Below are 111,343 nucleotides of genomic sequence, written 5' to 3' on the forward strand. Positions count from 1 at the left end.
TGAGATCATCGACGGTCTTGATCTCCTTGCGGAACCAGCCGCCCATCTGAGCCCCGGTCGAGCCGGTCGGCACGCCGATCGCGTTGTGTTCTTTCAAGAGATCATTGAGCATGTCCTGACCGCCGCCCCATATCAGCCAGGAAATGTGCTGACGCGTATTGAGGCCGAACGGCAGCGAGGTGCCGAAGGTGAATGCCGGGTTCTTGCCCCAATAATAGTAGAGCGCGGTGTTGCCCATTTCGACGGTGCCGTTGGACACGGCATCGAGCACTTGCAGGCCCCCGACGATTTCGCCGGCCGCGAAGGGTTGGATCTGGAATCTGTTGTCGGTGATCTCCGCGACCCGCTTGCAGAAATACTCGCAGCCGCCGTAGAGCGTATCCAGTGATTTCGGCCAGCTCGCCGCCAGCCGCCATTTCACCTCGGGCATTGATTGTGCGACAGCCGGCGCTGCAATTGCGCTTGCGGCAAGGCCCAGTCCGCCTGCCTTCAGAAATTTACGACGTTCCATGCGTTTCCCTCCTGCGGTGTCGTGTCCTCGACGAGGGATCGCGGTCTTGACGCCGCTTCATCTTTCGCCGGTGGCCGACGTTTCTTGGTGTCCGAAATTCAATGTTCCCGGATCGCAGGCAGCATGACCAAAGGGGAACAGCAAATCAAGCTCGCTTTGGTTGTGCGCCTGCCAAGCCGATCAATGCTGCGGCGCGAACGCGGCTTCCATGGCCTTGCGCGCCTTCACCGTTTCGTTGCCGGGGTCGAATTCGACATCGCTCCAGCGTACCAACGTGCCATGGGCGACGTCGTGCTTAAGCTTGAGGCGATGTGCGAGCCCGATCGGCAGGGCCCCGGCCCTGAGGCTCGCGGCCGCCGGTATCAGCTTGCCCCATACCGTGTAGCCGCCTTCGCCGTCGAGCATCTCCCCGGCACGCAAGTTACGTTTGGCCACGGCGGCGACGTCGCCGCGAAAGCCGTAAGGCTGCCCGGTGGGCTCGCCCCGCAGCGCGGCCGACAGCACCGAGATGTTCAGTTCGAGCCCGATCAGATGATAGGGCTTGTACATCGCGGCATAGCGGCCGCTCCCGTCGGTTTTGAGGCCATATTGCCTGAAGCAATCGGCGGCATAGTCGTTCGGCGCCTCCAGCACCACATAGACGCCCCAGCGCAGGTCGCGAAACACCGGCCGGCCGTCGCGTTCGAGCGAGGAGACCACCTCTACGACGCCGGGCCGCTCCAGCACACCGCCGCGCGAGCGCGGCCGCATGATATGCGGGAGGTCGTCGACGCCGCACGGTGGAAACAGCAGGCCGTCCGCGGGCACGTCGAGCCCGCAGGCATTGGCGATCGCGGCCATCTCGATCGCCGATTTGGTGCCGTCGAGGAAGGAGTTGAACATCTGCGGATTCATGCCGGCCGATTGCGCCTCGCCCGCAGTCAGGCCGTAATGCTGCCAGACGCCATCAGGCGTCACGTCGTGATAGGCCGGCAGATACTTCGTGCCCTTGCCGGCGGCAACGACGTGAAATCCTGTGGCGCGCGCCCAATCGACCATCTCCGCCGTCAGCGCCGGCTGGTCGCCATAGGCAAGCGAATAGACCACGCCCGCCTTTCGCGCTTCCTCGGCGAGCAGCGGGCCCGCCAGCACGTCGGCCTCGACATTGACCATCACGATATGCTTGCCGGCCGCGATCGCAGCGCGCGCATGCTTGATGCCGACGGCGGGATTACCGGTCGCCTCTACCACCACGTCCATGGCGCCGCCGGCAATGGCGCGCGCGCCGTCATCGGTGAACACGGTCGCGGCGATGCGTTCGGCATCCCAGCCGACGGTCCGGCAGGCCTCGCGGGCCCGGTCGCGGTCGATGTCGACGATGATGGGCACCTCCAGCCCCGGCGTGTGCGGCACCTGTGCGAGGAACATCGAGCCGAACTTGCCGGCGCCGATCAGCGCGACACGGACGGGCTTGCCGGCGGATGCGCGGGCTTGCAGGAGGCGGAAGAGGTTCATGGGGGGTCCGAGATCGCTATGGCTGTCAGGTGACACTGTCAAACTTCGTCATTCCGGGGCGCGCGAAGCGCGAGCCCGGAATCCATTTCTCCACAAGCACTGCGGCCCGATGGATTCCGGGCTCGACGCTCCGCGTCGCCCCGGAATGACAGGTTACTCCGCCGCCTGCCGTGGTGCCCGTGCCAGCCGCAGCAGCGCGTCGTCGTCCACCGTCTTGATCGGCGTGAAATCGCGATGGGCGATGTAATCCGGTCGTGTCGGTGTGCGGATATGGTTCGAGACCGCATTCAGCGTCAGGTACACGATCTTGCGCGGATAGGGCGTGATGTTGCCGCTGGAGCCGTGCACGAGATTGCCGTGGAACATCAGCATGCCGCCGGGCTTGCCGGTGGGCGCGACGATGCCGCCCTGCTTGACGAGGCGCGTGACCGTATCCTCGTCCAGCGTCCATAGCGGATAAGAGGTGGTGGCAAGATCGTGCGAAGCCTCGAGATCGCCGGCGTTCTGGCTGCGCGGCACCAGCATCAGGGGGCCGTTGATCGGCATCACCTCGTCGAGGAAGATCGCGATGTTCATCGCCCGCGGCTCCGGCATGCCGTCATCGCGCTTCCAGGTGCCGTAATCCTGGTGCCATTGCCAGACGTCGCCGGTGAAGGCCGATTTCGCGTTGATCTTGAACTGGTGCATGTAGACGGGCTCCCCGAACACCTGCTCGACCGGCTCGATCATGCGCGGATGCGCGCCGAGGATCGCGAACGCCTCGTTGTAGAGATGCGCGGCAAAGGCCGTGCGCGGCGCTCCGCTCTTCTCGCGCCAGACCTCCGGCCGGTTGGCCTCATAGATGGCGACCGCCTCGCGCGCGAGCAGGTCGACCTCCTCTTGGGCGAACAGCTCGGGCAGGAACAGCCAGCCCTCGCGGTGGAAGAACTCCAATTGCTCCTGAGACAGTTTCATGGGTCGTCCTCCTTGGTTTTGTTTGTTTTTGTCATTCCGGGGCGCGACGAAGTCGCGAGCCCGGAATCCATTTTCCCCGCAGTCTCTGCCGCCCGATGGATTCCGGGCTCGATGCTTACGCATCGCCCCGGAATGACGGTGGCAATCGCTACGCCGCCGCCTCTTCCGTCGCCCGCAATCTCTCCTCGGTCATCCGTCCCGCCGTCTGCGCGTGCGCGAGCGCGGCGCGTTCGGCCGCTTTCGCGTTGCCGCTGAAAATGTGCGCGGCAATATCGGCATGCTCCGCCCAGGCGCTGGCGCGATAATCGAGCTCGGAGAGCACCGTCGCCATCGAGCGACGCATGTGCGGCCATTGCGGCGCCATGGTCTCCTCGATCACGGGATTGCCGGCGAGCTGATAGATCGCGCGGTGAAAATCGACATCGAGGGTGATGAGCTCGGATAGCGTGGTGTCGCGGTCGCTGCGGCGCCCGGCGGCGAGCGCTGCCTCCAGTCGCGCGCGTCCCGCTGCGTCGCTGGCCGCGCGCTGAGCGGCCAGCCCGGCCGCCAGCGCGTCGATGGCGCCGCGCACCTCGTAGAGCTGACGGATGCGCGCGGGATCGAGCTGAGTCACTTCAAAGCCGCGGCGGCCGCTCTCGGCGACCAGGCCCTGCCGATGCAACAGATGCAGCGCATGCGACACCGGCTGGCGCGACACGCCGAGCCGATCGGCGAGCTCGTTCTGCCGGATGCGCTGGCCGGGCCGAAGCGTTCGGTCGGAGATCGCCTCCAGGATCCGCGCATAGACCTGGTCGATCAAGTTCGGGAGCGGGTCGAGAGGGATCACGCCGGCAGCTCCAAGCCATCTCGGAATACGGAATTCCGTATTCGAACTTACGCTCGGCGAGGTGGAGCGTCAAGCCGTATCTCGGGCGATCCCAAGGGCTCCACGTCACCCGGGTAAGCTGTTGAATTTCCTGAGTCCGTCTACTGTGCATGGGGTTGTTTTCGCGACAACGGGTCCGGATCTGACCCATCCAGCACCTCCACCTCCATCGTGGCGATGTCGTCCGCATCGGCCACCGCCTCGATCGCCCCGATCCGCTCGCCCACGAACGTCACGCGCAGGGCAATGCGCAGCTGTCCGCCGAGGATGACGGCAGCACCCAACTCACCATCGACCAGCGCCGTGCGCGCCGTCCGGGCGCGGCCCTTGTAGAGCTGCGCGACAGCCTCGGCGCCGCGCACCTCCGCCAGCGAGCCGAGCCGCACCGCCGCCTGATCGGCGCGGAATACCACGTCGGGATCCAGCACCGCGAGTAGCCCTTCGAAATTGCCCTCGCGCGACGCTTTAAGAAATGCATTGACGATCCTTCGCTGCTGCGTCCGATCCGTCTCTGGCACCGGCGCGCCCTGCACGCGCCGCCGGGCGCGGCTCGCCAGCTGCCGCGAGGCATCGACCGAACGGCCGACGATCGGCGCGATCTCCTCGAACGGAACGGCGAACATGTCGTGCAGCACGAAGGCGAGCCGCTCCGCGGGCTGCAGCGTTTCCAGCACGACCAGCAGTGCCGCGCCGACGGAATCGGCCATCTCCGCCTCTCGCTCGCGGGTATCGTCGACCGGCTCGGGTACGTGCGGACCCATCGGATCCTCGCGACGCGACTTCCGGGCGCGCAGCATGTCGAGGCAGATGCGCGCCACGACCGTGGTCAGCCAGCCGCGCAAATTCGCGATGTCGGACAGGTCGTAGCGGCTGACCCGCAGCCACGCCTCCTGCACGGCATCGTCGACCTCGGCGCGGGAGCCCAGCATGCGGTAGGCGACCGCACGCAAATGGTCCCTGCTCGCCTCGAACTGTTCAGTCAGAAAATTTTCTCCGGTCATCGGTCACATTCCCTCGTCGCGATCCGTCATGCCCATGACGAAGCCAATCCGGCCGATGTGACCGGAACCTTCGAAATTCGACAGATGGAGACGCAACATGATGCACGCCCGCATGAAACACCCTGTCATGGTCCTGCCGGAGGCCATGAAGGTCCTTCAGTCCCTCGGCAACCTGACAAAGCAGGGTCTGCCGGAAAGGCTCCTCGAACTGGTGCACCTGCGCGCCAGCCAGATCAATGGTTGCAGCGTCTGCGTCGATATGCACCCGAAGGTCGCCCGCAGACTGGGTGAGACCGACGAGCGCTTGTTCGCCGTATCCGCCTGGCGCGAGGCGCCCTATTTCACGGACCCCGAGCGCGCCGCGCTGGCCCTGACCGAAGCCGTCACGCGCCTCGCCGATCGCGAGGATCCGGTGCCCGATGCGATCTGGAACGAAGCCGCCAAGCACTTCGACGAGCGCGAGCTCGCCACGCTGATCGTTGCGATCGCGACGATCAACGTCTGGAACCGCCTGAACGCGACGATCAAGATGCCGGTCGGCGTGTGGAAGGTGTGAGCTACTCCGTCAGGAATCTGCTCACCACCTCGCCGAACTCGAGCGGCGCCTGCTCGAACATCCAGTGGCCGGCGTTCGCGATCACTGCCGTCTCGGCGCGCGCGATGTGCGCGGCCAGCACGCGCCACATCACCGACAGGCTGCCGGTGGTGGCGCCGCCGCCGATCAGCAGCGTCGGCGTCCTGATCGCCTGCGCATCGCTGAGGGTGTAGGGCCGGCGCTGCTCGTTGATCTGGCCGAGGAAGGTGAGCGCGTTGTCGCGGAGCTGTTGCTTCGCCGCAGCCGGCACGCGCCGCCAGGAGCCGTCGCCCTCGATGCCTTCATAGAAATTCTGCAGCGCGCCCTCGAGGTCGCCGGCGCGGATCATCTCGACCGATCGCGCCGTGCGGGCCGCCAGCGGCGGATGCGCGGGCGTGCCTTCGGGCACAGGCAGGGATGCGTCGAGATCGCCGCCGGGCTCGGCCAGCACCAGCTTGCGCAATAAATCAGGCCGCGCCTGCGCCACGCGGAAGGCGATGTGGCCGCCGCGCGAATGGCCCATCAAGTCGACGGGGCCGGGCCTGACCTGCTCGATGAAGGCGATCGTATCGGCGACGTGCTGCGCCATCTTGTAGTCGTCGCCGACGGCGTCCCAATGCTCGGGAAAGAAGTACCGCAGGCTGACCGAGATCACGCGATGGGATTTCGACAGCGGACCGAGCACCGAATACCAGGTGCGGAAGTCGCCGAGTGTGCCGTGCACGCAGACCAGGGGCGGACCCTCACCGACTTCGAGATAGGCCATGTCGTAACCGTTGACGCGGATGCTTTGCATGGTCAGCTCGCCAGAAAATCCAAAACCACTTCGGAGAATTTCTGCGGCGCCTGCTCGAACATCGGATGCGTCGCGTTCGGGATGATCGCCGTCTTGGAATAGGGCACATGCGCGGCTAGCGCATGCAGCACCTTCGGCAAGAGGCCCTTTGTCCGCGCGCCCAGGATGAACAGCGTCGGCATCTTGATCGCCTCCGCATCCGCCTTCGAGAACGGCGGGCGGCTGTCGCGGACCTGGCCGATCAGCGTAAAGGCATTGTCGCGCAGGTTCTGCTTCACCATCGCGGGCAATCGCGGCCAGGTGCCTGGGCCTTCCAGCGTGTCAACGAAGACGGCGAGCCCGCCGTCGACATCGCCGGCCGCGATCTTCTCGGCCGAGGCCGTGAAGCGCGCCAGCAGCGGCGAGGGGCCGCCGACGTAGTCCGGATCAAGGCTCGCATCGAGCTCGCCCCCGGGCTCGGCCAGGATCAGCCGTCGCAAGAGATCGGGCCGCTGCTGCGCCACGCGGAAGCAGATATGCCCGCCGCGGGAATGGCCCATCAGGTCGACCGGCCCGAGATCGAGCTTGTCGATGAAGGCGATGACGTCCTCGACATGCTGGGCGATCGAATAGGTGTCACCGACGCCGTCCCAGCGCTCCGGGAAGAAGTGCCGCAGGCTGACGGCGATCACCCGGTGCCGCTGCGTCAGCGGCCCCAGCACGCAGCCCCAGACGCGGAAGTCATTCAGCGATCCATGCACGCAGACCAGAGGCGGACGGCCCCTGTCTTCGCCCACATCGAGATAGGGCATGTCGTAACCGTTGACGTGGAGGCTCTGCATGATGGACTCGGGAGAGGATTGGAACGCCTGTGCAAGATTCCCGGAAACCGGGTGGATCGCAACTATTTCCAAGCCTAGATTTGGCACGACATCAAAGTGGGGGCCTGCAACGGAAGCAAGCCAGGAACCTAGACATGACCGACCAGCATTTTGCCCTGTTCGACACAAGGATCGGCCTGTGCGCCATCGCCTGGGGCCCGCGGGGCATCAACGGCACGCAATTGCCGATGGGCGGCGAGCAGAAGATCCGCACCCGCATCAGCCAGCGTCATGCCGACGCCGTTGAGACCGAGCCGACCGCCGAGGTGCAACAGGCGATCGACCGCATGACGAAACTGCTCGCCGGCGAGCCGGATGATCTCACCGACATCCCGCTCGATCTCGACGGCGTGCCCGAGTTCAATCGCAGCGTCTACGACATCGCCCGGGCGATTCCGCCGGGTAAGACCATCACCTATGGCGACATCGCAAAACAGCTCGGCGGCGTCCAGCTGTCTCGCGACGTCGGCCAGGCGCTCGGCCGCAACCCGTGCCCGATCGTCGTGCCCTGCCATCGCGTGCTGGCGGCGGGCAACAAGCCCGGGGGCTTCTCCGCGAACGGCGGCGTGGTGACGAAGCTGAAAATGCTGGAGATCGAAGGCGCGCTGGTGAACCACACCCCGAGCCTGTTCGATTGAAGATACCAAAGCTTGCTCGGCGTCATGGCCGGGCTTGACCCGGGCATCCACGTGTTCCTTTGCGGTACAAAGAACGTGGATGCCCGGGACAAGCCCGGGCATGACGGTGTTGAGAGCGGCCGCTCGCCCTAAATCTTCGTCGCCGTCTTCGGCCAATACCGATCGCGCAAATGCCGCTTCACCAGCTTGCCGGTCGGCGTGCGCGGCAGCTCGGCTTCGAAATCGACCGAGCGCGGGCACTTGATGGCGGAGAGGCGGCTCTTGCAATAGGCGATCAAATCGGCCTCCAGCGCCTTGCCGGCGCGGCTCATGTCGTGCGGCTGCACCACCGCCTTGACCTCTTCGCCCATCTCCTCGTTCGGCACGCCGAACACCGCGACGTCGGCGACCTCGGGGTGCGTGATCAGCACGTCCTCGGTCTCCTGTGGATAGATGTTCACGCCGCCGGAGATGATCATGTAGGACTTGCGGTCGGTGAGATAGAGGAAGCCGTCCTTGTCGAGATAGCCGACATCGCCGAGCGTCGACCATCCCTTGGCGTTGTAGGCCTTCTTCGTCTTCTCGGGGTCGTTGTGATAGGTGAAGGCGGGCGCGTCGGCGAAATAGACCGTGCCGATCTCACCGACCGGCTGGTCCTCGTCGTTCTCGTCGAGAATCTTGATCTTGCCGACCACGGCGCGGCCGACGCTGCCGCGATGCTCCAGCCATTGCTGCGAGTTGCAGACGGTGACGCCATTGCCTTCAGACCCGGCGTAATACTCGATCAGGATCGGCCCCCACCATTCGATCATCTTGGCCTTGACGTCGATGGGGCAGGGCGCGGCGGCGTGGATCGCGCCCTTCAGGGTGGAGACGTCGTACCTCGTGCGCACCTCGTCCGGCAGCTTCAGCATGCGCACGAACATGGTCGGCACCAGCTGCGATTGTGTCACCTTGTACTTCTCGACCAGCTTCAGGAACTCTTCAGCGTCGAAATGCTCCATGATGATGGAGGTGCCGCCGAGCACGATCGCCATCATGTTGAAGCGCAGGGGTGCCGCATGATAGAGCGGCGCCGGCGACAGATAGGTGCTCTCCGCATTCATGCCGCACATGTCGGCGCAGAGCACGCGGAGGAAGGCGTTCGGCACGTCGATCCTGTTGCCTTCGAAAGCCTTCTTGATTCCCTTAGGGCGCCCGGTGGTGCCCGACGAATACAGCATGTCGTAGCCGGCGACCTCGTCGGCGATCGGCGTCGTCGGCTGCGCGGCGGCTTCCTTGTCGTAGGAGCGGAAGCCGGGCAGCGGGTCGTCCATCATGTAGAAGATCGGCTCGCCGGGCGTGCCTTTGATCAGGCCCTTGATCTGGTCGGCGCATTTCGGCGTCGTGATCACGACCTTGGCGCCGCAATCGGCGATGATGTAATCGATCTCGTCCTGTTTCAGGTAGCGGCTGATCGCGGTGTAATAGAGCCCGCTGCGCTGTGCCGCCCAGCACAGCTCCATGAAGGCGAGGCGGTTCTCCATCAACAGCGCGATGTGGTCGCCGGCTTTGAGGCCAAGCGAGCGGAATAGATGCGCGCCCTGGTTCGAGAGCTCGTCGAGCTCGCGATAGGTGATCGCCTTGCCGGTCCCGGCCATCTGGTAGGCGATCTTGTCGGGCGTCGTCTTGGCGTGGATACAGGGGTGGGTCATGGCGTTTCCTCAAAACGTGAAATGGCGAGTAGCGAGTGGCGAATAGGGAAGAAGGGCAAACCGCTCTTCGCCTACTCACCATTCGCTACTCGCCACTCGCTACTCGCTTTTGTTTTTCTTACAGCCGCTCCACGATCGTCACGTTGGCCATGCCGCCGCCCTCGCACATGGTCTGCAGGCCGTAGCGCTTGCCACGCTGGTGCAGGGCGTGGACCAACGTCGTCATCAGCTTGGTGCCGGAGCCGCCGAGCGGATGGCCGAGCGCGATGGCGCCGCCGTTGACGTTGAGGCGCTCAGGATCGGCGCCGGTGGTCTTCAGCCAGGCGGTCGGCACCGAGGCAAAGGCCTCGTTGACTTCGAACAGGTCGATGTCGCCGATCTTCATGCCGGCCTTCTCCAGCGCGCGCTTGGTGGCGTGCAAGGGAGCATCGAGCATGATCACGGGATCGCCGCCGGTCATGGTCATGTGGTGGATGCGCGCCAGCGGCTTGACGCCGAGCTGCTTCAGGCCCTTTTCGTTCACGACCATCACGCCGGAGGCGCCGTCGCAGATCTGGCTGGCGCTCGCCGCGGAGAGCTTGCCGTTCTCGGCGATCAGCTTGACGCCCTTGATGCCGTCGAGCGTGACGTCGAAGCGGATGCCTTCGTCGATATGGTGGGTGTCCTTGCTGCCGTCGGCACGGGTGATCTCGAGCGGCACGATCTCCTTCTTGAAGTGGCCTGCTTGCGTCGCCGCGATCGCGCGCTGATGGCTGTCGTAGGAGTACTTATCGAGCTCCTCCTTGGAGAGGCCGTACTTCTCCGCCATCATCTCCGCGCCGGTGAACTGGCTGAACACGATGTTCGGATATTTCTTCTCGATGCCCGGGCTCTTGTAGTTGCCGAAGCCGTTCTTGGCCGGCAGCTGCGAGGACAGGCCCATCGGAACCCGCGTCATCGACTCCACGCCGGCCGCGATCACGACGTCCATCGCACCGGACATCACGGCCTGAGCGGCGAAGTGCAGTGCCTGCTGGGAGGAGCCGCACTGGCGGTCGATCGAGGTGCCCGGCACGCTTTCCGGCAGCTTCGAGGCCATGATCGCGTTGCGCGCGACGTTGTTGGACTGTTCGCCGACCTGCATCACGCAGCCCATGATCACGTCCTCGACCTGAGCCGGGTCGACCTTGGTGCGGTCGACCAGCTCGTCCAGCACCTTCGCGGCGAGATCGGCCGGATGCCAGCCGGCGAGACGGCCCCCCTTGCGCCCGCCGGCGGTGCGCGCAGCGGCGACGATGTAAGCCTCGGCCATTTCGGTCTCTCCCATGATTATTTTGGATTGGGTTGTCGGGGCGGATTTAAGAGGCGGATCATCGTTTAGTCAATCGATCAATTAACTCTTGTGATGAGGCGCTGCTTGCGCTTATCTGCGCCCCGCTTCCAGCGGCCAAACAGGGATCTCCGTGGCGACCAGCGTACCGAACAGGCTCCCCAGCGGGAAAAATTCCACGGCAGAGAAATTGCTGGTGGCCGCGAGCGAGCTGATGATCGAACGCTCCTCGATCGAGATCTCGCTGTCCGATATTGCGCAGAAGTCGGGCGCCAACGCGGCCCTGGTCAAATATCACTTCGGAAACAAGGACGGCCTGCTGCTGGCGCTGCTGGCGCGGGATGCCGCGACCGAGATGACCAATCTCGAATATCTGCTGGCACAGCCGATCACGTCGACAGCGAAGCTGAAGCTGCACATCGCCGGCATCATCCGTGCCTATCACCGGTTCCCCTACATGAACCGGCTGATCCACTATCTCTTGCACGAAACCAGCGCGAGCTCTGCCGACGAAGTCTCGAAATTCTTCGTTGCCCCGCTGCTGGACTTCCATCGCCGCCTGCTGGCGGAAGGCGTCAGCCGCGGCGAATTCCGCCCGACTGATCCGGTACTGTTCTACACCAGCCTGATCGGTGCCTGCGATCACCTGTTCTTCGGCCGGCACGCGATGTCCCGCGCCACCGGCGTCGGCCCGGTCACCGACGATGTCTGCCGGCAATACATCAAGCACATGGAAACGCTGATCTGCGGCGGCATCCTCACGCAAGCCGGGGAAGCCGCTGCGGCCGGATAGTCCGGCCGACACGTGACAAGTCTAGAGAAGAAACGCTCAAGGAAAGGTACAAGCGATGCAATTAAAAGACGTAGCCGTTCTCATCACCGGCGGCGGCTCGGGCCTTGGTGCCGCGACCGCCCGCGCCATGGCCGCCAAGGGCGCCAAGATCGGCGTGATCGATCAGAGCAAGGAAAACGCCGAGAAGGTGGCCGCCGAAGTGAAGGGCGTCGCGCTGCACGCCGACGTCACCAGCGAGGAGCAGATCAAGGCAGCGATCGCCAAGGCGGAAGCCGCACACGGCGTCGCCCGCGTGCTGATGAACTGCGCCGGCATCGGCGGCTCGCAGCGCATCGTCGGCCGCGACGGTGTCTATCCGCTCGAAAAGTTCGCACGCATCATCAACGTCAATCTGATCGGCACCTTCAACTGCCTGCGGCTGTTCGCCGAGCGCCTCGTTACTGCGGAGCCGATCGGCGAAGAGCGCGGCGTCATCATCAACACGGCCTCGGTTGCCGCCTACGAAGGCCAGATCGGCCAGATCGCTTATTCGGCCTCGAAGGGTGGCGTCGTCGGCCTGACGCTGCCGGCCGCGCGCGATCTCGCCAGCCAGAAGATCCGCGTCAACACCATTGCGCCCGGCCTGTTCTTCACGCCGCTGCTGATGGGCCTGAACGAAGAGGCCCGCAAGAGCCTGGGCGCCCAGGTGCCGCATCCCTCGCGTCTCGGCGATGCCAACGAATACGGCATGCTCGCGGTGCACATCGTCGAGAACCCGATGCTGAACGGCGAGACCATCCGCCTCGACGGCGCCATCCGCATGGCGCCAAGGTAGGTGCTTTCTCCCTTCTCCCCTTGTGGGAGAAGGTGGCATAGGCGGCCTTAGGCCGCCGTTCTTAAGAACGCCGAAGCGAAGCTTCGGCTACGGCGCCGGATGAGGGGTTGTCTCCACAATCTCATCTGTGGAGGCAGACCCCTCACCCAAGCGATTGTGCGGCTAGCGATTTACATGCCCTCTCCCGCAAGGGGAGAGGGCGCAGCAATCGGCGCCGCGACCCGCGGCAAGTGCGAGGCCCCCATGTCCCAACCGCTGCTGATCGAGCATGACGATGGCGTCGACCGGGTGACGCTCAATCGGCCCGAGCACCTCAACGCGCTCGATCCCGCGCTGATCGAAGCGCTCAACGACTATTTCCAGGGCCTGCAACGCAATCGCGACACCCGCGTCGTCGTGCTCAAGGGCGCCGGCAGGAATTTTTGTGCCGGCCTCGATCTCAAAGCTGCGATGGCGCGCCGGGCCGGACAGCAGGAGCCACCCGGTGTCACGGAGTCGCTGGATTCGCAGCGGCGCATCGCGGACATCGTGATGCTGATGCGGCGCTGTCCGCAGCCGATCCTGGCGCTGGTGCAGGGCGCGGCCGCCGGCGGCGGCTTTGCGCTGGCGCTGGCCTCCGACATCCGCATCGCGACGAGATCGGCGCGGATGAATTGCGCCTTCATCAAGCTCGGGCTCGGCGGCTGCGACATCGGCACCAGCTATTTTCTGCCGCGCCTCGTCGGCGTCTCCGTCGCATCCGAGCTGATCCTCACCGGGCGCTTCATCGGAGCGGAGCGCGCGCTCGCGGTCGGCCTCGTCTCGGAGGTCGTGGACGAGGACAAGCTCGATGACGCGGCCGCGTCTTATGTCGAGGCGATGATGACGGCCTCGCCCGTGGGCCTGCGGCTATCCAAGGAATGCCTCAACATGAGCGTCGATGCCGGCTCGCTGGAAGCTGTGATCGCGATGGAGGATCGCAACCAGGTCCTGTGCAGCCGCTCGGAAGAGTTTTCGGAAGGCATCAGGGCCTTCCTTGAGAAGCGAAAGCCTGTCTATATCAGGCGCTGAACGATGAAGATCCGCAAAGGACAATAATTCCGGGAGACGCAAAATGAGTGGAAGCGCGGCGGCAGTGATGACGAAGCCCGCCTTTCGCAAGGTCCAGTGGCTCGCGCGCGACATCGACGTCGAGCGTCGCGGCGACGGCACGGTGGTGCTGAAGTCGCGCATTCCGCTGCAGCCTCATGAGAAGCACATCCCGGCCTCGCTGGCGAAATGGGCCAAGGAAGCACCCGAGCGCATCTGGCTGGCGCAGCGCGGCGGCCCGAACCGCGAATGGCGCAAGGTGTCCTATGGCGAGGCCAAGCGCATCGTGGACGCGCTGACGCAAGGCCTGCTCAATCTCGAGCTCAAGGGCCGGCCCGTCACGATCCTCTCCGGCAATTCGATCGAGCATGCGCTGATGACGCAGGCCGCGATGCAGGCGCGCGTTCCGGCAGCCCCGGTGTCGCCGGCCTACTCGTTGATGAGCCACGATCACGTCAAGCTGAAATACCTGTTCGACCTGATCAAGCCGGCCGTACTGATGGTGCAGGACGGCTCGACCTTCGAGAAGGCGCTGAAGGCGCTCGACCTCAGCGGCGTCACCGTGATTCACGTCGCGCGGCCCTGCGAGGGCATCAAGAGCGTCAGCTTTGCCGAGCTCGCGGCAACGCCTGTCACGGCCGATGTCGAGGCCTCGATCGCGAAGATTACGCCGCAGACCATCGGCAAGCTGCTGTTCACATCAGGCTCGACCGGCATGCCCAAGGCCGTCATCAACACGCAGGAGATGATGTGCGCCAATGCGGCGATGATGATGCAAGTGCGGCCGCGCGATCCGAACGGACCGATCTCGACCATGCTGGACTGGATGCCCTGGAACCACACCATGGGCGGCAATGCCGCGTTCCACCCGATCCTGGTCGACGGCGGCACGCTCTATATCGACGACGGCCGCCCGATGCCCGGGCAGTTCGAGGAGACGCTGCGCAATCTGCGCGAGATCTCGCCGACCTATTATGCCAACGTACCCGCCGGCTATGCCGCGCTCGCCGCCGCCATGGAGAAGGACGACGCGCTGTGCCGCTCGTTCTTCAAGAATCTCTCGATCATGGCCTATGGCGGCGCGCGGCTGCCTGACGATCTCTACGAGCGCATGCAAGCGCTGGCGGTAAAGACCACCGGCGAGCGCATCGTGTTCTACACCGGCTGGGGTTCGACCGAGACCGCGCCGACCTCGACCGGCACCTATTGGGACACCGAGCGCGTCGGCCTGATCGGCCTGCCGTTCCCCGGCGTCGAGTTGAAGATGGTGCCGTGCGGCTCGAAATACGAATTGCGCCTGCGCGGCGTCAATGTCACGCCCGGCTATTTCGGCCAGCCTGAGCTGACGAAGAAGATGTTCGACGAGGAAGGTTTTTATTGCATCGGCGATGCCGGCGTCTTCGTCGACGATTCCGATCCGGTGCAAGGCATCATCTTTGCCGGCCGCGTGGTGGAGGACTTCAAGCTCACCACGGGCACATTCGTACATGTCGGCTCGCTGCGGACCGATGCGATCGCGGCCGCCACGCCCGTGGTGCACGACGCGCTGGTCGCGGGGCAGGACCGTCCCTTCATCGGCCTCCTGGCCTGGCCGAACCTGCACGCCTGCCGCCAGCTGGTCGGCAATCCCGATCTCAGCTTTGCGGATGCTGTGAAGCATCCCGAGGTGATCGCTTGCTTCAGGCGCGGCCTGGAAGCCCACAACCGGGAATGCGAAGGGGCCAGCAGCCGTATCATCGCGCGCGCGATGCTGATGGTCGAGCCGCCCTCGATCGACGGCAACGAGCTCACCGACAAGGGCTACATCAACCAGCGTGCCGGCCTGGAACGCCGCGCCGCGGTGGTGGAGCGGCTCTATGCGGACAAGCCGGATCAGGATGTGATCGTGCTGAAATGAAGACGACACTCGCTCCATTCGTCATTCCGGGGCGCGCGCAGCGCGAGCCCGGAATCCATCGGGCCGCATATGCGTGGCGAAATGGATTCCGGGTTCGCCGCTGCGCGGCGCCCCGGAATGACGGCAATAAATGACAACGAATAAGAGGTAAGCCCGCCATGAACTTCGACTTCTCCGACGATCAAAAGCAGCTCCGCGACCAGGCGCGCAAGTTCCTCGCCGAGAAATGCTCGCCCAAGGCGGTGCGTGTCGTGCTCGACGGCAAGGCGCCTTACGACAAGGAGCTGTGGAAAGGCCTCGCCGAGATGGGCTTCCTCGGCGTCGCGATTCCCGAGGAGTTCGGCGGCGCCGGCGCCGGTCATCTCGAGCTGTGCGTGATCGCGGAAGAAATGGGCCGGGCCAACGCGCCGGTGCCGTTTTCCTCGACCGTGTACCTCGCCGCCGAAGCGCTGCTGATCGCCGGCAGTGACGCGCAGAAGAAGAAATGGCTGCCGGCGATTGCTTCCGGCGAGGCCATTGGCACGCTGGCGCTGTTCGAGGGCAAGGGCAACCCGTCGCCGAAGAACGTCAAGCTGACGGCTGCGAACGGCGTGCTCAACGGCGTCAAGAAGCCGGTCGCCGACGGTGCGATTGCCGATTTTGCGGTGGTCGCCGCGCGCACGGGATCGAGTGGGCGCGACAATGACATCTCGCTGTTCCTGGTCGATCTCAAAGCCGGCGGCGTCGATGTGAAGAGCCTCACCAACCTCGATCCGACCCGCGGACAGGCCGAGATCACCTTCAAGGACGCCAAAGCCGAGCCGCTCGGAGCTGCGGGCGACGGCTGGAGCATCCTCACCCAGGTGCTCGACCGCGCGGCGGTGCTGTGCGCGTTCGAGCAGGTCGGCGGCGCCGATCGCGCGCTGGAGATGGGCCGCGACTACGCGCTGGACCGCATCGCCTTCGGCCGGCAGATCGGCTCATTCCAGGCGGTCAAGCACATGCTCGCCGACATGTACGTCTCGGCGACGCTGGCGCGCTCCAACAGCTATTACGGCGCCTGGGCGCTCTCGACCAATGCGGCCGAACTGCCGGAAGCCGCCGCCGCCGCGCGCATCAGCGCGACGCAGGCGTTCCAGCACTGCGCCAAGAACAACATCCAGGTCCATGGCGGCATGGGTTTCACCTGGGAGTTCGACTGCCACATGTACTATCGCCGCGCCAACGCGATGGCGCTCGGGCTCGGCAGCCTCACTTATTGGGAAGATCAGCTGATCGATCGGATGCGGAAGAAGAACGCAGCGTAACGACAGGTGCGTAGGGTGGGTTAGCCGAAGGCGTAACCCACCACCGACCGGCAGTGCTCGACAGAATTGGTGGATTACGCCTCCGGCTAATCCACCCTACGGACAGCAGAGAACCAAGATGAACTTCGACGACACCCCGCAGGAAGCCGAGTTCCGCGCCACCGCCCGCGCCTGGATCAGCGCCAACGCGCCCAGGCAATATGAGGAGGAGCTGCGCAAATCCTCGCTCGGCCGCACCGTGCTCAAGAACGCTGACATCCTCCAAGTCGCAAAAGCCTGGCAGAAGAAAAAGGCCGACGCCGGCTGGGCCTGCCTGCACTGGCCGAAGGAATATGGCGGCCGTGGCGCCTCGCCGATCGAGCGCGTGATCTGGCAGCAGGAGGAGGGGCCGTTCGGCCAGCTCTCCCGCATGTTCATCATCGGCCACGGCATGTGCGGGCCGACCATGATGGCGTTCGCGCGCGAGGAGCATAAGCGGACCTATCTGCCGCCGCTCGCCTCCGGCGAGAAGGTCTGGTGCCAGCTGTTCTCCGAGCCCGCCGGCGGCTCGGATGTCGCGGGCCTGCGCACGCGCGCCGAGAAGGACGGCGACGACTGGATCATCAACGGCCAGAAGATCTGGACCTCGGGTGCACATTATTCAGACTACGGCATCCTGCTCACGCGCACCGATCCGACCGTGCCCAAGCACAAGGGCCTCACCATGTTCTTCCTGGACATGAAGAGCCCCGGCGTCGAGGTGCGGCCGATCAAGCAGGCGAGCGGTGCCTCGGATTTCAACGAGGTCTATTTCACCAATGTCCGCATCCCCGACCATCAGCGCCTCGGCGAGGTCGGTGACGGCTGGAACGTCTCGCTGACCACGCTGATGAACGAGCGCAGTGCGATCGGCGCGGCCGTCTCGACCGGTTTCCCCGAACTGTTCGAGTACTGCTCCAGCCTGATGCTCGACGACGGCCCGGCGATCGAGGATCGCGCGGTGCGATCCAAGCTGGCGAACTGGGCGGTGAAGGCAAGCGGGCTGAAATACACCAGCATGCGCGCGATCTCGGCGCTGTCGAGGGGCGAACGCCCGGGACCGGAGAACTCCATTGGCAAGCTGGTGGCGGGCTCCATGATCCAGGACGTTGCGACCTATGCGCTCGATCTGCAGGGCGCGTCCGGAATCGTCAGCGGCGAGGATGGCGAGCTGGCGGGCCGTTTCCAGGCCATGCTGCTGCGTGCGCCCGGCACCCGCGTCGAAGGCGGCACCGACGAGATCATGCGCAACATCATCGCCGAGCGGGTGCTGGGCCTGCCCGGCGACATCCGGGTCGACAAGGACGTGCCGTTCAACAAGATCCCGACGAAGGGAAGAGGGTAGAGGTCCGCCATGAATTTCGACGACACCCCGCAGGAAGCCGCATTCCGCGAGACCGCGCGCAAATGGATCGAGGCCAATGCGCCGAAGGAATTGCAGGCCGAGCTGTCAAAGTCCTCGCTCGGCCGCATCCGCCTTGCCAATCGCGACATCGTCGATGTCGGCAAGGCCTGGCAGAAGAAGAAGTTCGAGGGCAATTGGGCCTGCCTGCACTGGCCGAAGGAGTATGGCGGCCGCGGCGCCACGCCGATCGAAAAGGTGATCTGGCAGCAGGAGGAGGGCGTCTACGGCAAGCTGACGCAGCCGTTCCAGATCGGCGAGGGCATGTGCGGCCCGACCGTGATGGCGTTCGGCAGCGAGGAGGCCAAGCGCCGTTACTTGCCGAAGCTCGCATCGGGCGAGGAGATCTGGTGCCAGCTGTTCTCCGAACCGTCTGCCGGCTCGGACGTCGCGGGCCTTCGCACCCGCGCGGAGAAGAAGGGCGACAATTGGGTCGTCAACGGCCAGAAGATCTGGACCTCGGGCGCGCATTATTCCGACTACGGTCTTTTGATCGCGCGCACCGATCCGAACGTGCCCAAGCACAAGGGGCTCACCATGTTCTTCCTGGACATGAAGAGCCCGGGCGTCGAGGTGAGGCCGATCAAGCAGGCCAACGGCATGCAGGAGTTCAACGAGGTCTATTTCACCGATGTGGTGATCCCCGACAGCCAGCGGCTGGGCGCCGTCGGCGACGGCTGGAACGTCTCGCTGACCACGCTGATGAACGAGCGCATGTCGATCGGTGCGCGGCTCGCGACCGGCGTGCCCGAAATGTTCGAGCTCTGCTCGAACCTGATGCTGGAGGATGGCCTCGCCATCGACGATCCCGCCGTGCGCTCGAAGCTTGCGAGCTGGGCGGCCAAGTCGAACGGCCTGAAATACACCAGCTACCGCACCATCTCGGCGCTGTCGAAGGGCGAGCGGCCGGGCCCGGAGAATTCGATCGGCAAGCTGGTCTCGGGCATGATGCTGCAGGACATCGCGACTTACGCCATGGACCTGCAGGGCGCGGCCGGTGTTCTCACCGGCAACGACGAGGAAACGGCGCAGGGCCAATTCCAGCAGATGCTGCTGTCCTCGCCCTCGATGCGCATCGCCGGCGGTACCGACGAGATCCTGCGCAACATCATCGCCGAGCGCGTGCTGGGCCTGCCGGGCGACATTCGCGTCGACAAGGACGTGCCGTACAACAAGATCCCGACCAAGGGGCGGTGATCGCGCGCGCTGAGCATGCACCTCGGGTGGGCAAAGGCGCAAAGCGCCGTGCCCACCCTTGCGTGTTGCTCACTCCACCCCGATCGTCGTCAGGTCCTGGAACCAGTGCTGCGCCTGCACGAACTGCTTGATCTTCGGTGACAGCGCGTGCGGGTTGGTGTCGTGGACGACCCACACCAGCGTGGCATCGTCCACGATCAGCGCATGCGCCTGCGCCAGCAATTGATCCTGCTTGGTGCTATCGAAAGTCTGCTTGGCCTCGTCGATCAGCGCGTCGACCTTCGGGTTCTTGTAGCCGCCCCAATTGACGCCAACCGGCGCGATCTGGCCTGAATGGAAAAAGCGGACGATGGCGTAGAGCGGATCTGAGGTGACATAGGCGATGTTGTTGGAGGTGATGCCGGCGTTCATCTCGTCGGCGGCGCCCTTGCGCCAATGCGTATAGAGCGTCTCCAGCTCGACCACCTTGAAGTCGATCTCGATGCCGATCTCCTTGAAGCTCTGCTGCAGGAATTCGTTCATCGGCAGCGACAGCATCTGGCCGGTGCCGCCTTGCGCGATGATGAAGGTGGTCTTCAGAGGCTTTGCTTTGGAATAGCCCGCTTCCTCCACCAGCTTCTTGGCGGCGGCGAGATCATATTTCAGCTCGAAGCTGGGCTTGCCGAACCACGGGCTCGACGGGTCGACCTGGCCCTTGGCGGGCTTGGCGAGGCCGTTCATCAGGCCGACGACTTCGTCGCGGTTGATCGCAAGGTTCAGCGCCTTGCGCAGGCGGATGTCGGTCCAGGGCGAGCCCGGCAGCACGCTGAGGTGATAATTCCAGACATGCGGCGTGACGTTGTCGACCAGCTTCATGCCGGCCGCCTTCAACTGCGGCACAGCATCCGGCGCCGGCGTCTCGATCAGGTCGACCTGGCCGGCGAGCAGCGCGTTGGTGCGCGTCAGCGCTTCCGGCATCGGCACCAGCACGATCTTGTCGGCCTTGGGAATGCGCTTCTTGTTCCAGTAGTCCGGATTTTTGCTGAGCTCGGCGAGCTCGCGCGGCACCAGCTTCGTCAGCTTGAACGGGCCGGTTCCCGAGGGCTGGCTGGCGAACTTGTCCCAATCCTTCCCGAGCTTTTCATATTGCGCCGGGCTCGAGACCAGGAACCACAGCATCTGATAGGGAAAGAAGGAATCCACCGTCTTGGTGGTGATCTCCACCGTGAAGTCGTCGATCTTGGCGTAGCTGGCGACGGAGGGGAGGCGGGTCTTCACCTGCGCGCTCTGCCGCTTGTCGAATTGCGGCGCCTTGTCGTTGAGCACCTTGTCGAGATTCCAGATCACCGCATCGGCGTTGAAATCGCTGCCGTCGTGAAACTTCACGCCCTTGCGCAGGGTGAAGCGCCACTTCGTCTTGTCGGCGTCGTCCACCTTCCATTCGGTGGCGAGGCCCGGCACCAGCTTGCCGGGGCGGTCGGCGACGTCCATCTCCCAGGCCACCAGCGGATCGTAGATCGTGTAGGCCGTGAACTGATAGGCGCCGGCGCCACGATCTGGCTGGCCAGTGGTGAGTGGAATATCCGCCATCGAGATGCCGTAACGCACCACCGTTTCGGCGCGCGCCGTGATTGCGGACACCAAAAGTGCAAGCACGGCGAGACAGGTCGATAGACGAATACGCATGGCCCAAAGCTCCAGGGGGATCTGGGGCCAAACCTGCAATCTTGATGCCAGAATAGGCAGCGCGCCGATTTCGCCCGTGCGTCATCACAAGGACTTGTCGTCGCAGGGGCAATTCGCAGAAAAAGTTTTCCCTTGGCATAGCCATTGCATACGATTGCATCAAAATTAATCATCGGAAGCCGGAAAGGGACTGAGGCGATGTTTATCAAGAACAACAACACACGGGCGGCGCTGATCGCGCTGTTGGCGCTTGGCAGCGCAGCTGCATGGCCGCGGGTGGCGGCTGCCGAAACTGTGCTGCGCATCGGCATGACTGCTGCCGATATTCCGCGCACGCTCGGCCAGCCCGATCAGGGTTTTGAGGGCAACCGCTTCACCGGCCTCACCATGTACGATGCGCTGACCAGCTGGGACCTGTCCTCTGCCGACAAGGCGAGCGTGGTGATCCCCGGCCTTGCCACCGAATGGAAGGTCGACGATGCCGACAAGACCAAATGGACCTTCAAGCTGCGCCCAGGCGTCACCTTCCATGACGGCTCGCCGTTCAATGCCGATGCGGTGGTGTGGAATGTCGAGAAGGTGCTGAAGCAGGATGCGCCGCAATTCGACGCCAGCCAGGTCGGCGTCACGGCCTCGCGCATGCCCACGCTGGCCTCCGCGAAGAAGATCGACGACATGACCGTCGAGCTCACCACCAAGGAGCCTGACAGCTTCCTGCCGATCAACCTCACCAATCTGTTCATGGCAAGCCCGGCGAAGTGGCAGTCCTTCTACGACAAGGCCGAAGGCGCCGACGCCAAGGCGAAATCGCAGGCCGCATGGACCGCCTTCGCCAGGAGCGCCTCGGGCACCGGCCCGTGGAAGATGGCGAGCTTTACGCCGCGCGAGCGGCTCGAGCTGGTCAAGAATGCGAGCTACTGGAACAAGGATCGCGTGCCCAAGATCGACAAGATGGTGCTGCTGCCGATGCCGGAGGCGAACGCACGCACAGCGGCGCTGCTGTCCGGGCAGGTCGATTGGGTCGAGGCGCCGGCGCCGGACGCGATTCCCGAATTGAAGCAGCGCGGCTTCAAGCTCTACTCCAACGAGCAGCCGCACGTCTGGCCGTGGCAGTTCTCGCGCGTCGAGGGCTCGCCCTGGAACGATATCCGGGTGCGCAAGGCCGCGAACCTCTGCGTCGACCGCGAGGGCCTCAGGGACGGTCTGCTCGCGGGCCTGATGGTGCCAGCGACCGGCACCTTCGAGCCCGGCCACCCCTGGCGCGGCAATCCCACCTTCCAGATCAAGTACGACAAGGCGGCTGCGCAAAAGCTGATGCAGGAGGCCGGCTACGGTCCCAACAAGAAGCTGACCGTGAAGACGCAGACGTCGGCGTCCGGCTCGGGCCAGATGCAGCCCTTGCCGATGAACGAGTATCTCCAGCAGGCGCTGGCCGAATGCTATTTCGACGTCCAGCTCGACGTCATCGAATGGAATACGCTGTTCACCAACTGGCGCCGCGGCGCCAAGGATCCCAGCGCCAACGGCTCGCACGCGACCAACGTCACCTACGCGGCGATGGACCCGTTCTTCGCGCTGGTGCGCTTCCTGCAGTCGGGCATGGCGCCGCCGGTCTCGAACAATTGGGGCTTCATCAACAACCCCAAATTCGACGAGCTGGTGAAGAAGGCGCGCCAGACCTTCGATCCCGCCGCGCGCGACGCCGCACTCGCCGAATTGCACGCAGCCTCCGTCGATGACGCCGCCTTCCTCTACGTCGCCCACGACGTCGGCCCGCGCGCCATGAGCCCGAAGGTGACAGGCGTCGTGCAACCGAAGAGCTGGTTCATCGACTTCTCGCCGGTGTCGATCGCGCAGTAGCTCTGTCGATTTGCTCGGTGCACCCTCTCCCCTTGTGGGAGAGGGTGGCTTCGCTTTAGCGAAGCCGGGTGAGGGGTCTCTCTCCGCGGATGCGGACCCTTCGATTGGAAAAGTTGCGTCCGCGGACAGAACCCCTCATCCGGCGCTTGCGCGCCACCTTCTCCCGCAAGGGGAGAAGGAAGAAAGAAGACCAGTGCTCGCCTATACCGCCAGACGCATTGTCTACGTCGTCCCGATCGTCATCAGCGTGGCGCTGGTGTGCTTCCTGCTCGTGCACATCACGCCGGGCGATCCGCTGGTCGCCGTGCTGCCGGCCGATGCGTCGCAGGAGCTCGCCTCGCAGCTGCGCGCCGCCTATGGCTTCGACCGGCCGCTGCCGGTGCAGTTCGGCCTGTGGCTGCTGCGTGCCCTTCATGGCGATCTCGGCAATTCCATCGCGACGGGGCGTCCAGTGCTGGCCGAGGTCATGCGCGCGGTCGGCAACACCGTCACGCTCGCGATTGCCGCCGCCATCATCGGCTTCACCATGGGCGTCCTGCTTGGCCTGATCGCCGGCTATTTCCGCGAGACCTGGATCGACAAGGTCGCGACCTCCTTTGCCATCGCCGGCGTCTCGGTGCCGCATTACTGGCTCGGCATGCTGCTCGTCATCATCTTCTCGGTCCAGCTGAACTGGCTGCCCGCGGTCGGCGCCGGCCCCAGCGGCTCCAATTCCTGGGCGTGGGATTGGGCGCACCTCAAATATCTCGTGCTGCCGGCGATCACGACGTCGGTGATCCCGATGGGCATCGTCACCCGCACGGTGCGTGCGCTCACCGGCGACATTCTCTCGCAGGATTTCGTCGAGGCCTTGCGCGCAAAGGGCCTGCGCGAAACCGGCGTGTTCCGCCACGTCATCAAGAATGCCGCGCCCACCGCCCTCGCGGTGATGGGGCTTCAGCTCGGCTACATGCTCGGCGGCTCGATCCTGATCGAGACCGTGTTCTCCTGGCCTGGCTCGGGCTTCCTGCTCAACTCGGCGATCTTCCAGCGTGACCTGCCGCTGCTGCAGGGCACGATCCTGATCCTGGCGCTGTTCTTCGTCTTCCTCAATCTCCTGGTCGACATCGCCCAAGCCGCGATCGACCCGCGCATCAAGCGGGGCTAGCCGATGAGCGAGCTTCCGTTGTCCGCCACCGCCAGCGATGCCGCGCTGCAGGCCGCGCCCGCCACCAAGGCGCGCGGTTATTGGGCGACCGTCGGCCGCCGCATCATGCGCGACAAGGTCAGCATGGCCTGCGCTCTGGTGCTGCTGCTGATCTTCCTGTCCGCGATCCTCGCGCCGTGGCTCGGTCTCGAAGACCCCTACAAGGGTTCGATGATCCGCCGCCTCCGCCACATCGGCACCACAGGCTATCCGCTCGGCACCGACGAGCTCGGCCGCGACATGCTGGCCCGGCTGATCTATGGCGGGCGCCTGTCGCTGGTCATCGGCATCCTGCCCGTGATCCTGGCCTTCTGCATCGGTACCTCGCTCGGCATCATTGCCGGCTATGTCGGCGGCAAGCTCAACACCGCGATCATGCGCACGGTGGACGTGTTCTACGCCTTCCCGTCGGTGCTGCTGGCGATCGCGATCTCCGGCGCGCTCGGCGCCGGCATCCTCAACTCCATCGTGGCGCTGACCATCGTGTTCGTGCCGCAGATCACCCGCGTCGCCGAGAGCGTCACCACGGGCGTACGCAACATGGACTTCGTCGAGGCCGCACGTGCCTCCGGCGCGGGCGCCTTCACCATCATGCGCGTCCACATCCTCGGCAACGTGCTGGGCGCGATCTTCGTCTATGCCACCAGTCTGATCTCGGTCTCGATGATCCTGGCGGCCGGTCTGTCCTTCCTCGGCCTCGGCACCAAGCCGCCGGAGCCGGAATGGGGCCTGATGCTGAACACGCTGCGCACCGCGATCTACGTTAATCCCTGGGTCGCAGCCTTGCCGGGCGCGATGATCTTCGCGGTCTCGATCTGCTTCAATCTGCTCTCGGACGGCCTGCGTAGCGCCATGGACATCAGGAACTAGGCCATGAGCGAAACCAACACCTCCGTCGAAATGCTGGAGCCGGTCGAGGACCGCGGTGGGCTCGCGCAGCCGCTGCTGCAGGTCAACGGCCTGACCAAGCATTTCCCGGTGCGCGGCGGCCTGTTCTCCGCCAAGCGCACGGTGCGTGCCGTCGACAATGTCTCCTTCTCCGTCGCCAAGGGCGAGACGGTCGGCATCGTCGGCGAGTCCGGCTGCGGCAAGTCCACGACCGCGCGGCTCCTGATGCACCTGATGCCGCGCGATGACGGCGACATCATCTATGACGGCATGACCGTCGGCCAGTCGCTAAGCTTGCGCGAGCTGCGCCGCGGCATGCAGATGGTGTTCCAGGATTCCTACGCCTCGCTCAACCCGCGCCTGACGATCGAGGAATCCGTCGCCTTCGGTCCAAAGGTCCATGGCATGGCCGATGGCGCGGCGCGCAACCTGGCGCGAGAGCTGCTCGGCAAGGTCGGCCTGCGCCCGGAAAACTTCGCCAACCGCTATCCGCACGAGATCTCCGGCGGCCAGCGCCAGCGCGTCAACATCGCCCGTGCGCTGGCGCTGTCGCCGCGGCTGGTGATCCTGGACGAAGCCGTCTCGGCGCTCGACAAATCCGTCGAGGCGCAGGTGCTCAACCTGCTCGCCGATCTCAAGCGCGAATTCGGCCTCACCTATCTCTTCATCAGCCACGACCTCAACGTGGTGCGCTACATCTCGGACCGCGTGCTGGTGATGTATCTCGGCGAGGTCGTCGAGCTCGGCCCGGTCGACCAGGTCTGGGACAGCCCGGCCCATCCCTACACCCGGGCGCTGCTCGCGGCGATGCCGTCTTCGGACCCCGACAGGCGCACCGAGACGCCGCCGATCACGGGCGATCCGCCCAATCCGATCGATCCGCCGTCGGGCTGCCGTTTCCACACCCGTTGCCCGTTTGCGGAGCCGCTCTGCGCAAATGCGACACCAAAGCTCACTGCGCTGGATAATATGGGCCACGAGGCCGCGTGCTACATGGCGATACCGGGTTCAGGCCACAGCCGCGCCCCCAGGGGAGAAACCGCATGACGAGACCGACACCGAAAGAGATCAAGCCGATCGCGCATATCGCCGGCGTGCCCGTGGACGACGAGATCGCAACCCGCATCTCCAGCGCCATCGGCCCCGCCTTCGAGGGCTTCGCCGCCATCGCGGGTACGCTGCCGTTCGATCTGGAGCCCGCAACTTACGGGCTCGCGCAGACGCAGAAGGTGTCGAAATGAGCCGCGAGCCCGCCTTGATGACGCTCACCGAGGTCGCGCGCGCGATCGCGATGAAGCAGGTGTCCTCGCACGAGGCGACGCGGGCGCTGCTGCAGCGCATCGCGCAGTGGCAGCCGCATCTCAACGCCTTCATGTCGATCGAGGCCGAGGCTGCATTGAAAGCGGCGGATGCCGCCGATGCCGAGCTCGCCAAGGGCAATGTCCGCGGTCCCCTGCATGGCGTGCCGCTCGCGCACAAGGACATGTATTACGATGCCGGCCACGTCGCGACTTGCGGCTCGCTGATCCGCCGCGACTTCGTGCCGAACGTCACGTCCACCGCCTTGCAGCGGCTCAAGGACGCCGGCCAGGTCCGGCTCGGCACGCTGCATCTCGCCGAGTTCGCCTATGGCCCGACCGGGCACAACGCTCATTACGGTCCGGTGCGCAATCCCTGGAACGTCGCCCATATCACCGGCGGCTCCTCATCCGGCTCCGGCTCGGCGGTGGCCGCGCGCCTGACCTATGCGGCGCTTGGCTCGGACACCGGCGGCTCGATCCGCATGCCCGCGCATTTCTGTGGCGTCACGGGGCTCAAGACCACGGTGGGCCGCGTCAGCCGCGCCGGCGCAATGCCGCTGTCGCAATCGCTCGACACCGTCGGCCCGCTGGCCCGCACTGCCGAGGATTGCGCGCTCTTGCTGGCGCTGATGGCCGGGCCTGATCCCGCCGATTCGACCTGCAGCCACGAGCCGCTCGCGGACTACGTCGCAGCCACCAAGGCTTCGCTGAGGGGTCTCAAGATCGGCGTGCCCGCCTCGTTCTATGTCGACGATCTCGACAGCGAGGTCGCGCGCGTGCTGGACGAGACCATCGCGGTGCTCAAGCGCGAGGGCGCCGACATCGTCAAGGTCGAGCTGCCGGACCAGCGGCAATTGTCCTCGGCCAGCCAGCTCGTGCTCGCCGCGGAAGCCGCCGCCTTCCACAAGCGCTGGATGATCGAGCGCCCGCAGGACTATGGCCCGCAGGTCTTGATGCGGCTTCAGAACGGCCTCGCCGTTCCCGCCATCACCTATCTCGAGGCGATGCGTTGGCGCGGGCCGGCGCTCGCGGCCCACAATGCCGCGACGGCAGGCGTCGATGCGGTGATCGCGCCGGCGTCCCCGGTGCCGGCGCCGACGATCGAGGAGAGCGACGTCGGCGGCGGCCCGAACGCGCCGGCGCTGTTGCAGCGGCTGACGCTGTTCACCCGCCCGGTGAATTTCCTGGGCTTGCCGTCACTGACCATTCCTTCGGGCTTCACCACGACCGGCCTGCCGGTCGGCATGCAGCTGATCGGCCGCTCCTTCGACGAAGCCACCCTGCTGACCATTGGCGCCGCGTACCAGCGCGTCACCGACTATCACGACCGATTGCCGAAGCTGCCGTCATGAGAAACCTCGTCGAGATCTCAGGCCTCAACATCCGCTTCACCGGCGAGCGCACGGTCTATGCCGTGAACGATCTCAGTCTCTCGCTCGGCAATAGCGAGGTGCTGGGCCTGCTCGGCGAATCCGGTTCGGGCAAGAGCGTGACGCTGCGTGCCTTGATGCGCCTATTGCCGAAGAAGCGCACGCAGATTTCGGGGACGGTCAACGTCATGGGACAGGACGTGCTGGCCATGAACGACGAGCAGCTGTCGTCGTTCCGCGGCCAGACCGTCTCGATGATCTTCCAGGAGCCGGCGCTTGCGCTCGATCCGGTCTACACGATCGGCGCGCAGATCGCCGAAAGCGTGGTGCGCCACGAAGGCAAGAGCTTTGCAGAAGGGCGCGCACGGGCGCTGGAGATGCTCGAGGTCGTGCGCATTCCCTCGGCCAAGCGCCGGCTGGATGCCTATCCGCACGAAATGTCCGGCGGCATGCGCCAGCGCGCGATGATTGCGCTGGCGCTGGCCTGCCGGCCAAAAATCCTGCTGGCGGACGAACCGACGACGGCGCTCGATGCCACCGTGCAGATCCAGATTCTGCTCTTGCTGCGGGAGCTGCAGCGCGAGTTCGGCATGTCCGTCATCTTCGTCACCCACGACATCGGCGTCGCCATCGAGATCTGCGACCGCGTCGCGGTGATGTATGCGGGCCAGATCGTGGAGCAGGGCACCTTGCGCGACATCGTCCGCTCGCCGGTGCATCCCTATGCCAAGGGCCTGCTCGCCTCCACCATCCACGGCGCCAAGCGCGGACAGCGGCTGGAGACCATCCCCGGCACGCCGCCGTCGCTGGCCGAGAAGCCGCACAATTGCTCCTTCGCTCCCCGCTGCAAGCTCGCCGAGCCGCGCTGCCTGGAGCAATTGCCCGGGAATGTCGCGGTCGGGCCGGGTCGGGCCGCCAGATGCGTCCTGGCGGAGCCGGCCACCGTGCTGTCATAGTTCGGATGAGTTGAACCGGGCTGTGCGAGCCTTTCCAGCATTCACACCCCGTTCATTCCGGTTCCCGTTCCATGGCGCCTTTCACGGAGAGGGACCTCACGGATGTACATTTCCAACGAAGGCCTTCTCGTCATCCTGTTCGTCGGTCTCGTCGCCGGTTGGCTCGCCGGCAAGATCGTGCGGGGCGCCGGGTTCGGCCTGATCGGCGACATCGTGATCGGCATCTGCGGTGCGCTGGTGGCGAGCCTGCTGTTTCCAAAGCTCGGCATCCGCCTCGGCAGCGGCTTGATCTCCCAAATTGTCTATTCTGCCATCGGCGCGGTCATCCTGCTGCTGGTGGTACGCCTTGTGCGCGGCGGGGGCCGGCTCTAGCCTCTGCATTCGGCTGAGCGGAACTTGAGCCGCGCTTTTCGCGGAAGCGGCTGAAAGCCTGCAAGAAAAAGCCGCAAGCCTGTGGAATTCCGGACTTGCGCGGAAGGCTATCGGGGGTAGATGTGGCCCATGAGGCCTCGGATTAAATTCGACCGCGTTGGACGGCCGGAAAACAGATGTTAATCCAAGGCGAGTACTCCTTGAATCGCCTTTGAAATCAGGGCTTTGCCCGTTAGCCGAAAGAGATCAGACTGATGGCAGCCATCCCTGGCGTCCGCCGTTCGGAGCTCGGTGACGCCTTGCGCGCTTGTCGCACGGCCTTCATCGGCGTCGGCCTGATGAGCTGCATGATCAACCTGCTCTATCTGACCGGGTCGATCTTCATGCTGGAGGTCTATGACCGGGTGCTGCCGAGCCGCAGCATCCCCACCCTGGTCGGCCTGATCATCCTCGCCAGCTTCCTCTACATGGCGCAGGGCGTGCTGGACATGATCCGCAACCGCATCCTGGGGCGGATCGGCACCGCGCTCGACGAGGCCCTCAATAAGCGCGTGTTCGACACCATCGTGCGCCTGCCGCTGCTGGTCGGCAGCCGCAACGAGGGCCTGCAGCCGCTGCGCGATCTCGACAATGTCCGCTCCTTCCTCGGCAGCATGGGCCCCAGCGCATTCTTCGACCTGCCCTGGCTGCCGCTCTATCTCGCCATCTGCTTCGCCTTCCATGTCCTGATCGGCGTCACCGCGCTGGTCGGTGCCATCATCCTGGTCGGGCTGACGCTGGTCACCGAGTTCATGTCCCGCCAGCCGGCGAAGGAAGCGATGGGCCTCGCCGCCCAGCGCAACGATCTCGCCCAGGCCAGCCGCCGCAACGCCGAAGTGATGGTGTCGATGGGGATGGCCGGCCGGATGAACCAGCGCTGGAGCGAGGCCAACGAAAAATACCTCGCCGGCAATCAGCGGGCGAGCGACGTCGCCGGTGGTCTCGGCGCGGTCGCAAAGGTGCTGCGGATGATGCTGCAATCGGCCGTGCTCGCGGTCGGCGCCTATCTCGTCATCCACCAGGAGGCGACGGCCGGCATCATCATCGCCGGCTCGATCCTGTCCGCCCGCGCGCTCGCGCCGGTCGATCTCGCCATCGCGCATTGGAAATCCTTCGTCGCGGCGCGCCAGAGCTGGCAGCGTCTGACGCGCCTGTTGGAGCAGATGCCGGCGCAGGCGATGCCGACCCAGCTGCAGGCGCCGACCAGCCGGCTCTCGGTCGAAGGCGTCGCCATGGTGCCGCCCGGCGATCAGCGTCTCGTGGTGCAGGATGTCACCTTCGCGCTCGCCGCCGGCAACGGCCTTGGCGTGATCGGCCCGAGCGGTTCCGGCAAGTCGTCGCTGATCCGCGCGCTGGTCGGGGTCTGGCAGCCGGTGCGCGGCAAGGTGCGGCTCGACGGCGCGGCGCTCGATCAATGGACGAGCGACGCGCTCGGCCGCCATATCGGCTATCTGCCGCAGGACGTCGAATTGTTCGGCGGCACCATCGCGCAGAACATCAGCCGGTTCGATCCCGAGGCCACCTCCGAGGCGATCATCGCCGCAGCCAAGGAGGCCGGCGTGCACGAGATGATCATCAAGATGCGCGAGGGCTACAACACCCAAGTCGGCGAGCAGGGCGCCGCGCTTTCCGCAGGCCAGGCCCAGCGCGTGGCGCTGGCGCGCGCGCTCTACGGCAACCCCTTCCTGATCGTGCTCGACGAGCCCAATTCCAATCTCGACACCGAAGGCGACGAGGCGCTGACCCGCGCCGTCCGCTCGGCGCGCGAGCGCGGTGCCATCGTCGTCGTGGTGGCGCACCGCCCGATCGGCGTCGAGGCGGTCGACCAGATCCTGGTGCTGCGCGACGGTCGCATGCAGGCCTTTGGGCCGAAGGAGCAGGTGCTCGCCCAGGTGCTGCAGCCGCGCGTGACGCCGCCGGCGCCGATCAAGATCGTCAGCGAAGGCGGAGTGGCCAAACCATGAGCACGAAGCCATGAGCACGTTGGCCATCGGCGGCACCAAGGCGGCCGCGAAGACCGTCCGCGACTCCATCAGGTTCCACCTGATGCTCGGCCTTGTGATCGTGCTGGTCCTGGTCGTCGGCCTCGGCGGCTGGGCCTCGACCGTCCTGATCTCGGGCGCGCTGATTGCGCCGGGCCAGATCGTGGTCGAATCCAACGTCAAGAAGGTGCAGCATCCGACCGGCGGCGTGGTCGGCGAGGTGCGCGCCCGCGACGGCGACCTGGTCAAGTCCGGCGACATCGTGGTGCGGCTCGACGACACCGTCACCAAGGCCAATCTTGCCATCGTCACCAAGAACCTCGATGCGGCGCAGGTGCGTGCGGCGCGATTGCAGGCCGAGCAGCGCGGCCTCGACCGAATCGAGTTCCCGCAAGGCCTCATCGAGCGGGCGGGCGATCCCGACGTCAAGGCGCTGCTTGCGGCCGAGACCAAGCTGTTCGAGGTCCGCGTCAATGGCCGCACCGGGCAGAAGGCGCAGCTCCGCGAACGCATCACGCAGCTCAACGAGGAGATCGCCGGTCTCAGCGCCCAGGAAAAAGCCAAGGACCAGGAGATCGCGCTGGTGCTGAACGAGCTCACCGGCGTGCGTGAGCTCTACGAGAAGCGTCTTGTGCAGATCTCGCGCCTGACCCAGCTCGAGCGCGACTCGGCCCGCCTCAACGGCGAGCGCGCGCAGTACATCGCCGCGCGCGCCCAGGCCAAGGGCAAGATCACCGAGACCGAGCTCCAGATCATCCAGATCGACAAGGACGTGGTCAGCGAGGTCTCCAAGGACCTGCGCGAAACCAACGACAAGATCGGCGAGCTGATCGAGCGCAAGGTCGCGGCCGAAGACCAGCTCCGCCGCGTCGACATCCGCGCGCCGCAGGATGGCATGGTGCTGCAATCGACGGTGCACACGATCGGCGGCGTCGTCACGGCCGGCGATACCTTGATGCTGATCGTGCCGCAGACCGACGATCTCCAGGTCGAGGCCAAGGTCAATCCGGTCGACATCGACAAGCTCCAGATCGGCCAGAAGACGCTGCTGCGCCTGTCCGCGTTCAACCAGCGCACCACGCCCGAGCTCAACGGTGTCGTCAGCCGCGTCTCGCCCGACGTCACCACCGACCAGCGCACCGGCCAAGGCTACTACACCATCCGTGTCTCGATGCCGCCGGAAGAGATCGCCAGGCTCGGCGACGTCAAGATGATCCCCGGCATGCCGGTGGAAGCCTTCGTCCAGACCGGCGACCGCACGATGCTGTCCTATCTGATGAAGCCGCTTCACGACCAGCTGATGCGCGCCTTCCGCGAGAAGTGACGCACGACAGCGCGTCGTGGTCTCGTAGGGTGGGTTAGGCGAAGCCGTAACCCACCGCTTCTCTAACCGAGGATGCGGAAGTGGTGGGTTACGCTGCGCTAACCCACCCTACAACACCGCCTTCTTTGCTATAGTTCGACTTAGGCCCAATCACCCGGCGGTCGAACCATGCAATCTCCTCCCTCCATCCCCACCGCATCCTTCTCCGACGCGTCCCTCGCCGTTGCCCGCCTCGAGGAAATCTACGAGCGCAACACGAAATTCCTGCGCGACCGGTTCGAAGCCTATGTCGGCGGGGAAGCGATCACGATGCGGGTTCGCGCCTATTATCCCTTCGTCCGTATCACCACTGCGACGCATGCGCGGCTGGATTCGCGCCTTGCTTACGGCTTCGTCGCCGGACCCGGCGTGCATGAAACCAGCGTGACGCGGCCGGATCTGTTCCGCAGCTATTTCACCGAGCAGATCGGCCTCTTGATCCAGAACCACGGCGTGCCCGTCGAGATCGGCGAGTCCGCCGAGCCGATCCCGATCCACTTCGCCTATCGGCGCGACATCAATATCGAAGCCGCGATCACCACCAGCGAGAATTCGCCCGTGACACGCTCGCTGCGCGATGCGTTCGACGTGCCCGTTCTCGCGACCATGGACGATTCGATCGCCGACGGCACTTTCGAGCTCCAGCCTGATACGCCGGAGCCGCTGTCCCTGTTCCGCGCCGCCCGCGTCGATTACTCGTTGCGCCGGCTTTATCACTACACCGGCACCGATCCCGAATATTTCCAGAACTTCGTGATCTTCACCAACTACCAGTTCTATGTCGATGCCTTCGCGCAAGCGTGCCAGCAGCGGCTGCAGTCCGGCGAAGCCGGGCTCGAAGCTTTCGTCGCGCCCGGCAACGTGATCACGAACAGCGGCGGCGCGATCAGCGGCACCGCGCCGGCTCGCGCACCGCAGATGCCGGCCTTCCATCTGGTCGCACCTGGCTATCGCGGCATCACGTTGATCAACATCGGCACCGGTCCGTCCAATGCGCGCAACGTCACCGACCACGTCGCGGTGCTGCGGCCGCATGCCTGGCTGATGCTCGGCCATTGCGCCGGCCTGCGCAACACGCAGCGGCTCGGCGATTACGTGCTCGCGCACGGCTATGTGCGCGAGGATCACGTGCTCGATCGCGAGCTGCCGCTGTGGGTGCCGATCCCAGCGCTGGCCGAGATGCAGGTCGCGCTCGAGGAGGCGGTCGAGGACGTCACCGGGCTCGAAGGCTTCGAGCTCAAGCGCCTGATGCGCACCGGCACGGTCGCGAGCGTCGACAACCGCAATTGGGAAATTTCCGGGCCTGAGGTGATCCGCCGGCTGTCGCAATCGCGCGCGGTCGCGCTCGACATGGAATCGGCCGCCATCGCCGCCAATGGCTACCGCTTCCGCGTTCCCTACGGCACGCTGCTGTGTGTCTCCGACAAGCCGCTGCATGGCGAGATCAAGCTCGCGGGCATGGCCAGCGAGTTCTACCGCCGCCGCGTCGGCCAGCACCTTGAGATCGGCCTGAAGGCGCTGGAGCGGCTCAAGCAGCAGGAATCGGAACGGCTGCATTCGCGCAAGCTCCGCAGCTTTGCCGAAGTGGCGTTCCAGTAGGGCCGAAGCCGCACTTTGCTGCTGACAAGCGCAGCGATTTTCAGCATTGTCCGACGCGGGGCTCGACCGGGACGACTTGATGCCGCTCATGCGCCACAAGATCATTGGCCATGATCTGGAACGGCTGGCCTTTCGCTTCACCATGTTGAACGACGGCGAGGTCGTGCAGTGCCAGATCAGCGACGCCGCGATGGACGAGCTCGCGGGCATGCAGGGCACCGAAAGCAGCGCACGGCAGGCGCAATTCCTGTCGCTGCGCGAGACCATCGAGCGGATCGCGTCGGACCTCTACGACGAGGCACCGCGATTCCCGGGCTATGTGGTGCGCATTTTCATGCGGCATTTGGCAAAATAAGCCAGCCTGCATGCGATCTGCCAGGCGGTGAAAGGGCTGCGAAAGGATTCGTTAACGGCAGCCTGTAGTTGCAATGGATGGCGCCGACCCCGGCGTGCGATGATGTCTCGCGGTATTTCACGCCAACATTCTCGCATGACCAGAAGATCACTCCTGCTGCTCGTCGCCGTCGCCCTGCTGGCCGGAAATCTGGCATATGCCAGCCTCTCCGGGCCCAGCGGGTTTGCACGCGATTTCGATCAGAACCTCGCGCGATTCCCACTGGCGGCGTCTATCGCCCGCAGCGATCCCGCCCTCCGGGAGGTCTTGCTCCGAAAGACCGAGGCGGCGTTCAATGAAGGCGGATGGCCCGCCGCGAATGGCGTGCTCAACATCATTCTGGCGAACGAGATGGAAGCCTATGCCGATGACGAACACATCAATGCGGTGGACCGGGCAGAGCTGACAGCCCTTCTGAAGCTGATGAGCGACCCATTGGCATGCAAGTCCTTCCTCATGGCGGGTTCCCAGCGCGGCGAGTTTTCGGACGCAGCACAAGAGCTTGCAGAGCTCGGGGCGGCTCACGGGGCGGCGATCGCGAACGGTTTCGAACGCAAGACATAGGGTGTCGCCCGGGTGCAGGCTGGTGACGAGGAGCTCGGAGCGATCGAGATGCAATTGCGTCGGGGGCCTTTCGCGGAGCTCACCCGGCAGGAGCTCGGGGCAGAGTCGAGATACCTCGGCGGCAACCCCGCTTTGATGTGCAGCGCGGCCATCAAGAAGCAGCTCAATCTGCTGTCAGTAGACAGAGTTTACTCGGCTTACGCCTCGCGCCTGCGGCGAGCCAGGGATAACAAGATCGATGTCGTCGAGGTCCGCGCGAAGCTGTGCCGCGAACCCGGTAATAGCTTGTCTTGCCCCTGAGCGGGGGTATCGATGGTGAGATGAGCGTGGGCTCCGCTCATCCCTCAAGCTTTCTCAACAACAGCTTCAGCGCCGTCGCAGCGAATACCTGCATGTTGCCGAACCGGTCGTTGCTTCCCGTCTCCAGCGTCATCACCTCTGACGCGGGCCCTGCAACCGCCATGCAGCTATGGCCCGCCGAATCGCCGTAGCGGTTGCCGGTGGGGCCGGCGGCGCCGGTCTCGGACAGGCCCCAGTCGCTGTCGAAGCGCGTTCGCATCTGCTCGGCCAGCAATTGCGCGTAGGGCTCCGACGACGACCGAAAGCCCTTCATTCCTTCGTCCGAAATATCCATCAGCACGCGCCTGGCATCGCGCGTATAGACCACCGCGCCGCCGAGGAAATAGGCGGATGCGCCGGGCACCGCGAGCAGGCTGGCCGCGATCAGGCCGCCGGCGGAGGATTCGGCAACCGCAATGGTCTGTTTGCGCGCGATCAGTTTGGCGGCGACCTGTTCCGCAATGCCGACGAGCTCTTTCATGTCGTAACCCCTCATTCCTTCGCAACCGAGCTCAGCCTTCCTAGCATATGACAGGACGCTTGGCCGAGTTGCGGGCGGCGGGCAGGCCTGCTTGAATGGCGGGGACAAGAAGAGACATGCGAGGAAACGTGAGAAGGGAGACGTGATGGCGTCCCTGATCGCCGGCGGCATCGACTGCGACGTGCATCCGGCCGTGCCGCATCTGACCAGCCTGCTGCCGTACCTGAACGATTATTGGCGCGATCAGGTCACGACGCGCGGCATGGTCGACCTTATCTCGCAATCCTATCCGCAGAACTCGCCGATTACCGCGCGGCCGGATTGGCGCCCCGAGACCGGCAAGCCCGGCGAGAGTCTGGCGGCCATGCAGCGTCACGTGCTCGATGCTTTCAAGCTCGAATACGCCATCTGCAATCCGCTCTACGGCGTGCAGATGGTGTTTTCGGAAGACATGCAGGCCGCCTTCTGCCGCGCGCTGAATGATTGGCTGGCAAAGGAATGGCTCGATCGCGACTCGCGGCTGCGCGGCTCCATCGTGATCCCCACGCAAAGCGTCGAGAAAGCCGTTGCCGAGATCGAGCGCTGTGCACCGGACGAGCGCTTCGTGCAGGTGCTGATGCTGGTCATGGGCGATACGCCGCTCGGCAAGCGCGCGCTGTGGCCGATCTACGAGGCCGCGGAACGTCTGGAACTCCCGGTAGGCATCCACGCCGGTTCCGCCTATCACAATCCGCCGACCGCCGTGGGTTGGGGGTCCTATCACATCGAGGATTATGTTGGGCAGGCCCAGGCGTTCCAGACCCAGCTCACCAGCCTGATCGTCGAGGGCGTGTTCGCCAAATATCCGCGGCTGAAAATGGTGATGCTGGAGTCCGGCGTGTCCTGGATCGCGCCCTATCTGTGGCGCCTGCACAAGTTCTGGCGCGGGGTACGGATGGAGACGCCGTGGGTCGATCGCGCGCCGCTGGAGATTGTGCGCAGCAACATCCGTTTCTCGTTACAGCCATTTGATGCGCCGCCGGAACCTCAGACATTAATTCGCCTGTTTGATCATATGCAGTCCGACGAATTGGTCCTATTCTCCACGGACTATCCGCACTGGCAGTTCGACGGCCAGGACGCGCTGCCCGAAGGTCTGTCCCCCGATCTCGTGCGCAAGATCATGATCGACAATCCGCATGCAACCTATCCCCGCCTGAAATGAGCCCGCTGCCAAAGGAGGCAAGGCGATGAATATCCAGTTCCGCGAGAACCAAGAAGCCGCTTCCCCACTGAACGTCAAAACCGCAATCGCGGACTGCGACATCCATCCGGCGCGTACGACCCAGACCGAGCTCTACCCCTACCTCGCCAAACGCTGGCAGCACCATCTCGAGGTTTACGGCGTCCATGCCTATCAGGGCATGATGGAAGGCCCGCCCTATCCGAAGGCCCAGCCCAACGCCTCGCGCCGCGATGCCTATCCGCCGGAAGGCGGCCCGCAGGGCTCCTCGCTCGCCTTCATGCAGAAGCAATTGCTCGATCCCAACAACGTGCAGCTGGGCGTGCTCAATCCACTCAACACCGGGCAGGGCATCCGCAATCACGAGCTCTCAGCCGCTCTGTGCTCGGCGATCAACGATTGGCAGATCGACAAATGGACCAGCAAGGACAAGCGGCTGAAGGCCTCCATCGTCGTGGGCAATGAGGATGGGCTGTCGGCTGCGGCCGAGATCCGCGAGCGCGCCGGGGACAAGAATTTCGTGCAGGTGCTGCTGCTCAGCCGCAATGTCGAGCCGCTCGGCCAGCGCCGCTATTGGCCGATCTATCAGGCTGCGGAAGAGGCCGGCCTTCCCGTCGGCGTCCACGCCTTCGGCTTCGGTGGCAATCCGATCACACCCTCAGGCTGGCCGTCCTATTACATCGAGGAGATGGTCGGGCATTCGCAGTGCCAGCAATCGGCGCTTGCGAGCCTGGTTTTGGAGGGCGTGTTCGAGCGCTTCCCGAAATTGAAGATGGTGATGATCGAGGCCGGCTTCGGCTGGGCGCCGTCGCTGGCGTGGCGGCTGGACAAGGCCTGGCAGCGGCTCAGGAGCGAGGTGCCGCATGTAAAACGGCCGCCGTCGGAATATATCCGCGAGCAGGTGTGGTGGACGACGCAGCCGATGGAAGATCCTGAAAGGCGCGAGGATCTGTTCGATGTCATCAAATGGATCGGCTGGGATCGTCTCTTGTTCGCCACCGATTATCCGCATTGGGACTATGACGAGCCGTCGCGCGTGCTGCCGGCGGGAGTCAGCGAGGACAATCGCGAGGCGTTCTATCTCGGCAACGCAAAGAAGCTGTACGGGATAACCGCATGATCCGAAAAAGTGTGAAGCGGTTTTTCGGTCAGATCATGCGGAAAACATAGCATGGCGCGGCATGTGATTGCCGCGGTCGACGAGCTTCCGCCCGGCACGCGAAAATTCCTGGAGATCGACGGGCGGCCGATCGCAGTCTTCAACATCAAGGGCGAATATTTCGGCCTGATGAACCGCTGCCCGCATCAAGGCGCGGCGCTGTGTGAGGGCCCGCTGATCGGTCTCGCACAGTCGAGCAACCCCGGCGAGATCGAATACACCAAGTTAGGTGAGATCATCCGCTGCCCATGGCACGGCTGGGAGTTCGACATCCGCACCGGCCAATCCTATTGCGACCCCCGCCGTTTCCGCGTGAAGGCCTATCCCGCCCATGTCGAGCCGGGCGCCAGCGTGGTGAAGGGGCCGTATGTCGCCGAGACCATCCCGGTGAAAGTCGAGAGCGACTACGTGGTGGTCGAAATCTAAGCCGCACCGGCGGTGCGCTCCCTCGCCCCGTTCTTACGGGGAGAGGGTTGGGGTGAGGGGCCTCTCTCAACACGAGCGGTCGTCGAGATATCTGTACCCCCTCACCCGAATTCGATCTGCGATCGAATTCGACCTCTCCCCGCAAGCGGGGAGAGATGAAGAGAGTGCGCGTCCCGAAATGACACCGTCTAGCGCCCCGCCACCGGCTCCGGCACCGCATCATAGGCCGGCACTGTGCCGCCGCCGCGATACACCGTCGAGGCCGCGATGATGCCGAGCAGGGCGGCGAACATCAGCCAGAAGCCGGGCGCGGCCTTGTCGCCGGTGCGCTCGATCAGCCAGGTCGAGGCGAACGGCGTGAAGGTGCCGAACAGGGCGGCGGCGAGCGCGAAGGCGAGCGAGAAGCAGGTGGTGCGCACATGCGCCGGCACGATCTCGACGAGTGCGCCGAGCATGGTGCCGCTGTAGACGCCGAAATAGAACGAGAACATCATCTCGACCGCGAGCAGCTTGCCGAACGTCGGCGCGGCCACCAGCCAGTGCAGCGCCGGATAGGCGGTGACGAGAGAGAGGCCGGCGATGGCGAGCAGCACCGGCTTGCGGCCGATGCGATCGGACAGCGCGCCGCCGACCGGATTCCAGATGAAGTTGCTCACTGCGACGAGCAATGTCACGAGCAACGCGTCCTGCGTCGACAGCTTCAGCACAGTCTTGCCAAAGGTCGGCGTGTAGACGGTGACGAAATAGAACGTCGTCGTAGTCAGGATCGCGATCATCATGCCGAGCACGACGATGCGCCAGTTGGTGAGTGCGGAGGCGAACACCTCGCGCGTCGTCGGATGCTTTCTCATGGCAAGGAAGGCCGGCGTCTCCTCCAGCGTCCGCCGCAGGATGAAGATCAGCGGAATGATCAGGCAGCCCACGAAGAAGGGAATGCGCCAGCCCCAGGCGGCCACCAAGTCGGCCGGCATCACCTCCGAGAGGATGAAGCCGAGGATCGAGGCCACGAAGATCGCGACCTGCTGGCTCGCCGATTGGAACGAGGTGTAGAAGCCGCGATTGCCGGGCGTTGCAATTTCGGCGAGGTACACCGACACGCCCCCGAGCTCGACGCCTGCCGAGAAGCCCTGCAGCAACCGGCCGATCAGCACGATGACCGGCGCGGCGATGCCGATGGTCGCGTAGCTCGGGCAGAACGCGATGACGACGGTGCCGAAGGCCATGATGCCGAGCGTGACGATCAGGCCTTGGCGGCGGCCGATGCGGTCGATATAGGCGCCGAGCACGATCGCGCCGACGGGACGCATGAGAGCGCCGAGCCAGAACACGCCGAACGTGTTGAGTAGCGAGGCCGTCTCGTTGGTGGAGGGGAAGAACGCCTTGCCGATCGCGGCGGCATAGAAGCCGAACAGGAAGAAGTCGAACTGCTCGAGGAAATTGCCCGAGGTCGCGCGCAGGATGGCGCCGATGCGCGATTTGATTGCGGGTGGATTGGTCGATGCGGCTGATCCAGCCATGGCGTTCTCCCCTTGGAAAGGCGTGGCCGGCCGAGAATCGTTCTCTCGGCAAGGCGACAGATTGATGCTGCGACAATCTGCCATACCCCTTCCCGCGCGGGGCGAGGCGAGTCAACCGATTTCGCCGGGGAAGCTGATGAATTTTCAGGCTTTATTTTGCGCTGCAGCGATCATCCAGTCGCGAAAAGCGACCAGCTTTGGCGCCTCACGACGGCCCTCGGGCGAGACCAGGTAAAAGCCGGCGTCCGCCGGCAGCGCGATCTTGAAGGGGACCACGAGCCGGCCCTTGGCGATGTCGTCCTGCACATAGGAGGTCCGTCCCATCGCGACGCCGATGCCGTCGATGGCGGCCTGGATGGTCATGAAGATCATGTCGAAGGTGATGCCGGGGTGCCTTGCGATATCGGCCGGCAGGCCCGCCGCGGTCAGCCACAGCCGCCAGTCGTCGCTGTTGGTGCTCGACGTGTGCAGCAGCGGATGGTTGCGCAGGTCCTCGGGGCGGCGCAGCGGCTTGTCGCCGCGCAGCAGCGATGGGCTGCACACCGGAAACAGCTCGTCCGCCATCAGCCAGTCGGCGCGCAGGCCCGGCCATTGGCCGCGACCATAGCGGATCGCGGCATCGACATTGTCGCGCTGGAAGTCGACGAGGCTGGTCGAGGTGGTGATGCGCACATCGATGCCGGGGTGCTGCTCCTGGAAATCGGTCAGCCGCGGCAGCAGCCATTTGGCGGCGAGCGAGGCCAGCGTCGACACTGTCAGCACCTTGTCGTCGTCCTTGCGCAGGAGACGGTCCGTGGCGAGGCGCAAATCGTTGAAGGCGGCGCGGACGCCCGGCAAATAGTCGCGCGCCTCCGGCGTCAGCGCCAGCGCGCGGTTCTGCCGGATGAACAGGCGGATGCCGAGCTCCTCCTCCAGCCTGCGGATCTGATGGCTGATCGCGGTCTGGGTCACGTTCAGCTCGCTGGCTGCGAGCGTGAAGCTGAGATGGCGCGCGGCGGCCTCGAACGCCCGCAATCCGTTCAGGGAGGGCAATCTGGCAGTCATTTGGCAGCAGGATGCATGACGTTATTTCATGCGAAAAGGTACAAATTGTCGTTTGTCGCGGCGCAGCAGAAGGCAGATATTAGCGGTCAACTTAGCTCCAGGAGCTGAAAATGTCTACATTGACCGACAATTCGATGACAAATCATCATGCACAGGGCGTCCTCTACCAGATCGGCGAGGTCCTTCACGTCTGGCACGAGCGCTACCGGACCCGGCGCGAGCTGACCCACTGGACTGCCCGCGATCTCCAGGACGTCGGGCTGTCCTGGTCCGACATTGCCTACGAGGCCGAGAAACCCTTCTGGCGGGCCTGATAGGCCGCCAGGCCGGCGCCGCCTGAGCACAGGGGCGCCGGCGGTCCCCTTTCCGCAGGGCATGTGTCATGAGCACCCTTCGCCTCGAAGACCTCAAGCAATATTCGGACGTGCTGCGCACCCGGCACGATGAGCGGCTCAATGTCCGCTTCGTCGAGCCGCGCGACACCGACGAGCTGCAGCACTATTTCCGCGCGCTCTCGACCCGCTCCCGCTACAACCGCTTCTTCGGTGCGATCAGCGAATTGCCGAAGGGCCTGCTGCACGATTTCCTCGAGGTCGGCGAGCGCGATCGCTTCACCATCGTGGCGACCATGATGGTCGACGGCTTCGAGACCATCGTCGCCGAAGCGCGCTATGCCTTCCATGCCGAGACCGCGACCCTCGAGTTCGGCCTCTCGGTCGATGACCGCTGGCAGGGCCACGGCATCGCCACCGCGCTGATGAAGAATCTCGAATGCCGCGCCGCCGCGCTCGGCGCCGAGCACATCTACGGCGACACGCTGCGCGCCAACGAGACCATGGTCTCGCTCGCGCGCAAAGCCGGCTTCACGTTCGTCAACCATCCGGACGATTGGAAGCTGGTGCGCTTCGACAAGGAGATCAACCTCGCTCCGCAAGACATTCCCTGTGCGAGCTGGCGGCTCGCCGCCCTTTCCCGTCAGGCCGACAGCCCCTCAGCCTCGGCCTGACATGACTGCAGCCCGGCCTGGCCAAGCCAGAGCCGGGCTTTTTGTTCTTGGTACCCGGATGGAGCGTAGCGCAATGCGGGATTCGGGCCACAAGCGAGACCTTCCCGGAATACGCTTCGCTCCATCCGAGCTGCGATAAGGCCTATTCTTCCTCGAGCCAGATACCCTGCTCGCTTAAAGCGGTGAGTATGGCCTCGATGTCTTCCGGTTCCGCCTCAGCTGACGGGATCAACTCGTTGAGTTGATCGAACGTAACATAGCCAGTCTTCTCCGCCAGGATGGCGGCCTTCCGGACCACTTCAGACCAATCCATTCAGCACTCCCAAAATAGGGTCCCTACTATATGGAATGGTCGAATGGTTGAGACCACGCAGCTCCGAATGGAGCGGCGCTTACTTCCCCGTGAACACCGTCTTGCGCTTTTCGATGAAGGCCTGCACGGCCTCCTTGTGGTCGGCGGTCGTGGTGAGGCGGACCAGCCTTTCGGCCTCGTGGTCGCGCGCGGTTTCGAAGTCGAACAGCAGGGCCTCGTCGAGATTGTCCTTCATGTAGCGGAGCGCGAGGCGCGGGCCTTCGGCGAGCGATTTGGCCAGTGCGAAGGCCTCGGTCTGCAATTTGTCGTCGGGCACGACGCGGTTGACGAGGCCGATCGCCTCGGCGCGCGCGGCATCGACGCGCTCGCCGGTGAACATCAATTCGCGCGCCCGCGCGGTGCCGACCAGCCGAGTGAGCAACCAGGCGATGCCATAATCGCCGCTGAGCGCGATGCGGGCATAGCCGGTGGCGACGAAGGCGGATTGCGCGGCGATGCGGATGTCGCAGGCCATGGCGATGGCGAGCCCGGCGCCGACCGCGGGGCCGGGCAGCGCAGCGATCGTCGGCTTGCGCACAGACACCAGCGCGCCGGTGAGCAGCCGCTGCCGCTCCTGCAGGTCGGCGACCTTGTCGTCAAAGGACATGTCGAGCTTGGCCTTGTCGCGATGCGCACCCATGCCCTTGACGTTGCCGCCGGCGCAGAAGGCTTCGCCCGCGCCGGTCAGCAGCAGTGCGCCGACATCGGGATTCTCGCCGCAGCTCCGGATCATCGTGCGCAGCGCCGGCGTCAGCGCGTCCGACAGCGAATTGCGCGCCTCCGGCCGGTTCAGCGTGATCACAGCGACGCGGTCGCGGATCGTGCAGAGGAGCTCATTGGTGCCGGTGTCGATGGTGGTTTCCGTGGTCATTGTCCCTCCCGGTCTCGTAGGGTGGGCAAAGCGAAGCGTGCCCACCATTATTTCTAAAGTTCGAGATCGTGGGCACGGCGCTTCGCGCCTTTGCCCACGCTACGGCAGTGTGCCCTCAAAACCTCTCCACCCAGGGCCGCAGCTCCAGCTCCCAGCTCCAGGCGCTGCGCGGCTGCTGCAGCACGTTCCAATAGCTCTGTGCGATCGCGTCGGGATCGAGCATCGAGTCCGGCTTGTCCGCCGGATCCGTCCGCGCGGCGCTCCTGATGCCGCCGTCGATGACGAAATGCGCGACATGGATGCCCTGCGGCGAGAGTTCGCGCGCCATGCTCTGGGCAAGGCCCCGCAGCGCGAACTTGCCCATCGCGAAGGGAGCGGACTGCGCATAGCCCTTGACGCTGGCGGAGGCGCCGGTGAACAGGATCGCGCCGTGCTGGTTCGGCAGCATGCGCTTGGCGGCCTGCTGCGCCACCAGGAAGCCGCCATAGGCGCTGACCGCAATCGCCTGCGCGACGTCGGCCGGCACGAGATCGACGAACGGCCCGCGCGTGCGGCCGGAGGCGTTGTAGACGACGAGGTCGGGCGTGCCGATCTCGCGCTCGACCAGACCGAACAGCCGCTCCACCTCGTCGGGCTCGGTGGCGTTGCAGGCATAGGCCTTGGCCCCGGTCTCGGTGCAGAGCGCGCCAAGCTTCTCGATCTTGCGTGCGGCGAGCGCGATGCGGATGCCCTGCGCCGCTAGCAGGCGCGCCAGCGATGCGCTGAGGCCTTCGCCGGCACCGACGATGAGGGCGATCTTGTACTTCGGGTGTTCCATGGCGTGATCTCTCGGAGGTAGGAGCCGCTGATCTATGCATGGTCCGCGCAGACAACCAGCCGGCGCGATCACAATTCCGCAGGGCGAGTTGCTCCCTCGCGGCGATCATGCCGCCCTGACATTTTGCGGCTTTATCGCTGTCCGCGACTGGAGCATGATCGACATCATCCAAAGCGGCAAGCGCAAAGAATTGCCGTCGGACGGAAACGAAGAGGACGATCATGCCCGGACCGGTTAAAGCGCAGCCAAAAGATATCGCGGCCGCACCCTCCGGCCTGCTGGCGCCCGATACGTCGGGCATGAATTTCTACCGCGCCGATCCCGCGCTCAGGGACCTGCTCCGCATCCATCTGCCGGAGAATCTGTTCCGACACATCGAGCCGCATCTCGACCGGCTCGGTGAGCTCGCCGGCGGCCATCTCGACGAATGCGCGCGGCTCGCCGACCGGCACACGCCCATCCTGCACCAGCGCGACAAGTTCGGCCGCGACGTGCAATGGATCGAATATCATCCGGCCTATCGCGAGCTGGAGAACGCCGCGTTCGGCGAGTTCGGCATCCACGCGCTTTCAATCCGCAAAGGCATCATGGGCTGGCCGGACAAATACCCTGTTGTGGCCAAGCACGCCTTCACCTTCCTGTTCAACCAGACCGAATTCGGCATGGGCTGCCCGATCAACGTCACCGATGGCTGCGCCAAGCTCTTGGCGAATTTCGGCAGCGAGGCGCTCAAGGCGAAATATCTGGATGGCCTGACCTCGACCGACATGAGCAAGCTGACCCAGGGCGGCCAGTTCATGACCGAGAAGGAAGGCGGCTCCGATGTCGGCACGCTGACCACGCGAGCCGTGCAGGAAGGCGACCATTGGCGCCTCTATGGCGAGAAATGGTTCTGCTCGAATGCCGACGCCAAGGTCGTGATGCTGTTGGCGCGCCCTGAAGGCGCCGGCCCCGGTACGCGCGGCGTCGGCCTGTTTTTGATGCCGCGCTTCCTCGACGACGGTTCGCAGAACCACTACCGGATCGTGCGCCTCAAGGACAAGCTCGGCACCCGCTCGATGGCCTCTGGCGAGATCAAGCTTGAAGGCGCGATCGCCTACGCTGTCGGCAAGCTCGACCGCGGTTTCGTGCAGATGGCCGAGATGGTGAACTCCTCGCGGCTCTCCAACGGCGTCAAGTCCACCGCGCTGATGCGCCGCGCTTATCATGACGCGATGACGGTGGCGACCAACCGCGTCGTGTTCGGCCAGCGCATTATCGATCTGCCGCTGGGGCGGCGACAAATGCTGAAGATCATGCTGCCGGTGGAGCAGGGCCTGTCGATGAGCTTCCTCACTGCTGATGCCCTCGACCGTGCCGAGGCCGGCAGCCAGGATGCCGCGGCGCTGCTGCGCATTCTCACGCCGACGCTGAAGTTCCGCGCCACGCGCGATGCGCGCAAGGTTTGCGGCGATGCGCTCGAGATGCGCGGCGGCATCGGCTATATCGAGGAATTCGCCACCGCCCGCCTGTTGCGCGATGCGCATCTCGGCTCGGTCTGGGAAGGCACCGGCAACATCGTCGCGATCGATGCGCTCCGCCGCGCAGTAGGCCGCCACGGCGCGGAATCCGCGCTCGCAGCCGATCTGCACGCCCGGCTCGGCGACAGCGCCTCGGTGCCGCAGGCTTGGCGCGATCATCTGCGTGGCCTCACCGACCGCGCCGTCGGCTTCGCACGCGAAGTTGCGGCCAAGTCCGAGAACGAAGCCGATGCGCGCCGCGCCACCAGCGCGCTCTATCACGTCGCCAGCGCAGTCGCGCTCGCCTGGGAAGCACACCGCATTTACGAGATGCGCGGCGATGCACGCCGGCTGCTGCTGTCGCGCCTCGTGACCGACCACCGCGTGGCGCCGAACGATCCGTTCCGGCTGACGGAAAATGCCGCGCAGGCGAAGATGGCCGAACTGCTGCTCGGCGATCGCGCAGCCGGCATGAGCGAGGTTGGCGAACTGGTTCTGGCGGCGTAGGCTGCGCGCTGCGATCAAACAAAAAGCGCGATAGGGAGTGTTCGATGAAGGCCGCCGTCCTCTATGAAGTCAACCAGCCGCTCGTCATCGAGGACATCAGCCTGCCGAAGCCGGGACCGCGCGAGGTGCTGATCCGCACCGCCGTCGCCGGCCTCTGCCACTCCGACCTGCATTTCATGGAAGGGCTCTATCCGCATCCGCTGCCGGCAGTGCTCGGACACGAATCCGCCGGCGTGGTCGAGCAGGTCGGCTCCGATGTCACCTATGTGAAGCCCGGCGACCATGTCGTCACATGTCTCTCCGTCTTCTGCGGCACCTGCGACAATTGCACGACCGGCCGCACCGTGCTCTGCACCGACGCGACGGTGAAGATGCTGCCGGGCGTCTCCAACCGGATGCAATGGTCGAAGCCGGAGAAGCTGCACCAGTTCCTCAATCTCTCCTCCTTCGCCGAGCAGATGCTGGTGCACGAGAATGCCATTGTGAAGATCCGCAAGGACATGCCGCTCGATCTCGCCGCGCTGATCGGCTGCGGTGTAATCACCGGCTATGGCGCGGTGGTGAACACGGCGAAGGTGACGGCCGGCGAGACCGTGGCGGTGATCGGCTGCGGCGGCGTCGGCATGGCCGCGATCAACGGCGCGCAGATCGCCGGCGCCGGCCGTATCATCGCCATCGATACCAATCCCGCAAAACTCCAGCTCGCGACCAAGCTTGGCGCGACCGACATCATCAACCCGGCCGACGGCGATGTCGTGAAGCAGGTCCGCGACCTCACCAATGGCGGCGTGCATCATTCCTTCGAGGTGCTCGGCCGCAAGGAGACGGCCGAGCAGGCTTTTGCGATGCTCGCCTCCGGCGGCACCGCCACCATCGTCGGCATGATCCCGTTTGGGCAGAAGATCGAGCTGCACGGCTTCGACTTTCTGCGCGAGCGCAAGATCCAGGGCTCCTCGATGGGCTCGAACCACTTTCGGGTCGACATGCCGCGCCTAGTCGACTTCTATTTGCGCGGCCGGCTGCATCTGGAAGACTGGATCTCGGCCAAGCTGAAGCTCTCCGAGATCAACGAGGGTTTTGCCAACATGAAGGCAGGCAAGACGCTGCGCAGCGTGATCGTGTTCGATAGCTAGCGGCCGTTACGGTGTCATCGCCCGGTCAAGCCGGGCATGACAGTTCGTAGCCCGGATGGAGCGAAGCGCAATCCGGGATCTTTGTCGCGGATCGGCTGTCCCGGATTTCGCTTCGCTCCATCCGGGCTACAGGACTTCGAAGCATCAATCATCGAACATCTTCGGCGGCACGAAGCCGCCGAACTCGCGCTCGATCAGCTCGGCGAGCTTGAGCGGCGTCCTGTCCTCGAGGAAGGGACCGACGATCTGCACACCGACAGGCAGACCGTGTTTCGACAGGCCGAGCGGAACGGCCGTTGCCGGCAGGCCCGGAAGCGTTGCGATGCCCGGCCAGGCGAGCTGGTCGGAATAGGGGTAATCCTTGCCGTCGATGCTGATCGTTCGCAGGCGTTGTTCCGGCGAATGATCGTGCGGAAAGGCCGGCGTCGGCATGATCGGGCAGATCACCGCGTCGAAGCTCTTGAACAACGCCCGCCATTGCGCGCGGAGCACGGCGCGGGTCCCTGCGTCGAGGACCCAGGCGCGGTGGCTCGCGGTGATGCCGCGCAGTCGCTCCGCGCCGAGGCTGCGATCTTCCGGCGAGAGCTGGCTCGCCCGCGCCTGCGCATCCGCCAACTCGTCGGGAGGTAGGAACGCGCCGAGGAAACCCAGCAGCATGCGCATGTAAAGCCGGGACGTCTCCGCGAAGTCCGGGAGCAGCGCGCTCTCGCGTGCGACGGTGACGCCGGCCTTCGCAAGATCGATTGCGAGCTTGTCGATTGCGCTGCGGACATCCCGGTCGCTCGGCAGCAGAGGATGGCTGTCGATCACCAGGATACGAAAATCCCGCAGCGACTGATGCCGCGCAGCCGGCAAATCGAGCTTGTAGGCGATACCGATGTCGAGAGGATCGGGTCCCGCCATGACGTCGAGCAGCAAGGACAGATCCGCCGCCGTGCGCGCCATCGGCCCGATGACGGCGAGGTCGCCCTCGCGCGGAATGGCTGGAAACGGCGGCGGGGTCTCGCCGCGCGCCGCGCAGAGATTAAGGGTCGGCTTGTGCGCGAACACGCCGCAATGAAATGCCGGCACACGCAGGGAGCCGCCGATGTCCGAGCCGGTGGCGAGCGCGCAATAGCCTGCGGCGAGGGCTGCCGCCGATCCCCCGGACGAACCGCCCGGCGTGCGGCCGAGATCGTAGGGGTTGTTGGTGGTGCCGTAGATGTCGTTGTAGCTCTGCCAGTCGCCGAGGCCGACCGGCACGTTGGTCTTGCCGAGGATCACGCCGCCGGCCTGCTTGATGCGGGTCACCGCCAGCGCGTCTTCCACGGGCTTGAAGCCCTTCTGCGGCACGAATCCCCAGGTCGTCGGCAGGCCTGCGATGTTGAAGGATTCCTTGATCGTCGTGGGCAGGCCGAGCAGCGGCTTGTGCTCGCCGCGCGCCAGCGCCGCATCCGCCTCGCGCGCCGCAACGAGCGCGCGATCGAAATCGCGCACGCACACCGCGTTGATCCTGCCGTCGTGCCGTTCGATACGCGCAATCGAATCCTGCGTGAGCTCGACCACCGAGACCTTCTTCGCACGCAACGCGGCCGACAATTCGCCCGCACTCTTGAAACTCCATTCCGATCCGGCCACGGCGCTTCTCCCGCTCTGGTTGCTCGAAGATGATGCGCAGTCTGGCCGAATCTCGCAACGGCTGTTTGATGAAGATTGTGGTTCCCGGTCAAATCAGGCCATGCCGGCCCTGGCGAGGAAGTCGAGCAGCAACCGGCTGACCGCGGCCGGCTGCTCCTGCTGGACCCAATGGCCGGCGCCGTCGACGAGATGGCAGCCGAGCATCTTCGTGCACGCGCTGCGCTGCATTGTCTCGAAAGCGCCGGCCCGTTGATAGGTGCCCCAATCCTGCTTGCCCGAGATGAAGCAGGAGGGCACATCGATGCTGCGGCCGGCAAGCAATTGCATCTCGTCATTGAGCATGCCCGATGTGCCGTAGCGGTACCATTGCAGCCCGCCCTGAAATCCGGTGCGGCTGTACTCGGCGCTGTAATAGGCAAGGTCGCTGTCCCGCAGCCATTGGTTCGCGGCGATCGCGGCCGGCGAGGGCATCTCCTTCGCGACCGTCTCGGCCATGGTCTCGTGCAAGTCCATCACGTAATAGGTCGGCAGCTTCGCCAGCTCCTGCGCCGACCATGCTTGCAGCGGATAGGGCTTGTTGTCGGTCCAGTCCGCGCTCTTGTGATGATAGTAGGCGCGCAGGAAATCATGCACGCCCTGCGGTGCCTGCTGCATATCGGCATTGGCTTCCCGTGTCGAATAATACCATTGATAGTGCTTGCGTGGCCGCGGCAGCGAGGCGAGCTCACGATGCACCGGGTCTTCCACCGCGGGCTTTGCCGGATTGTCGACCGTGCCGAACGGCAGCGGCGGCGGACCGCCGAACGGCGCGCTCATCATCGTCACCGAACGAAACACGTCGGGCCGGATCAAGGCGCACCAGGCTGCGACCGGGCTGCCAAAATCATGTCCGACCACATCGACCTGCCTGTAGCCGAACGCCGACACCAGGCCGAGCGCATCGCGCACGAGATTGAGAAGCGAGAACGGCGCGAGAGGGCCGTCGTACTCCGCGCTCCATCCCGTGGTGCGTCCGTAGCCGCGCTGGTCCGGTGCGATCACGTGGTAGCCGGCCGCGCTGAGCGCCGGCATCACCTTGCGCCAGGAGAAGGCGAGCTCGGGAAAGCCGTGCAGCAAGAGGATACAGCGCCGTCCTTTGGTCTCGAATCCGGCCTCCAGCACATGCATCCGCAAGCCGTTGATGCCCTCGACGTGACGCGAGCGGATGCCGGCGGGCAGGGGGATGTCGGGGAGCGCGGTCATGGTATTCTCCACACGGGCAGTATCGTAGGGTGGGTTAGCCCCGGGGATTGCGCGAAGCGCAAGCCGCGCGGCGTAACCCACCTCTTTATTCTCCGCGGAGGCAGAAGTGGTGGGTTACGCTCGGCGTCTGCGCTTCGCGCAGCCGCAGAGCTAACCCACCCTACGACAGCCAGACTAAACCGCCACACATTCGAACGCGTTGCCCTTGCTCCTGATCTTCCCGACCGACGGCGAGGGGAAATGCGCGGTGCAGCACAGCGTGTCGGTGTCGCAATAGCGTTCCAGGAAGCTGCGGCGCGTCTTCGCGGCTGCGGCCGGATCGACGTCGAACTTGATCGACAGCTCCGGATAGAGCGTCTGCAGCGGCGAGTGCATGAGATCGCCGGAGAACACCGCATCGTCCTTGCCGCGGCCCATCGTGATGGCGATATGGCCGGGCGTGTGACCCGGCGTCGGCAGGATGCGGACGTGGTCGCCGATTTCGTGGTCATTGCCGACGAGCTCGTGCCTGTTGGCCTCGACGACCGGCAACACGCTGTCGACGAAGGGCGGAATCTCCGTCTTCGCGTTCTGCGCGGACCAGTGATCGAACTCCTGCTTGGCGAACAGATAGCGCGCCTTGGGGAAGGTCGGCACCCAGCGGCCGTTCTCCAGACGCGTATTCCAGCCGACATGATCGACATGCAGATGCGTGCACATCACGAAGTCGATGTCGTCGACCGAGAACCCCGCGGCATCGAGTCCCCGCAGGTAGGTATCGTCCGTCTTCATGTTCCATTTCGGACGATTGGGCCGCGGCTTGTCGTTACCGACGCAGCTATCGACCAAAATGGTGTGATGCGGCGTCTTCACCACGTAGGATTGGAAGCACAGCAGCAGCACGTCCTCTTCGTCCAGCGCCTTCGACTCGCGCATCCAGGTCCGGTTCTCGGCCAGCACGTCCGGCGTCAGTCCCGGCAGCATCTCCAGCGCCGGGACGAACGAGGTCTCCTGCTCGATGATGCGATGGATGGTGAGATCGCCGACCGAGAACTTGAGGCTCATGAGAACTCCCGAGATACCAGCATGATCCGGAAAAGTGTGCAGCGGTTTTCCGACAAGATCATGCTCAAACAACAAGCTAAAGCGCGACGATGGTCGCGCTTTAGCTGGCCGGCGGCACCGAGATCTTGACGGAGGGCCGCTCCAGCATCTTCTGGTGGAATGCGTCGAGCTTCGGAAAGGCCTTACGCCAGCCGCAATCGGCGAAGCGGAAGTCGGCATAGCCGAGCACGCAAACGAGGCCGATCTGCGAGATGTCGAACGGGCCGTTCAGCACGTCAGGCATGTTCTCGAAGCGCGCCATGCCGGTCCAGGCCCTGTTCCAGTGGTCGTCCGACCAGGCCTGCCATTGCAGGCCCTGCGGCCGCACCATCTTCTCGTAGCGGCACAGCAGCATGGAATCGAGCATGCCGTTGATCAGCGAGTGATTGGTCTTGGCTTTCCAGCGCCGCGGGCCGTAATCCGGGATCAGGCTGCCGCCGGCGATCTCGTTGAGATATTCGACGATGACATAGGAATCCAGGATCACGTCGCCGTCATTGGTGATCAGCACCGGCAGCTTCTTCAGCGGCGTGATCTTCGAATAATCCTCGTTGGCGGTGCCCGGCGTGACGCTCGCGGGCACGAGCTCGATCTTGTCGATCAGCCCGAGCTCGATCGCAGCGATGCGCACCTTGCGGGCAAAGGGCGAGGCAGGGGAGAAGGTGAGCTTCATGGAGAGTATCCCACAAATGAACGTTTTGTTTCGTCATTGCGAGGAGCGAAGCGACGAAGCAATCCAGAGTGTTGCCGCGGAGGGATTCTGGATTGCTTCGCTTCGCTCGCAATGACGGCGAGAGGGCGGAGGCTTACGCCGCCACGATCTCCTGGCGCTGCTCGCCGAGGCCCTCGATGCCGAGCGTGACGACGTCGCCGACATTGAGGAAGGTCGGCGGCTTCATGCCGAGGCCGACGCCGGGCGGGGTGCCCGTGGTGATGACGTCGCCGGGCAGGAGCGTCATGAACTGCGAGACATAGGAGATGCACTTGGCCATCGAGAAGATCATGGTCTTGGTCGAGCCGGTCTGGCGGCGCTGGCCGTTGACGTCGAGCCACATCGACAGTTCCTGCACGTCCTTGATCTCGTCCTTGGTGGCGAGCCACGGCCCGAGCGGGCCGAACGTGTCGTGCGACTTGCCCTTGGTCCACTGGCCCAGGCGCTCGATCTGGAAAGCGCGCTCGGAGACGTCGTTGCAGACGCAATAGCCGGCGACGTGGTTCAGCGCGTCGGCTTCCGAGACGTATTTGGCGCGGGTGCCGATGATGGCGGCGATCTCGACCTCCCAGTCGAGCTTGGTCGAGCCGCGCGGCTTCTCGACGGGATCATTCGGGCCCGACAGCGAGGTATTGGCCTTCATGAAGATGATCGGCTCGCTCGGGATCTCGGCGCCGGTCTCCTTGGCATGGTCGGAATAGTTGAGGCCGATCGCGACGAATTTCGAGATACCGGTGACGGGGGCGCCGAACCGGGGCTTGCCGGAGACGGCGGGCAGCGAGCCGGGATCGAGCGCGGCCAGCTTCTTCAGGGATTCAGGCGAATAGGCCTCGCCGGTGAGGTCCTTCAGATGCGCCGACAGGTCGCGCAACTGGCCGGATCTGTCGATCAGGCCGGGCTTTTCCGCACCCTTCTCGCCATAACGAACAAGCTTCATTCTCGTTTCTCCCTGGGAATGGACCGATCGGTTAACTGCTTCATGGAACAGGGCGGCGGGAAATTCAACCGCCCAAAACGGGCATCACCCCAGCGCCACGAACCTGAATGCGTCGCCGTCTCGCTTGATATGTCCGGCGGAATAATGACCGCCGATCACCAGTGTGGGTGTGTCGGCAAAGCGCGAGAACACCGCGTGCCGGCTTGCCGCCGAACGCGCGGGATCGGTATCCACGGTCGAGCACCAGTCGAGATGGGCCATCTGGCAGGGATGATGGGCAACGTCGCCGGTCAGAAGCGCCTGCTCGCCATCGGACTCGATCAGGACGCTCATGTGCCCCGGGCTGTGACCGGGGGTCGGGATCATTTCGATCTCCTCGCAAAGCCGATGGTCACTCGGGACCAGATCGGCCTGGCCGGCATTGACCACTGGCTTCACGGAGTCGTTGAACACCGCGACCTTGTCCGGCTCGGCCGTGTAATCACGCCAGTGCTCATATTCGGTCCTGCCGAAAACGTAGCGCGCCTTCGGGAACGTCGGCACCCATCGGCCGTCAACCAGCCGCGTATTCCAGCCGACATGGTCGACGTGAAGATGCGTGCACAGCACGGTGTCGATGCTGTCAGGCGGAAACCCCGCCGCGGTCATGGTCTCCAAGAACGGCGTGCTGCGGTTGTTCCAGGTGGGGACGCCGCGGCCTTGCTTGTCGTTGCCGAGGCCGGTGTCCACCACGATCCGGCGCGTCGGCGTCTCCACCACCAGCGAGTGGATCGACATTTTCAGCCGGCCTTCGTCGGTGGCGAAATGCGGGATCAGCCAGGGCAGCTTCCGGATCTCGTCATGGGTGGCTGCCGGCAGGATGAAGCGGGTCGAGCCGACCGTCTCCATTTCGACGAATTTCGTGATCCTGACCTTGCCGACCTTCCACTGCATCCGCCGCCTCCCATTTTCTTGCTCTTGCGCTGGAACATGCACGTTTTCTGCCATCGGGCGCAATGGATCATCTGAGGTGATGTGGCGTTATCGCGGGGAACCTAGCCGAAGAGGACGCCATGCCAGAGCTTGCGATTTCCGCGGAAAAGGTCGCCTTTATCATCGAGAAGGCGCGCGAATTCGACGTCAAGGAGGGAGCTTCTGATCCGGACTCCGGCTCGAACGCGGCCGACGACGATATGATGGACGTCCTCGACGACGATGGCTCCGATCCTGTCGTCCAGGAGCTCGGAAGCTTCATGATCGCCCTGAACGAGGACGAGCAGCTCGACCTCGTCGCGCTGACCTGGCTCGGCCGCGGCGACGGGACGATCGATGACTGGGACGATCTGCGCGCCCGCGCGTCGGAGGCGCGCCGTGAATATGGCAGCCCACGCCGCGAAACGGTGCACTATCTGCTCGGCGAGCCCATGCTGGGCGATCTGCTCGCGAACGGGCTCGACGAATTCGGCATCGACTGGACCGATGAGCGCACCACCGCCGATTCCTCCGCTCCGAGCCAGCAGGATGAGGACGAGCCGACCAAGCAGCGGTGATGATTTTACCTCGCCCCGCTTGCGGGGAGAGGTCGGCGCGAAGCGCCGGGTGAGGGGGAGTCTCCGCGAGTCCGACTGTCACCGTGCTTGCGGAGAGAGCCCCTCACCCCAACCCTCTCCCCGTAAGAACGGGGCGAGGGAGTACATCTGCAAACGCGACTACAGCGTCCCCGGGAACGCGCCACCATCCAGCAGAATGTTCTGTCCGGTGATGAAGCCGGCCTTGGCGCCGCACAGGAAGGCGCAGGCATAGCCGAATTCGTCGGGCTGACCGAAGCGCCCCGCGGGGTTGAGCTTGGCGCGCTCGGCCAGGATCTGCTGCGGTGTGACACCGCGCTTGTCGGCTTCGCCCTTCGCGGTGCTGGTCAGGCGATCGGTCTCGAACGGGCCCGGCAGAAGGCCGTTGATGGTGACGTTGTTGATGACGGTCTTGCGCGACAGGCCGGCGATGAAGCCGGTGAGGCCGGCGCGGGCGCCGTTGGAGAGGCCGAGAATATCGATCGGCGCCTTCACCGCGGCCGAGGTGATGTTGACGATGCGGCCGAACTTGCGTGCCATCATGCCGTCCACGGTCGCCTTGATCAGCTCGATCGGGGTCAGCATGTTGGCGTCGATCGCCTTGATCCAGTCGTCGCGGGTCCAGTTGCGGAAATCGCCGGGCGGCGGGCCGCCGGCATTGTTGATCAGGATGTCGGGCTCGGGGCAGGCCTTCAGCACCGCCTCGCGGCCCGCCGGCGTCGTGATGTCGCCGACGATCTCGGTGACCGTCACGTCGGGATAGGCCTTGCGGATCTCGTCGGCGGTCTTCTTCAGCGCATCAGCGCCGCGCGCGGTCAGCGTGACGTCAACGCCGGCCTCCGCCAGTGAGAAGGCGCAGGCGCGCCCGAGGCCCTTGCTGGATGCACAGACGATGGCGCGGCGACCTTTGATCCCAAGATCCACTGTTTCACTCCCGTAAATGTCAGGCAGGTTTTGGACGGCGGCTACATTAGCCAACTGTGATGCCGCTGATAAGGGATCGGCCCGCACCAAAATGCATGCGCCTCGCGGCTAGCGATGCAAATGCGCCAGATCAGATCCGCCGCTCCTGCTTGAGGCGGTCGATCGCGGCGGCAGCCTCCGGCGGCAGGGACTTGAAGCCCATCTGGCCCGCGGTCGAGAACAGCGGCCGCAGATGCGAGCCCGCGAGGAAGGGCGGCTGGCGGTTCGTCGGCACGATCTGATCGAACACCAGCACCAAGGTGGTGGCGACGAGGCCGACCCTGACGGCGCCGAGCGCCGCGCCGCCGAGCCGGTCGCCGAGGCCGGCCTCGCCGATCGTGTCGTTCAGCGCGATGCGGCCGATGTGGCCGAACAGCATGCCGACGACCACGAAGATGGCGAAGAACCAGATCCAGTTCTGCAGCAGCGGCGAGTTCGGATTGCCGGCGATCTGCGGTGCGATCAGCGGCATCAGCGCCACCGCGATCGGGGCGGCGAGCAGATAAGCGAGGATGGTCATGGCGCTGCGTAGCAGCCCGGTCCTGAACCCCAAGCCGACCGCGACAGCCAGCGCGGCATAGACGGCGAGATCGAAACTGTTCATGCGCGAAAGCCCTGCCTCGACGGAACGAATGAACGCCGAGCCGATCATTCCGGTTTCAGATCGCTAAAATCGTCTGTATTGGTGGCTCCAAAGCTTAAAGGAACCGTCCAAGGAACGCGTCATGTCAGACCTATTCGACGTCAGTAAAGAAACCATCCTCGTCACGGGTGCGAGCCAGGGGCTCGGCCGGCAATTTGCCCGGGTGCTGGCGGCGCATGGTGCGGCCGTGGCGCTCGCTGCGCGGCAGACCGACAAATTGAAGGGCCTGGAAGAGGAGATCCGCGGCAAGGGTGGTCGCGCCGCTGCGGTCGCGCTCGACGTCACCGACACCGCCTCGATCGCCAGGGCGGTCGATGCCGCCGAGGCCGCGCTCGGCCCCGTCACCGTGCTGATCAACAATGCCGGCATCGCCATCGAGAAGCTCGCGACCGAGCAGACCGAGGCGGATTGGGACGCCGTGATCGGTGCCAATCTCAAAGGCGCCTATTTCCTCGCAACCGAAGTGGCGCGGCGCATGATCGCGCGCAAGCAGCCGGGCAACATCGTCAACATCGCCTCCGTGCTCGGCACCGGCGTCTTGAAGGCGCTCTCGCCTTACGCGATCTCCAAGGCCGGCATCATCCAGGCGACGAGAGCGATGGCGCTCGAGCTCGCGGGCCAGAACATCCGCATCAACGCGCTGGCGCCCGGCTATATCGATACCGAGATGAACCACGCCTTCTGGTCGACGCCGGCAGGCGAGCGCCTCGCCAAGCGCATCCCGCAACGCCGCGTCGGCGCCGAGTCCGATCTCGACGGCGCGATCCTGCTGCTGGCGTCGAATGCGTCGCGCTACATGACGGGCAGCGTGGTGACCGTGGACGGCGGGTTCTTGCTGAGTTGAACGTGTCTTCGCCTCTTCCCGCGTGCGGAGAGGCCGGAATTTGCGAAAGCAAATTCCGGGTGAGGGCGAGCCTCCGCGATTCGAGACGGCGAGTACACGCGTCGCTCTATCCGCGTCGTCATTGCGAGCGTAGCGAAGCAATCCAGAATCCCACCGCGGAAAGACTCTGGATTGCTTCGCTGCGCTCGCAATGACGGAAAACGACTTAGCGCATCTCTCCACGGATCATATCCGCCGCCTTCTCCCCGATCATGATGGTCGGCGCATTGGTGTTGCCGCCGATCAGCGTCGGCATGATCGAGGCGTCGACGACGCGCAATCCTCCGATGCCATGCACCTTCAATGCCGGATCGACCACGGCCATCGCGTCGGTGCCCATCTTACAGGTGCCGACGGGGTGATAGACGGTGTCGACACGCGCGCGCAGAATGGCGCGGATGTCCTCGTCCGTCTTCACGTCGGATGTGAACATGTCCTTCTTCTGCAGCGCCCGCATCGCAGGCGTCTCCATCAGTCGCCGCGTCGTCTTGAAGCCGGCGACCATCGCCTCGAGATCCTCCGCCTCGCCCAGAAAGTTCGGGTCGATCATCGGCGTTGCGAGCGGATCGGCGCTTTTCAGCCAAATGCTGCCGCGGCTCTTCGGCCTGAGCAGACAGAAATGGCATGAGAAGCCCGCCTCTTTGTGCTTCTTGCGGCCGTGGTCGTCGAGCATCGCGATGACGAAGTGGAGCTGGATATCAGGTACGTCGAGATCAGGCCGGGTTTTCAGGAAGCCGCCGCACTCGGCGAAATTGGTGGTCATCACGCCGCGCCGCTCGCGGCGATATCGCTGGATACCGCGCAGCAGGGATGGCAACCGACTGATCGAGGCGTGAACGAAGTGCGGATAGTCGGAGGCGTAGACGAACACGAAGTCCGGATGGTCCTGCAGATTGCGCCCGACGCCGGGCAGGTGACGCACGACGTCGATGCCGTGGGCGGCGAGCGCGTCGCCATCGCCTAGTCCCGACAGCATCAACAGCTGCGGCGACTGGAAGGCGCCGGCGGCGAGGATCACCTCGCGGCGGGCGCGCAGCTGCCTTGTCTGCCCGCCCTGCACATATTCGATGCCGACCGCGCGCCCAGCTTCGAACAGGATCTTCGTTGCCTGCGCTCCCGTCTCGACCCGCAGATTCGGCCGCTTGCCGAGATGAGGAGCCACATAAGCCCGCGCCGCGCTCCAGCGCTCGCCGCCCCGCTGGGTCACCTGGTAGCTGCCGAGCCCTTCGTGGTCCTCTTCATTGAAGTCCTCGCGGATGCGGAACTGCGCCTCGCGTGCGGCCTGATGGAAGACGTCGTGGATCGGATTGTCCGAGCGCAGCTTGTTGACATGCAGCGGGCCGCCCTTGCCGTGATATTCGCCGTCGAAATCGGCGTTGTCTTCCGAGCGCTTGAAGTAGGGCAGCACGTCCGCATACGACCAGCCGGAATTGCCGAGCGCGGCCCAATGGTCGTAATCCCGTTTGTGGCCGCGGATATAGACCATGGCGTTGATCGCCGAGGACCCGCCGAGGCCCTTGCCGCGCGGCTGATAGCCGATGCGGCCGTTCAATCCCTTCTGCGGCACGGTATCGAAGGCCCAGTTGGCCGCGGCATAGGGCAACGCGAGCCCGAATGGCGTCGTGATCCGCCAGGTGTCGTTGCGTCCCCCTGCATCAAGCAGCGCGACGGATGTGCCCGCATCCTCCGACAGTCGCCCCGCAATTGTGCAGCCGCCCGAGCCCGCGCCCACGACGACGAAATCGAATGTGTCGGTCAATGTTGTTTCCCCCCCGTTTACCGTCATTCTGGGGCGCGCGAAGCGCGAACCCGGAATCTCGAGGTTCGCTTCGCCTCCCGGAACGGCACCCCGGCGTTTTCGGCCTTAATCTTGTTGCCGCAGGCTGGCCGTTTGTGGAACTTCTGGCAAGAGCGCGCGGAACGGCGCGGAAACTCGTCGATTCCCCTGTCACAAAGTCGAAAAAAACGTTCCCGCAGCCCTTTCCAAAGGCAGCCCGCCTTGATACATACCCCCCGCACCCGACGGGCATTGCCCCTCGGGTCGCCTTCCAAGGAAGCCTTTGGGACGGAAGTGGAAAGCCAGCGCGACCAGCGCCGGCCTCAACCGACCGTCCCCAGGATTTAACCGAAGGCACGCAAAGGTTTAACGCGGGGTGGAGCAGCCCGGTAGCTCGTCAGGCTCATAACCTGAAGGTCATAGGTTCAAATCCTATCCCCGCAACCAAATTCGGATTGACCGGATCCGAGACGACAACGGCCCGCTTGATGCGGGCCGTTTTTGTTTGGCGATGGGATCGCCGCGCTACCTCGCCGCGGTCTGCCAGGCGAGTAGCCGCTGCTCGACCAGTGACATCGCAATCGACGTCAAATATCCGGTCGCGCCGAGCAGGATGACGCCGGCGAAGAGGTCGGCGGACCGGAACGCGCGTGCCGAGAGCAGCACCCAGTGACCAAGGCCGTCGAGGCCGGCCAGGATCTCGCAGACCACCGAGAGGATCAGCGCGACGGTCAGGCTGAGCCGCATGCCCGCGAGGATATCCGGCAATGCCGAGGGCAGGGCGATCTTGGCGATGATTGCGGTGCGCGACATCTGCAGCGAGCGGGCGACCTCATAGAGCCGCGGCTCGACTGCGGCAAAGCCGTGAACGGTTGCGAGCATGATCGGCCAGATCGCGCCGAAGGCGATCACGAACAGCGCCATGCCTTGCGTCAGCCCGAGCATCGCGATTGCGACCGGGATGATCGCCGAGACCGGCAGGGGCCTTAAGAATTCCAGCGACGGCGCGACATAGGCGCGCATCATCCGGGACGAACCGATCAGCGCGCCAAGCGCAATGCCGGCGATCGAGGCGGCGAACCAGCCATAGGCCATGTGCTCCAGCGTGCCGATGAGCTTGCCCGCGAGATCGCCGCTGGAAAAGCCGCGCACCAAAGCGGCCCAGGCGCGGTCCGGACCGGGCAGGAACACCGGCGACACTAGCTTCAGATTGGCGACGAGTTGCCACGCCGCGATGAAGCCGGCTGCGACGAGGGCGCTTGCGACACGCCAGAGGATCGCGGTGCGCTTCATGGATTGTCTCCGGCGAGCGCGGCGCGGCCGAACAGACGGCGCTGGGCGGCGATCAACAGCATGTTCAGCGCGTAGCCGATCGCGCCGATCCAGACGAGATAGGCGAGCATCAGGTCGGCGCGCAGGGCCTGCTGTGCCAGCATGATGCCGGCACCCAAGCCGATCGGGTTGATGGCGATCTCGACGGTGACCGCGACGATCAGGGCGATCCCGGCCGACAGGCGGAAGGCGACAAAGATCCGCGGCAGTGCGGCCGGGATCACGATCTTCGCGATCCGTTGCGGCGCGCTCAGCCGCAAGGCCCGCGACACTTCCATCAATCGCGGCTCGATGCTGCGCACCGCGCTGCGGGTCATGATCAGCATCGGCCAGACGCAGGCGAACGCCACGATCACGATCTCCATGCGATAGCCAAAGCCGAGCGCGATCAACGCAATCGGCAGCAGCGCGATCGAGGGAATCGGGCGAATCGCCTCGACCGTCACCTCCATCAGCCGGTCAAGCGGACGCGAAATGCCGAAGGCGATGCCGAGCGCAAGCCCGATGGCGCTGCCGATGGAAAGACCCGCGAAGGCAGCGAACAGCGTGTCGCGGGTCGCGATCGGGATCGAGAGATCGGCGAGCGCCGTGGCCAGCGCCGCGAGGATTGCGCTCGGCGGCGCCAGGCTGTCGCTTTGCAGATGGGTGAGGCGCGCCCAGAGCTCAAACGCCAGCACCAGCGCCAGCGGCAGCAGCAAGGGCTTGGTGCGATCGAGGCTCAATGCTCGGTCGCCTTGATGAAGTCGAACAATTGCCGGCGCAGCCGCAGGAATTCCGGATGCTCGCGGGTGGCAAGCTGGTCGCGCGGACGCGGCAGGTCGACGTCGAGTTCGATCCCGATCCGGCCCGGATGCGGCAAGAGGCCGATGACGCGGTCGCCGAGATAGATCGCCTCGTCGAGATCGTGGGTCACGAAGATCACGGTGGTCTCGCTCGCCTGCGTCAGCGACAGGACCTCGTCCTGCAAGCCCTGCCGCGTCATTGCATCCAGCGCACCGAACGGCTCGTCCATCAAGAGCGTGGTCGGCTCCTGCGCAAGGCAGCGCGCGATCTGCAGGCGCTGCTGCATGCCCCCGGACATTTCGGCCGGATATTTGTCGGCATGGCCGGGCAGTCCGACCTTGCGCAGCAGCGCCTCGATGCGCGCGCCGCGTTCGCGCGCCGGCACACGCGAGGCTTCCAGCGCCAGCGAGATGTTTCCGGCCGCGGTCCGCCACGGCAACAGCGCCTTGCCGTAATCCTGGAACACGATCGCGACCTCACGCCGCGGCTCGGTGATCTCTTCGCCGTCAAACGTCACCGCGCCGCTCGTGGGGCGATAGAGGCCTGCGGCGAGCCGCAGCGCCGTGGTCTTGCCGCAGCCGGAGGCGCCGACGATGCAGAGGAATTCGCCCGGCCGCACCTGGAGATCGAGGTTCTCGATGATGATCTTGCCGCCGAGCCGCAGCGTCGCGGCGTTGAACGCGATCAGCGGTTTCTGCCGCCGCGCGGCGCGCGCCTCAATGAGCCTTGCAACGACGCTCATGATTGTTCCCCGCCCACCTGCGGATAGACGAAATCGATGGTCGAGTGCAGATGCGCCGCCAGCATTTTTTGCGCGGCGGCCACGTCGCGGGCGAGCACGTGGTCGGCGAGCATCTGGTGACTGCGGATGAATCTCTCGCTGCTGTCGATGGCGCCCATCATCACGCGGCGATAGCGGTAGGCCTGGTCGTAGAGGTCGGAGTGGGCGGCCAGCATGCGCCGCGAGCCGCAGGCGGCGAGCAGCGCGGTGTGGAAGCCCTTGTGCAGCCGGTCGAACTCCGCCGCGCCCTCGCGGAATTCGTCGCCGGTGCGCTCGATGTGTCGGCGCATCTGATGCAGCGCGCTGATGATGCCGGCCTCCCAGGCAGCATCGCCGTGGAGGATGGCGAGCTTGACCGCCTCGATCTCGACCGCCGTCCGCATGCAGGTGATGTCGGCGAGATCCTCGCGGCTGACCTCGGCGACGCGGAAGCCGCGCTGGCCGATGCCGACGATGAGGCCGCGCGACATCAACCGCGAAAGGCCTTCGCGCAGGGGCGTGGCGCCGATATCGTAACGTTGCACGAGGTCGAGGATGCCCAGCCGCGATCCCGGTGCGAGATCTCCCGCCAGGATGTCCTGCTCGATGAGGTTTGCGGCACGCTCGCTCAAGGTGCCGGCTTCCGTCGGCAGGCGTTCGAGAGTGCGCTCGGGAGCTGGCATCGTCGATATCCCTTAGTTCAGCACCAGTTTCGCGGTGTCGAGCTTCGATTGCAGCATCTTCTGCGACGACATCACCTCGATCCACCAGCTGAGGTTTTGCGGCTTGAGGTTCGGCTCGGACTGGTTCGGCGGCGTTGCCTTGACCAGCTCGAGCGGCTGCTTGGTGAACTTGGCAATCGAGGCCGAGGCCTTCTCGCGGTCGCCGTTGACGATCGCGGCCGCCTCCGCGACGGCTTCGCGGAATTTCTTCACGGTGGCCACATTCTTCTCCGCCCAGTCGCGCGAGGCGGCATAGAAGATGATCGGATCGGTGCGGCCGAGCTCGGCACCGTAGCGCGCGCCGACCGAGCCGAGCCCCGCATTGCTCATGCGCGTGACGAACGGCTCGGCCGTGAGCACGGCATCAACGCCGCCCGACTTGATGATGTCGGCCATGGTCGGGAAGGTGACTTCGACGAAATTGACGCTTTTGGGATCGACGCCTTTTTCGACCAGCCATTTCACGAACAGCACATGGAGAAAGGCGTTCAGGCCGGGCGCGCCGACCTTCTTGCCGATGAAATCCTTGGGATCCTTGATGGTGATGCCGTTGCGGACGAAGGCGGCGATCGCGGTGTTCGAGGTCGGATTCATGACCGAGGCGCCGGCGATCGCGACCAGGTCGAGGCCCCCGTCGACGGCCTGGAGGAAGACGGTGGAGGTGGGGCCGCCGACCTGAATCGAGTTCGACAGGATCGCCGCCGGGATGTTGGAATTGATCGCGATCGGCGTCATCTCGACGTCCAGCCCATGCTTTTTGAAAATGCCTTCGTCGACCGCGACCATGGCCGAGGCGCAGTCGGAGGTCGCGGTGCAGCCGATTTGGATCTTGGCTTGCGCCAGCGCGGGTGCCGTCAGGCCAGCAGACATCCCGAGCACGAGGCCCGCCAACATCGTTCTGCTCGTTCGCCTCACTGCGCTCTCCCCGTTTTGTATTTTTCAGTCTTGTTTATCGATATTTTATCTGATCATATATTTGAAACGATGACAAGGGGTGCCCAAGGTGAAGCTCGCAACATTCAAAACGGCCGGTCAGGAGAAGATCGGAGCCGTCCATAGCAATGACAGCCAGGTGCTTGACCTCGCCGCCGCGGCCGCACGGGACGGCGGAGCCGATCCGGCCTTCGGCTCGATGCTGGCGCTGATCGACGCCGGGCCCCGCGCGCTCGATCGGGCCCGGGCGCTGCTCGACAAGCACGGAAAGGACGCGACGCTGTCGGCGGCGGTCACCACCGTCGACATCCTCGCGCCGGTGCCGGAGCCGAGGCAAATGCGCGACGGCATGTCGTTCCCCCTGCACATCCTGCAGGCGCCGCGCGGGCAGCAAAAGCTCGCCGCGCGTGCCAAGGGCGACATGGCGGAATTGGCGCGCATCGACGCCGAGCCGCTCGGCGAATTGCCCGAGGTCTATCGCAAGCAGCCGATCTACTACATCACCAACCGCTTCAGCGTCCGCGGCACCAACACCACGGTGAAATGGCCGCGCTACAGCAAGGTGATGGACTACGAGCTCGAATTCGGCATCATCACCAAGAACAAGGGCGCGAACATCACGCCTGCGAGGGCTGGGGATCACATCTTCGGCTACACCATCTTCAACGATTTCTCCGCGCGCGACGCCCAGCGCATCGAGATGGAGGGGCGGCTCGGCCCTGCCAAGGGCAAGAGTTTTGACGGCGGCAATGTGATGGGGCCCTGGATCGTGACGCCGGACGAGATCGGTGATCCCTACAAGCTGAAGATGGAAGCGCGCGTCAACGGCGAGACCCGCTCCAAGGGCATCTCCGAGGGCATGCTGTTTTCGTTCGAGGAGATCATCGCGCACGTCTCCCAGGACGAGACGCTGATGCCCGGTGAATTCATCGGCTCCGGCACGGTCGGCAATGGCTGCGGCCTCGAGCTCGGCTGGTTTCTCGAGCATGGCGATACGATCGAGCTCGAGGTCGAGAAGATCGGCATTTTGAAGAATCGCGTCGAGCGGCAAGAAACCTGAAGGGGGCGTCTGAAGGCGCGCTTGAAGCGACGCCTGACTGCCGCCAACGAGAACAATCAACGAGGAAGCGCCATGACGAGCAAGCTGATCGACATCTCCGTCCCCCTCCAGAACGACGTGCCGGCCGACCCGCCTGGCAATCATCCGACGATCCAGTACATCAATCATCAGCAGGGCCTGCCGCGCATGCTGCAGTTCTTCGATGGACTGAAGGCCGAGGATCTGCCTGATGGCCAGGGCTGGGCGGTGGAGCAGGTCAGCCTCTCCACCCACAACGGCACGCATCTCGATGCGCCCTGGCATTTTCACCCGACCATGAATCGCGGCGAGCGGTCCTGGACCATCGACGAGGTGCCGTTGGAATGGTGCTTCCAGCCCGGCGTGAAGCTCGACTTCCGGCACTTGCCGGACGGCTATGTCGCGACGGCCAAGGACATCGAGGCCGAGCTCAAGCGCATCGGCCACGAGCTGAGGCCGCTCGAGATCGTCGTGGTCAACACCAGCGCCGGAGCCAAATATGGCCGGCAGGACTACGTTACCTCGGGCTGCGGCATGGGCTATGAGGCAACCATGTACCTGCTCGAGCGCGGTGTGCGCCTGACCGGCACCGATGGCTGGAGCTGGGACGCGCCGTTCGTTCACACCGCGAAGAAATATGCCGAGACGAAAGACGCCAGCCTGATCTGGGAAGGCCACAAGGCCGGACGCCATATCGGCTATTGTCATCTCGAGAAGCTGCACAATCTCGAACTGCTGCCGCCAACCGGCTTCAAGGTGTCATGCTTCCCCGTCAAGATCGAGCGAGCCTCGGCCGGATGGACGCGAGCGGTCGCGATTTTGGAGGGGTAGCTTATTGTCCCGTTGGGCGCCCATGGCGTCAAAAGGTCGAGCCACCCCGCCCGTCGCTTGTTGTCTCTACCCTTGATGGAATCGAACCCGGTAGTCATGCGGCAGCACGTTCAGGCGGCGGCGGAACGCGCGGCGTAGATGCTCCTCGCTCTGAAAGCCTGCGCGCGCGGCGATTTCCTTGATAGGGGAGGCGGACTCTTCCAGCGCGCGCCGGGCAGCCTCGACGCGAAGCTCTTCGACCGCCTTGGCGGGCGTGCGGCCGGTCTTCTGGCGAAACACGCGCGCGAAGGTGCGCGGGCTCATGCCCGCTCGTTCGGCGAGACTTTCGACACGCAAATCGCGGCCGAGATTTTCTTGCATCCAGCTCGAAATTTTTTCGAGAGCCCGATCTTCCGAGGCCTGCATTGACAGCGGCACGCTGAATTGCGCCTGCCCGCCGGGCCGCTTGAGGAAAACGACGAGGCGCCGCGCGATGCGCATGGCCTCGCGATGGCCGAGATCATCTTCCAGCAGCGTGAGCGCCAGATCGATGCCGGCCGTCACGCCTGCCGATGTCCAGATGCCGCCGTCATGCACGAAGACCGGGTCGACCTGAACCGAAACGTCGGGATGTTTTGCGCGCAGCAGGTCACAGGAACCCCAATGGGTGACCGCGCGCCGCCCGCGCAGCAGCCCGGCTGCGGCGAGGATGAATGTGCCCGTGCAGACCGAGCAGACGCGCCTTGCCTTCGGCGCTGCCAGGCGAAACCAATCGACCAGCGCGGCTTCTGCAGCGGCGCGATGGACGCCGGGACCGCCACCCACCATGAGGGTGTCGATGTTCTTGTGGTCGCAGTCAGCGAGGGCGGTCGTCATCACCTCCAGACCGGACGAGGTTTTGACCGACCCGCCTTTCAACGAGCAGATCTGCCAGACATAGGGCGCGCGCCCCGCTTTCGACGTTTCGCAGGCCAGTTCGAAGGCCTGTAGCGGTCCGGCAAAGTCGAGCAGCAGACAGTCGTCGAAAAGGACGAAGACCACGCGGCGGGGGGCGGAACGGGCCATTGGCAGCGCCTTGAGCAGGGAAGGCTTGGCAGGAATTGCGTGTGTTATGACATTTCGGCAGAGGCCCTCCGCTGTCAACATGAGTTATCCAACGTTAGGAGGGCTCCATGTCCGGCAAGCGGATCGAAATCGGAATTCTGTACTATCCTGGGATGACGCAACTGGACGTCACCGGACCATTCGAAGTTTTTGCCCGTCTGCCGAACGTCCGCATGCACCTGCTGTGGAAGCGCATCGAGCCCGTCGTCAGCGACGTCGGTCTGCCGCTGCTGCCAACCACGACCTTTGCCGAATGCCCGGATCTGGACGTGTTCTGCATCGGCGGCGGTCCGGGACAAGTCGCCACCATGGACGATGACGAGGTGATTGCCTTCGTTCGCGACAAGGGTGGATCGGCGCGCTACATCACCTCAGTTTGCGCCGGCTGTCTGATCCTCGGCGCCGCGGGCCTCATCGATGGATACAGGTCAGCCTGCCATTGGCTGATGAGCGACCAGCTTGCTGCGTTTGGCGCCATCGCCGTCGACGAACGCGTCGTGGTCGACCGCAACCGCATTTCCGGCGGTGGGGTCACCGCCGGTATCGATTTCGGTTTTCAGGTTGCCGCCGAACTCTGCGGCCAAGACGTTGCAAAAAACCTCCAGCTGATGCTGGAATATCAGCCGCAGCCGCCGTTCGACATCACCGTGCAGAATGCGCCGCGTGAGCTGATTTCCCGCATGCGCCGCGAGGCCGAACCTTGGCTGCAAAAGCGCGCAGCCGCGGTGCAGAAGGCGGTTTCTAAACTCAAGGCGAGAGCAACGGCGGCTTAAGCTGTTCGAGACAGGGAGGAAAGGCACAAGCGCCCTTATTGGAAAGGTGTTCGCATGAACTGGCACGGCCGCATCGCTACGCTTCTCGTCGTTGGGACTTTCATCGCATCTTTTCTGCCCACCCACGCCGCCGAACTCTCCGGTCGCGTGGTCCGGATCGGCATCATCAATGACCAGACCGGGCCATTGTCCGACCTGTCGGGATCGGGCTCCGTGGCGGCAGCCAGGATGGCGGCGGAAGACTTTCAGAAACTGGTGCCGTCGATCAATGTCGAGATTTTGGCCGCCGATCACCAGAACAAGCCCGATATCGGCGTCGGCATTGTCCGCAAATGGTTCGACGTCGACGGCGTCGACATGGTCGCCGACGTCTCCAATTCGGCCGTGGGGCTGGCGATCCAGTCGCTGGCGCGTGACAAGAACAAGATTGCGGTCTACTCGGCGGTGGCGACCACCGAACTGACGGGCAAACAATGTTCGCGAAACGGCCTGGCGTGGCTGCACGATTCCTACAATCTGGTGTCGGGACCGATCCGCACCCTGGTCAGCCAGGGCTACGACACCTGGTTCTTCATCGCGGCCGATTACGCGTTCGGCAAGAACATGGTGTCGGAATCGCAGCGCGTGCTGGCGGCGGCGGGCGGCAAGTCGCTCGGCGCGGTGTATCACCCGATTGGCAACGCGGACTACAGCTCTTTCATCCTGCAGGCGAAGGCGTCCGGCGCCAAGGCGATCGCCTTCGCCAATGCCGGCGACCAGCTCGTCAACCTGATGAAGCAATGGAACGAGTTCGGCATGAACACGGGAAGCCAGAAGCCGGTGGCCGAACTGATGTTCGACACTGATGTTCATGCGATGGGCCCGAAAACCGCCAAGGGCCTGACCACGCTGACGGCATGGTACTGGGCGTTGGATGACGAGAGCAGGGCGTTCGGCCAGCGCTTCTTCAAGCTTCGCAGCGCCATGCCCACGGCACCGCAAGCCGCGGTCTATTCCGGCGTCAGCCACTATCTGAAAGCAGTCGCTGCCGCAGGCACCGATGCGACGGATCCAGTGCTGGAGAAGATGCGCTCGACGCCCGTCGACGATTTCTACGCACGCGGCGCGAGGTTGCGCGACGACGGCAAGCTCGTGCACGACTTCTATCTTGTGCAGGTGAAGGATCCGTCCGAGGTCAAGGCACCCTGGGAGTACTATAACGTGCTCGAGAAAATTCCAAGCGGCGAAGTCTACGCTTCGCTGGCTGACAGTGAATGCCCACTGGTCAAGCGGGGCAATTGAGGTTGGAGTGCCAATCCCGCGACCTGATGGATAATCGTGATCGTGAGCTTGGTCGGCGCGCATTACGGTGACGGTGCTGGACCGCGCCACGGTGACAGTGCTGGACCGCGCCAACTCCGACTGTGCATCGGCCAACGTTGGAGAAAACAAAAAGGCCTGACGAGCCTCAACCGCGCAACTCGCTCGCCGAAAGGCGCCGCCACATCCCGGCCCGCCCGACCTCCTGCGATGATGCCACTATGCTCCTGTTTTGCCCGACGAAGCAAATCGCGAGAGACCCCATTCGGAATGGGCGGCAACGATCGCGGCCAATTCGCCTCGGCTCGCTTGGGCGAGCCGGACGGGCGAGTCAAACCACGATCCCTCGGCTTTTTCGCTCCTGAAATCCTGCTCGACCCGCACCCAATCCCGCTCCCCACCTAACCCATTGATTTTGCAACCACCGTCTACTGTGCATGGGGTTGTTTTCGCGAGTTTTGATCTGCTCCCTGCAATTTGACGGCGCTGACAGCGCCGATTACCGTTCCGCGAAACACGAAAGCTCGCAGCCTGTGCTGAGCGAAATTCCACGGGGAAGAAATGACCGGCGACATTGCAGCCACCATCTCGAAAGCGCGCGAGCATTCCATCGGCGATCTTCTGCGCCGCTCCGCAGGCCGTGAGCCGAACAAGCTCGCGGTGAGCTGCGGCGATGTCAGCTGGAGCTTTGCCGAGATGGATGCGATCTGCAACCGGCTCGGCCGCGGCCTGCTCGGCCTCGGCGTTGGCAAGGGCGACCGCCTCGCCGTGCTCTCGCGCAACTCGCACGCCTTTGCTGCGCTACGCTTCGCGGCGGCGCGGATCGGCGCGGTGCTGGTGCCGATCAACTTCATGCTCAATCCGGACGAGATCAATTTCATCCTGAAGAGCTCCGGCGCAAGGCTCCTCGCGACCGGACCCGATTTCGTCGGGCCGGCACGCGCGGCGAGCGCGAAGGATTGCGCGGTCGAGAAGATGATCTGGCTGCCGGGCGAGGATCCGGCCGCGCCGCCTGCAGACCTCACCACCTTCGACGATCTCCTGCATCCCGACGGCTCGTTCCTGGACGCCTCGGTCGACAGCCGCGATCTCGCGCAGATCGTCTACACCTCGGGCACGGAATCGCTGCCCAAGGGCGCGATGCTGACCCATGAAGCCGTGATGTGGCAGTATGTCAGCTGCATCATCGATGGCGGCATGAGCGTGGACGACAAGTTCCTGCACGCTCTGCCGCTCTATCATTGTGCGCAGCTGGATGTGTTCCTGGGTCCGCAGGTCTATCTCGGCGCCTCCGGCGTGATCACGGGCAAGCCGACCGCCGACAACATCCTGGCGCTGATCCAGGCGCACAGGATCACCTCGTTCTTCGCGCCGCCGACGATCTGGATCGCGATGCTGCGCTCGCCGAACTTCGACAAGACTGATCTGTCGACGTTGCAGAAGGGGTATTACGGCGCCTCGATCATGCCGGTGGAGGTGCTGCTCGAATTGCAGCGCCGGCTGCCGGCCGTAAAGTTCTGGAATTTCTACGGCCAGACCGAGATCGCGCCGCTCGCGACCGTGCTGCGGCCGGAGGATCAGCTCCGCAAGGCCGGCTCCGCCGGCAAGCCCGTGCTCAACGTCGAGACGCGCGTCGTCAACACAGCGATGGAGGACGTCAAGGTCGGCGAAGTCGGCGAGATCGTGCATCGCTCGCCGCATCTGCTCTCCGGCTATTACAACGATCCGGTCAAGACCGCAGCGGCATTCACCGGCGGCTGGTTTCATTCCGGCGATCTCGCCACGGTCGACGAGGAAGGCCACATCACCGTGGTCGACCGCGTCAAGGATATGATCAAGACCGGCGGCGAGAACGTCGCGAGCCGCGAGGTCGAGGAGATGGTCTATCGCATCCCGGAGGTCTCCGAAGTCGCGGTCGTCGGCCTGCCCGATCCGCGCTGGATCGAGGCGGTGACCGCCATCGTCGTGGTCAAGACCGGGGCAAAGCTCGACGAAGAAACCGTCATCAGACATTGCGCCGGCCATATGGCCCACTTCAAGGTGCCCAAGCGCGTGATCTTCGTGGACGCCCTGCCGAAGAATCCGAGCGGCAAGCTGCTCAAGCGCGAGCTGCGCCAGCGCTTCGTCGGCGGCGAAACGCTCGACAAGGCGGTGCAGAAGAGCTTTGGGACGTAGCAGGCGCCGTTCCGGCACCGTCGCGGCGAACTCGCCTATTCGGCCTCGCCAGCCAGCTTCCTGACATCGTCGGGCGTCGCTCCGAAACGGCGGCGAAACGCGCGATGGAAGTAAGAGACGTCGTGAAATCCGGCAAGGTGCGCGATCTCGATGATCTTGCGGCTGCGCATCGCAGGATTTCGCAGCAGTCGTTCGGCGCGCAGCAATCGTTGCTCCAGCACGAAGCCGCTATAGGTGATGCCGGCCTTCTCGAACAGTAACTGGATCGTGCGCGCGCTGATGCGGTGCGTGGCTGCAAGGTCGGACAGCGACAATGCGGGGCTGTCCAGCTGCGCCAGGATGTCGGACTTGAGCGCTTCGAAGCGCGCCGCCGCAAGGCCGCGCAATTGAGCCTCTTCGGCGGCATCGCCGCGTGCGCCGAGCATCAGGACGGCGAGGTCGAACAGGTGCTGCGAGACCGCATCGAGCTCCGCCGGCGCGAGCTTGTCCGCGTGCGCATGCGCGAGATCGTAATATCGCAGGAACATCGATGTGATCGGGTTGGCGCCGGAGATCGACCCCGCGATCAGGTCCTCGGCATTCGGGCAGGCGCGCAGCAGGGCCTTTCGCGGCAGCAGCGCGGTCTGGAAATTACCATACGCCAGTTGCGTGATTTGGGCCCCCTTGATCGAGGGATCGCCGATCGTGATGTCGCCGGCGGCGACCTCCAGTGGCCGTTTCCCCATGGCCCCACGCAATGCCGAATTGGGCGACGTCGTGATCACCAACTCGTCGTTCGTTCCCAATGACACGAAGGACATCGGCGTGCCGAACGAGGCCGAGAGTCTGAGGCGGGGAAGAATGGCAGGCGCAATGGTTCGGTGAACGCGCCCTTCACCAACCGGCACGAAATCGACGTTCGCTACCTGACGGCAAAACTGCTCGCGCCATTGCTCATAGGCCGCACCGTTCGGGTCGCCATCGAATGAGAGCTGCGGCTGGGTCATCGATCGCCGGAACGCCTATTGCCGATTCATTGCGGTCCGCACTTTCGTCGGCGCGCCGGGGATGCGGCAACTAGAAAAGCGCCAGATTGCGCGAAAAACCACTCGCACCTACGCGCTGAGCCAGCGACGAGGTGCCGCAGCCTCCTTATTGGGCAAATCGAGCACGCTGCGCCGCGACCGCCAGGCGCCGGAGAACCTCAATACTTCTTCACCGCCGCACTGAAGGCCAGCCACAGCGCGATCGACGCCAGGCCAAAGCCGCCGAGCAGCAGGAAGGTCGGCCCATAGCCGATCCATTGCGTGATCCAGCCGCCGAGGGCGGGACTGAGGCTCGCGCCGACACCTTGCACGGTGATCACGGCGCCCTGGCCGAGATTGATGCGGCCGGTGCCGTTGAGCGAGCGCGCGACCATGCCGGGGACGGCGACCGTTTGCAGTCCGGTGCCGATGCCGTCGAGCACCTGCATCGGCACGACGCCCCACCATCCCGTGACGAAGAAGGCGAGCACGCCGCGGACCGGCAAGAACATGAAAGACACCAGGATCACCGGCCAGTAGTTGCGCTTGCTCGCGGCCTTCATCGCGATCAGCGAGGTCACGATCATCACGCCCTGTGCGATCACCACGGTGGTTGCGACGAAGCTCGGGCCGTTGGCCTGTCCCTCGGCGACCGCGGCAAGTCCGTACAGCGGCACGATCGCGGCATTGCCGAGGTGGAACAGCGCGAGGGCGAGAGCCAGCACGAGCAGCGCCTTGTGCTTCAGCAGCATCGTCATCGCATCCGGCGGCGCCTTGGAATCGTCCTCCTTGCTGCCGCGCGCGGCGCGGTCGTCGATCGCCTGGGCTGGAATCATCATGACGCAGGCGATGGCGATGGCGCCGAATACGGCCGCCAGCGCGAACACGGCGACATAGCCGAACTTGTAGCCGAGATAGCCCGACAGCGCCGCGCCCACCATGTTGCCGGCGTGGTTATAGGCCTGGTTGCGGCCGTTGAGCGCATTGAAGCCCTTCTGCTTGGCGATGCCGAGCGTGATGCCCGTGACGGCCGGCACGATTGCGGCGCTCGCCAGCGATTGCGCCACTTGCGAGAACGTCACCGCCCAGAAGTTTTGCGAGATCAGGATGATTGCGGACGCCGAGACAACGCAGATGCCGGGAATGATCACCCACAGCCGCTTGTTGCGGCTGGAATCGATGAAGCCGCCGATCGGAGTCGTGACCAGCATGCCCGCGACGTTGCCGATCGTCATTGCCGTGCCGATCAGGCCGGTCGCCCAGCCGCGTTCCTGAAGGAAGACCCCGACGAACGGCCCGATGCCCGACTGCATGTCGGCCATGAAGAAATTGAGCGCGAACAGGGGCCAGATGCGAGACGTTGAAGGGCGAGATGTCATCGAGACGCTGAACTTGATGCTGCCGATCGAATCGGATCTCGCATGATCCGGACTCGGCGGGCGGGTGCCCGGGCCGACCAGAACTTAACCTGCTCTCAACCCGTTGGTTCCGGTTGCTCTTGCGATCCGGCGAGTGCGACGTCATGTCTTGCAAGACTGGATCATGATGGATCAGCGCGATGCCCCTCTGGACCTGCGCAACCTGCGGCGCTCAATTCCCGGATAGCGGAAAACCCCCTGCGGCCTGTCCGATCTGCGAGGACGAGCGCCAGTTCGTCGGCTGGGACGGTCAAGCTTTCCTCACGCGCGAGGAGCTCGCGCGCAAGCACCGACTGGTGGGGCGCGACGATCTCGGCCTGACCGGGATCGGCATGGAGCCGAGCTTTGCCATCGGGCAGCGAGCGCTGCTGGTGCCTGACGGCGACGGCTGCGTGATGTGGGATTGCATTCCGCTCGCGACCGACGAGGCCATCCAGCACATCACAGCACTCGGCGGCCTCAAGGCCATCGCGATCTCGCATCCGCATTACTATGGCGCGGTCGCCGACTGGAGCGACAGGTTCGGTGGCGTGCCGGTCTATCTGCACTCCGACGATCGCGCCTTCGTCACGCGGCCTCATCCGACGATCGTGCACTGGACCGGCGAAAGCCATCGCCTCTCCGACGACGTGCTGCTGCTTCGCACCGGAGGCCACTTCTCCGGCGCCACCGTGCTGCATTATGCGCGTGGTGCGGACGGCAAGGGTGCACTGCTCACGGGGGATATCGCGCAGGTGACGATGGACCAGCGCTTCGTCAGCTTCATGTATTCCTATCCGAACTACATGCCGCTCAACGCCGCCGCGGTGCGGCGGATTGCGTCAGCCGTCGAGCCGTTCGCCTTCGACCGGATCTATGGCGCCTGGTGGGGCCGCAACATCGCCAGCGGTGCCAAGGCGGCGTTTGCTGCGTCGGTCGCGCGCTATCTCGCGGCCATCGCCTGAGCCGGGTTGCGGACCGGATTCATCTTGCCGGCGCCGAATAACTGTACTAATAGTACACTATAAGTAAAGCGACGCATCCGGCGAAAGCCGGCATGATCGATGCATCGGGGACGCCGAGAAGGCCTCCGTGAGCGGGAGCTGAGTGCATGACGGCGCAGCGTGACTACGACATCTTCGAGGCTGGCGACGTCACGCTCCAATCCGGGTCCGTGTTTCCCGCGCTGAAGCTCGCCTACAAGACCTACGGCACGCTGAGCCCGGCCAAAGACAACGTCATCCTCTATCCGACCTCGTTCAGCGCCCAGCACACCGACATTGAATGGCTGATCGGGCCCGACGGCGTGCTCGATCCCACGCACTACTTCATCATCATCCCGAACCTGTTCGGCAACGGCCTGTCGTCGTCGCCCTCGAACACGCCCGCGCCTTTCCCGGAAGTGAGCTATCACGATGCCGTCGCGGTCCAGCACCGGCTGCTCACCGAGCGCTTCGGCATCTCGAAGCTTGCGCTGGTCTATGGCTGGTCGATGGGCGGCATGCAGGCCTATCACTGGTCGGCGCTGCATCCGGACATGGTCGAGCGCGCCGCGATCGTCTGCGGCAGCGCCCGCTGCTCACCGTACAACTACGTCTTCCTCGAAAGCGTGAAGGCCGCGCTCACGGCCGATCCCGCCTTCCGCGATGGTCGTTTCCTCGAAAAACCCGTCGCCGGCTACCGCGCCATGGGACGCGTCTATGCCGGCTGGGCGATGTCGCACGGCTTCTACCGCGACGAGCTCTGGCGCGAGGCCGGCTTCACTTCACTCGAGGATTATCTCGTCCGCGCCTGGGATGCGACCTTCGCGCGGCGCGATGCCAACGATCTTCTGGCGCAGATCGGCATCTGGCAGCGTGGCGACATCAGTCGGTGTGGGGCATTCGCCGGCGATCTCGATCGCGCGCTGGCGGCGATCAAGGCCCACATGCTGCTGATGCCGGGCGCGACTGACCGTTATTTCGACGTGCACGACAACGAGGACGAACTCGGCAAGCTCGTCAACGCGAGATCCGCGGTGCTGCATCCGATCCCGTCGCTGCATGGCCATCGCGCCGGCAATCCCATCAACAATCCCCGCGAACAGGCCTTCATCAAGGCCGAGCTCGCCGAGCTTCTCCGCAAGTAGGGCACGCAACCGATCATGAGTGACGCAACCATTCCGGACGCCGGCCATCGCCTGAAGCCCCTGACGCCCACCACGCTGCGCGAATTGTCGGTTCGCTCCAACATCAGAGGTGCGGTGCAGAGCCTCGGCCATTACAGCGTGATTGTGCTGGTGGGCGCGCTGATCTGGAGGGTTTCGTCGAGCTGGGGCGCGCTCTGGGCGCTGCCGCTGATGGTGGTGCAGGGCTATGTCGTTGCCTTCCTGTTCATGGCGGTGCACGAGACCGCGCACAAGACGGCATTCAGGAGCCGGGGCCTCAATCTCGGCGTCGGCTATCTCTCGGCGTTCATCATCGGGCTGCCTTACGAATATTACTGTCTGTTTCACTGGGACCATCATCGCTACACGCAGGACCCGGAAAGGGATCCCGAGCTGATCGTGGGCGTGAAGCCGACGTCCGACACCCAGCTTGCGCTCGCCTATAGCGGCCTGCTCCAGGTCGCCGGCCGTCTGCGGCTGATGCTCGGCCACGCGATCACCGGTAAGGTCGTCGTGCCATGGATTCCCGAGAGCAAGCGCAGTACCATCGTTGCCGAGGCGCGCGCCTATGTCGCGCTCTACGCCCTGCTGCTCGCGCTGTCGCTGTGGTTCTCTTCAGCGCTGCTGCTCTGGGTCTGGATCGTGCCGCTCGTGATCGGGCAGTTCTTCCTGCGACCCTATCTCTACGCCGAGCATACCGGTTGCGACCGCACCCGCAGCGCCTTTCAGAACACCCGCACGACTTACACCGGTGCTATCGTCAAATGGTTCGCGTGGAACATGCCGTATCATGTCGAGCACCACGCTTATCCCTCGATCCCCTTTCACGCCCTGCCGAAGCTGAACGCGATCGTCGACGGCGAGATCGTCCATCGCGGCCGCGGCTACATCAGAACGACGCGCGAGACCTGGGCCTGGTTTCGCCGGCAGCGGCAGGCCGGCTAGCTCAACGCAAAACTCCGGCCGCGATGCGACCGGAGCTTTGTCGTGATATCGAGATATCAGTAGATCCCGTAGGCGCAGACGTTCACGACGCGCACGCGCAGGCCGTGACGGGTCCGGACCAGGCGCTCCTGATAGCAATTGCTGACGCCGGTGTTGAGGTAGATACCGCCAAAGCCCCAGCCGGGACCCCAGTGGTGATGACCATGATGGTGATGGAAGCCGCCGGCCGAGGCCGCGGTGGGGGCGAGAGCGGCAACGCCGAGCGAGCCGGCGGCGATCAGACCAAGTGCAAGCTTACGAAACATCTTCATTCTCCATTCGGCGCTAGGGCCATTGTTGCGTCCCTGCATTTCCGTCGAGACGAGACGCGATCGCGTTCATGGCAAGCGGGAAGAATCGTGTTTCAGGAATGTTTCGTCGGCTGCGGCAGAATGCGCCGCGATCAGGCTTTCTGCGCCGCGCGATAGCGCACGGCCATCGCCTGCGTCAGCTCGGCCATCTTGTCGCGGAGATCGGCCGGTTCAAGGACTTCGGCTTCCGGGCCGAGCCGCAGCAGTTCGGCCGCGGCATGCCACGATGTCTTTCCGACCGGCACGCGCGCAATGCGCCAGCCGTCTGCATCGGTTGTCTCCTCGAGCTGTGTGCGTGCCTTGACATAGGGCTGGCCGAGCGCGTCGAGCAGCTTCACGCCGAACGGCGACAGCCGGACGATCGCAACATTGGGGTGCATCTCGCCTTCGAGCCGCAGCGTCGCGGCCCGCCAATGGGCGGCGAGGTCGAAGCCGGCCGGACGATCGAAGCGGTCGCCGAGGGCTGTGCAGTCGAGCACGCGTGCGACGCGATAGGTGCGCACGCTGCCGTCGACTTGTCCTGCGAGATACCAGCTGCCGCCCTTCAGCACGAGGCCGAGCGGCGCGACGCGGCGCTGCTTCTCGGCGCGCCAGCTCCGGTACCGGATCCTGATCAGCGTCCCGCGCAGCACGGCGCCGGCGATGGTGCGCAGGTGCTTCGGGTCTTCCGCTTCGCCGAACCAGCCGGGCGCGTCCAGGTGGAAACGCTCCTGCATCCGCCCGGCATCCTCACGCAAATTCGGGGGCAGTGCCGCCATCAGCTTGTTTTGGGCGGCGATCATCGCAGCATCGAGCCCGAGTGCGGCGGCCGGGCCTGGCAATCCCGCCAGGAACAACGCGCCCGCCTCGCTCTGCGACAGTCCATTCAGCCGCACGCGATAGCCGTCGAGCAGGCGATAGCCGCCGTCTGCGCCGCGGTCTGCATAAACGGGAACGCCGGACGCCGCGAGCGCGTCGATGTCCCGATAGATCGTGCGCACCGACACTTCGCAGGCCTCCGCGAGCTCGGGCGCGGTGACGTGTCCCCTGGCCTGGAGGGTGGTGAGGATCGACAGCATCCGGCTCGCGCGCATGATCCCTTAGACCATACCTGACACAAGATGTCAGGTATGGTCCGCTACAAGCGGCGCCATCGCCAGCCGGCCAGATGGAGACTGCCATGACCGATCCGAACCGCATCACCCTGTTCTATTCGCCGCAGTCGCGGGCCACCGGCACGCGGGTGCTGCTGGAGGAGCTGCGAGCTCCTTACGATCTCCATGTCCTCAACATGAAGGCCGGCGAGCAGCGCAAGCCCGCCTATCTCGCCCTCAACCCGCTCGGCAAGGTGCCGGCGATTCGCCACGGCGAGGCGCTGGTGACCGAGCAGGTCGCGATCACCATCTATCTCGCCGACCTGTTCCCGCAAGCGGGGCTGACCCCCGCCCTGAACGATCCGCTGCGCGGGCCTTATCTGCGCTGGATCGCCTATTATGGGTCGTCGTTCGAGCCGGCCTTGATCGACAAGTTCATGCAGCGAGAGCCGGCGCCGATCACGCAATCGCCCTATGCCGATTACGATACGATGCTGGGTGCGCTCGAGGCCCAGCTGGCGAACGGGCCCTATCTGCTCGGCGAGCGCATGACGGCGGCCGACGTATTGTGGGGCGTCGCGTTCAGCTGGACCATGATGTTCGGCATCGTGCCGAAGAAGGATGTCTTCGTCCGCTATGCGGAGCGCATGACGGCGCGGCCGGCGTTCCAGCGCATCAATGCCGCAGATGCGGAGATGGCGGCGCAGCATGCCGCCGCGGCGGGTGGATGAGAGGGCGTCAAAATCGCGGTGCCCGCTTGTCGGCGAACGCCTTGATGCCTTCCTTGATCTCGTCGCCGCGCATGCTGTCGCGGTGGCGCCGGTCGGCGGCGCCTTCATCGAACTCGCCGCGGGCGAACTCGTTGATCGCGCGCTTCATGCCGCGCATCGCTTGGGGGGCGTTGCCGGCGAGGATCGCAGCGAGCGTGTCGACCTCCTCGTCCAGGAATTCCACCGGCACCATTGTGGTGAGATAGCCGATGCGCAGCATTTCCGGGGCGTCGATCTTCTGCGCGGTGAGGAACAGCTTCTTCGCATTGTCGACGCCGAGGCGGGTCACGTAGCGCTTGATGCCGCTCGGGTAGTAATGCAGCCCAAGGCGCGCCGCCGGCATGAACATTTCCGCGGTATCGACGCCGACGCGGAAATCGCAGGCGAGTGCGAGGTCGGTCGAGCCGCCATAGACGCCGCCATTGAGCCGGCAGATGGTCGGCACGCCGAGATCCTCGAGCCGGTTGACGACGGCCTCGAAGGCCGAGCCCGCGCTCTGCTGCTCGCCCGCGCTGACCGCGCGTTCCGCGACCGAATTGAGATCGTAGCCGGCGGAGAAGGCGCGCCCGGTTCCGGTCAGCACCAGCACGCGAATATCGGGATCGGCCTCGACCCGGCCGAACAATCTCGTCAGCTCGTCGAGATCCTCCGCCTGCAGCCGGTTGAGATGTTTCGGCCGGTTGAGGCGGATGGTGGCGCGGGCGCCGATGATTTCGAGCAGGGGGCTAGATGCTGCGTCGGCTGTGTCCGACATTCTCGTCTCCGTTGTCGGCGCCAAAGTGCCCGCCCGGGCGGAGGCCGTCAACGACGGCGCCGGTCGTTTGCCGCGCCGCTGCAGCGGGCCTGCCGTCCACGCCGCCGTCCCTGGCGGGGTGCCTTACCTGAAATGTGGCGGCTCGTCGTAGCCGCGGCGGCTGCTGAAGAACAGCAGCACCATCAGCCCGACGCCGACGATGACGGAAAACCCCGCGCCCAGCGCCAGTGCCACATAGCCTTCCGTCGGGATCGGCTCACCTTCGACCGCCATTGCGGAATAGGCGAAGTAGCCGGCCGCCGCCAGCATTGCCAGAAGGAGGATGATGAGGAGTGCACGCATGCCGCGTTCTCCGGTTGCAACCGGAAACCAACGGTTGCGGGTGGGCAGGGTTCCAGACTGGCTGGCGATCGGACGGGTAGCCTCCGTCTCGTGCCCCGGACGCGGCGCAGCACGAAGTGATGCACCGCAGGACCGGGGTCCATGTGGTCACGGATATTGTGCCGGTTCCTGGGTCCGGCTCATCGCTGGGGTGCCTTCGGCATTGCAGCTTGTCCGGGACACGACAACGGTGGGGGCGGCTGTCAGGCGCTCTGGGCGGTCTTCACCACCACGACATTGCTGTCGTCTGACGGAGCCGGGCCGGCATCGCGTACCGTCTTGTCGGCTTCGCCGGCATGACGTTTCAGATAGTCGCGGCGCATGCCGATCTCGTCACGGACGAATTCGTAGCCGAGCTTGAAGGTGTCGAGCCCGTCGGTACTGATCGTGCCGTCCCTGAGGCCGATGACGGCACCGCGCAAGATGGTCTCGAGCTCATCCTGGAGACATTCGAGCTGATCCAGCGAATGGGCGTGCTCGATCCGCTCGCCGATGTCGAGGATGGCGGTCGAGAGCTCGCTGGCCTTCTCCGGCGCGATGCGGGTGATCTTGGCGTAGATCGCGGCGAAGATCGAGCCGATGACGCTGAGCGCTGCGGCGGCCAGATACATCAAGTCGCTGTACTTATCCATGAACGACTTGGTGTCGTCGTTGATGTAGTCGGCGGCGCCCCGATGTGCGACCACGAAGGCGTCCTTCTCGACCGAGGCCGGCTCGATCCTGGTGGCAAAGCCGTTGTCGAGCCCGAGCGCCGCCTTGTTCTCGTAGACGATGCGGGCGAGCTCGCCGGCCGTGCTTGGGGACATCCGGGATTGCGCGACCAGCAGCCATTCGAGACCGATCGTGTCGAGATCGTCGTCGGGAATCTGCGGGGATGTCGACACCGAGCCCGCTGTCACGGTCTCGTCGGAAATGCCGGGAAATTTGCGCGCCAGCGTCTTGGCTTCTTCGATGGTGTTCAGTGTGAAGCCGCCGCGCTTGGCGGCTTGCTCATAGGATTTGTCCCGGACCGCCTTCGAGGCGTGGACGATCGCGATTACCGCGCTGAAGCCGTTTGCCGGGGCGAACAGCTTGTCGAGCGTCGCGCCCTGCGGCGCCATCTGGATCTTCGCAGCCTCAGGGCCATCGGGGACGTCGAGGATGCTGCGGACGAAGGCGAGCGAGGATTCGTTCTCGGCGACGACCGCGACCTTCTTCTTCTTCAATTCGGCCAGCGACTTGATCTTCTTGTTGCCGGGACCGAGCAGGAGCACGAGATCGTGCTCAAGGATCGCGAGCGTGCGCGCCCGCAGCGGCACCTTGGCGTCGGTGCGCAGCACAACGAGGTCGGCCTGCCTGCGGTCGAACTGCGCGAGCGCCTTGGCATTGTCGGCGTTGTTGACGATGTTGATCCGCAAGCGCGAAGCGTTGTTCTTCAGGAGGGCGGCGAGCTTGGCCGCGAACAGCGCCTCATCGCTGTTGGGGCCCCCGACGGCAAAGGTCAGCGTCTCCGAATTGTGCACCAGCGTGCGGCCGGCCCAGACGGTGGCGAACGACAGCAGCAGGGTCAGCACGACGTAGAGGAGAACCTGCTGCTGGTTGGTCTTGATCACCTTGGGGCGCCGGGGCGGCGGCATGGTCGGCGATGCGATCGGGCCTTCGGTACTCATGGCAGCACTCTGGCCTTATCGTTTGGCTGGCGGCGGCGCGTGGCTTGGAAGCGCGGCGGGCCCGATAATTCGTAAACGCCTGAAAAAAGAACGATATTCCCGATCGCCGATGATAGCGCGAAGGCAGCGGAATGCAAATTTCGAGCCGGAGGTAACCTTACTCGATATGTCCGCGGCGATTGGCCATCCTATCACCGGTTAGCCACACTTGGCGATTTTCCGGTTCCACCCGGCTGCATTCCGCCGCGGGAGATGTCATAAATTGCGCGTCCCGGCGATTTGACCGGTCCAAGAAGAAGTTGCGCTGAACGCTCCAATTCTTCTCGTCACGTCAATGAGGGCGTCAGCTTTGTCGTTTCCACCCATGTCATCGGCGATTCCGGTTGAAGCGCTCATTGGCTGGATGTTGCTGCTCACCTTCAAGCACGTCATCGCCGATTTCGTTCTTCAAACCGCCTGGATGGCGCACGGCAAGGACCAGAAGCATGGCTGGGCCCTGCCGCTCCTGGTGCACTGCCTGGTCCACCTTGCCGTCGCGCTGCCGCTGATCGTGATCGTGGCGCCGCGATTCTGGTTCGTGGCCTTCATCGACTTCCTGATCCACATCACGATCGACCGCGCCAAGGGATACGTCTCCGCCAATTTCGGCGTCGACCTCGCCCATCCCTGGTTCTGGACGCTGATCGGCGTCGACCAGGCGCTGCACCACCTGACCGGCTTCGGCCTCGCGATCTTCATGGCGGCGAACTGAAGGTCGCCTTTGGGCCTCCGGGGAGAGGCAATCGCCATCAGCACGAGGGATCGTCATGCCCGGGCTTGTCCCGGGCCTCCACGTTCTTCGTGCCTCCTGGCTTTCCGTGAAGGGTCGGGACAAGCCTGGCCATGACGCCGCGGAAGTCTTTGAAAACCCCACCAAGGCGTCCCACCGATTCGCGGCCGACGCGCAACCACCCCGGGTGACTACCGGGCAGCGTGGTTAACCTTTCGTTAGAGAATTGCGCTGCATCTTCCTTACACGAGGGAGAACTGCAATGTTTTCAAGCCGCGATGCCTTTGAAAGCGATTTCTGCCCGGTCCGCGACGAGCTCCTTGGCGAGATGTATCGCGCCAGCGAGAGTGGCCTGCCGAGGCTGGTTGAGAGTGTTTCCCCTGACGTGCGCGCCAGGCTGGCGCTGTTCTGCTACGGCCGGAGCCATTTGCACTCGCTGGCGGTCGCGATCGCAGCGAGCTGCAGCGAGCGCGACCTGATCGAGAATGGCGGCCGCGTCGGCTCGACGCTCTTCGCGCTGTCGCGCGAAGGTACCGCGAAAGCTTCGACGTCGCTGACGGGTGGGCGCAAGCCGATCACGCTGTCGACCAAGCCGCTCTCGGTGCTCGCACCGCTCGATGACGAGCTCGACGACGAGATCGGCGAAGCCGTCCCCGCCTAAGCGGCCTCGATAACGGGCAGGCCGAACTTCCGCCGCGCCATCGCGCATTCGGCGTCACCAGGCATGCAGGTGCGGCACACCTCCGGCCGCACGTCATAGATGCCGCAGGCCGTCATCCTTCCGATCTCGCCTTGCAATGCCGCGCAGCGATCGCCCTCGCAGCGCATGCCCGATTGCCGGTCGTTGACGAGCGCCTCCGGGATCAGCTCAAGCTCCTCGTCGCTCTCGATCGAGAAGCGCGGCCAGTTTTGCGAATAGCCGCAGCAGGCGCCGCAGCCCTGGCAACAGCTCGACAGCTCGGTCTCGTCCATCGTCCTCACGTGTCCTTCGGCGGACCCCAGACCAGGCTCTGCCGCCATCTCGCGCGCAGCACGTCGCGCCGTTCCGGATATTTCTCGTCGAGATAGGTCGCATCGACCACGCGGTCGGTGCGGAAGCTGCGGAAGTCGCCGCGCAGCTCGCACCAGGCCGCCAGCAGCCGCACGGCTTCGAGATAGCCGACCGAGATCGGCCAGATCATGCGCTCGCTGGGGCGGCCCTGTTCGTCGCGATAGCGCAGCATGATCTTCTTGCCTTCGTGGATCTGGGTCCGGGTGCGCGCCATGTCCAGGCGGTCCGGTTCCCGGTTCCAGCTCGGACGCGCCCGGCTCGCCGGCTCCAGTACGAAGGGGCGCAGGCGCTCCGGGACGGTATCGGCGATCTTGGCCATCAAGTCTTCGGCCGCGCGCGCCAGCGCGGAATCGGCGTGGCCTGCGACCCATTGCGCGCCCAGCACGGCCGCCTCGATCTCGTCCGGCGTCAGCATCAGGGGCGGCAGGTCGAAACCCTTTTCCAGGATGTAACCCATGCCGGCTTCGCCGCGGATCGGCACGCGCTGGCCGATCAGGGTTGCGATGTCGCGATAGATGGTGCGCTTCGAAGTCTCGAGCTCGGCCGCGATCGCGTCTGCCGTCAGCGGCTTACGCGTGCGCCTTAGCACCTGGATGATTTGAAACAGCCGGTCGGCGCGTCTCATGACAGTTCTCTTCTCGAACGACGGATCAGAAATCGGCGCGCGGCTGCTGACAGGATGTTGGCAGCAGGGGGGTTCTATACCGGGACAACACATCGACTGAAGAGGATTTGTCCATGATCATTCCAACCCATTTCGGCCAGGCCGGTCCACTGTGGCGGGCGCAGCTGTGGCACGGCCAAATGTTGCGGGCTTGGGCGTTTGGCCGCCTCGTTCCGCTCGATCTCATGGCCGTTGATCTCCGATTTGCGCTCGCAAGCGTGGTGACACGCTCGCTGAACCATGCCGCGAATGCGCTGGTCCGCCATCTGATGGGCCGCGCCTGGCGCGGGGCCCGCTTCGCAGAAGATATCACGGCTGCTGCCACCATGGTGGCAGCAGCCGGCCGCTAGGTTCCTTCCACTCGTTCGACAGGTTCAGGAGAGCTTGCATGATCACGCTTTACGGCTTTGGCGCCGGCTTCGGCCTGCCGGAAATCAGCCCCTTCGTCACCAAGACCGAGGTGCAGCTCAAGATGGCGGGACTGCCTTATCGGAAAGAGCGGGCGATGCCGCCGGCCTCGCCCAAGGGGCAGCTGCCCTTCATCGACGATGGCGGCGAGGCGGTGGCCGATTCCACCTTCATCCGGGCCCATATCGAGCGCCGCTACGGCTTCGATTTCGATGCCGGCCTCACCTTGGCCGAGCGTGCGCAGGCCTGGGCGTTCGAGCGCATGATCGAGCACCACGTCTATTGGGCGCTGGTGGGCGCGCGCTGGGTCGATCCGGTCAATTTCGCCAAGGGGCCCGCGCATTTCTTCGACGGTGCGCCGGAGCACAATCGCGAGAAGCTGCGCGAGGACGCTCAATTCCGCGTCGCCGAGAACTATCTGCTCTCTGGCCTCGGCCGCCATGCGCCGGATGACGACGTCGATCTTGCCGTGCGTTCGCTGTTCGCGCTGTCGGTGCAGCTCGGCGACAAAGCCTTCCTGATGGGCAACAGGCCCTGCGGCGTCGATGCCACTGCGTTCGGTATGCTCGCCGGCGTCCTCTCACCGTTCTTCGAATCCGCTTTGCGCGAGCGGGCCGAGGGATTTCCGAACCTCACCGCTTATGTCGACCGCATGATGGACGACTATTATCCCGAGTTCGCCTGGACGCCGCTGCGGCAGGCGGCGTAGCCGCGGTGCATCGGCTGACTCGGTGCAACCTCTCCCGCTTGCGGGAGAGGTCGGCGCGAAGCGCCGGGTGAGGGTTTTCTCCTCAAGGGGGTTTTCTCCGTAAGTCTCGGAGGGTCCCAACGCGGAGGCACCCTCTCCCCAACCCTCTCCCGCAAGCGGGAGAGGGGGCGCACCTGCGCCGGTGCCGCAGCTCACGCCATTGACCAAACAAAAGAGCCGGCCCATCGGGCCGGCTCTCGTTGTCTCGAATCTTGGCGACGCCTACTTCACCAGCGTGTACTTGCCGTCCTTCACCGTGAGCAGGATGCGCGAGCGCTCGTCGAGGCCGTAGCGGTCCTTTTCGGTGAAGTTGTAGACGCCCTGGCTCGCCGCCAGCTCCTTCTCCGTCAGCAGCGCCTGGCGGATGGCTTCGCGGAATTCCGGCGTGCCGGGCTTGGCCGTCTTCAACGCCGCCGGAATGACGCGCTTGAGGATCTCGAACGCATCAAAGGAATGGCCGGCGAACTGGCTGCGGCTGTTGGGGCCGTACTTTGCCTCGTAGGCGGAGTTCAGCACGAGGCCCGGCTTCTTGGTCAGCGCGCTGTCCGGCTGTTCCTCGGGGGCCATGACGGGACCCGAGGCCATCAGCACGCCTTCCGCTGCTTTGCCGGCAATGCGGATGAAGTCCATGCTGGCCGCGCCGTGGGTCTGGTAGATCAGGCCCTTGTAGCCGCGCTCGCGCAGCTCGGTCTGCGGCAGCGCCGCCGCGGTGCCGGAGGCGCCGACCAGGATGGCGTCGGGATTGGCGGCGACGAGCTTCAGCACCTGGCCGGTCACCGAAGTGTCGGGACGGGCGAAGCGCTCCTCGTCGACGATGGTCATGCCCATCGGCACGGCCTGCGCCTTCAGGTCGTTGAACCAGAGGTCGCCGTAGGAATCGGAATAGCCGATGTAGCCGAGCGTCTTCACGCCTTTGGACTTCATGTGGTCGTACAGCACCTTGCCGACGATCGGAATCGGCTGCGGCATCGCCACCGACCACTTCATGCGCTCCGGCGTGATCGGGAAGGGCGCCAGACCGAAGTGCGGGATACCGGCCTCGTTGGCGACGTTGGAGACCGCGATGGTCGGCGGCGTCAGCGCCGAGCCCATGATGATGTCGGCCTTGGATTCGGTGACGAAGCGGCGGGCGTTGGTGGTGGCGGTGGTGGGATCGCCGCCGTCGTCGAGCACGATCACCTTCAACGGCACGCCGCCGATCTCCTTCGGCACGAATTCCAGCGCGTTGCGCTCGGGAATGCCGAGTGCCGCACCCGGGCCGGTCGTGGTCGTGGTGATGCCGATGGTGACTTCGCTGGTCTGGGCCAGCGCGGGCAATGCCGGCAGGGCCAGCGCAGCCGCAGTGATGGCAGCGGTCAAATAAAAGCGTTTCATCTATTCCTCCCTTGACGTGTTTATTTGAAAGCAGAAATCGGGGGGTAATTCAGCCCCCTCTTTTGGTGATGCGGCGATTTAGCTCCGGACTTAACTCCCCGTGAACTTGGCTACCATTTCCGCCGGGAATGGTGCGGATTTCAGCTTGTCGTGGTTATCAGGGTCGCGGCCCACCAGGACGCGGGTCTCGAAACCCTCGATCGCGAGCGCCTCGCCCTTGTAGACATTGTGCTTCACCTCGAAGCTCGAGCGCTTGATGCTCTCGATTCTGGTCTCGATGGTGATCCAGTCGCCATAGGTCGAGGGGATGTAGAACTTGGCCCGCGTGTCGACCATCGGGATGCCCACCAGGCCGTATTTGCGGACCAGGTCCTGCTTGGAGAAACCGGCGGCCTCGAACAGGGTCGAGGTCGAATCGTCGAACATCGCGAAATAGCGCGGGTAGTAGACGATGTTTGCGGGGTCGCAATCGCCCCACTGGATCTGGACCTCGCGCCGGTTCACGAACATCTGGCTGGCCTTGCTCGACGAATCTACTTGGGCGCCATGCGCAGCGAACCGTCGAGGCGCACCACTTCGCCGTTCAGGTAGGCATTCTCGACCATGTGCAGCGCGAGCGCGGCGAACTCGTCGGCTTGGCCGAGCCGGCGCGGGAAGGGGATCGCGGCGGCGAGCGAGTCCTGGGCCTCCTGCGGCAGGTTCGCCAGCAGCGGCGTCAGGAACAGGCCGGGGGCGATCGTCAGCACGCGGACGCCGAACTGCGCGAGCTCGCGCGCGATCGGCAGCGTCATGCCGACGATGCCGCCCTTGGAGGCCGAATAGGCGGATTGGCCGATCTGGCCGTCATAGGCGGCAACGGAGGCGGTGTTGATGATGACGCCGCGCTCGCCGGTCGCCTGCGGCTCAAGCTTGGACATTTCGGTGGCGGCGAGGCGCAGCATGTTGAAGGTGCCGATCAGGTTGACCTTGATCACCTTGTCGAAATCGGAAAGCGCCATCGGGCCGTCGCGCCCGACGACGCGCTTGGCGACGCCGATGCCGGCGCAATTGACCAGCACGCGCGCCGGGCCATGGGCCTTGGTCGCCTGCGCGATCGCGGCTTCAGCGGAGGCGGCATCGGAGACGTCGCAGGTGACGGCCACGCCGTTGATCTCCGCGGCGACCGTTTCGGCCAGTTTGGTGTTGAGGTCGCACACCGCGACCTTGGCGCCCTGTGCCGCCAGTTTTCGCGCGGTGGCCGCGCCCAGTCCCGATGCGCCGCCGGTGACGATGGCTGCCTGATCCTTCAACAACATGGCGTTCTCCTTTGGCGATATTTTTCTAGGTGACCGATATCACACGGTTCGACGGATTGGCAGCGTAGAGCTCCTCGATCAGCTCGCCGCGATGCTCCAGCACTGCGCGCTGGTTGATCGAGCCCTTGTCGGTAACTTCGCCCTTGTCGATCGAGAGCGGCGTGTCCATCAGGATCGCGCGCGTGATCCGTGTCGACGAGCCCGTGGCCTGGCTGAGGAAACGGATCAGGCGCTCGCGGAACGCCTCGCGCACCAGGCGGTCGCGCGTCGCGACGACGAGATCGTCGGGCGGCAGCGTCGGGTTGATCAGACGGCAGCCGTCGAGATCGAGCACGACCAGCGCGGAGATCTCGTCGCGGTTGATGCCGGCGATGACGACGTCGCGCACCAGGGGCGCGCAGGCCGCGGTGAGGCGCGCGCGCAGGGGGCCGACGCTGACCCAGGTGCCGCTCGCGAGCTTGAAGTCCTCGCTGACGCGGCCGTCGAAATCGAAGCCGGCGTTGAAATCATCGGGATCGGCGGGCTTGAGCGCATCGCCCATCTTGTAAAATCCTTCCTCGTCGAAGGATTTTGCCGTGATGTCGGGTTGGCGCCAGTAGCCGGGCATCACGTTCGGCCCCTTGGCGCGCACTTCCAGCTTGCCGTTGTTCGGCACCAGCTTGGCGTCGTTGCCGGAGACGGGCAGGCCGACATGGCCGGAGCGGCTGGTGCGCGGATTGACCGACATGAAGAACGGCGCGGTCTCGGTCGCGCCGAGACCGGTCAGCATCGGCACGCGATAGCCCTTCTCCTTCGCCGCGAGCTCATCGAGGCTGTCCCAGACGAACGGCGACAGCGCCGCGCCCGAGAAGAACATCGCATGCAGCCGGTCGAAGAACTTGGCGCGCAAGCCCTGGTCGTCGCGCAGATAGGGCAGCAGCGATTCATAACCCTTGGGCACGTTGAAATAGACCGTCGGTGAAATTTCCCGGAGATTGCGCACGGTCTCCTCGATGCCCCCAGGCACCGGCTTGCCGGCGTCCAGATACATCGAGCCGCCGTTGTAGAGCGTCAGGCCGATATTGTGATTGCCACCGAAGGTGTGATTCCACGGCAGCCAATCGATGATGACCGGCGGCTCGTCCTTCAGGAAAGCGAGCGTCTCGCGCAGCATCACCTGATTGGCGCAGATCATGCGCTGGGTGTTGACGACGGACTTGGGATTGCCGGTCGAGCCCGAGGTCAGCAGGAATTTTGCGATCGTGTCAGGGCCGATCCTGCCGTGAACGTCGTCGAGATCGCCACGGATCGGCGTCGCCATCAGGTCGGCGAGCAGGGTCACGTCGCGGCCCGGCACGTGCCCATAGGACGCGGCGATCTCGGTGCCGAGCGAGACGTTGGCGGCGAGCGCATCGGCGAACTTGTCGGCATCGTCAGCGAAGACGAGGCCCGGCGTCAGCAGCTTCATCAGATAGGACAGCTTGCCGTAATCCTTCGACACCAGCGAATAGGCCGGCGACACCGGGCAGAACGGAACGCCGGCATAGAACGCGCCGAACGCCAGGAGCGCGTGGTCGATCGAATTACCGGAGAGGATGACGACCGGCCGCTCGGCCGACAGGCCGCGCTGGATCAATGCGGAGGCGATGTGGCGGCTCGCGGTGAGCAGCTCGGCATAGGTGATCTTGCGCCAGCCGCGACCGCCTTCGCGCTCGGCCATGAAGACGCGGTCCGGCGTCGTCGTGGCCCAATGATGCAGGCGGTCGGTGATGCGGACCGGATAGTCGCCGAGCGGCTGCTTTGGCCGCAGGTAAATCGTGCCGTCGTCGCGCCGCTCGATGTTGACGACGGGATTGCCGAACGAGATGGGCCGCAGCGGGAAATTGCTCGCGCCGCGCTCCATGCCGGAAGAGGACGGCTGGGCGCTCATGACTTTACGCTCATGATTTGGGCTTCACCTTCGCGGTCTTGTGCTCGAGGAATTCGCGGATCCGCCGCTTGGCCTCCTTGTCGCTCTGCGCGACGGTGGCCATCAGCGACTCCATCAACAGGCCGGTCTGCGGATTGGCCTCTGCGATCATCGGCAGCGCCTGGAGCACGGCGAAATTCGTCAGCGGGGCGTTGGACGCCACCTTGGTCGCAAGCTCCAGCGCTTTGCCGAGCCCGTTGCCGGCCTCCGTCAGATATTGCGCAAAGCCGTAGGACGCGCCCTCGGTCGCGCTGTAGACGCGTCCCGTCAGCATCATGTCCATCATCCGGGCAACGCCGATCAGCCGCGGCAGCCGCACCGAGCCGCCGCCGCCGACGAAAATGCCGCGCTGTCCCTCCGGCAGCGCGAAATAGGTCGAGGGCTCGGCGACCCGAATATGCGCGGCGCAGGCAAGCTCCAGCCCGCCGCCGATCACGGCGCCCCGGAGCGCTGCGATCACGGGCACGCGGCTGTACTGGATGCGGTCGAACACCCGGTGCCACATCTGGGAGTGCAGCAGCCCGCCGGTGGCGTCGTGCTCGGTCAACTCGGAGAGGTCGAGGCCACTGGAGAAATGGTCGCCGATACCGTGGATGACGACCGCGCCGATATCCTCGGGCAGGTTCGCAAAACACTCGCCGATTTCCAGGATGATGCCGTCATTGAGCGCATTGCGCTTGGCCGGCCGGTTCAGACCCACGGTCAGAACCCGGTCCGCCCGCTCGATCCTCAACAGCCCGGAGGGACCCGCATTCGCGGTCTCGGCGTTTCCTTGTGTCATTTGCGTCCTTGTCAGAATAGTTATGTTGTATAACGAATTTTGGGGGAGTCAAGGTGGGGCAAGGCCAGGTGGCCGTGACCCCACCCTCCCGGGAGGCCGAGGCGAGCGCAGGGCTATCGCATTTGAGATTTCCCTGCGGCCATCCTTCGAGACGCCCGCTTGAGGCGGGCTCCTCAGGATGAGGTCGGAGTGCGCGGCAGCAGTTTCAACGGGCACTGACGCCGATTAGCCTCATCCTGAGGAGGCGCGTCAGCGCCGTCTCGAAGGACGAGGCGTGCGCGCAGACCGCCGCCACAAGTCATATGCGATAGCCCTGGGGGCGAGCGAGAGAGCGGTGCAGGCCTACTCTCGCGCCACAAACTTCGCGAACGCATCGGCGTAATCCGGATGCCAGCGCGACAATGGCGGGCGGTTCTCGACGATATCGCCGGCCGCCCAGAGCATGCGCTTCTCGTCGAGCGCGCGCGGCACGTCATTGTCCGGGCAGAGAATGTAGAAGTCGCCGGCCTCCAGCCGAGCCAGCATGAAATCGACCGTCTGCTCCGGCGTCCAGGCGCCGGCCGGCTTCTCGGTGCGTCCCTTTGCGGTCAGGCCGGTGAAGACGAAGCCCGGGATCAGCAGGTGCGCCGTGACGCGACAGTCATTCGTGTTGCGCAACTCGTGCTGGAGCGCCTCGGTGAAGGCCTTCACGCCGGCCTTGGAGACGTTGTAGGCGGGATCGCCGGGCGGCGTGGTGATGCCCTGCTTGGAACCGGTGTTGATGATGAGGCCGCGCCTGCCACGGGCGATCATGTTTGGCGCGAAGATGCGCGAGCCGTTGATGATGCCCCACATGTTGACGGCGATGATGCGTTGCCAATTATCCGGCGCGTCGAACAACGTGCTGCCGGGCTGAATGCCGGCATTGTTCATGAGGACATCGGTGCCGCCGAACCGCGCGTGGACGGCGCGCTCGAGTTCCGTCACGCTCTCGATCTTGCTGACATCGACGGCCGAGGTCATGACGTTTGCGGCCGATGTTACGGATGACAATTTTGTTGCAGCTTCTGCCAAGCGTGTCTCGTCGACGTCAGCGATACATACCTTCATTCCAGCGCGCGCAAATGCCGCGGCGGCGGCAAATCCGATGCCGGCTGCGCCACCCGTGATCACGGCAACATTGTCCTTGACGATGGCGGGATGTGACATCGAGCGTCTCCGTGGAAAGCCTTCAGCCGAGCTATAGCATGGCAGCGATGCGACCCTGCACAAGTCGGCATGGGAGGTCTTCGTTCCGCGCTGCCTTTACGCCTATCAGGCGCGGCTGTATCCTCGGCCGAACGATCCCGCCCAGATCGAACCAATCAATTCAACTGACAGGGAGTGCAGCCATGGCTGTGTCGCAGGCTATTCCGATCACGCGCCATCCGTTCGCCAACGGGTCCTACAAGCAGATGCTGATCGACGGCAAGTGGGTCGATGCAGCCTCGGGCAAGCGCTTCGAGACCCGCAATCCCGCCACCGGCGAGCTGCTCGCAACCGTCGCCGAAGGCGACAAGGAAGACATCGATCGTGCGGTCGCGGCCGCGCGTCGCGCTTTCGAAGGCCCGTGGAGTAAGGTCAAGCCGTTCGAGCGGCAGAACCTGCTCCTGAGGCTCGCCGATCTCGTCGAGAAGAATTTCGACGAATTGTCGCAGCTCGACACGCTCGACATGGGCGCGCCGCTGAGCCGCACCCGTGCCTACCGCCTGCGCGCCGTCGGCATGCTGCGCTATTACGCCGGCCAGACCACCGCGATCCACGGCGAGACCATCGAGAACTCGCTACCCGGCGAGATCTTCTCCTACACGCTGAAGGAGCCGATCGGCGTCGTCGGCGCCATCATTCCCTGGAACGGGCCGCTGACCGCGACGATCTGGAAGATCGGCCCGGCGATCGCGACCGGCTGCACCGTGGTGCTCAAGCCCGCCGAAGAAGCGCCGCTGACCTCGCTGCGCATCGCTGAGCTCGCAATGGAAGCGGGCGTGCCGCCCGGCGTCATCAACGTTGTCCCCGGCTATGGCGAGACCGCGGGGGCGGCGCTCGCCTCGCATCACGACGTCGACAAGGTCGCCTTCACCGGCTCGCATGTCACGGGCCAGTCGATCATCCGTGCGTCCGCCGGCAATCTCAAGCGCGTCTCGCTCGAGCTCGGCGGCAAGTCGCCGGACATCGTGTTCGCCGATGCCGATCTCGACGCCGCCGTGCCCGGCGCGGCGATGGCGGTGTTCGCCAATTCAGGGCAGATCTGCAGCGCCGGAACGCGCCTGTTTGTCGAGCACTCGATCTATGACGAATTCGTCGACCGCGTCGCCGAGTTCGGCAAGAAGCTGCAGGTCGGCAACGGCCTCGATCCCAACGTGCAGATCGGGCCGCTCGTCTCGGAGCAGCAGCTCGAGCGCGTCACCGGCTATCTCGACATCGGCCAGAAGGAGGGCGCGAGGGCGCTTGCCGGCGGCGGCCGTGTCACCGAAGGCGCGCTGTCGAAGGGCTTCTTCGTCTCGCCGACGGTGTTCGCGGGTGTCGAGGACAACATGCGCATCGCGCAGGAGGAGATTTTCGGCCCCGTCATCTCCGCAATCGCGTTCAAGGACATGGACGAGCTGGTCAAACGCGCCAACAACACCACGTTCGGCCTCGGCTCCGGTCTGTGGACGCGCGACGTCAGCAAGGCCCATGCGGTGGCGAAACGCTTGCGTGCCGGCTCGGTGTGGGTCAACTGCTACCAGGCGATGGATCCGGCCGTGCCGTTCGGCGGCTACAAGATGAGCGGCTACGGCCGCGAATCCGGCAAGCAGCACGTCGAGGAATATCTCAACGTGAAGGCCGTCTGGATCAAGACGGCGTAAGGCCGGCTCTCCTTCGCCTCTCCCCGCTTGCGGGGAGAGGCGGAATTCGCGCAACGCGCGGATTCCGGGTGAGGGGGACTCTCCGCGAGTCCACTCTCACCGCGATTGCCGAGGCAGCCCCTCACCCCAACCCTCTCCCCGTAAGAACGGGGAGAGGGAGAACAACCACCGCCTTCAGGCGGTCAGTCTCCCTCACAATCATCTGCATCCTTTCAAAGACATCCGGGGACCACATGAAATTCGAAGCCTTGTTCAAGCCGTTGCAGGTCGGTCCCTACCAGCTCGCGCATCGCGTCGCGATGGCGCCGCTAACGCGCATGCGGGCCGAGCGCGACACTTTCGCGCCGCGGCCACTCAACGCCGAATATTACGGCCAGCGTGCGACGAAGGGCGGCCTGATCATCGCCGAAGCCTCGCCGGTGCTCTCGCACGGCCGCGGCAATCCGGCGACACCCGGCATCTATTCGGAGGCGCAAGTCGCGGGCTGGCGCAAGGTGACGGATGCCGTGCACGCCAAGGGCGGCATCATCTTTCTCCAGCTCTGGCATGTCGGCCGCGTCTCTCATTCCTCCTTCCACGGCGGCGAGCTGCCGGTTTCGGCCTCGGCAATTCCGATCAAGGCCGAAGGCATGAAGGCGATGACGGCCGACGGAAAGATCGCCGACTACGAGACGCCGCGCGCGCTGGAGACTGATGAGGTGAAGGGCATCGTCGAGGCGTTCCGGCAGGGTGCCAAGAATGCGCTCGCCGCCGGCTTCGACGGTGTCGAGATCCACGGCGCCAACGGCTATCTGCTCGAGCAATTCCTGCAATCGCGCAGCAACCAGCGCACCGATCAATATGGCGGCGGAATCGAGAACCGCGCGCGCCTTCTGCTCGAGGTCACTCAGGCTGCGATCGACGTCTGGGGCTCGAACCGTGTCGCTGTGCGGCTGTCGCCCTACGGCATCGCCAATGATTCCGGCGAGCCCGATCCGATGCCGCTCTACACTTACGTGGTGAAGGCGCTCGACAAGCTCGGTCTCGCCTATCTGCATCTCATCGAGCCGCGCTCGAGCGGTGCGGGCCGCGCCGAGGTCAACTGGCAGAACGTGCCATCGGCGATGGTGCTGTTCCGTCCGCTCTACAGCGGCGTGCTGATGACCGCCGGCGGCTTCACCGGGGAGACCGCGAATGCGGCGATCGCCGACGGACATGCGGACATCATCGCCTTCGGCCGCATCTTCATCTCCAATCCTGATCTGCCGCGTCGTCTCGAGCACGGCTACCCGATCACGCCGTACAATCGCGCGACGTTCTACAGCGGCGAGGAGAAGGGGTACACGGATTATCCGGTGTATGACGAGCTGACGCCGGCTTGATCTGTCATTCCGGGGCGCGACGAAGTCGCGAACCCGGAATCCATCGGGCCGCATACCTGGACGTGGGATGGATTCCGGGCTCGATGCTTCGCATCGCCCCGGAATGACGAGCTTGCTTCGCTGCGCTAGCAATGACGACGGAGAGACGTCCATGGCCAAAGCCGCAGCCGCCGCAGGGATCGCCACCGGCCAATGCCTCTGCGGCAAGGTCGCCTTCGAGATCGACGTGCCCGCGCGCTGGGCCTGGCACGATCATTCCGCTGCCAGCCGCCGCGCCCATGGCGCGGCCTACGCCACCTATGTCGGAAGCTGGAAGAAGCGCTTCCGCATCACCTCGGGCAAGACCGCGCTGACCCGCTACGAGGACAAGGCGACGAAGACCGCGCGCAGCTTCTGCTCGCATTGCGGCACGCCGATCATGTACGAGCGCCCGCGCGGGCCGCACATGGTCAACATCTCCCGCGCCCTGTTCAACGAGCGCACCGGCCGCCAGCCGCTCTATCACATCGCCATCGAGGAGCTGCAGGAATGGGCCTATACCGGCGAGCCCCTGGTGCCGCTGAAGGGCTTTCCCGGCGTCGTCTGGCAGCGCTCGAAAAGGAAGAAGCGCGCTGGCGGGGACGACCCGTTCGAACTCGGGCGGGAGGAGATGTAGCGCCTCTCCCGCGCAACGCAGCCATGACCGCGCTTCCTTGCGCCTCTGCCAGCATCTCGGCCATCATGCTTTCGGTCCTTGCGGCAACGGTCCGCTCCTGGAGGAAACATGAAGAACAAGATCACCGGCCGCTCCGCCTTTCTCGCGCTGCTCAAGGACGAGGGCATCACGCATCTGTTCGGCAACCCTGGAACCACCGAACTGCCGATCATGCATGCGCTGAAGGACCATCCCGATCTCACTTATGTGATGGCAATGCAGGAGAGCCTGGTGGTCGCGATCGCCGACGGCTACAGCCGCGCTTCGGGCAAGCTCGTCGCCTGCAACGTTCACGTCGCGCCCGGCCTCGGCAACGCCATGGGCTCGCTCTACAACGCCCAGTTCACGGGCACGCCGATGATCCTGACGGCGGGCCAGCAGGAGCAGGGCCACGGTCTGATGGAGCCGGTGCTCTATGGTCCGCTGGTGCGCATGGCCGAGCCGCTGGTGAAATGGGCGGTCGAGGTGACACGGCTGGAGGACCTGCCGCGCATCGTGCGCCGTGCCGCCAAGGTGGCGATGACGCCGCCAACCGGGCCGGTGTTCATCTCGCTGCCCGGCGACATCCTCAACAGCGAAGCCGGGATCGATCTCGGCCGCTCCACCCGCATCGATGCGCGCACGAAACCGTCGGACGAGGCGCTGAAGGCCTTTGCCGCACGCCTGCTCAAGGCTGAGCGTCCCGTGATCGTCACCATGGACGAGGTGGTCAAGAGCGATGCTTTGACGGAGGCGGCTGAACTGGCCGAGCTGCTCGGCGCTGCGGCCTATCAGTCCTCGACGCCCTACGGCTCGCACTTTCTGTCCGAAAGCCCGAGCTTCGTCGGCACGCTCGCGCGCGTGCAGAAGGTCGCCCGCGATACGCTCGCGCCCTACGATCTGCTGATCGCGCTCGGCGGCGATCCCTTGCGGATGTCGGTCTATAGCGAGGTCGATGCGCTGCCTGAGGGCCTCGGCATCGTGCAGATCGGCCTCGTCGATTGGGAGATCGCCAAGAACTACGGGGCCGAGATCGCGCTGAAGGCGGATCTGAAGGAAACGCTGCGCGCGCTGATCCCGGTACTCAAGGAGATGGGCGGCGCAGCCCTCGCGAGCCGCGCCAAGCAGCGTCTCGCCGAGCTCGCGCCGAAGAACTGGACCGCGCGCCGCGCGGCGCTGGTCGAGCAGATCGGCAAGAGTGCAGGCCGCACACCGATCGATCCGGACTTCCTCGTGCTGCAAATGGTCGAGGCGATGCCTGACAACGCCATCCTGGTCGATGAAGGTCTCACCTCCAGCCGCCAGATCACGGCCCTGTATCCGCATCGCGACCGCTACGGCTATCACGGGCTCGCCTCCGGCGGCATCGGCTGGGGCCTGCCGGCCTCAGTCGGCGCCAGCATTGCCAATCCCGATCGCCCCGTGGTGTGCTTCTCCGGCGATGGCAGCGCGATGTACTCGATCCAGTCACTCTGGACCGCGGCGCATCACAAGCTGCCGCTCAACGTCGTCATCGCCAACAACGGCGGCTATCGCATCATCAAGCAGCGCCTGCTCGCCTTCCACGGCGATGACAATTACGTCGGCATGGATTTCGTCGATCCACCCGTGGATTTCGCCGGCGTCGCCAAGGCACTCGGCTGTGAGGCGATCAAGGTCAGCGATGTTAGCGAACTGAAGGCAACGCTGACGTCAGCGTTCAATCGGCCGGGAACCAAGCTGATCGAGGTGATGGTGGACGGGAAGGTGTAGCCCCGCAGTCGTCCCCGCGAAGGCGGGGACCCATACCGCGTGATCTATCGACTGCGGCTGGTAGGCGTATCGAGCTCCCGAGTCTTCGCCAAACTACTTCCTGTGGTTATGGGTCCCCGCCTTCGCGGGGACGACAGCCTGGCTGTGGCGCGATCTTCCGCCTACCCCTTCTTCCCCACGCGATACTCCGCCGCGGGATGCGGCGCGTCAAGGCGCGCGCGGCCCTCGCCGAACAGTTTTTCCCGCAACGTGCCCTTGGCGTACTCGCTCTTGTACCTCCCGCGCCGCGTCAGCTCGGGCACCAGCATGTCGGCGATATCCTCGAAATCGCCGGGCGAGATCGCGAACGCGACGTTGAGGCCGTCGACATCCGTCGCCTCGAACCATCCTTCGATCTTGTCTGCGACCATCTCGGGCGTGCCGACCACGACCGGGCCGGCGCCGCCGATGCCGACATGCTCGATGACGTCGCGCACGGTCCAGACACGGTCGGGGTCGGCGCGGGTGACGTTGTCCATGGCGCTGCGGCCGGCATCGTTCTGGACGTGGCGCACCTGCTGGTCGAGGTCGTAGCCGGAGAAGTCGACGCCGGTCCATCCCGACATCAGCGCCAGCGCGCCTTCGGGGCTGATGTGGCGGCGGTAGTCGGCGTATTTTTCCTTCGCCTCGGCTTCCGTCCGTCCGAGGATGATCGTCATCATCGAGAACATCAGGATCTCGGCCGGGTTGCGGCCGAGCGCGGCGGCCTCCTGCCGGATCGCGGAGACGCGCGGCGCGATCACCTTGGCCGACGGTCCCGACATGAACACGCACTCGGCATGCTTGGCCGCGAATTGCCGGCCGCGCGGCGAAGTGCCGGCCTGGTACAGCACCGGCGTCCGCTGCGGCGAGGGCTCGCTGAGGTGAATGGTGTTGTTGATGCGGTAGTTCGCGCCCGCATGATTGACGCGATGAACTTTTGCCGGGTCGGTGAAGATGCCGCGCTTGCGGTCGCGCAGCACGGCATCGTCTTCCCAGCTGCCTTCCCAGAGCTTGTAGACGACCTCCATATATTCGTCGGCGATGTCGTAGCGGTCGTCATGGCCGGTCTGCTTGTCCTTGCCGGCACCGCGCGCGGCGCTGTCGAGATAGCCGGTGACGACGTTCCACCCGATCCGCCCCTCGGTGAGGTGATCGAGCGTCGACATCCGCCGTGCGAACGGATAGGGCGGCTCGAACGACAGATTGCTGGTGACGCCGAAGCCGAGATTTTGCGTCACCGCCGCCATCGCCGACAGCAGCAGCAGCGGCTCGTTCGACGGCGTCTGCGCTGCATTGCGCAAGGCTGCGTCAGGGCTGTTGCCATACACGTCATAGACGCCGAGTACGTCGGCCAGGAACAGCCCGTCGAAACGGCCGCGCTCCAGCGTCTTGGCGAGATCGGTCCAGTAGGGCAGGCGGTTATAATCGGCGGTGCGGTCGCGCGGATGGGTCCACAGGCCCGGTGACTGGTGTGCGACGCAATTCATCGCAAAGGCGTTGAGCCTGATCTCTTTGGCCATGCTGGTCCCTCGGCGCCCTGTACTGAGCGCTCTTCGAATGATAGATGTGCGCCCCAACTTGGCGAAGTTCTTGCATATTCTTGGCCCTTGGCAAGGGCCAAGAATAGAAGGCTTGCGCTTGGCAAGGCCAAAGTCAGCGTCGCAGCTGCGCTTGGCAAGTCAGTCTCAAGGAAGCAAGAACGAAAATCCCAAGAGAGCTACAAGAGAACTACAAGAAACCATCCAAGTCCCCGCCACTTTCGAAGGCCAACCCGCCTCAGGTAAGGTCCTTCGTCTCACATCTCGAAAAGCAAGTATGACCAGAGCCGACGCCATCGCCCGCGCCCGTGAGGATTTCAACTCCGGCGCGTTCCTCGCTGAACTCGACCGCCGCGTCGCCTACAAGACCGAGAGCCAGAATCCGCAGCGCGGCCCCGAGCTGCGCGCCTATCTGGAGCAGGAGATGCAGCCGGCTTTCGCCGCGCTCGATTTTTCCAGCCGCATCGTCGAATCCCCGAGCGGCAAGGCGCCGTTCCTGTTCGCCGAGCATCACGAGAGCGCCTCGCTGCCGACCGTGCTGGTCTACGGCCATGGCGATGTCGTCGACGGCATGGAAGGCGAGTGGCGTGATGGCCGGGATCCCTGGCGCACCAATGCTTCCGGGACGCGCCTCTATGGCCGCGGCACCGCCGACAACAAGGGGCAGCACAGCATCAATATGGCCGCGCTGCGTGCGGTGCGCGAGGCGCGCGGCGGTAAGCTCGGCTTCAACGCCAAGTTCATCATCGAGATGGGCGAGGAGATCGGCTCGCCCGATCTCGGCAAGGTCTGCGATCTCCATCGCGACGCGCTCAAGGCCGACCTGTTCATGGCCTCCGACGGGCCGCGCCTCTCGGCCGATCGGCCGACGCTGTTTCTCGGCTGTCGTGGAGGCATCCGCATCCATCTCGACGTGAACTTGCGCGACGGCGGCCACCATTCCGGCAATTGGGGCGGCGTGCTCGCCAACCCCGCGACCATCCTGGTCAACGCGATCTCCACCCTGGTCGACGGCCGCGGCCGTCTCCAGCTCGATGCCTTGAAGCCGCCGCGGCTGACCAACCAGATCCGCTCCTATCTCGCCGACGTCGAGGTGGTGCCGACTGCGGACGAGCCGGCGCTGGCCGAAAATTGGGGCGAGGAGGGTCTATCGGCCGCTGAACGGCTCTACGCCTGGAACACGCTGGAAGTGCTGGCGATGTCCTCAGGCAATATCGAGAAGCCGGCCAACGCGATCCCCGGCCAGGCCAGTGCCGTGCTGCAACTGCGTTTCGTGGTTGGGACCAAGGTTGAAGGGCTGATCGACGCTGTCCGCGCACATCTGGTCGGACGCGGCTTTCCGATGGTCGAGGTGCGCGCGGCGCAGAGTTTTGCTGCATCGCGCACCGATTTCGACAGTCCGTGGATCAAATGGGCGGCGGATTCGGTGCGAGCGACCACCGGCAAGGCGCCGGCCGTCCTGCCGAATTTCGGCGGTTCGCTGCCCAATGACGTGTTCTCCGAGATCCTGGGACTGCCGACGATCTGGGTGCCGCACTCCTATCCCGGCTGCTCCCAGCATGCGCCCAATGAGCACATCCTGCTGCCATTGACCGAAGAGGCCTTGACGGTGATGGCCGGGCTGTTCTGGGATCTCGGAGAGTTGCCAAAGCCACTGACAGGCCCGTTAACCTGAGCCGACGATCCAGCCGAAAGTTACATTCTAATCCGGCCCGATTTGTGCTTGCATCCGGGCCGCATCATCCGAAAGGGGAAGAAAAACGTGAAACATTTCCGTCACATCGGGCTCGCGCTCGCCGCGACCCTCGTCGTCAGCCAAGCCGGGGCCCAGGAGCTGACCGGCACGCTGAAGAACATCAAGGACACCGGTGCCATCACGCTCGGCTTCCGCGATTCCTCGATCCCGTTCTCCTATCTTGACGACAACCAGAAGCCGGTCGGCTTCGCGATGGACATCTGCTACAAGATCGTCGACGCCGTGAAGAAGGAGCTCAAGCTCGACAAGCTCGAGGTCAAGCTCAACCCGGTGACCTCGGCGACCCGTATCCCGCTGATGGCCAACGGCACCATCGACCTCGAATGCGGCTCGACCACCAACAATGCCGAGCGCCAGAAGCAGGTCGCCTTCACCAACACCCACTACCTGACCGCCAGCCGCTATGTCTTCAAGAAGTCGAGCGGCCTGAAGTCGATCGATGACCTCAAGGGCAAGACCGTGGTCTCGACCGCCGGCACCACCAACATCAAGCAGCTCACCGAAGCCAACGCCGCCAAGGGCCTCGGCGCCAACATCATTCCGGCCAAGGATCACGCCGAAGCCTTCTTGATGGTCGAGACCGACCGCGCGGTCGCCTTCGTCATGGACGACATCTTGCTGGCGAGCCTCGTCGCCGGTTCGAAGAACCCAGGCGACTACGTTATCTCCAAGGATGCGTTCTCCAAGCCGGAGCCCTACGGCATCATGCTGCGCAAGGACGATCCTGCGTTCAAGAAGGTCGTCGATGCGGCCACGGCTGCGCTCTACACCTCCGGCGAGGCCGAGAAGATCTACGACAAGTGGTTCACCCAGAAGATCCCGCCGAAGGGCCTGAACCTCAACACGCCGATCTCGGCCGAGCTGAAGAACGAGTTCGCCAAGCCGACGGACTCGCCGAACCCGGACGACTACAAGTAAGATAAAACCTCGATCTTTCGATCGGAATCATGTCCGGCCACTCTTGACACCAGGGTGGCCGGACATTTGCATAGGCGCTCAAGACGTCCAATGACGGGCGCGTTCGCGCGGGGGACACGTGAACTACAACTGGAACTGGGGAATCTTCTTCCAGCCGAATCCGATGGGGACCGGCACCTACCTCGACATGCTGCTGTCGGGGCTGGCGCTGACCCTCAAGACCGCGGCGCTGGCCTGGGTGATCGCGCTGATCACGGGCTCGATCGTCGGCGTCATGCGCACGCTGCCGTCGAAGGGCGCCAATTGGTTCGGCTTCGCCTACGTCGAATTCTTCCGCAACATGCCGCTTCTGGTGCAGCTCTTCCTGTGGTTTTTCGTGCTGCCGGAAATTCTGCCGAGGGCGGCCGGGCTGTGGCTGAAGCAATTGCCGAACGCGCCGTTCTGGACGGCGGCGATCGGGGTCGGCTTCTTCATGTCGGCGCGCGTAGCCGTGCAGCTGCAGGCCGGCATCTCCTCGCTGCCGCGCGGGCAGAAGATGGCGGCGACTGCGCTCGGCCTGACCACCGTGCAGGGCTATCGCTACGTGCTGCTGCCGATGGCCTTCCGCATCATCCTGCCGCCGCTGACGTCTGAATTCCTCAACACCATCAAGAACACCGCCGTCGCCATCACCATCGGCCTGCTCGAGCTGACCGGACAGGCGCGCTCGATGCAGGAATTCTCTTTCCAGGTGTTCGAGGCCTTCACCGCCGCGACCATCCTCTATCTCCTCGTCAACGCCGTCGTCGTGACCGCGATGCGCTTCCTCGAGCGCTGGGTTGCGATCCCCGGCTACATCACGGGGAAATAAGCGATGCTCGGCAATCTCGATTTCGACGTCATCCGCCGCGCGCTGCCGTATCTGTTCTACGAGGGCATGACGTTCACGCTGACGCTGACCTTCCTCGCAGCTCTCGGCGGCCTAGTCTTCGGCACGGCGCTCGCCCTGATGCGCCTGTCCGGATTCAAGATTCTGGGCCGCATCGCCGGCATCTATGTCGACTTCATGCGCTCGCTGCCGCTGGTGCTGGTGATCTTCTGGTTCTACTTCCTGGTGCCCTATATCGGGCAGTGGGTGACAGGCGCCTCGCGTCCGATCAGCGTCGGCGCGTTCACGTCCTCGCTCGTCACTTTCATCATGTTCGAGGCGGCATATTTCTCCGAGATCATGCGCGCCGGCATCCAGTCGATCTCGCGCGGCCAGCCGGCCGCGGCGAGTGCGCTGGGGCTGACCTACGCCCAGAGCATGCGCTACGTCGTGCTGCCGCAGGCCTTCCGCAACATGCTGCCGGTGCTGATAACGCAAACCATCGTGCTGTTCCAGGACACCTCGCTGGTCTACGTCCTGTCGATCACCGACTTCCTGGGCGCGGCGAGCAAGGTGGCGCAGCGTGACGGCCGCCTGGTCGAAATGTATCTGTTCGCCGCCGTGGTCTACTTCACCATCTCCTGTATCGCGTCCTACGGCGTCCGCCGCCTCCAGGCGCGCATCGCCATCATTCGCTAGGGCTCCCCGCTCATGATCGAAATCAGCCACGTCAACAAATGGTACAGCCCCACCTTCCAGGTGCTGACCGACTGCACCACCAATGTCACCAAGGGCGAGGTCGTCGTGGTCTGCGGCCCCTCCGGCTCGGGCAAGTCGACGCTGATCAAATGCGTCAATGCGCTGGAGCCGTTCCAGAGCGGCGACATCCTCGTTGACGGCACCAAGGTCAACGATCCCAAGACCGATCTGCCGAAGCTGCGCTCGCGCGTCGGCATGGTGTTCCAGCATTTCGAGCTGTTTCCGCACCTCAAGATCATCGACAATCTCTGCTTGGCGCAGGAGAAGGTGCTGGGCAGGGGGCATGACAAGGCGCAGGCCAAAGGCATGCAGCTGCTCGAGCGCGTCGGCTTGAAGGAGCAGGCGCAGAAATTCCCGGCGCAGCTCTCCGGCGGCCAGCAGCAGCGCGTCGCCATCGCTCGCGCGCTCGCGATGGATCCGATCGTGATGCTGTTCGACGAGCCGACCTCGGCGCTCGATCCGGAAATGGTCAGCGAGGTGCTCGACGTCATGGTCGATCTCGCCCGCGAGGGCATGACCATGATGGTCGTCACCCACGAGATGGGTTTTGCCCGCAAAGTCGCCAACCGCGTCATCTTCATGGACCGCGGCGAGATCGTCGAGGACGCAGCGAAGGACGATTTCTTCGGCAAACCCCGCAGCGACCGCGCGCAGAAGTTCTTGTCGAAGATTCTGTCGCATTAACCCGTCGTCATCCCGGGGCGCGCGTAGCGCGAGCCCGGGATCCATCAAGCGGGGCAGTACCGCGGTGAGATGGATTCCGGGCTCATTCGCCTTGCGAATGCCCCGGAATGACGGATCGTGGGTTTATCCAGCCCGCCAAATCTCCTATACCGGTGGCCAAATCCCTTCCCTCCCAGGAGACCTGCCTTGGACTCGATCGCCTACGTCAACGGCTCATTCGTCCCGCTCTCGGAAGCCAAGATCTCGGTGCTCGATCGCGGCTTCCTGTTCGCCGACGGCATCTACGAGGTCTCGGCCGTGCTCGACGGCAAGCTGGTCGACAATGCTTCGCATCTGGCGCGGCTGGAGCGGTCCGTCGGCGAGATCAAGTTGAAGCTGCCGGAGACCATCGAGCGCATCACCGAGCTGCAGAAGGAGCTGATCGCGCGCAACAAGCTCGTGAACGGCCTCGTCTATCTCCAGGTGACGCGCGGTGCCGACAAGGGGCGCGACTTCCCGTTCCCCAAGGCTGACGTCAGGTCGAGCCTGGTGATGTTCACGTCGGAGAAGGACATCATCAATGCCGCGGTGGCCAAGACCGGCATCAACGTCATCACGGTGCCCGACATCCGCTGGGAGCGCCGCGACATCAAGAGCGTGGCGCTGCTGGCGCAGGTGCTGGCAAAGCAGGCCGCGGCGGAAGCCGGCGCCGGCGAAGCCTGGATGCTGCAGGATGGCTATGTGACCGAAGGCGGCTCGTCCACGGCATTCATCCTGACCAAGGACGACGTGATCGTCACCCGCCAGAACTCCAACGCGATCCTGCCCGGCTGCACCCGCAAGGCCGTGATCGCGCTTGCCGAGGAGCGCCAGCTCCGCGTCGAGGAGCGTTCCTTCACGGTCGCCGAAGCGCTCGCCGCCAAGGAAGCCTTCATCACCAGCGCATCCTCCTTCGTGCAGCCGGTGGTCGCCATCGACGGCAAGACTATCGGCGACGGCAAGCCCGGCCCGATGGCGACGCGTCTGCGCGAGATCTACGTGGACTTCGCCAAGGCGACGGCGGTGTAAGCGGCATACGTAGCGGTCGTAGGGTGGGCAAAGGCGCGCTTGCGCCGTGCCCACGCCTTCTCCCGTTTTTGCTGAAGAATGGTGGGCACGCTTACGCTTTGCCCACCCTACGAGACCGTCCGTTGCCGTCGGTTTAAGCCACTGACGCCTTCACCTTCACCGGATGCACGGCGCGGAACGCGATCGCGATCCTGTTCCAGGCGTTGATGGCACCGATCAGCATGGTCAGGTTCACCGTCTCCTCTTCGGAGAACTGCGCGCGGACCTGTTCGTAAGTCTCGTCTGGCGCATGCGTCTCTGAGATCAGCGTCACCGCTTCGGTCCAGGCCAGCGCGGCGCGCTCACGGCCGGAATAGAGCGGGGATTCGCGCCAGGCGTTGAGCAGGTAGATGCGCTGCTCGGTCTCGCCGCGCTTGCGGGCGTCCTCGGTGTGCATGTTGATGCAGAAGGCGCAGCCGTTGATCTGCGAGGCCCGGATCTTGACCAGCTCGATCAGCGATTTCTCCAGGCCGGTCGACTGGATCTGCTGCTCAAGCGCCACCAGCGCTTTGATCGTATCGGGCGCGGCCTGGTAGTAGTTCATGCGGGGCTTCATGGTCGTTCTCCTTTTCTTTGGTTGGGTCAGTGGGCTCCGCCGGCCGAGACTTGGCCGGGCCTCTTCAGAAAGAATACGGCGATGAGAGCGACGATCAGCGCCATTCCGAGCAGGTAGAAAGTATCGCTGAAGGCGAAGATATAGGCCTGCTTCTGCACGGTATGGCCGATCGCGACATAGGCGCGATGCGCGGCGTCCGCACGGTCGATAACGCCGTGATTGACGAAATATTGCGTGAGCTGCTCGAGCCGCGTGCGCGTGGCCTCCTCGAACACAGAAACCGACTGCATCAGCACGTTGGAGTGATATTGCTCGCGCTTGGACAGCACGGTTTGCAGCAGCGCGATGCCGACGGCGCCGCCGAGATTGCGCATCATGTTGAACAGGCCGGAGGCCGAGCCCGCATTCTCCGCTTCGATGCCTGCGGTCGCGACCGCCGACAACGGCGCCATCACCAGCGCCTGGCCGATGGCGCGCACGATATTGGGCCACAGCAGCTGGTCGGCGGCATAGTCGTTGGTCATGTTGATGTTCATGAAGTTGGATGCTGCGAACAGAACGAAGCCGACGCCGATGATGATCCGCGCATCGAACTTCTGCATCAGGCGCGGCACCAGCGGGATCAGCACGAGTTGCGGCAGCCCGGTCCAGGCCAGCACCATGCCGATCTGCTCGGCATTGTAGCCCTGAATACGCGCCAGATATTGCGGCAGGATGAACACGGAGCCGTAGAGTGCAATGCCGAGCAGGAAGTTCGCGAGCATGCCGAAGCCGAAATTGCGACGCACGAGCAGACGCAGATTGAGCAGTGGCTTCTTCACCGTGAGCTCGATGATCAGGAATGCAGTCAGCGCAACAGCGGCGATGATCGAGAGCTTGAGGATGAACGGCGAGCCGAACCAGTCGTCCTTGTTGCCTTCCTCCAGCACGGTCTGGAGCGCGGACAGGCCGATCGCCATGGTGATGATGCCGGCCCAGTCGCCCTCGCGAAGCAGCGCCAGCTTCATCGGCTTGGGCTCGAGCGCATACCAGAGCATGCCGACCATGATCGCGCCGGGAACCAGGTTGACGTAGAAGATGTATTGCCAGCCGAAATTCTCGGTGAGATAGCCGCCGATGGTCGGGCCGATCGCCGGCGCGAAAGTCGCCGACAGCGCGAACAGCGCAAGGCCGACCGGCTGCTTGGCGCGCGGCAGCAGCATGATGATCAGCGTGAAGGCCATCGGGATCAGCACGCCGCCGGTGAAGCCTTGGATAGCGCGCAGCACGATCATCTGCGACAGATCCTGCGCCAGTGCGCAGGCCGCGGACAGAACCAGGAACAGGATCGCGTTGGTGAGCAGATAGATGCGGATCGAGAACACCTGCGCGAGCCAGCCCGACAGCGGGATGACCACGATCTCGGCGATCAAATAGGAGGTCGAGATCCAGCCGCCGTCGTCGATGCCGGCGCCGATCGCGCCCTGAATGTCCGCGAGCGAGGCGTTGACGATCTGGATGTTCAGCACCGCCATGAAGGCGCCGAGGGTGGCGCCGATCACCGCAATCCAGGTCTTTGTGGACACCGCCGTGGGCGCAGCAGCGGCGGGGAGATTGGCGGAGGTAGCGTTGAGGGCCGGTTGGAGCGTGCCCATGGCTTCAACCCCCATTCGCGCGGGACGTATTGTCGGCAAGGCGCTTGGCCGTCTCGCGCTCGGCCAGCACCGCCTGTTTGGTGTCGACGGTCGGCACCGCGGACATGCCAGGCCGCAGCAAGCCGGTGAGGCTGTGGTCGTCGAGGACGATCTTCACCGGAACGCGCTGCACGATCTTGGTGAAATTGCCGGTGGCGTTGTCGGGCGGCAGCAGCGCGAATTCGAGCCCGCTCGCCGGCGACAGGCTGTCGACATGGCCGCGCAGGCTGATGTTGCGGAAGCTGTCGACGTGCAGCTCGACCGGCTGGCCCGGCCGCACATGGGTGAGCTGGGTCTCCTTGAAATTGGCGACGACGTAGACGGCGTCGAGCGGTACCACCGCCATCAATTGCGTGCCGGCCTGCACGTATTGGCCGACACGCAAGCTGCGGGCGCCGACCGTGCCGTCCACCGGCGCGGTGATCTCGGTATAGGACAGGTTCAGCGCCGCCTGCTGCGCGACCGCGCGGGCGCGTTCGAGCTGGGCGGTGGCCTGGGCGCGCTGGGTGGTGAGCACGTCGACCTTGCGCTGCGCGGCGACGAGGCCGGACTTGGCATGCTGCAATTGCGCGCTGCTGGCGCGCAGCGCCGCGTCGGTCTGCTGCGCGCGCTGGATCGTGCCGGAGCCCGACTTCATGAGGTCGTCGTAGCGGGCGCGCTCCTCCTGCGCGAATTTCAGATTGGCTTCTGCAGCGGCGACGTCGGCGGTGCTCTGTTCAATGATCGGCTGCTGCAGTTCGAGCTGGGCGTCGATGTTGCGGACCGAGGCTTCGCCGGCAGCGACGTCGGCTTTCGCCTGGTCGAGCGCCGCCTTGAAATCGCGGTCGTCGATCTTGGCCAGCAGCTGGCCCGCCCGAACCTTCTCATTGTCGCCGACCAGCACCTTGGCGATGTAGCCGGAGACTTTCGGCGCGACGATCGTGGAGTCCGCCTTCACATAGGCGTCGTCGGTGGATTCGAGGTAGCGGCCGTTGGTCCAGTAATCGTGTCCGTAGTAGGCCATGGTCGCAGTGCCTGCGAGCAGCGCGAGCACCAAGGCCGCGCGCCGGACCCTGTTCCGGGCCGGCATAGCGGGCGGCGCCTTGGCGTAATCGCGCGTGATTTCAGTGGCTTGCTGGAAGGTCTCGGTGCGGGGCATTTCGGACATTGCAGTCTCCTGTCGGCTCGCTGAGACTATCGGTCTTGCTGGCCCCGGATGATAATTGGCTAGATTTTGGAAGGATTATCCATTCAAGGTGGATAATCTGACCGGTCACCCTGGTTCGTGATGTCTACCGGGTCAGGCGAGCGGCTACGCAAGCGCGATTGCTGCTGAGGCGCACATCCCAGTCAAGGAAAGCCATGGATCGATTGACCAGCCTCGAAGTGTTCAGCCGGGTGGTCGAGACCGGCGGCTTCTCCGCAGCAGCCCGCAAGCTCAACATGTCGACCACCATGGTGAGCAATCACGTGCAGGCATTGGAAGACCGGCTCGGGGTGCGGCTGCTTCACCGCACCACGCGCAAGGTCAATCTGACCGAGATCGGGAAGGCCTATTACGACCGCTGCGTCCAGATTCTCGCCGATATCGAACAGGCCGACGACATCGCGAGCGAATTGCAGTCGGTGCCGCGCGGCACGCTGCGCATTCACGTCGCCACGCACATGGTGCCGTTCGTCGCGCCGATTGCGGCCAAACTGCTGTCGACCTATCCGGAGCTCAAGATCGATCTGCGCATGGGCGAGGCCGAGGTCGACCTCATCGAGGAAGGCTATGACGTTGCCCTGCGCATGACACAGCCACCGGATTCAAGCCTGATCGTGCGCAGCCTTGCCACCTGGCGCCACGTGCTGTGCTGCTCCCACGATTACATCGAGAAGCACGGCCGGGTGCAGAAGCTCGACGAGCTCACCGGGCACAATTGTGGTCGGCACTTGAACTATCCGTTCGGCGACGAATGGCGCTTCCTCGATCGCAAGGGCACGCCGGCCTCGGTGCGCGTCTCCGGCAGCTTCGTCACCAATAGCGGAGAAGCGCTGCGCGAGGTCGCGCTGGAGGGCGCCGCAATCTGCCTGATGGCGGGGTTCCTCATTCAGGATGATCTCGAAGCCGGCCGCCTCGTGCGCCTGTTGCCGGAATATCGGACGGTCGAGCTCTCCATGAACGCGGTCTATCCACATCGTCATCATCTGTCGGCGAAAGTGAGGACCTTCATCGACCTGCTCGTGCACCACAGCGCCGAGCAGCAGAAGCTGATCAACCCGTATTCATGAGACCTTTCACCGACGGCTCCACGTGCGGCAGAAAGCGTGTTGACAACGCCGAGTTGTCTGCAACAATACAACCTGAGATATGAATGATGTATTTGGGGCCGAGGCAATCGGTTCGATCCATTTTTTTTATTACGTTTCGTCCAGGCCAGGTTTCTAGCTTCTCCTCTTCCATCTGTTGCTCTTCCATGTGTGACGGATCGACCGGCGGCAAGCCGGTCAACGTTCGCTTGCGTGAGAGCTTCGCAAGGGATTGGCGGCATCATCCTGTGATGGAGCTGGATGGCTTGATCTGGCCCGACTGCCGCTCTAGGGAGGCTTCGATGACCATTGCCAGAGCAGGATGGATTGCGACTTTGCTGCTCGGCCTCGTGATGGCGGGGGGCGTGCAGCCTTCTCCTGCTGCGGCCGACGATGCGTGGCCGGTCAAGAACAAGCTGATCGGCAAGGACGGAGGCAAGTCGAAGGATGTCAGCGGCATCGCCTGCACGACCGCTGATGGGTTTCCCCGTTCGTGCCTCGTTATCGACGACAATCTCCAGGGCGCTCAATTCATCGAATTGACCGACGGCAAGCTCGTCGCCGGCAGCCCCGTGAAGTTGATCAACAACACGTTCAATGGCAAGGCGCTCGAACTTGATGGCGAGGGCGTCGCCTTCTCCAAACGGCAGTATTACGTCATCGGCTCGCATGGTCATCCGCGGGACAAGGACCACAAGCTCGACCCCAAGAAAGATGCCGATAAGATTCGGGCCAGGATTGCCGCAAGCAGCCAGATCGTTCGGTTCCGCACGACGGGGGCAGATGGCAATGCGTCGGGCATCGAGCGTACGGGGCAATTGCGAGAGGTCATCGCGGCCGAACCTGCGCTTCTCGAGTTCATGGATATCAGGCTGGAGAAGAACGGCTTGACCATCGAGGGCGTGGCGATCAAGGACGATCGGACGTTGCTCGCGGGATTCCGGGGGCCCGTCTTGAACGACAATCGCGCCGTCGTCCTGTCGGTAGAGATAGACGCGCTGTTCGGTGATCGAAAAAGCACGTCTCACCGGCTGTTCCGACTTCCGCTCGGTGACAACAGGGGTGTACGCGATCTCGCCGCGTTCGGCGATCGCACCCTCATCCTGGCCGGTCCTGGTGCGGACGGGCCGGGAGCCTACGCAATATATTCTTGGGACGGAGCGTCCGAGACCGTACGGCTATTGAAGGAACTCCCGTTCGATCCAAAGCGAAAGCCGGAGGGACTACTGCCGCTGGGCGCGACTTCCGCCGGATTGCGCGTCCTGATCATATTCGACAGCGATAAGGAAGGTACGCCCACCCCCATCGAAATACCACGATGAACGGGATCGGACCTCCCCTCGCCTTGTCCGGCCGGCCGAACGAACGAGGCGCCACCTTCCATCATTTCCGGAGGGAGTCCGTCAGCGAGCCGGTGGCGGCAAGCGGCCGAACGCAGCCTCGAGCGCCATGCCGATCGCGAGCAGGCGGGAATCGCTACCAGCGGGGCCATCGAGCTCAAGCCCGATCGGCAATCTGCTGCTGGCACCGAGCGCGATCGGGATCTGGATGCCGGGAATCCCGGCATTGCTGCCGGGGTCCGTGTTCTGAATGAACAGGCCGAAATTCTCGAGGCTGCTGGACTCCGGATTGGAGGGGATGGCGACGCGCGGCGTGGTCGGGAAGGCGATCGCATCGAGCCGGTTGTCGGCAAAGCTCCTGGTGTACAGCGCCTGCAGCGCGGGGCGCGCAATCTCGATCGCGGCGTCGTAGATCGGCTTGGCGTCGACCAGGGTGCCGTCGGGACCAGGCAGCTTGCGCGGGATCACCAAGCCGTCATAGGTGCCCTTCACATCGGCGCTGGCGATCTGCTCCGCCAATGCCGCGATGGAGAGGCCGGTGCCGGTGTGCCTGAGATAGGCGACCAGATCGTCATAGGCCTCGTACAGCGCGACGGGAAAGCTGACCTGGGCGTCGAGCTCTGCCAGTTGCGGCATCTCGATCCCGACGACCGTGACGCCTTGCACCTTCATTTTCGCGACGGCTTCCTGGAACGCGGCCTCGGTGTCGGCATCGAGATTGGCCAGCATCGATCTCGCGAGGCCGACGCGGACCTGCGTCAGATCCGCCGGCGCAAGCGCATCGCCACCGGCGATGACGCGGTCGAGCAGCGCGACATCCGCCATGGTCGCAGCCATCGGGCCTGCGGTATCGCGGGTGTGCGAGATCGGTGCGATGCCGTCTTGCGGGTAGCGGCCGACCGTCGGGCGCAGCGAGGCGCATCCGTTCAGGGCGGCAGGCACCCGCACCGATCCGCCGGTGTCCGTGCCGAGCCCGCCGGCGACGATCCGTGCGCCAATCGCCGCCCCCGTGCCTGACGAGGAGCCGCCGGCGATCAAAGTGCGATCATAGGCGTTGCGCACGCCATACTCGGCGCCGGTCTTGAACGCGGTGTTGTAGCCGGAGATGCCGAAGGCGAGCTCGTGCATGCTGGTCTTGCCGATGATGACCGCCCCGGCATCGCGCAGCTTTGTCACGACAGGCGCGTCGGCCTTCGGAATGTAATCCTTCAGCGCCGGTGTGCCGGCGCTGCAGGGCAGTCCCGCGACCTCGATATTGTCCTTGATCACGATAGGTACGCCGCCGAGCGGCTTTGTCTTGTCGCCTGCCGCGTCGAACGCGGCCGCGGCCTTCAAGGCGCCGGCTTCGTCCAGGGTGACAAAGGCATTGAGCTCGGCGTTGGCCTTGGCACGGGCCAGGGCTTCCCGGGTGAGTGCGGTGCTCGTGAATGTCCCGGCGGCGAGGCCGGCCGCGGCCTCCGTCAGTGTCAACTGGTCGAAATCCATGATGCATCACCCGA

Annotated in this window: 108 protein-coding genes and 1 tRNA gene (1 of these 109 running past the window's edge); 58 read left to right on the plus strand and 51 right to left on the minus strand. The window is 64.7% G+C overall.

Features of this window, described 5'->3' with window-relative positions:
- From ACTEK7_RS17000 to ACTEK7_RS17020, 5 genes are all read right to left on the minus strand, one after another.
- Positions 1–511 carry the beginning of a TRAP transporter substrate-binding protein gene (locus ACTEK7_RS17000; protein WP_035996972.1) on the minus strand. 578 nt of this gene lie to the left of the window's left edge, so the window shows 511 of its 1,089 coding nt (coding positions 1–511); its start codon is at positions 509–511; its stop codon lies off the left edge, out of view.
- A gap of 180 nt (positions 512–691) precedes the next feature.
- A complete protein-coding gene (locus ACTEK7_RS17005) occupies positions 692–2,005 on the minus strand; it encodes an NAD(P)H-dependent oxidoreductase (RefSeq protein WP_225146241.1) in 1,314 nt (437 codons plus the stop codon).
- Between the two features lie 153 nt (positions 2,006–2,158).
- Positions 2,159–2,959 (minus strand): phytanoyl-CoA dioxygenase family protein, encoded by an 801-nt coding sequence (locus ACTEK7_RS17010; protein ID WP_036020838.1) that lies wholly within the window; start codon positions 2,957–2,959, stop codon positions 2,159–2,161.
- Positions 2,960–3,107: 148 nt separating this feature from the next.
- On the minus strand, positions 3,108–3,785 hold the full coding sequence (locus ACTEK7_RS17015; protein ID WP_057028357.1) for a GntR family transcriptional regulator: 678 nt from the start codon (positions 3,783–3,785) through the stop codon (positions 3,108–3,110).
- Positions 3,786–3,925: 140 nt separating this feature from the next.
- Positions 3,926–4,825 carry a sigma-70 family RNA polymerase sigma factor gene (locus ACTEK7_RS17020; protein ID WP_225146242.1) on the minus strand — a complete coding sequence of 300 codons (900 nt, stop codon included), beginning with the start codon at positions 4,823–4,825 and terminating at the stop codon, positions 3,926–3,928.
- A 100-nt stretch (positions 4,826–4,925) separates the two neighbouring features.
- Between ACTEK7_RS17020 and ACTEK7_RS17025 the strand changes: the two genes are divergently transcribed.
- Positions 4,926–5,381: a carboxymuconolactone decarboxylase family protein gene (locus tag ACTEK7_RS17025; protein WP_225146501.1), complete on the plus strand. Its 456-nt coding sequence runs from the start codon at positions 4,926–4,928 to the stop codon at positions 5,379–5,381.
- A gap of 1 nt (position 5,382) precedes the next feature.
- Here ACTEK7_RS17025 and ACTEK7_RS17030 read toward each other — a convergent pair whose 3' ends face one another.
- Together ACTEK7_RS17030 and ACTEK7_RS17035 are read right to left on the minus strand one after the other, a co-directional pair.
- On the minus strand, positions 5,383–6,195 hold the full coding sequence (locus ACTEK7_RS17030; RefSeq protein ID WP_225146243.1) for an alpha/beta fold hydrolase: 813 nt from the start codon (positions 6,193–6,195) through the stop codon (positions 5,383–5,385).
- Between the two features lie 2 nt (positions 6,196–6,197).
- Complete coding sequence (locus tag ACTEK7_RS17035; protein ID WP_057028354.1) at positions 6,198–7,016, minus strand: alpha/beta fold hydrolase; 819 nt, start codon at positions 7,014–7,016, stop codon at positions 6,198–6,200.
- Between the two features lie 134 nt (positions 7,017–7,150).
- Between ACTEK7_RS17035 and ACTEK7_RS17040 the strand changes: the two genes are divergently transcribed.
- Complete coding sequence (locus tag ACTEK7_RS17040; protein WP_035997007.1) at positions 7,151–7,693, plus strand: methylated-DNA--[protein]-cysteine S-methyltransferase; 543 nt, start codon at positions 7,151–7,153, stop codon at positions 7,691–7,693.
- 128 nt (positions 7,694–7,821) lie between these two features.
- Here ACTEK7_RS17040 and ACTEK7_RS17045 read toward each other — a convergent pair whose 3' ends face one another.
- Positions 7,822–9,366 (minus strand): acyl-CoA synthetase, encoded by a 1,545-nt coding sequence (locus ACTEK7_RS17045; protein WP_225146244.1) that lies wholly within the window; start codon positions 9,364–9,366, stop codon positions 7,822–7,824.
- 118 nt (positions 9,367–9,484) lie between these two features.
- Entirely contained in the window at positions 9,485–10,657 is a 1,173-nt protein-coding gene (locus ACTEK7_RS17050) for an acetyl-CoA C-acetyltransferase (protein WP_225146245.1), read from the minus strand.
- Positions 10,658–10,889: 232 nt separating this feature from the next.
- Here ACTEK7_RS17050 and ACTEK7_RS17055 point away from each other — a divergent pair, with 232 nt between their 5' ends.
- The 7 genes from ACTEK7_RS17055 (at position 10,890) to ACTEK7_RS17085 (ending at position 19,150) form a co-directional block, all read left to right on the plus strand.
- A complete protein-coding gene (locus tag ACTEK7_RS17055) occupies positions 10,890–11,468 on the plus strand; it encodes a TetR family transcriptional regulator (protein ID WP_244608878.1) in 579 nt (192 codons plus the stop codon).
- A gap of 55 nt (positions 11,469–11,523) precedes the next feature.
- A complete protein-coding gene (locus ACTEK7_RS17060; protein WP_024337318.1) occupies positions 11,524–12,282 on the plus strand; it encodes an SDR family NAD(P)-dependent oxidoreductase in 759 nt (252 codons plus the stop codon).
- A gap of 243 nt (positions 12,283–12,525) precedes the next feature.
- Entirely contained in the window at positions 12,526–13,332 is an 807-nt protein-coding gene (locus ACTEK7_RS17065) for an enoyl-CoA hydratase/isomerase family protein (protein WP_225146246.1), read from the plus strand.
- Between the two features lie 43 nt (positions 13,333–13,375).
- The gene (locus ACTEK7_RS17070; RefSeq protein ID WP_225146247.1) at positions 13,376–15,247 is read left to right on the plus strand and encodes an AMP-binding protein; all 1,872 of its coding nucleotides are present in this window, start codon (positions 13,376–13,378) and stop codon (positions 15,245–15,247) included.
- A 158-nt stretch (positions 15,248–15,405) separates the two neighbouring features.
- A complete protein-coding gene (locus ACTEK7_RS17075) occupies positions 15,406–16,533 on the plus strand; it encodes an acyl-CoA dehydrogenase family protein (RefSeq protein ID WP_035997037.1) in 1,128 nt (375 codons plus the stop codon).
- Positions 16,534–16,651: 118 nt separating this feature from the next.
- The gene (locus ACTEK7_RS17080) at positions 16,652–17,896 is read left to right on the plus strand and encodes an acyl-CoA dehydrogenase (protein ID WP_225146248.1); all 1,245 of its coding nucleotides are present in this window, start codon (positions 16,652–16,654) and stop codon (positions 17,894–17,896) included.
- A 9-nt stretch (positions 17,897–17,905) separates the two neighbouring features.
- Positions 17,906–19,150 carry an acyl-CoA dehydrogenase gene (locus ACTEK7_RS17085; RefSeq protein WP_225137602.1) on the plus strand — a complete coding sequence of 415 codons (1,245 nt, stop codon included), beginning with the start codon at positions 17,906–17,908 and terminating at the stop codon, positions 19,148–19,150.
- A 69-nt stretch (positions 19,151–19,219) separates the two neighbouring features.
- Here ACTEK7_RS17085 and ACTEK7_RS17090 read toward each other — a convergent pair whose 3' ends face one another.
- Positions 19,220–20,815, minus strand: coding sequence for an ABC transporter substrate-binding protein (locus tag ACTEK7_RS17090; protein WP_225146249.1), 1,596 nt, complete (start codon positions 20,813–20,815; stop codon positions 19,220–19,222).
- 198 nt (positions 20,816–21,013) lie between these two features.
- Between ACTEK7_RS17090 and ACTEK7_RS17095 the strand changes: the two genes are divergently transcribed.
- The 13 genes from ACTEK7_RS17095 to ACTEK7_RS17155 all read left to right on the plus strand — a co-directional run bounded on the left by ACTEK7_RS17095 (position 21,014) and on the right by ACTEK7_RS17155 (position 34,689).
- Complete coding sequence (locus ACTEK7_RS17095) at positions 21,014–22,675, plus strand: ABC transporter substrate-binding protein (protein ID WP_225129037.1); 1,662 nt, start codon at positions 21,014–21,016, stop codon at positions 22,673–22,675.
- Positions 22,676–22,868: 193 nt separating this feature from the next.
- The gene (locus ACTEK7_RS17100) at positions 22,869–23,822 is read left to right on the plus strand and encodes an ABC transporter permease (protein ID WP_225146250.1); all 954 of its coding nucleotides are present in this window, start codon (positions 22,869–22,871) and stop codon (positions 23,820–23,822) included.
- 3 nt (positions 23,823–23,825) lie between these two features.
- Complete coding sequence (locus tag ACTEK7_RS17105; RefSeq protein ID WP_035997066.1) at positions 23,826–24,731, plus strand: ABC transporter permease; 906 nt, start codon at positions 23,826–23,828, stop codon at positions 24,729–24,731.
- 3 nt (positions 24,732–24,734) lie between these two features.
- Complete coding sequence (locus tag ACTEK7_RS17110) at positions 24,735–25,796, plus strand: ABC transporter ATP-binding protein (RefSeq protein WP_225146251.1); 1,062 nt, start codon at positions 24,735–24,737, stop codon at positions 25,794–25,796.
- Positions 25,793–25,990: a hypothetical protein gene (locus tag ACTEK7_RS17115; RefSeq protein WP_225129039.1), complete on the plus strand. Its 198-nt coding sequence runs from the start codon at positions 25,793–25,795 to the stop codon at positions 25,988–25,990. The genes ACTEK7_RS17110 and ACTEK7_RS17115 overlap by 4 nt, the downstream gene beginning before the upstream one ends.
- On the plus strand, positions 25,987–27,402 hold the full coding sequence (locus ACTEK7_RS17120) for an amidase (RefSeq protein ID WP_225146252.1): 1,416 nt from the start codon (positions 25,987–25,989) through the stop codon (positions 27,400–27,402). Before ACTEK7_RS17115 ends, ACTEK7_RS17120 begins: the two co-directional genes overlap by 4 nt.
- Complete coding sequence (locus ACTEK7_RS17125; RefSeq protein WP_035997077.1) at positions 27,399–28,376, plus strand: ABC transporter ATP-binding protein; 978 nt, start codon at positions 27,399–27,401, stop codon at positions 28,374–28,376. Before ACTEK7_RS17120 ends, ACTEK7_RS17125 begins: the two co-directional genes overlap by 4 nt.
- 102 nt (positions 28,377–28,478) lie before the next feature.
- The gene (locus ACTEK7_RS17130; RefSeq protein WP_109142276.1) at positions 28,479–28,748 is read left to right on the plus strand and encodes a GlsB/YeaQ/YmgE family stress response membrane protein; all 270 of its coding nucleotides are present in this window, start codon (positions 28,479–28,481) and stop codon (positions 28,746–28,748) included.
- Between the two features lie 254 nt (positions 28,749–29,002).
- The gene (locus ACTEK7_RS17135) at positions 29,003–30,751 is read left to right on the plus strand and encodes a type I secretion system permease/ATPase (protein ID WP_035997082.1); all 1,749 of its coding nucleotides are present in this window, start codon (positions 29,003–29,005) and stop codon (positions 30,749–30,751) included.
- A 10-nt stretch (positions 30,752–30,761) separates the two neighbouring features.
- Positions 30,762–32,093 carry an HlyD family type I secretion periplasmic adaptor subunit gene (locus ACTEK7_RS17140; RefSeq protein ID WP_036020913.1) on the plus strand — a complete coding sequence of 444 codons (1,332 nt, stop codon included), beginning with the start codon at positions 30,762–30,764 and terminating at the stop codon, positions 32,091–32,093.
- A 168-nt stretch (positions 32,094–32,261) separates the two neighbouring features.
- A complete protein-coding gene (locus tag ACTEK7_RS17145) occupies positions 32,262–33,731 on the plus strand; it encodes an AMP nucleosidase (RefSeq protein ID WP_074447674.1) in 1,470 nt (489 codons plus the stop codon).
- Between the two features lie 79 nt (positions 33,732–33,810).
- On the plus strand, positions 33,811–34,086 hold the full coding sequence (locus ACTEK7_RS17150) for a DUF1488 family protein (RefSeq protein ID WP_035997098.1): 276 nt from the start codon (positions 33,811–33,813) through the stop codon (positions 34,084–34,086).
- Positions 34,087–34,221: 135 nt separating this feature from the next.
- Entirely contained in the window at positions 34,222–34,689 is a 468-nt protein-coding gene (locus ACTEK7_RS17155; protein ID WP_225146253.1) for a hypothetical protein, read from the plus strand.
- 337 nt (positions 34,690–35,026) lie between these two features.
- On the opposite strand, the gene ACTEK7_RS17160 is transcribed toward ACTEK7_RS17155, so the two are convergent.
- A complete protein-coding gene (locus ACTEK7_RS17160; protein ID WP_035997104.1) occupies positions 35,027–35,509 on the minus strand; it encodes a CinA family protein in 483 nt (160 codons plus the stop codon).
- Between the two features lie 145 nt (positions 35,510–35,654).
- Here ACTEK7_RS17160 and ACTEK7_RS17165 point away from each other — a divergent pair, with 145 nt between their 5' ends.
- The 3 genes from ACTEK7_RS17165 to ACTEK7_RS17175 are packed head-to-tail and all read left to right on the plus strand — an operon-like array spanning position 35,655 to position 38,316.
- Entirely contained in the window at positions 35,655–36,713 is a 1,059-nt protein-coding gene (locus ACTEK7_RS17165) for an amidohydrolase family protein (RefSeq protein WP_225146254.1), read from the plus strand.
- 25 nt (positions 36,714–36,738) lie between these two features.
- The gene (locus ACTEK7_RS17170; RefSeq protein ID WP_225146255.1) at positions 36,739–37,851 is read left to right on the plus strand and encodes an amidohydrolase family protein; all 1,113 of its coding nucleotides are present in this window, start codon (positions 36,739–36,741) and stop codon (positions 37,849–37,851) included.
- Positions 37,852–37,902: 51 nt separating this feature from the next.
- Positions 37,903–38,316 (plus strand): Rieske (2Fe-2S) protein, encoded by a 414-nt coding sequence (locus tag ACTEK7_RS17175; protein ID WP_035997113.1) that lies wholly within the window; start codon positions 37,903–37,905, stop codon positions 38,314–38,316.
- 188 nt (positions 38,317–38,504) lie between these two features.
- Here ACTEK7_RS17175 and tcuC read toward each other — a convergent pair whose 3' ends face one another.
- The gene (gene tcuC, locus ACTEK7_RS17180; RefSeq protein ID WP_036020933.1) at positions 38,505–39,833 is read right to left on the minus strand and encodes an MFS transporter; all 1,329 of its coding nucleotides are present in this window, start codon (positions 39,831–39,833) and stop codon (positions 38,505–38,507) included.
- Between the two features lie 144 nt (positions 39,834–39,977).
- Positions 39,978–40,877 carry a transcriptional regulator GcvA gene (locus ACTEK7_RS17185; protein ID WP_036020936.1) on the minus strand — a complete coding sequence of 300 codons (900 nt, stop codon included), beginning with the start codon at positions 40,875–40,877 and terminating at the stop codon, positions 39,978–39,980.
- Between the two features lie 110 nt (positions 40,878–40,987).
- Here ACTEK7_RS17185 and ACTEK7_RS17190 point away from each other — a divergent pair, with 110 nt between their 5' ends.
- Together ACTEK7_RS17190 and ACTEK7_RS17195 are read left to right on the plus strand one after the other, a co-directional pair.
- Complete coding sequence (locus ACTEK7_RS17190) at positions 40,988–41,191, plus strand: DUF1127 domain-containing protein (protein ID WP_128266734.1); 204 nt, start codon at positions 40,988–40,990, stop codon at positions 41,189–41,191.
- Between the two features lie 68 nt (positions 41,192–41,259).
- The gene (locus tag ACTEK7_RS17195; protein WP_225146256.1) at positions 41,260–41,883 is read left to right on the plus strand and encodes a GNAT family N-acetyltransferase; all 624 of its coding nucleotides are present in this window, start codon (positions 41,260–41,262) and stop codon (positions 41,881–41,883) included.
- Between the two features lie 142 nt (positions 41,884–42,025).
- Here the strand turns inward: ACTEK7_RS17195 and ACTEK7_RS17200 are convergent, their stop codons facing one another.
- The 3 genes from ACTEK7_RS17200 to ACTEK7_RS17210 all read right to left on the minus strand — a co-directional run bounded on the left by ACTEK7_RS17200 (position 42,026) and on the right by ACTEK7_RS17210 (position 43,923).
- Positions 42,026–42,196, minus strand: a complete 171-nt coding sequence (locus tag ACTEK7_RS17200; protein ID WP_225146257.1) for an RNA polymerase sigma factor region1.1 domain-containing protein — start codon at positions 42,194–42,196, stop codon at positions 42,026–42,028.
- Positions 42,197–42,275: 79 nt separating this feature from the next.
- A complete protein-coding gene (locus tag ACTEK7_RS17205; protein ID WP_225146258.1) occupies positions 42,276–43,106 on the minus strand; it encodes an enoyl-CoA hydratase in 831 nt (276 codons plus the stop codon).
- Between the two features lie 115 nt (positions 43,107–43,221).
- The gene (locus tag ACTEK7_RS17210) at positions 43,222–43,923 is read right to left on the minus strand and encodes an SDR family oxidoreductase (RefSeq protein WP_225140827.1); all 702 of its coding nucleotides are present in this window, start codon (positions 43,921–43,923) and stop codon (positions 43,222–43,224) included.
- A gap of 34 nt (positions 43,924–43,957) precedes the next feature.
- Here ACTEK7_RS17210 and ACTEK7_RS17215 point away from each other — a divergent pair, with 34 nt between their 5' ends.
- From ACTEK7_RS17215 to ACTEK7_RS17225, 3 genes are read left to right on the plus strand one after another with little or no spacing between them, the layout of a single operon-like run.
- On the plus strand, positions 43,958–44,161 hold the full coding sequence (locus ACTEK7_RS17215) for a hypothetical protein (RefSeq protein ID WP_035997131.1): 204 nt from the start codon (positions 43,958–43,960) through the stop codon (positions 44,159–44,161).
- Complete coding sequence (locus tag ACTEK7_RS17220) at positions 44,145–45,929, plus strand: acyl-CoA dehydrogenase family protein (protein WP_225146259.1); 1,785 nt, start codon at positions 44,145–44,147, stop codon at positions 45,927–45,929. Before ACTEK7_RS17215 ends, ACTEK7_RS17220 begins: the two co-directional genes overlap by 17 nt.
- Before the next feature lie 44 nt (positions 45,930–45,973).
- Positions 45,974–47,062 carry a Zn-dependent alcohol dehydrogenase gene (locus ACTEK7_RS17225; RefSeq protein WP_035997137.1) on the plus strand — a complete coding sequence of 363 codons (1,089 nt, stop codon included), beginning with the start codon at positions 45,974–45,976 and terminating at the stop codon, positions 47,060–47,062.
- A gap of 144 nt (positions 47,063–47,206) precedes the next feature.
- On the opposite strand, the gene ACTEK7_RS17230 is transcribed toward ACTEK7_RS17225, so the two are convergent.
- From ACTEK7_RS17230 to ACTEK7_RS17255, 6 genes are all read right to left on the minus strand, one after another.
- The gene (locus ACTEK7_RS17230) at positions 47,207–48,679 is read right to left on the minus strand and encodes an amidase (protein ID WP_225146260.1); all 1,473 of its coding nucleotides are present in this window, start codon (positions 48,677–48,679) and stop codon (positions 47,207–47,209) included.
- A 93-nt stretch (positions 48,680–48,772) separates the two neighbouring features.
- The gene (locus ACTEK7_RS17235; RefSeq protein ID WP_109145606.1) at positions 48,773–49,921 is read right to left on the minus strand and encodes an alpha/beta hydrolase; all 1,149 of its coding nucleotides are present in this window, start codon (positions 49,919–49,921) and stop codon (positions 48,773–48,775) included.
- A gap of 174 nt (positions 49,922–50,095) precedes the next feature.
- A complete protein-coding gene (locus tag ACTEK7_RS17240; protein WP_109142290.1) occupies positions 50,096–50,965 on the minus strand; it encodes an MBL fold metallo-hydrolase in 870 nt (289 codons plus the stop codon).
- A 100-nt stretch (positions 50,966–51,065) separates the two neighbouring features.
- Complete coding sequence (locus ACTEK7_RS17245; protein WP_109142291.1) at positions 51,066–51,677, minus strand: glutathione S-transferase family protein; 612 nt, start codon at positions 51,675–51,677, stop codon at positions 51,066–51,068.
- Between the two features lie 133 nt (positions 51,678–51,810).
- Positions 51,811–52,653 (minus strand): fumarylacetoacetate hydrolase family protein, encoded by an 843-nt coding sequence (locus ACTEK7_RS17250; protein ID WP_225146261.1) that lies wholly within the window; start codon positions 52,651–52,653, stop codon positions 51,811–51,813.
- A gap of 84 nt (positions 52,654–52,737) precedes the next feature.
- On the minus strand, positions 52,738–53,586 hold the full coding sequence (locus tag ACTEK7_RS17255; RefSeq protein WP_225146262.1) for an MBL fold metallo-hydrolase: 849 nt from the start codon (positions 53,584–53,586) through the stop codon (positions 52,738–52,740).
- Positions 53,587–53,705: 119 nt separating this feature from the next.
- On the opposite strand from ACTEK7_RS17255, the gene ACTEK7_RS17260 reads away from it, so the two are divergent.
- Positions 53,706–54,182 carry a DUF3775 domain-containing protein gene (locus ACTEK7_RS17260; RefSeq protein WP_035997316.1) on the plus strand — a complete coding sequence of 159 codons (477 nt, stop codon included), beginning with the start codon at positions 53,706–53,708 and terminating at the stop codon, positions 54,180–54,182.
- Between the two features lie 159 nt (positions 54,183–54,341).
- Here the strand turns inward: ACTEK7_RS17260 and ACTEK7_RS17265 are convergent, their stop codons facing one another.
- Together ACTEK7_RS17265 and ACTEK7_RS17270 are read right to left on the minus strand one after the other, a co-directional pair.
- Positions 54,342–55,124: an SDR family oxidoreductase gene (locus ACTEK7_RS17265; protein ID WP_035997153.1), complete on the minus strand. Its 783-nt coding sequence runs from the start codon at positions 55,122–55,124 to the stop codon at positions 54,342–54,344.
- A 130-nt stretch (positions 55,125–55,254) separates the two neighbouring features.
- Positions 55,255–55,767, minus strand: coding sequence for a CvpA family protein (locus ACTEK7_RS17270; protein WP_036021099.1), 513 nt, complete (start codon positions 55,765–55,767; stop codon positions 55,255–55,257).
- Between the two features lie 121 nt (positions 55,768–55,888).
- Between ACTEK7_RS17270 and ACTEK7_RS17275 the strand changes: the two genes are divergently transcribed.
- Positions 55,889–56,650, plus strand: coding sequence for an SDR family oxidoreductase (locus ACTEK7_RS17275; protein WP_225146263.1), 762 nt, complete (start codon positions 55,889–55,891; stop codon positions 56,648–56,650).
- A 205-nt stretch (positions 56,651–56,855) separates the two neighbouring features.
- Here the strand turns inward: ACTEK7_RS17275 and ACTEK7_RS17280 are convergent, their stop codons facing one another.
- The gene (locus ACTEK7_RS17280) at positions 56,856–58,448 is read right to left on the minus strand and encodes a GMC family oxidoreductase (protein ID WP_225146264.1); all 1,593 of its coding nucleotides are present in this window, start codon (positions 58,446–58,448) and stop codon (positions 56,856–56,858) included.
- A gap of 388 nt (positions 58,449–58,836) precedes the next feature.
- Here ACTEK7_RS17280 and ACTEK7_RS17285 point away from each other — a divergent pair.
- Positions 58,837–58,913, plus strand: a tRNA-Met gene (locus ACTEK7_RS17285).
- A gap of 78 nt (positions 58,914–58,991) precedes the next feature.
- On the opposite strand, the gene ACTEK7_RS17290 is transcribed toward ACTEK7_RS17285, so the two are convergent.
- The 5 genes from ACTEK7_RS17290 to ACTEK7_RS17310 are packed head-to-tail and all read right to left on the minus strand — an operon-like array spanning position 58,992 to position 62,957.
- A complete protein-coding gene (locus tag ACTEK7_RS17290) occupies positions 58,992–59,759 on the minus strand; it encodes an ABC transporter permease (protein ID WP_225146265.1) in 768 nt (255 codons plus the stop codon).
- Positions 59,756–60,520 carry an ABC transporter permease gene (locus ACTEK7_RS17295; protein ID WP_109142297.1) on the minus strand — a complete coding sequence of 255 codons (765 nt, stop codon included), beginning with the start codon at positions 60,518–60,520 and terminating at the stop codon, positions 59,756–59,758. The genes ACTEK7_RS17290 and ACTEK7_RS17295 overlap by 4 nt, the downstream gene beginning before the upstream one ends.
- Entirely contained in the window at positions 60,517–61,323 is an 807-nt protein-coding gene (locus ACTEK7_RS17300) for an ABC transporter ATP-binding protein (protein ID WP_225146266.1), read from the minus strand. Before ACTEK7_RS17300 ends, ACTEK7_RS17295 begins: the two co-directional genes overlap by 4 nt.
- Entirely contained in the window at positions 61,320–62,024 is a 705-nt protein-coding gene (locus ACTEK7_RS17305) for a GntR family transcriptional regulator (protein ID WP_225146267.1), read from the minus strand. Before ACTEK7_RS17305 ends, ACTEK7_RS17300 begins: the two co-directional genes overlap by 4 nt.
- A 12-nt stretch (positions 62,025–62,036) precedes the next feature.
- Positions 62,037–62,957 (minus strand): ABC transporter substrate-binding protein, encoded by a 921-nt coding sequence (locus ACTEK7_RS17310; RefSeq protein WP_225146268.1) that lies wholly within the window; start codon positions 62,955–62,957, stop codon positions 62,037–62,039.
- A gap of 109 nt (positions 62,958–63,066) precedes the next feature.
- Between ACTEK7_RS17310 and ACTEK7_RS17315 the strand changes: the two genes are divergently transcribed.
- Together ACTEK7_RS17315 and ACTEK7_RS17320 are read left to right on the plus strand one after the other, a co-directional pair.
- The gene (locus ACTEK7_RS17315) at positions 63,067–64,056 is read left to right on the plus strand and encodes a fumarylacetoacetate hydrolase family protein (RefSeq protein ID WP_225146269.1); all 990 of its coding nucleotides are present in this window, start codon (positions 63,067–63,069) and stop codon (positions 64,054–64,056) included.
- Between the two features lie 72 nt (positions 64,057–64,128).
- Positions 64,129–64,905: a cyclase family protein gene (locus tag ACTEK7_RS17320; protein WP_225146270.1), complete on the plus strand. Its 777-nt coding sequence runs from the start codon at positions 64,129–64,131 to the stop codon at positions 64,903–64,905.
- A 66-nt stretch (positions 64,906–64,971) separates the two neighbouring features.
- Here the strand turns inward: ACTEK7_RS17320 and ACTEK7_RS17325 are convergent, their stop codons facing one another.
- Positions 64,972–65,949 carry a GlxA family transcriptional regulator gene (locus ACTEK7_RS17325; protein ID WP_225126619.1) on the minus strand — a complete coding sequence of 326 codons (978 nt, stop codon included), beginning with the start codon at positions 65,947–65,949 and terminating at the stop codon, positions 64,972–64,974.
- A 107-nt stretch (positions 65,950–66,056) separates the two neighbouring features.
- Between ACTEK7_RS17325 and ACTEK7_RS17330 the strand changes: the two genes are divergently transcribed.
- From ACTEK7_RS17330 to ACTEK7_RS17340, 3 genes are all read left to right on the plus strand, one after another.
- Positions 66,057–66,761 carry a DJ-1/PfpI family protein gene (locus ACTEK7_RS17330; RefSeq protein WP_225146271.1) on the plus strand — a complete coding sequence of 235 codons (705 nt, stop codon included), beginning with the start codon at positions 66,057–66,059 and terminating at the stop codon, positions 66,759–66,761.
- A gap of 54 nt (positions 66,762–66,815) precedes the next feature.
- Positions 66,816–68,042, plus strand: a complete 1,227-nt coding sequence (locus ACTEK7_RS17335) for an ABC transporter substrate-binding protein (RefSeq protein ID WP_225111535.1) — start codon at positions 66,816–66,818, stop codon at positions 68,040–68,042.
- 579 nt (positions 68,043–68,621) lie between these two features.
- Complete coding sequence (locus ACTEK7_RS17340) at positions 68,622–70,235, plus strand: acyl-CoA synthetase (protein WP_225146272.1); 1,614 nt, start codon at positions 68,622–68,624, stop codon at positions 70,233–70,235.
- A 35-nt stretch (positions 70,236–70,270) separates the two neighbouring features.
- Here ACTEK7_RS17340 and ACTEK7_RS17345 read toward each other — a convergent pair whose 3' ends face one another.
- A complete protein-coding gene (locus tag ACTEK7_RS17345; RefSeq protein WP_036021010.1) occupies positions 70,271–71,221 on the minus strand; it encodes an AraC family transcriptional regulator in 951 nt (316 codons plus the stop codon).
- A 197-nt stretch (positions 71,222–71,418) separates the two neighbouring features.
- Positions 71,419–72,618 carry an MFS transporter gene (locus tag ACTEK7_RS17350; protein WP_225146273.1) on the minus strand — a complete coding sequence of 400 codons (1,200 nt, stop codon included), beginning with the start codon at positions 72,616–72,618 and terminating at the stop codon, positions 71,419–71,421.
- A gap of 179 nt (positions 72,619–72,797) precedes the next feature.
- On the opposite strand from ACTEK7_RS17350, the gene ACTEK7_RS17355 reads away from it, so the two are divergent.
- The 3 genes from ACTEK7_RS17355 to ACTEK7_RS17365 all read left to right on the plus strand — a co-directional run bounded on the left by ACTEK7_RS17355 (position 72,798) and on the right by ACTEK7_RS17365 (position 75,727).
- On the plus strand, positions 72,798–73,601 hold the full coding sequence (locus ACTEK7_RS17355) for an MBL fold metallo-hydrolase (protein WP_225146274.1): 804 nt from the start codon (positions 72,798–72,800) through the stop codon (positions 73,599–73,601).
- Positions 73,602–73,747: 146 nt separating this feature from the next.
- Complete coding sequence (locus ACTEK7_RS17360) at positions 73,748–74,764, plus strand: alpha/beta fold hydrolase (protein ID WP_225111539.1); 1,017 nt, start codon at positions 73,748–73,750, stop codon at positions 74,762–74,764.
- A gap of 15 nt (positions 74,765–74,779) precedes the next feature.
- The gene (locus ACTEK7_RS17365; RefSeq protein ID WP_225146275.1) at positions 74,780–75,727 is read left to right on the plus strand and encodes a fatty acid desaturase; all 948 of its coding nucleotides are present in this window, start codon (positions 74,780–74,782) and stop codon (positions 75,725–75,727) included.
- Between the two features lie 56 nt (positions 75,728–75,783).
- On the opposite strand, the gene ACTEK7_RS17370 is transcribed toward ACTEK7_RS17365, so the two are convergent.
- Complete coding sequence (locus ACTEK7_RS17370; protein WP_028138614.1) at positions 75,784–76,032, minus strand: hypothetical protein; 249 nt, start codon at positions 76,030–76,032, stop codon at positions 75,784–75,786.
- A gap of 137 nt (positions 76,033–76,169) precedes the next feature.
- A complete protein-coding gene (locus tag ACTEK7_RS17375) occupies positions 76,170–77,150 on the minus strand; it encodes a helix-turn-helix transcriptional regulator (RefSeq protein ID WP_225146276.1) in 981 nt (326 codons plus the stop codon).
- Between the two features lie 86 nt (positions 77,151–77,236).
- On the opposite strand from ACTEK7_RS17375, the gene ACTEK7_RS17380 reads away from it, so the two are divergent.
- Positions 77,237–77,881: a glutathione S-transferase family protein gene (locus tag ACTEK7_RS17380; protein ID WP_225146277.1), complete on the plus strand. Its 645-nt coding sequence runs from the start codon at positions 77,237–77,239 to the stop codon at positions 77,879–77,881.
- 7 nt (positions 77,882–77,888) lie between these two features.
- Here ACTEK7_RS17380 and ACTEK7_RS17385 read toward each other — a convergent pair whose 3' ends face one another.
- The 3 genes from ACTEK7_RS17385 to ACTEK7_RS17395 all read right to left on the minus strand — a co-directional run bounded on the left by ACTEK7_RS17385 (position 77,889) and on the right by ACTEK7_RS17395 (position 80,704).
- Complete coding sequence (locus ACTEK7_RS17385; protein WP_225146278.1) at positions 77,889–78,674, minus strand: enoyl-CoA hydratase/isomerase family protein; 786 nt, start codon at positions 78,672–78,674, stop codon at positions 77,889–77,891.
- Positions 78,675–78,797: 123 nt separating this feature from the next.
- Positions 78,798–79,016: a hypothetical protein gene (locus ACTEK7_RS17390; protein ID WP_035997220.1), complete on the minus strand. Its 219-nt coding sequence runs from the start codon at positions 79,014–79,016 to the stop codon at positions 78,798–78,800.
- A 242-nt stretch (positions 79,017–79,258) separates the two neighbouring features.
- A complete protein-coding gene (locus ACTEK7_RS17395; RefSeq protein WP_225146279.1) occupies positions 79,259–80,704 on the minus strand; it encodes a TAXI family TRAP transporter solute-binding subunit in 1,446 nt (481 codons plus the stop codon).
- Positions 80,705–81,107: 403 nt separating this feature from the next.
- Between ACTEK7_RS17395 and ACTEK7_RS17400 the strand changes: the two genes are divergently transcribed.
- Both ACTEK7_RS17400 and ACTEK7_RS17405 read left to right on the plus strand, forming a co-directional pair.
- Positions 81,108–81,455 (plus strand): DUF3307 domain-containing protein, encoded by a 348-nt coding sequence (locus tag ACTEK7_RS17400; protein ID WP_050991738.1) that lies wholly within the window; start codon positions 81,108–81,110, stop codon positions 81,453–81,455.
- Positions 81,456–81,735: 280 nt separating this feature from the next.
- On the plus strand, positions 81,736–82,134 hold the full coding sequence (locus tag ACTEK7_RS17405; RefSeq protein ID WP_225146280.1) for a hypothetical protein: 399 nt from the start codon (positions 81,736–81,738) through the stop codon (positions 82,132–82,134).
- Here ACTEK7_RS17405 and ACTEK7_RS17410 read toward each other — a convergent pair.
- Positions 82,131–82,445 carry a YkgJ family cysteine cluster protein gene (locus ACTEK7_RS17410; RefSeq protein WP_225146281.1) on the minus strand — a complete coding sequence of 105 codons (315 nt, stop codon included), beginning with the start codon at positions 82,443–82,445 and terminating at the stop codon, positions 82,131–82,133. The two genes, ACTEK7_RS17405 and ACTEK7_RS17410, sit on opposite strands and share 4 nt — an antisense overlap.
- A 5-nt stretch (positions 82,446–82,450) precedes the next feature.
- Positions 82,451–83,149 carry a helix-turn-helix transcriptional regulator gene (locus tag ACTEK7_RS17415; RefSeq protein WP_225111545.1) on the minus strand — a complete coding sequence of 233 codons (699 nt, stop codon included), beginning with the start codon at positions 83,147–83,149 and terminating at the stop codon, positions 82,451–82,453.
- 113 nt (positions 83,150–83,262) lie between these two features.
- On the opposite strand from ACTEK7_RS17415, the gene ACTEK7_RS17420 reads away from it, so the two are divergent.
- Together ACTEK7_RS17420 and ACTEK7_RS17425 are read left to right on the plus strand one after the other, a co-directional pair.
- The gene (locus ACTEK7_RS17420; RefSeq protein ID WP_225126601.1) at positions 83,263–83,538 is read left to right on the plus strand and encodes a hypothetical protein; all 276 of its coding nucleotides are present in this window, start codon (positions 83,263–83,265) and stop codon (positions 83,536–83,538) included.
- Between the two features lie 38 nt (positions 83,539–83,576).
- Complete coding sequence (locus ACTEK7_RS17425) at positions 83,577–84,305, plus strand: glutathione S-transferase family protein (protein WP_036021027.1); 729 nt, start codon at positions 83,577–83,579, stop codon at positions 84,303–84,305.
- A 261-nt stretch (positions 84,306–84,566) separates the two neighbouring features.
- Here the strand turns inward: ACTEK7_RS17425 and ACTEK7_RS17430 are convergent, their stop codons facing one another.
- The 6 genes from ACTEK7_RS17430 to ACTEK7_RS17455 form a co-directional block, all read right to left on the minus strand.
- On the minus strand, positions 84,567–85,718 hold the full coding sequence (locus tag ACTEK7_RS17430; RefSeq protein ID WP_225146282.1) for an ABC transporter substrate-binding protein: 1,152 nt from the start codon (positions 85,716–85,718) through the stop codon (positions 84,567–84,569).
- 90 nt (positions 85,719–85,808) lie between these two features.
- Positions 85,809–86,228, minus strand: a complete 420-nt coding sequence (locus ACTEK7_RS17435; protein ID WP_212260090.1) for an acyl-CoA thioesterase — start codon at positions 86,226–86,228, stop codon at positions 85,809–85,811.
- A 23-nt stretch (positions 86,229–86,251) separates the two neighbouring features.
- The gene (locus ACTEK7_RS17440) at positions 86,252–87,013 is read right to left on the minus strand and encodes an SDR family NAD(P)-dependent oxidoreductase (RefSeq protein WP_225111547.1); all 762 of its coding nucleotides are present in this window, start codon (positions 87,011–87,013) and stop codon (positions 86,252–86,254) included.
- A gap of 25 nt (positions 87,014–87,038) precedes the next feature.
- The gene (locus tag ACTEK7_RS17445) at positions 87,039–88,922 is read right to left on the minus strand and encodes a feruloyl-CoA synthase (protein WP_225146283.1); all 1,884 of its coding nucleotides are present in this window, start codon (positions 88,920–88,922) and stop codon (positions 87,039–87,041) included.
- A gap of 10 nt (positions 88,923–88,932) precedes the next feature.
- Entirely contained in the window at positions 88,933–89,742 is an 810-nt protein-coding gene (locus ACTEK7_RS17450; RefSeq protein ID WP_035997250.1) for a crotonase/enoyl-CoA hydratase family protein, read from the minus strand.
- Between the two features lie 342 nt (positions 89,743–90,084).
- Complete coding sequence (locus ACTEK7_RS17455) at positions 90,085–90,930, minus strand: SDR family NAD(P)-dependent oxidoreductase (protein WP_225146284.1); 846 nt, start codon at positions 90,928–90,930, stop codon at positions 90,085–90,087.
- A gap of 182 nt (positions 90,931–91,112) precedes the next feature.
- On the opposite strand from ACTEK7_RS17455, the gene ACTEK7_RS17460 reads away from it, so the two are divergent.
- The 4 genes from ACTEK7_RS17460 to ACTEK7_RS17475 all read left to right on the plus strand — a co-directional run bounded on the left by ACTEK7_RS17460 (position 91,113) and on the right by ACTEK7_RS17475 (position 96,395).
- Positions 91,113–92,609, plus strand: coding sequence for an aldehyde dehydrogenase family protein (locus tag ACTEK7_RS17460; RefSeq protein ID WP_225146285.1), 1,497 nt, complete (start codon positions 91,113–91,115; stop codon positions 92,607–92,609).
- Between the two features lie 233 nt (positions 92,610–92,842).
- The gene (locus tag ACTEK7_RS17465) at positions 92,843–93,970 is read left to right on the plus strand and encodes an alkene reductase (RefSeq protein ID WP_225146286.1); all 1,128 of its coding nucleotides are present in this window, start codon (positions 92,843–92,845) and stop codon (positions 93,968–93,970) included.
- 151 nt (positions 93,971–94,121) lie between these two features.
- Positions 94,122–94,625 carry a GFA family protein gene (locus tag ACTEK7_RS17470; RefSeq protein WP_225146287.1) on the plus strand — a complete coding sequence of 168 codons (504 nt, stop codon included), beginning with the start codon at positions 94,122–94,124 and terminating at the stop codon, positions 94,623–94,625.
- Between the two features lie 108 nt (positions 94,626–94,733).
- The gene (locus tag ACTEK7_RS17475; protein WP_225146288.1) at positions 94,734–96,395 is read left to right on the plus strand and encodes a thiamine pyrophosphate-binding protein; all 1,662 of its coding nucleotides are present in this window, start codon (positions 94,734–94,736) and stop codon (positions 96,393–96,395) included.
- Between the two features lie 161 nt (positions 96,396–96,556).
- Here the strand turns inward: ACTEK7_RS17475 and ACTEK7_RS17480 are convergent, their stop codons facing one another.
- The gene (locus ACTEK7_RS17480; protein WP_225146289.1) at positions 96,557–97,936 is read right to left on the minus strand and encodes an LLM class flavin-dependent oxidoreductase; all 1,380 of its coding nucleotides are present in this window, start codon (positions 97,934–97,936) and stop codon (positions 96,557–96,559) included.
- A gap of 295 nt (positions 97,937–98,231) precedes the next feature.
- On the opposite strand from ACTEK7_RS17480, the gene ACTEK7_RS17485 reads away from it, so the two are divergent.
- The 6 genes from ACTEK7_RS17485 (at position 98,232) to ACTEK7_RS17510 (ending at position 103,965) form a co-directional block, all read left to right on the plus strand.
- Positions 98,232–99,629, plus strand: coding sequence for a M20 family metallopeptidase (locus tag ACTEK7_RS17485; RefSeq protein WP_225146290.1), 1,398 nt, complete (start codon positions 98,232–98,234; stop codon positions 99,627–99,629).
- 87 nt (positions 99,630–99,716) lie between these two features.
- Positions 99,717–100,628 (plus strand): amino acid ABC transporter substrate-binding protein, encoded by a 912-nt coding sequence (locus tag ACTEK7_RS17490; protein ID WP_225146291.1) that lies wholly within the window; start codon positions 99,717–99,719, stop codon positions 100,626–100,628.
- Between the two features lie 118 nt (positions 100,629–100,746).
- Positions 100,747–101,478 carry an amino acid ABC transporter permease gene (locus tag ACTEK7_RS17495; protein ID WP_035997279.1) on the plus strand — a complete coding sequence of 244 codons (732 nt, stop codon included), beginning with the start codon at positions 100,747–100,749 and terminating at the stop codon, positions 101,476–101,478.
- Positions 101,479–101,481: 3 nt separating this feature from the next.
- Positions 101,482–102,174 carry an amino acid ABC transporter permease gene (locus tag ACTEK7_RS17500; RefSeq protein ID WP_035997282.1) on the plus strand — a complete coding sequence of 231 codons (693 nt, stop codon included), beginning with the start codon at positions 101,482–101,484 and terminating at the stop codon, positions 102,172–102,174.
- Between the two features lie 12 nt (positions 102,175–102,186).
- Positions 102,187–102,918 carry an amino acid ABC transporter ATP-binding protein gene (locus tag ACTEK7_RS17505; protein WP_035997285.1) on the plus strand — a complete coding sequence of 244 codons (732 nt, stop codon included), beginning with the start codon at positions 102,187–102,189 and terminating at the stop codon, positions 102,916–102,918.
- 186 nt (positions 102,919–103,104) lie between these two features.
- Complete coding sequence (locus ACTEK7_RS17510; protein WP_036021055.1) at positions 103,105–103,965, plus strand: D-amino-acid transaminase; 861 nt, start codon at positions 103,105–103,107, stop codon at positions 103,963–103,965.
- Positions 103,966–104,098: 133 nt separating this feature from the next.
- Here ACTEK7_RS17510 and ACTEK7_RS17515 read toward each other — a convergent pair whose 3' ends face one another.
- Genes ACTEK7_RS17515 through ACTEK7_RS17525 form a run of 3 tightly spaced genes read right to left on the minus strand, consistent with a single transcriptional unit; the run spans position 104,099 to position 107,380 of the window.
- Complete coding sequence (locus ACTEK7_RS17515) at positions 104,099–104,560, minus strand: carboxymuconolactone decarboxylase family protein (protein ID WP_225146292.1); 462 nt, start codon at positions 104,558–104,560, stop codon at positions 104,099–104,101.
- A gap of 26 nt (positions 104,561–104,586) precedes the next feature.
- The gene (locus ACTEK7_RS17520) at positions 104,587–106,194 is read right to left on the minus strand and encodes an MDR family MFS transporter (RefSeq protein WP_225146293.1); all 1,608 of its coding nucleotides are present in this window, start codon (positions 106,192–106,194) and stop codon (positions 104,587–104,589) included.
- 4 nt (positions 106,195–106,198) lie between these two features.
- Positions 106,199–107,380, minus strand: coding sequence for an HlyD family secretion protein (locus ACTEK7_RS17525; protein ID WP_036021065.1), 1,182 nt, complete (start codon positions 107,378–107,380; stop codon positions 106,199–106,201).
- Positions 107,381–107,574: 194 nt separating this feature from the next.
- Here ACTEK7_RS17525 and ACTEK7_RS17530 point away from each other — a divergent pair, with 194 nt between their 5' ends.
- Entirely contained in the window at positions 107,575–108,486 is a 912-nt protein-coding gene (locus tag ACTEK7_RS17530; protein ID WP_035997299.1) for a LysR family transcriptional regulator, read from the plus strand.
- Positions 108,487–108,806: 320 nt separating this feature from the next.
- Positions 108,807–109,826, plus strand: a complete 1,020-nt coding sequence (locus ACTEK7_RS17535; RefSeq protein ID WP_157785978.1) for a DUF3616 domain-containing protein — start codon at positions 108,807–108,809, stop codon at positions 109,824–109,826.
- 81 nt (positions 109,827–109,907) lie between these two features.
- Here ACTEK7_RS17535 and iaaH read toward each other — a convergent pair whose 3' ends face one another.
- Positions 109,908–111,329, minus strand: coding sequence for an indoleacetamide hydrolase (iaaH, locus tag ACTEK7_RS17540; RefSeq protein WP_036021070.1), 1,422 nt, complete (start codon positions 111,327–111,329; stop codon positions 109,908–109,910).
- Positions 111,330–111,343: the final 14 nt, after the last annotated feature.

This window comes from Bradyrhizobium sp. JHI2711, from assembly GCF_056156565.1.

Excerpts from the sequence above, each read along its gene's own strand:
- ACTEK7_RS17005 (WP_225146241.1), bottom strand. The coding sequence starts at position 2,005 with ATGAACCTCTTCCGCCTCCTGCAAGCCCGCGCATCCGCCGGCAAGCCC.
- ACTEK7_RS17010 (WP_036020838.1), bottom strand. The coding sequence starts at position 2,959 with ATGAAACTGTCTCAGGAGCAATTGGAGTTCTTCCACCGCGAGGGCTGG.
- ACTEK7_RS17020 (WP_225146242.1), bottom strand. The coding sequence starts at position 4,825 with ATGACCGGAGAAAATTTTCTGACTGAACAGTTCGAGGCGAGCAGGGAC.
- ACTEK7_RS17025 (WP_225146501.1), top strand. The coding sequence starts at position 4,926 with ATGCACGCCCGCATGAAACACCCTGTCATGGTCCTGCCGGAGGCCATG.
- ACTEK7_RS17030 (WP_225146243.1), bottom strand. The coding sequence starts at position 6,195 with ATGCAAAGCATCCGCGTCAACGGTTACGACATGGCCTATCTCGAAGTC.
- ACTEK7_RS17035 (WP_057028354.1), bottom strand. The coding sequence starts at position 7,016 with ATGCAGAGCCTCCACGTCAACGGTTACGACATGCCCTATCTCGATGTG.
- ACTEK7_RS17040 (WP_035997007.1), top strand. The coding sequence starts at position 7,151 with ATGACCGACCAGCATTTTGCCCTGTTCGACACAAGGATCGGCCTGTGC.
- ACTEK7_RS17045 (WP_225146244.1), bottom strand. The coding sequence starts at position 9,366 with ATGACCCACCCCTGTATCCACGCCAAGACGACGCCCGACAAGATCGCC.
- ACTEK7_RS17050 (WP_225146245.1), bottom strand. The coding sequence starts at position 10,657 with ATGGCCGAGGCTTACATCGTCGCCGCTGCGCGCACCGCCGGCGGGCGC.
- ACTEK7_RS17055 (WP_244608878.1), top strand. The coding sequence starts at position 10,890 with ATGATCGAACGCTCCTCGATCGAGATCTCGCTGTCCGATATTGCGCAG.
- ACTEK7_RS17060 (WP_024337318.1), top strand. The coding sequence starts at position 11,524 with ATGCAATTAAAAGACGTAGCCGTTCTCATCACCGGCGGCGGCTCGGGC.
- ACTEK7_RS17065 (WP_225146246.1), top strand. The coding sequence starts at position 12,526 with ATGTCCCAACCGCTGCTGATCGAGCATGACGATGGCGTCGACCGGGTG.
- ACTEK7_RS17070 (WP_225146247.1), top strand. The coding sequence starts at position 13,376 with ATGAGTGGAAGCGCGGCGGCAGTGATGACGAAGCCCGCCTTTCGCAAG.
- ACTEK7_RS17075 (WP_035997037.1), top strand. The coding sequence starts at position 15,406 with ATGAACTTCGACTTCTCCGACGATCAAAAGCAGCTCCGCGACCAGGCG.
- ACTEK7_RS17080 (WP_225146248.1), top strand. The coding sequence starts at position 16,652 with ATGAACTTCGACGACACCCCGCAGGAAGCCGAGTTCCGCGCCACCGCC.
- ACTEK7_RS17085 (WP_225137602.1), top strand. The coding sequence starts at position 17,906 with ATGAATTTCGACGACACCCCGCAGGAAGCCGCATTCCGCGAGACCGCG.
- ACTEK7_RS17090 (WP_225146249.1), bottom strand. The coding sequence starts at position 20,815 with ATGCGTATTCGTCTATCGACCTGTCTCGCCGTGCTTGCACTTTTGGTG.
- ACTEK7_RS17095 (WP_225129037.1), top strand. The coding sequence starts at position 21,014 with ATGTTTATCAAGAACAACAACACACGGGCGGCGCTGATCGCGCTGTTG.
- ACTEK7_RS17105 (WP_035997066.1), top strand. The coding sequence starts at position 23,826 with ATGAGCGAGCTTCCGTTGTCCGCCACCGCCAGCGATGCCGCGCTGCAG.
- ACTEK7_RS17110 (WP_225146251.1), top strand. The coding sequence starts at position 24,735 with ATGAGCGAAACCAACACCTCCGTCGAAATGCTGGAGCCGGTCGAGGAC.
- ACTEK7_RS17115 (WP_225129039.1), top strand. The coding sequence starts at position 25,793 with ATGACGAGACCGACACCGAAAGAGATCAAGCCGATCGCGCATATCGCC.
- ACTEK7_RS17120 (WP_225146252.1), top strand. The coding sequence starts at position 25,987 with ATGAGCCGCGAGCCCGCCTTGATGACGCTCACCGAGGTCGCGCGCGCG.
- ACTEK7_RS17125 (WP_035997077.1), top strand. The coding sequence starts at position 27,399 with ATGAGAAACCTCGTCGAGATCTCAGGCCTCAACATCCGCTTCACCGGC.
- ACTEK7_RS17130 (WP_109142276.1), top strand. The coding sequence starts at position 28,479 with ATGTACATTTCCAACGAAGGCCTTCTCGTCATCCTGTTCGTCGGTCTC.
- ACTEK7_RS17135 (WP_035997082.1), top strand. The coding sequence starts at position 29,003 with ATGGCAGCCATCCCTGGCGTCCGCCGTTCGGAGCTCGGTGACGCCTTG.
- ACTEK7_RS17140 (WP_036020913.1), top strand. The coding sequence starts at position 30,762 with ATGAGCACGTTGGCCATCGGCGGCACCAAGGCGGCCGCGAAGACCGTC.
- ACTEK7_RS17145 (WP_074447674.1), top strand. The coding sequence starts at position 32,262 with ATGCAATCTCCTCCCTCCATCCCCACCGCATCCTTCTCCGACGCGTCC.
- ACTEK7_RS17150 (WP_035997098.1), top strand. The coding sequence starts at position 33,811 with ATGCCGCTCATGCGCCACAAGATCATTGGCCATGATCTGGAACGGCTG.
- ACTEK7_RS17155 (WP_225146253.1), top strand. The coding sequence starts at position 34,222 with ATGACCAGAAGATCACTCCTGCTGCTCGTCGCCGTCGCCCTGCTGGCC.
- ACTEK7_RS17160 (WP_035997104.1), bottom strand. The coding sequence starts at position 35,509 with ATGAAAGAGCTCGTCGGCATTGCGGAACAGGTCGCCGCCAAACTGATC.
- ACTEK7_RS17165 (WP_225146254.1), top strand. The coding sequence starts at position 35,655 with ATGGCGTCCCTGATCGCCGGCGGCATCGACTGCGACGTGCATCCGGCC.
- ACTEK7_RS17170 (WP_225146255.1), top strand. The coding sequence starts at position 36,739 with ATGAATATCCAGTTCCGCGAGAACCAAGAAGCCGCTTCCCCACTGAAC.
- ACTEK7_RS17175 (WP_035997113.1), top strand. The coding sequence starts at position 37,903 with ATGGCGCGGCATGTGATTGCCGCGGTCGACGAGCTTCCGCCCGGCACG.
- tcuC (WP_036020933.1), bottom strand. The coding sequence starts at position 39,833 with ATGGCTGGATCAGCCGCATCGACCAATCCACCCGCAATCAAATCGCGC.
- ACTEK7_RS17185 (WP_036020936.1), bottom strand. The coding sequence starts at position 40,877 with ATGACTGCCAGATTGCCCTCCCTGAACGGATTGCGGGCGTTCGAGGCC.
- ACTEK7_RS17190 (WP_128266734.1), top strand. The coding sequence starts at position 40,988 with ATGTCTACATTGACCGACAATTCGATGACAAATCATCATGCACAGGGC.
- ACTEK7_RS17195 (WP_225146256.1), top strand. The coding sequence starts at position 41,260 with ATGAGCACCCTTCGCCTCGAAGACCTCAAGCAATATTCGGACGTGCTG.
- ACTEK7_RS17200 (WP_225146257.1), bottom strand. The coding sequence starts at position 42,196 with ATGGATTGGTCTGAAGTGGTCCGGAAGGCCGCCATCCTGGCGGAGAAG.
- ACTEK7_RS17205 (WP_225146258.1), bottom strand. The coding sequence starts at position 43,106 with ATGACCACGGAAACCACCATCGACACCGGCACCAATGAGCTCCTCTGC.
- ACTEK7_RS17210 (WP_225140827.1), bottom strand. The coding sequence starts at position 43,923 with ATGGAACACCCGAAGTACAAGATCGCCCTCATCGTCGGTGCCGGCGAA.
- ACTEK7_RS17215 (WP_035997131.1), top strand. The coding sequence starts at position 43,958 with ATGCATGGTCCGCGCAGACAACCAGCCGGCGCGATCACAATTCCGCAG.
- ACTEK7_RS17220 (WP_225146259.1), top strand. The coding sequence starts at position 44,145 with ATGCCCGGACCGGTTAAAGCGCAGCCAAAAGATATCGCGGCCGCACCC.
- ACTEK7_RS17225 (WP_035997137.1), top strand. The coding sequence starts at position 45,974 with ATGAAGGCCGCCGTCCTCTATGAAGTCAACCAGCCGCTCGTCATCGAG.
- ACTEK7_RS17235 (WP_109145606.1), bottom strand. The coding sequence starts at position 49,921 with ATGACCGCGCTCCCCGACATCCCCCTGCCCGCCGGCATCCGCTCGCGT.
- ACTEK7_RS17240 (WP_109142290.1), bottom strand. The coding sequence starts at position 50,965 with ATGAGCCTCAAGTTCTCGGTCGGCGATCTCACCATCCATCGCATCATC.
- ACTEK7_RS17245 (WP_109142291.1), bottom strand. The coding sequence starts at position 51,677 with ATGAAGCTCACCTTCTCCCCTGCCTCGCCCTTTGCCCGCAAGGTGCGC.
- ACTEK7_RS17250 (WP_225146261.1), bottom strand. The coding sequence starts at position 52,653 with ATGAAGCTTGTTCGTTATGGCGAGAAGGGTGCGGAAAAGCCCGGCCTG.
- ACTEK7_RS17255 (WP_225146262.1), bottom strand. The coding sequence starts at position 53,586 with ATGCAGTGGAAGGTCGGCAAGGTCAGGATCACGAAATTCGTCGAAATG.
- ACTEK7_RS17260 (WP_035997316.1), top strand. The coding sequence starts at position 53,706 with ATGCCAGAGCTTGCGATTTCCGCGGAAAAGGTCGCCTTTATCATCGAG.
- ACTEK7_RS17270 (WP_036021099.1), bottom strand. The coding sequence starts at position 55,767 with ATGAACAGTTTCGATCTCGCCGTCTATGCCGCGCTGGCTGTCGCGGTC.
- ACTEK7_RS17275 (WP_225146263.1), top strand. The coding sequence starts at position 55,889 with ATGTCAGACCTATTCGACGTCAGTAAAGAAACCATCCTCGTCACGGGT.
- ACTEK7_RS17290 (WP_225146265.1), bottom strand. The coding sequence starts at position 59,759 with ATGAAGCGCACCGCGATCCTCTGGCGTGTCGCAAGCGCCCTCGTCGCA.
- ACTEK7_RS17300 (WP_225146266.1), bottom strand. The coding sequence starts at position 61,323 with ATGAGCGTCGTTGCAAGGCTCATTGAGGCGCGCGCCGCGCGGCGGCAG.
- ACTEK7_RS17305 (WP_225146267.1), bottom strand. The coding sequence starts at position 62,024 with ATGCCAGCTCCCGAGCGCACTCTCGAACGCCTGCCGACGGAAGCCGGC.
- ACTEK7_RS17310 (WP_225146268.1), bottom strand. The coding sequence starts at position 62,957 with ATGTTGGCGGGCCTCGTGCTCGGGATGTCTGCTGGCCTGACGGCACCC.
- ACTEK7_RS17320 (WP_225146270.1), top strand. The coding sequence starts at position 64,129 with ATGACGAGCAAGCTGATCGACATCTCCGTCCCCCTCCAGAACGACGTG.
- ACTEK7_RS17325 (WP_225126619.1), bottom strand. The coding sequence starts at position 65,949 with ATGGCCCGTTCCGCCCCCCGCCGCGTGGTCTTCGTCCTTTTCGACGAC.
- ACTEK7_RS17330 (WP_225146271.1), top strand. The coding sequence starts at position 66,057 with ATGTCCGGCAAGCGGATCGAAATCGGAATTCTGTACTATCCTGGGATG.
- ACTEK7_RS17335 (WP_225111535.1), top strand. The coding sequence starts at position 66,816 with ATGAACTGGCACGGCCGCATCGCTACGCTTCTCGTCGTTGGGACTTTC.
- ACTEK7_RS17340 (WP_225146272.1), top strand. The coding sequence starts at position 68,622 with ATGACCGGCGACATTGCAGCCACCATCTCGAAAGCGCGCGAGCATTCC.
- ACTEK7_RS17345 (WP_036021010.1), bottom strand. The coding sequence starts at position 71,221 with ATGACCCAGCCGCAGCTCTCATTCGATGGCGACCCGAACGGTGCGGCC.
- ACTEK7_RS17350 (WP_225146273.1), bottom strand. The coding sequence starts at position 72,618 with ATGACATCTCGCCCTTCAACGTCTCGCATCTGGCCCCTGTTCGCGCTC.
- ACTEK7_RS17355 (WP_225146274.1), top strand. The coding sequence starts at position 72,798 with ATGCCCCTCTGGACCTGCGCAACCTGCGGCGCTCAATTCCCGGATAGC.
- ACTEK7_RS17360 (WP_225111539.1), top strand. The coding sequence starts at position 73,748 with ATGACGGCGCAGCGTGACTACGACATCTTCGAGGCTGGCGACGTCACG.
- ACTEK7_RS17365 (WP_225146275.1), top strand. The coding sequence starts at position 74,780 with ATGAGTGACGCAACCATTCCGGACGCCGGCCATCGCCTGAAGCCCCTG.
- ACTEK7_RS17370 (WP_028138614.1), bottom strand. The coding sequence starts at position 76,032 with ATGTTTCGTAAGCTTGCACTTGGTCTGATCGCCGCCGGCTCGCTCGGC.
- ACTEK7_RS17375 (WP_225146276.1), bottom strand. The coding sequence starts at position 77,150 with ATGCGCGCGAGCCGGATGCTGTCGATCCTCACCACCCTCCAGGCCAGG.
- ACTEK7_RS17380 (WP_225146277.1), top strand. The coding sequence starts at position 77,237 with ATGACCGATCCGAACCGCATCACCCTGTTCTATTCGCCGCAGTCGCGG.
- ACTEK7_RS17385 (WP_225146278.1), bottom strand. The coding sequence starts at position 78,674 with ATGTCGGACACAGCCGACGCAGCATCTAGCCCCCTGCTCGAAATCATC.
- ACTEK7_RS17390 (WP_035997220.1), bottom strand. The coding sequence starts at position 79,016 with ATGCGTGCACTCCTCATCATCCTCCTTCTGGCAATGCTGGCGGCGGCC.
- ACTEK7_RS17395 (WP_225146279.1), bottom strand. The coding sequence starts at position 80,704 with ATGAGTACCGAAGGCCCGATCGCATCGCCGACCATGCCGCCGCCCCGG.
- ACTEK7_RS17400 (WP_050991738.1), top strand. The coding sequence starts at position 81,108 with ATGTTGCTGCTCACCTTCAAGCACGTCATCGCCGATTTCGTTCTTCAA.
- ACTEK7_RS17405 (WP_225146280.1), top strand. The coding sequence starts at position 81,736 with ATGTTTTCAAGCCGCGATGCCTTTGAAAGCGATTTCTGCCCGGTCCGC.
- ACTEK7_RS17410 (WP_225146281.1), bottom strand. The coding sequence starts at position 82,445 with ATGGACGAGACCGAGCTGTCGAGCTGTTGCCAGGGCTGCGGCGCCTGC.
- ACTEK7_RS17415 (WP_225111545.1), bottom strand. The coding sequence starts at position 83,149 with ATGAGACGCGCCGACCGGCTGTTTCAAATCATCCAGGTGCTAAGGCGC.
- ACTEK7_RS17420 (WP_225126601.1), top strand. The coding sequence starts at position 83,263 with ATGATCATTCCAACCCATTTCGGCCAGGCCGGTCCACTGTGGCGGGCG.
- ACTEK7_RS17425 (WP_036021027.1), top strand. The coding sequence starts at position 83,577 with ATGATCACGCTTTACGGCTTTGGCGCCGGCTTCGGCCTGCCGGAAATC.
- ACTEK7_RS17430 (WP_225146282.1), bottom strand. The coding sequence starts at position 85,718 with ATGAAACGCTTTTATTTGACCGCTGCCATCACTGCGGCTGCGCTGGCC.
- ACTEK7_RS17435 (WP_212260090.1), bottom strand. The coding sequence starts at position 86,228 with ATGTTCGTGAACCGGCGCGAGGTCCAGATCCAGTGGGGCGATTGCGAC.
- ACTEK7_RS17440 (WP_225111547.1), bottom strand. The coding sequence starts at position 87,013 with ATGTTGTTGAAGGATCAGGCAGCCATCGTCACCGGCGGCGCATCGGGA.
- ACTEK7_RS17445 (WP_225146283.1), bottom strand. The coding sequence starts at position 88,922 with ATGAGCGCCCAGCCGTCCTCTTCCGGCATGGAGCGCGGCGCGAGCAAT.
- ACTEK7_RS17450 (WP_035997250.1), bottom strand. The coding sequence starts at position 89,742 with ATGACACAAGGAAACGCCGAGACCGCGAATGCGGGTCCCTCCGGGCTG.
- ACTEK7_RS17455 (WP_225146284.1), bottom strand. The coding sequence starts at position 90,930 with ATGTCACATCCCGCCATCGTCAAGGACAATGTTGCCGTGATCACGGGT.
- ACTEK7_RS17460 (WP_225146285.1), top strand. The coding sequence starts at position 91,113 with ATGGCTGTGTCGCAGGCTATTCCGATCACGCGCCATCCGTTCGCCAAC.
- ACTEK7_RS17465 (WP_225146286.1), top strand. The coding sequence starts at position 92,843 with ATGAAATTCGAAGCCTTGTTCAAGCCGTTGCAGGTCGGTCCCTACCAG.
- ACTEK7_RS17470 (WP_225146287.1), top strand. The coding sequence starts at position 94,122 with ATGGCCAAAGCCGCAGCCGCCGCAGGGATCGCCACCGGCCAATGCCTC.
- ACTEK7_RS17475 (WP_225146288.1), top strand. The coding sequence starts at position 94,734 with ATGAAGAACAAGATCACCGGCCGCTCCGCCTTTCTCGCGCTGCTCAAG.
- ACTEK7_RS17480 (WP_225146289.1), bottom strand. The coding sequence starts at position 97,936 with ATGGCCAAAGAGATCAGGCTCAACGCCTTTGCGATGAATTGCGTCGCA.
- ACTEK7_RS17485 (WP_225146290.1), top strand. The coding sequence starts at position 98,232 with ATGACCAGAGCCGACGCCATCGCCCGCGCCCGTGAGGATTTCAACTCC.
- ACTEK7_RS17500 (WP_035997282.1), top strand. The coding sequence starts at position 101,482 with ATGCTCGGCAATCTCGATTTCGACGTCATCCGCCGCGCGCTGCCGTAT.
- ACTEK7_RS17505 (WP_035997285.1), top strand. The coding sequence starts at position 102,187 with ATGATCGAAATCAGCCACGTCAACAAATGGTACAGCCCCACCTTCCAG.
- ACTEK7_RS17515 (WP_225146292.1), bottom strand. The coding sequence starts at position 104,560 with ATGAAGCCCCGCATGAACTACTACCAGGCCGCGCCCGATACGATCAAA.
- ACTEK7_RS17520 (WP_225146293.1), bottom strand. The coding sequence starts at position 106,194 with ATGGGCACGCTCCAACCGGCCCTCAACGCTACCTCCGCCAATCTCCCC.
- ACTEK7_RS17525 (WP_036021065.1), bottom strand. The coding sequence starts at position 107,380 with ATGTCCGAAATGCCCCGCACCGAGACCTTCCAGCAAGCCACTGAAATC.
- ACTEK7_RS17530 (WP_035997299.1), top strand. The coding sequence starts at position 107,575 with ATGGATCGATTGACCAGCCTCGAAGTGTTCAGCCGGGTGGTCGAGACC.
- ACTEK7_RS17535 (WP_157785978.1), top strand. The coding sequence starts at position 108,807 with ATGACCATTGCCAGAGCAGGATGGATTGCGACTTTGCTGCTCGGCCTC.
- iaaH (WP_036021070.1), bottom strand. The coding sequence starts at position 111,329 with ATGGATTTCGACCAGTTGACACTGACGGAGGCCGCGGCCGGCCTCGCC.